The organism is Micromonospora sp. NPDC007220, from assembly GCF_040634035.1.
GTDB lineage: Bacteria > Actinomycetota > Actinomycetes > Mycobacteriales > Micromonosporaceae > Micromonospora > Micromonospora reichwaldensis.
The window spans coordinates 1-114,453 of the sequence record NZ_JBEYEU010000015.1; the positions used below are offsets into that span (position 1 = coordinate 1).

General features: G+C 74.1%; 101 protein-coding genes and 1 pseudogene. 88 read left to right on the top strand and 14 right to left on the bottom strand.

What is annotated here, in order from left to right; translation table 11 throughout:
* The first annotated feature begins 295 nt into the window (after nucleotides 1-295).
* On the top strand, nucleotides 296-1,864 hold the full coding sequence (locus ABZ573_RS22900; RefSeq protein WP_151456912.1) for an MFS transporter: 1,569 nt from the start codon (nucleotides 296-298) through the stop codon (nucleotides 1,862-1,864).
* 11 nt (nucleotides 1,865-1,875) lie between these two features.
* Nucleotides 1,876-2,484, top strand: coding sequence for a TetR/AcrR family transcriptional regulator (locus tag ABZ573_RS22905; protein ID WP_151456911.1), 609 nt, complete (start codon nucleotides 1,876-1,878; stop codon nucleotides 2,482-2,484).
* 42 nt (nucleotides 2,485-2,526) lie between these two features.
* On the opposite strand, the gene ABZ573_RS22910 is transcribed toward ABZ573_RS22905, so the two are convergent.
* Nucleotides 2,527-4,446: a helix-turn-helix domain-containing protein gene (locus tag ABZ573_RS22910; RefSeq protein WP_151456913.1), complete on the bottom strand. Its 1,920-nt coding sequence runs from the start codon at nucleotides 4,444-4,446 to the stop codon at nucleotides 2,527-2,529.
* Between the two features lie 14 nt (nucleotides 4,447-4,460).
* Complete coding sequence (locus ABZ573_RS22915; RefSeq protein WP_311413841.1) at nucleotides 4,461-5,243, bottom strand: 3-hydroxybutyrate dehydrogenase; 783 nt, start codon at nucleotides 5,241-5,243, stop codon at nucleotides 4,461-4,463.
* A gap of 210 nt (nucleotides 5,244-5,453) precedes the next feature.
* On the opposite strand from ABZ573_RS22915, the gene ruvC reads away from it, so the two are divergent.
* From ruvC to ABZ573_RS22955, 8 genes are all read left to right on the top strand, one after another.
* The gene (gene ruvC, locus ABZ573_RS22920) at nucleotides 5,454-5,981 is read left to right on the top strand and encodes a crossover junction endodeoxyribonuclease RuvC (protein WP_132240119.1); all 528 of its coding nucleotides are present in this window, start codon (nucleotides 5,454-5,456) and stop codon (nucleotides 5,979-5,981) included.
* On the top strand, nucleotides 5,978-6,580 hold the full coding sequence (gene ruvA, locus ABZ573_RS22925) for a Holliday junction branch migration protein RuvA (RefSeq protein ID WP_151456909.1): 603 nt from the start codon (nucleotides 5,978-5,980) through the stop codon (nucleotides 6,578-6,580). The genes ruvC and ruvA overlap by 4 nt, the downstream gene beginning before the upstream one ends.
* Nucleotides 6,577-7,647: a Holliday junction branch migration DNA helicase RuvB gene (gene ruvB, locus ABZ573_RS22930; protein ID WP_327027711.1), complete on the top strand. Its 1,071-nt coding sequence runs from the start codon at nucleotides 6,577-6,579 to the stop codon at nucleotides 7,645-7,647. Before ruvA ends, ruvB begins: the two co-directional genes overlap by 4 nt.
* Before the next feature lie 138 nt (nucleotides 7,648-7,785).
* Nucleotides 7,786-8,130, top strand: coding sequence for a preprotein translocase subunit YajC (yajC, locus tag ABZ573_RS22935; RefSeq protein WP_192581554.1), 345 nt, complete (start codon nucleotides 7,786-7,788; stop codon nucleotides 8,128-8,130).
* 257 nt (nucleotides 8,131-8,387) lie between these two features.
* On the top strand, nucleotides 8,388-10,319 hold the full coding sequence (gene secD, locus ABZ573_RS22940; protein ID WP_327027713.1) for a protein translocase subunit SecD: 1,932 nt from the start codon (nucleotides 8,388-8,390) through the stop codon (nucleotides 10,317-10,319).
* A 1-nt stretch (nucleotide 10,320) separates the two neighbouring features.
* Complete coding sequence (gene secF / locus ABZ573_RS22945) at nucleotides 10,321-11,514, top strand: protein translocase subunit SecF (protein ID WP_151456488.1); 1,194 nt, start codon at nucleotides 10,321-10,323, stop codon at nucleotides 11,512-11,514.
* A gap of 101 nt (nucleotides 11,515-11,615) precedes the next feature.
* Complete coding sequence (locus tag ABZ573_RS22950; RefSeq protein ID WP_151456489.1) at nucleotides 11,616-12,182, top strand: adenine phosphoribosyltransferase; 567 nt, start codon at nucleotides 11,616-11,618, stop codon at nucleotides 12,180-12,182.
* 194 nt (nucleotides 12,183-12,376) lie between these two features.
* Nucleotides 12,377-14,866, top strand: coding sequence for a bifunctional (p)ppGpp synthetase/guanosine-3',5'-bis(diphosphate) 3'-pyrophosphohydrolase (locus ABZ573_RS22955; protein ID WP_192581526.1), 2,490 nt, complete (start codon nucleotides 12,377-12,379; stop codon nucleotides 14,864-14,866).
* A 130-nt stretch (nucleotides 14,867-14,996) separates the two neighbouring features.
* Here ABZ573_RS22955 and ABZ573_RS22960 read toward each other — a convergent pair whose 3' ends face one another.
* Both ABZ573_RS22960 and ABZ573_RS22965 read right to left on the bottom strand, forming a co-directional pair.
* On the bottom strand, nucleotides 14,997-15,836 hold the full coding sequence (locus ABZ573_RS22960; RefSeq protein WP_151456491.1) for a peptidylprolyl isomerase: 840 nt from the start codon (nucleotides 15,834-15,836) through the stop codon (nucleotides 14,997-14,999).
* Nucleotides 15,837-15,901: 65 nt separating this feature from the next.
* Nucleotides 15,902-16,786: a peptidylprolyl isomerase gene (locus tag ABZ573_RS22965; protein WP_358120767.1), complete on the bottom strand. Its 885-nt coding sequence runs from the start codon at nucleotides 16,784-16,786 to the stop codon at nucleotides 15,902-15,904.
* 323 nt (nucleotides 16,787-17,109) lie between these two features.
* On the opposite strand from ABZ573_RS22965, the gene ABZ573_RS22970 reads away from it, so the two are divergent.
* From ABZ573_RS22970 to ABZ573_RS22980, 3 genes are all read left to right on the top strand, one after another.
* Nucleotides 17,110-17,826 (top strand): MBL fold metallo-hydrolase, encoded by a 717-nt coding sequence (locus tag ABZ573_RS22970; RefSeq protein WP_327027715.1) that lies wholly within the window; start codon nucleotides 17,110-17,112, stop codon nucleotides 17,824-17,826.
* Nucleotides 17,827-17,914: 88 nt separating this feature from the next.
* The gene (gene hisS, locus ABZ573_RS22975) at nucleotides 17,915-19,243 is read left to right on the top strand and encodes a histidine--tRNA ligase (RefSeq protein WP_358120772.1); all 1,329 of its coding nucleotides are present in this window, start codon (nucleotides 17,915-17,917) and stop codon (nucleotides 19,241-19,243) included.
* 69 nt (nucleotides 19,244-19,312) lie between these two features.
* Complete coding sequence (locus ABZ573_RS22980) at nucleotides 19,313-20,245, top strand: acyl-ACP desaturase (RefSeq protein ID WP_151456495.1); 933 nt, start codon at nucleotides 19,313-19,315, stop codon at nucleotides 20,243-20,245.
* A 103-nt stretch (nucleotides 20,246-20,348) separates the two neighbouring features.
* Here the strand turns inward: ABZ573_RS22980 and ABZ573_RS22985 are convergent, their stop codons facing one another.
* Nucleotides 20,349-20,870 carry a PaaI family thioesterase gene (locus ABZ573_RS22985; RefSeq protein WP_327027717.1) on the bottom strand — a complete coding sequence of 174 codons (522 nt, stop codon included), beginning with the start codon at nucleotides 20,868-20,870 and terminating at the stop codon, nucleotides 20,349-20,351.
* 56 nt (nucleotides 20,871-20,926) lie between these two features.
* Between ABZ573_RS22985 and ABZ573_RS22990 the strand changes: the two genes are divergently transcribed.
* From ABZ573_RS22990 to ABZ573_RS23000, 3 genes are all read left to right on the top strand, one after another.
* Nucleotides 20,927-21,403: a helix-turn-helix domain-containing protein gene (locus tag ABZ573_RS22990; RefSeq protein ID WP_151457541.1), complete on the top strand. Its 477-nt coding sequence runs from the start codon at nucleotides 20,927-20,929 to the stop codon at nucleotides 21,401-21,403.
* A gap of 321 nt (nucleotides 21,404-21,724) precedes the next feature.
* On the top strand, nucleotides 21,725-22,774 hold the full coding sequence (locus tag ABZ573_RS22995) for a S1 family peptidase (protein ID WP_358120776.1): 1,050 nt from the start codon (nucleotides 21,725-21,727) through the stop codon (nucleotides 22,772-22,774).
* 103 nt (nucleotides 22,775-22,877) lie between these two features.
* Nucleotides 22,878-24,485, top strand: a complete 1,608-nt coding sequence (locus ABZ573_RS23000) for an MFS transporter (RefSeq protein WP_358120779.1) — start codon at nucleotides 22,878-22,880, stop codon at nucleotides 24,483-24,485.
* 33 nt (nucleotides 24,486-24,518) lie between these two features.
* Here the strand turns inward: ABZ573_RS23000 and ABZ573_RS23005 are convergent, their stop codons facing one another.
* Nucleotides 24,519-25,190, bottom strand: coding sequence for a hypothetical protein (locus ABZ573_RS23005; RefSeq protein WP_327027720.1), 672 nt, complete (start codon nucleotides 25,188-25,190; stop codon nucleotides 24,519-24,521).
* Between the two features lie 197 nt (nucleotides 25,191-25,387).
* On the opposite strand from ABZ573_RS23005, the gene ABZ573_RS23010 reads away from it, so the two are divergent.
* The 5 genes from ABZ573_RS23010 to ABZ573_RS23030 all read left to right on the top strand — a co-directional run bounded on the left by ABZ573_RS23010 (nucleotide 25,388) and on the right by ABZ573_RS23030 (nucleotide 31,117).
* A complete protein-coding gene (locus tag ABZ573_RS23010; RefSeq protein ID WP_151456402.1) occupies nucleotides 25,388-26,158 on the top strand; it encodes a hypothetical protein in 771 nt (256 codons plus the stop codon).
* A gap of 121 nt (nucleotides 26,159-26,279) precedes the next feature.
* Entirely contained in the window at nucleotides 26,280-28,085 is a 1,806-nt protein-coding gene (gene aspS, locus ABZ573_RS23015; protein ID WP_358120784.1) for an aspartate--tRNA ligase, read from the top strand.
* A gap of 150 nt (nucleotides 28,086-28,235) precedes the next feature.
* Nucleotides 28,236-29,039 carry a sugar nucleotide-binding protein gene (locus ABZ573_RS23020; RefSeq protein WP_358120787.1) on the top strand — a complete coding sequence of 268 codons (804 nt, stop codon included), beginning with the start codon at nucleotides 28,236-28,238 and terminating at the stop codon, nucleotides 29,037-29,039.
* A 105-nt stretch (nucleotides 29,040-29,144) separates the two neighbouring features.
* A complete protein-coding gene (locus ABZ573_RS23025) occupies nucleotides 29,145-29,771 on the top strand; it encodes a helix-turn-helix domain-containing protein (RefSeq protein WP_151457339.1) in 627 nt (208 codons plus the stop codon).
* Nucleotides 29,768-31,117 (top strand): MFS transporter, encoded by a 1,350-nt coding sequence (locus ABZ573_RS23030; RefSeq protein ID WP_151457338.1) that lies wholly within the window; start codon nucleotides 29,768-29,770, stop codon nucleotides 31,115-31,117. Before ABZ573_RS23025 ends, ABZ573_RS23030 begins: the two co-directional genes overlap by 4 nt.
* A 112-nt stretch (nucleotides 31,118-31,229) precedes the next feature.
* On the opposite strand, the gene ABZ573_RS23035 is transcribed toward ABZ573_RS23030, so the two are convergent.
* The gene (locus ABZ573_RS23035) at nucleotides 31,230-31,970 is read right to left on the bottom strand and encodes a GNAT family N-acetyltransferase (RefSeq protein WP_151457337.1); all 741 of its coding nucleotides are present in this window, start codon (nucleotides 31,968-31,970) and stop codon (nucleotides 31,230-31,232) included.
* 165 nt (nucleotides 31,971-32,135) lie between these two features.
* Here ABZ573_RS23035 and ABZ573_RS23040 point away from each other — a divergent pair, with 165 nt between their 5' ends.
* From ABZ573_RS23040 to ABZ573_RS23145, 22 genes are all read left to right on the top strand, one after another.
* On the top strand, nucleotides 32,136-32,357 hold the full coding sequence (locus ABZ573_RS23040; RefSeq protein WP_089000992.1) for a hypothetical protein: 222 nt from the start codon (nucleotides 32,136-32,138) through the stop codon (nucleotides 32,355-32,357).
* Nucleotides 32,358-32,433: 76 nt separating this feature from the next.
* Complete coding sequence (locus ABZ573_RS23045; protein WP_151457336.1) at nucleotides 32,434-33,939, top strand: replication-associated recombination protein A; 1,506 nt, start codon at nucleotides 32,434-32,436, stop codon at nucleotides 33,937-33,939.
* A gap of 2,933 nt (nucleotides 33,940-36,872) precedes the next feature.
* Nucleotides 36,873-37,496 (top strand): hypothetical protein, encoded by a 624-nt coding sequence (locus tag ABZ573_RS23050; RefSeq protein WP_327031190.1) that lies wholly within the window; start codon nucleotides 36,873-36,875, stop codon nucleotides 37,494-37,496.
* A 149-nt stretch (nucleotides 37,497-37,645) separates the two neighbouring features.
* A complete protein-coding gene (locus ABZ573_RS23055; protein WP_089000990.1) occupies nucleotides 37,646-38,107 on the top strand; it encodes a DUF948 domain-containing protein in 462 nt (153 codons plus the stop codon).
* A 28-nt stretch (nucleotides 38,108-38,135) separates the two neighbouring features.
* Nucleotides 38,136-38,441 (top strand): hypothetical protein, encoded by a 306-nt coding sequence (locus tag ABZ573_RS23060; protein ID WP_151456027.1) that lies wholly within the window; start codon nucleotides 38,136-38,138, stop codon nucleotides 38,439-38,441.
* On the top strand, nucleotides 38,438-41,116 hold the full coding sequence (gene alaS / locus ABZ573_RS23065; RefSeq protein ID WP_151456028.1) for an alanine--tRNA ligase: 2,679 nt from the start codon (nucleotides 38,438-38,440) through the stop codon (nucleotides 41,114-41,116). The genes ABZ573_RS23060 and alaS overlap by 4 nt, the downstream gene beginning before the upstream one ends.
* Before the next feature lie 73 nt (nucleotides 41,117-41,189).
* Nucleotides 41,190-41,651 (top strand): Holliday junction resolvase RuvX, encoded by a 462-nt coding sequence (gene ruvX / locus ABZ573_RS23070; protein WP_151456029.1) that lies wholly within the window; start codon nucleotides 41,190-41,192, stop codon nucleotides 41,649-41,651.
* A complete protein-coding gene (gene mltG, locus ABZ573_RS23075) occupies nucleotides 41,648-42,856 on the top strand; it encodes an endolytic transglycosylase MltG (RefSeq protein WP_151456030.1) in 1,209 nt (402 codons plus the stop codon). Before ruvX ends, mltG begins: the two co-directional genes overlap by 4 nt.
* Nucleotides 42,856-43,683: a shikimate dehydrogenase gene (locus tag ABZ573_RS23080; protein ID WP_358120796.1), complete on the top strand. Its 828-nt coding sequence runs from the start codon at nucleotides 42,856-42,858 to the stop codon at nucleotides 43,681-43,683. Before mltG ends, ABZ573_RS23080 begins: the two co-directional genes overlap by 1 nt.
* 154 nt (nucleotides 43,684-43,837) lie before the next feature.
* Nucleotides 43,838-45,538, top strand: a complete 1,701-nt coding sequence (locus ABZ573_RS23085; RefSeq protein ID WP_358120799.1) for a glycosyl hydrolase — start codon at nucleotides 43,838-43,840, stop codon at nucleotides 45,536-45,538.
* A gap of 221 nt (nucleotides 45,539-45,759) precedes the next feature.
* Nucleotides 45,760-47,688, top strand: a complete 1,929-nt coding sequence (locus ABZ573_RS23090) for a hypothetical protein (protein ID WP_151456033.1) — start codon at nucleotides 45,760-45,762, stop codon at nucleotides 47,686-47,688.
* Nucleotides 47,689-47,782: 94 nt separating this feature from the next.
* Nucleotides 47,783-48,334, top strand: coding sequence for an acyltransferase (locus ABZ573_RS23095; protein WP_358120802.1), 552 nt, complete (start codon nucleotides 47,783-47,785; stop codon nucleotides 48,332-48,334).
* Nucleotides 48,327-49,949 (top strand): lipopolysaccharide biosynthesis protein, encoded by a 1,623-nt coding sequence (locus tag ABZ573_RS23100; RefSeq protein ID WP_358120805.1) that lies wholly within the window; start codon nucleotides 48,327-48,329, stop codon nucleotides 49,947-49,949. The genes ABZ573_RS23095 and ABZ573_RS23100 overlap by 8 nt, the downstream gene beginning before the upstream one ends.
* A gap of 66 nt (nucleotides 49,950-50,015) precedes the next feature.
* On the top strand, nucleotides 50,016-51,305 hold the full coding sequence (locus ABZ573_RS23105) for an O-antigen ligase family protein (RefSeq protein ID WP_327031191.1): 1,290 nt from the start codon (nucleotides 50,016-50,018) through the stop codon (nucleotides 51,303-51,305).
* Nucleotides 51,302-52,927 carry a lipopolysaccharide biosynthesis protein gene (locus tag ABZ573_RS23110; protein ID WP_358120808.1) on the top strand — a complete coding sequence of 542 codons (1,626 nt, stop codon included), beginning with the start codon at nucleotides 51,302-51,304 and terminating at the stop codon, nucleotides 52,925-52,927. Before ABZ573_RS23105 ends, ABZ573_RS23110 begins: the two co-directional genes overlap by 4 nt.
* A 7-nt stretch (nucleotides 52,928-52,934) precedes the next feature.
* A complete protein-coding gene (locus ABZ573_RS23115) occupies nucleotides 52,935-53,837 on the top strand; it encodes a sulfotransferase domain-containing protein (RefSeq protein ID WP_358120811.1) in 903 nt (300 codons plus the stop codon).
* Nucleotides 53,834-55,093, top strand: coding sequence for a hypothetical protein (locus ABZ573_RS23120; RefSeq protein WP_358120814.1), 1,260 nt, complete (start codon nucleotides 53,834-53,836; stop codon nucleotides 55,091-55,093). Before ABZ573_RS23115 ends, ABZ573_RS23120 begins: the two co-directional genes overlap by 4 nt.
* A gap of 226 nt (nucleotides 55,094-55,319) precedes the next feature.
* The gene (locus tag ABZ573_RS23125) at nucleotides 55,320-55,802 is read left to right on the top strand and encodes a UDP-N-acetylglucosamine--LPS N-acetylglucosamine transferase (RefSeq protein WP_121395268.1); all 483 of its coding nucleotides are present in this window, start codon (nucleotides 55,320-55,322) and stop codon (nucleotides 55,800-55,802) included.
* Between the two features lie 74 nt (nucleotides 55,803-55,876).
* Nucleotides 55,877-56,491 carry a glycosyltransferase gene (locus ABZ573_RS23130; protein ID WP_358120918.1) on the top strand — a complete coding sequence of 205 codons (615 nt, stop codon included), beginning with the start codon at nucleotides 55,877-55,879 and terminating at the stop codon, nucleotides 56,489-56,491.
* Nucleotides 56,488-57,408 carry a glycosyltransferase family 2 protein gene (locus ABZ573_RS23135; RefSeq protein ID WP_151457204.1) on the top strand — a complete coding sequence of 307 codons (921 nt, stop codon included), beginning with the start codon at nucleotides 56,488-56,490 and terminating at the stop codon, nucleotides 57,406-57,408. Before ABZ573_RS23130 ends, ABZ573_RS23135 begins: the two co-directional genes overlap by 4 nt.
* 198 nt (nucleotides 57,409-57,606) lie before the next feature.
* The gene (aroC, locus tag ABZ573_RS23140) at nucleotides 57,607-58,785 is read left to right on the top strand and encodes a chorismate synthase (RefSeq protein ID WP_358120819.1); all 1,179 of its coding nucleotides are present in this window, start codon (nucleotides 57,607-57,609) and stop codon (nucleotides 58,783-58,785) included.
* 46 nt (nucleotides 58,786-58,831) lie between these two features.
* Nucleotides 58,832-59,335 carry a shikimate kinase gene (locus ABZ573_RS23145; RefSeq protein ID WP_358120921.1) on the top strand — a complete coding sequence of 168 codons (504 nt, stop codon included), beginning with the start codon at nucleotides 58,832-58,834 and terminating at the stop codon, nucleotides 59,333-59,335.
* A gap of 40 nt (nucleotides 59,336-59,375) precedes the next feature.
* Here the strand turns inward: ABZ573_RS23145 and ABZ573_RS23150 are convergent, their stop codons facing one another.
* Nucleotides 59,376-60,104 (bottom strand): alpha/beta fold hydrolase, encoded by a 729-nt coding sequence (locus ABZ573_RS23150; RefSeq protein ID WP_358120822.1) that lies wholly within the window; start codon nucleotides 60,102-60,104, stop codon nucleotides 59,376-59,378.
* An 80-nt stretch (nucleotides 60,105-60,184) separates the two neighbouring features.
* On the opposite strand from ABZ573_RS23150, the gene ABZ573_RS23155 reads away from it, so the two are divergent.
* From ABZ573_RS23155 to nusB, 5 genes are all read left to right on the top strand, one after another.
* Entirely contained in the window at nucleotides 60,185-61,150 is a 966-nt protein-coding gene (locus ABZ573_RS23155; protein ID WP_358120824.1) for a YafY family protein, read from the top strand.
* A gap of 106 nt (nucleotides 61,151-61,256) precedes the next feature.
* On the top strand, nucleotides 61,257-62,333 hold the full coding sequence (gene aroB, locus ABZ573_RS23160) for a 3-dehydroquinate synthase (RefSeq protein WP_358120827.1): 1,077 nt from the start codon (nucleotides 61,257-61,259) through the stop codon (nucleotides 62,331-62,333).
* On the top strand, nucleotides 62,330-62,761 hold the full coding sequence (gene aroQ / locus ABZ573_RS23165; protein WP_358120830.1) for a type II 3-dehydroquinate dehydratase: 432 nt from the start codon (nucleotides 62,330-62,332) through the stop codon (nucleotides 62,759-62,761). The genes aroB and aroQ overlap by 4 nt, the downstream gene beginning before the upstream one ends.
* Before the next feature lie 607 nt (nucleotides 62,762-63,368).
* A complete protein-coding gene (efp, locus tag ABZ573_RS23170; RefSeq protein ID WP_132240163.1) occupies nucleotides 63,369-63,926 on the top strand; it encodes an elongation factor P in 558 nt (185 codons plus the stop codon).
* Nucleotides 63,927-63,949: 23 nt separating this feature from the next.
* Nucleotides 63,950-64,360 (top strand): transcription antitermination factor NusB, encoded by a 411-nt coding sequence (nusB, locus tag ABZ573_RS23175; RefSeq protein WP_172896683.1) that lies wholly within the window; start codon nucleotides 63,950-63,952, stop codon nucleotides 64,358-64,360.
* 120 nt (nucleotides 64,361-64,480) lie between these two features.
* Here the strand turns inward: nusB and ABZ573_RS23180 are convergent, their stop codons facing one another.
* Nucleotides 64,481-64,969 carry a helix-turn-helix domain-containing protein gene (locus tag ABZ573_RS23180; protein WP_013285505.1) on the bottom strand — a complete coding sequence of 163 codons (489 nt, stop codon included), beginning with the start codon at nucleotides 64,967-64,969 and terminating at the stop codon, nucleotides 64,481-64,483.
* A gap of 284 nt (nucleotides 64,970-65,253) precedes the next feature.
* Here ABZ573_RS23180 and pyrR point away from each other — a divergent pair, with 284 nt between their 5' ends.
* The 19 genes from pyrR (at nucleotide 65,254) to ABZ573_RS23275 (ending at nucleotide 88,268) form a co-directional block, all read left to right on the top strand.
* The gene (pyrR, locus tag ABZ573_RS23185; protein ID WP_151456799.1) at nucleotides 65,254-65,838 is read left to right on the top strand and encodes a bifunctional pyr operon transcriptional regulator/uracil phosphoribosyltransferase PyrR; all 585 of its coding nucleotides are present in this window, start codon (nucleotides 65,254-65,256) and stop codon (nucleotides 65,836-65,838) included.
* Nucleotides 65,835-66,761, top strand: a complete 927-nt coding sequence (locus ABZ573_RS23190) for an aspartate carbamoyltransferase catalytic subunit (RefSeq protein WP_121395245.1) — start codon at nucleotides 65,835-65,837, stop codon at nucleotides 66,759-66,761. Before pyrR ends, ABZ573_RS23190 begins: the two co-directional genes overlap by 4 nt.
* Complete coding sequence (locus tag ABZ573_RS23195) at nucleotides 66,758-68,035, top strand: dihydroorotase (RefSeq protein ID WP_132240166.1); 1,278 nt, start codon at nucleotides 66,758-66,760, stop codon at nucleotides 68,033-68,035. Before ABZ573_RS23190 ends, ABZ573_RS23195 begins: the two co-directional genes overlap by 4 nt.
* Nucleotides 68,032-69,195, top strand: a complete 1,164-nt coding sequence (gene carA / locus ABZ573_RS23200; protein ID WP_327027752.1) for a glutamine-hydrolyzing carbamoyl-phosphate synthase small subunit — start codon at nucleotides 68,032-68,034, stop codon at nucleotides 69,193-69,195. Before ABZ573_RS23195 ends, carA begins: the two co-directional genes overlap by 4 nt.
* Nucleotides 69,188-72,589: a carbamoyl-phosphate synthase large subunit gene (gene carB, locus ABZ573_RS23205; protein WP_358120836.1), complete on the top strand. Its 3,402-nt coding sequence runs from the start codon at nucleotides 69,188-69,190 to the stop codon at nucleotides 72,587-72,589. Before carA ends, carB begins: the two co-directional genes overlap by 8 nt.
* Nucleotides 72,590-72,701: 112 nt before the next feature.
* Entirely contained in the window at nucleotides 72,702-73,721 is a 1,020-nt protein-coding gene (locus tag ABZ573_RS23210) for a quinone-dependent dihydroorotate dehydrogenase (protein ID WP_151457096.1), read from the top strand.
* Nucleotides 73,718-74,992, top strand: a complete 1,275-nt coding sequence (locus ABZ573_RS23215; protein WP_358120840.1) for an adenosylmethionine--8-amino-7-oxononanoate transaminase — start codon at nucleotides 73,718-73,720, stop codon at nucleotides 74,990-74,992. Before ABZ573_RS23210 ends, ABZ573_RS23215 begins: the two co-directional genes overlap by 4 nt.
* Nucleotides 74,993-75,100: 108 nt before the next feature.
* Nucleotides 75,101-75,940, top strand: a complete 840-nt coding sequence (gene pyrF / locus ABZ573_RS23220; protein WP_151457094.1) for an orotidine-5'-phosphate decarboxylase — start codon at nucleotides 75,101-75,103, stop codon at nucleotides 75,938-75,940.
* Between the two features lie 175 nt (nucleotides 75,941-76,115).
* On the top strand, nucleotides 76,116-76,433 hold the full coding sequence (gene mihF / locus ABZ573_RS23225; protein WP_007458370.1) for an integration host factor, actinobacterial type: 318 nt from the start codon (nucleotides 76,116-76,118) through the stop codon (nucleotides 76,431-76,433).
* A gap of 25 nt (nucleotides 76,434-76,458) precedes the next feature.
* Nucleotides 76,459-76,992, top strand: coding sequence for a guanylate kinase (locus tag ABZ573_RS23230; RefSeq protein ID WP_151457093.1), 534 nt, complete (start codon nucleotides 76,459-76,461; stop codon nucleotides 76,990-76,992).
* Nucleotides 76,993-77,038: 46 nt separating this feature from the next.
* Nucleotides 77,039-77,302: a DNA-directed RNA polymerase subunit omega gene (gene rpoZ, locus ABZ573_RS23235; RefSeq protein WP_007075826.1), complete on the top strand. Its 264-nt coding sequence runs from the start codon at nucleotides 77,039-77,041 to the stop codon at nucleotides 77,300-77,302.
* 14 nt (nucleotides 77,303-77,316) lie between these two features.
* Nucleotides 77,317-78,525 (top strand): bifunctional phosphopantothenoylcysteine decarboxylase/phosphopantothenate--cysteine ligase CoaBC, encoded by a 1,209-nt coding sequence (gene coaBC / locus ABZ573_RS23240; RefSeq protein WP_311414453.1) that lies wholly within the window; start codon nucleotides 77,317-77,319, stop codon nucleotides 78,523-78,525.
* An 88-nt stretch (nucleotides 78,526-78,613) separates the two neighbouring features.
* Complete coding sequence (gene metK / locus ABZ573_RS23245; protein ID WP_091632919.1) at nucleotides 78,614-79,807, top strand: methionine adenosyltransferase; 1,194 nt, start codon at nucleotides 78,614-78,616, stop codon at nucleotides 79,805-79,807.
* Between the two features lie 71 nt (nucleotides 79,808-79,878).
* Nucleotides 79,879-81,900, top strand: coding sequence for a primosomal protein N' (locus ABZ573_RS23250; protein ID WP_358120924.1), 2,022 nt, complete (start codon nucleotides 79,879-79,881; stop codon nucleotides 81,898-81,900).
* 256 nt (nucleotides 81,901-82,156) lie between these two features.
* Nucleotides 82,157-83,140: an AAA family ATPase gene (locus ABZ573_RS23255; protein WP_358120846.1), complete on the top strand. Its 984-nt coding sequence runs from the start codon at nucleotides 82,157-82,159 to the stop codon at nucleotides 83,138-83,140.
* Between the two features lie 146 nt (nucleotides 83,141-83,286).
* Nucleotides 83,287-83,847: a peptide deformylase gene (gene def, locus ABZ573_RS23260; RefSeq protein WP_151454094.1), complete on the top strand. Its 561-nt coding sequence runs from the start codon at nucleotides 83,287-83,289 to the stop codon at nucleotides 83,845-83,847.
* 4 nt (nucleotides 83,848-83,851) lie between these two features.
* Nucleotides 83,852-84,778, top strand: coding sequence for a methionyl-tRNA formyltransferase (gene fmt, locus ABZ573_RS23265; protein WP_358120849.1), 927 nt, complete (start codon nucleotides 83,852-83,854; stop codon nucleotides 84,776-84,778).
* A complete protein-coding gene (locus ABZ573_RS23270) occupies nucleotides 84,775-86,364 on the top strand; it encodes a transcription antitermination factor NusB (protein WP_358120852.1) in 1,590 nt (529 codons plus the stop codon). Before fmt ends, ABZ573_RS23270 begins: the two co-directional genes overlap by 4 nt.
* A 164-nt stretch (nucleotides 86,365-86,528) precedes the next feature.
* A complete protein-coding gene (locus ABZ573_RS23275) occupies nucleotides 86,529-88,268 on the top strand; it encodes a M28 family peptidase (protein ID WP_358120855.1) in 1,740 nt (579 codons plus the stop codon).
* A 43-nt stretch (nucleotides 88,269-88,311) separates the two neighbouring features.
* Here the strand turns inward: ABZ573_RS23275 and ABZ573_RS23280 are convergent, their stop codons facing one another.
* Together ABZ573_RS23280 and ABZ573_RS23285 are read right to left on the bottom strand one after the other, a co-directional pair.
* Nucleotides 88,312-89,202 (bottom strand): septum formation family protein, encoded by an 891-nt coding sequence (locus ABZ573_RS23280; RefSeq protein WP_327027764.1) that lies wholly within the window; start codon nucleotides 89,200-89,202, stop codon nucleotides 88,312-88,314.
* A gap of 111 nt (nucleotides 89,203-89,313) precedes the next feature.
* Nucleotides 89,314-90,201 (bottom strand): septum formation family protein, encoded by an 888-nt coding sequence (locus tag ABZ573_RS23285; RefSeq protein WP_151454089.1) that lies wholly within the window; start codon nucleotides 90,199-90,201, stop codon nucleotides 89,314-89,316.
* A gap of 246 nt (nucleotides 90,202-90,447) precedes the next feature.
* Between ABZ573_RS23285 and rpe the strand changes: the two genes are divergently transcribed.
* From rpe to ABZ573_RS23335, 10 genes are all read left to right on the top strand, one after another.
* Nucleotides 90,448-91,128, top strand: coding sequence for a ribulose-phosphate 3-epimerase (rpe, locus tag ABZ573_RS23290; RefSeq protein ID WP_132240180.1), 681 nt, complete (start codon nucleotides 90,448-90,450; stop codon nucleotides 91,126-91,128).
* 1 nt (nucleotide 91,129) lies between these two features.
* Nucleotides 91,130-92,086, top strand: coding sequence for a response regulator (locus ABZ573_RS23295; protein ID WP_121395205.1), 957 nt, complete (start codon nucleotides 91,130-91,132; stop codon nucleotides 92,084-92,086).
* A gap of 415 nt (nucleotides 92,087-92,501) precedes the next feature.
* Nucleotides 92,502-93,563 carry a bifunctional diaminohydroxyphosphoribosylaminopyrimidine deaminase/5-amino-6-(5-phosphoribosylamino)uracil reductase RibD gene (ribD, locus tag ABZ573_RS23300; RefSeq protein ID WP_151454088.1) on the top strand — a complete coding sequence of 354 codons (1,062 nt, stop codon included), beginning with the start codon at nucleotides 92,502-92,504 and terminating at the stop codon, nucleotides 93,561-93,563.
* 1 nt (nucleotide 93,564) lies between these two features.
* Nucleotides 93,565-94,245, top strand: a complete 681-nt coding sequence (locus ABZ573_RS23305; protein WP_151454087.1) for a riboflavin synthase — start codon at nucleotides 93,565-93,567, stop codon at nucleotides 94,243-94,245.
* Nucleotides 94,245-94,943 (top strand): nicotinamide riboside transporter PnuC, encoded by a 699-nt coding sequence (pnuC, locus tag ABZ573_RS23310; protein WP_151454086.1) that lies wholly within the window; start codon nucleotides 94,245-94,247, stop codon nucleotides 94,941-94,943. The genes ABZ573_RS23305 and pnuC overlap by 1 nt, the downstream gene beginning before the upstream one ends.
* A gap of 67 nt (nucleotides 94,944-95,010) precedes the next feature.
* Nucleotides 95,011-96,276 (top strand): bifunctional 3,4-dihydroxy-2-butanone-4-phosphate synthase/GTP cyclohydrolase II, encoded by a 1,266-nt coding sequence (locus ABZ573_RS23315; RefSeq protein ID WP_358120863.1) that lies wholly within the window; start codon nucleotides 95,011-95,013, stop codon nucleotides 96,274-96,276.
* 2 nt (nucleotides 96,277-96,278) lie between these two features.
* Entirely contained in the window at nucleotides 96,279-96,776 is a 498-nt protein-coding gene (gene ribH / locus ABZ573_RS23320) for a 6,7-dimethyl-8-ribityllumazine synthase (RefSeq protein WP_358120866.1), read from the top strand.
* Between the two features lie 106 nt (nucleotides 96,777-96,882).
* Nucleotides 96,883-97,146 (top strand): phosphoribosyl-ATP diphosphatase, encoded by a 264-nt coding sequence (locus tag ABZ573_RS23325; RefSeq protein ID WP_088947482.1) that lies wholly within the window; start codon nucleotides 96,883-96,885, stop codon nucleotides 97,144-97,146.
* A 45-nt stretch (nucleotides 97,147-97,191) separates the two neighbouring features.
* Nucleotides 97,192-98,037: an ATP phosphoribosyltransferase gene (gene hisG, locus ABZ573_RS23330; RefSeq protein ID WP_151454083.1), complete on the top strand. Its 846-nt coding sequence runs from the start codon at nucleotides 97,192-97,194 to the stop codon at nucleotides 98,035-98,037.
* Entirely contained in the window at nucleotides 98,034-99,074 is a 1,041-nt protein-coding gene (locus tag ABZ573_RS23335; protein ID WP_358120869.1) for a DMT family transporter, read from the top strand. Before hisG ends, ABZ573_RS23335 begins: the two co-directional genes overlap by 4 nt.
* 40 nt (nucleotides 99,075-99,114) lie before the next feature.
* On the opposite strand, the gene ABZ573_RS23340 is transcribed toward ABZ573_RS23335, so the two are convergent.
* Genes ABZ573_RS23340 through ABZ573_RS23350 form a run of 3 tightly spaced genes read right to left on the bottom strand, consistent with a single transcriptional unit; the run spans nucleotide 99,115 to nucleotide 103,057 of the window.
* Nucleotides 99,115-99,945, bottom strand: a complete 831-nt coding sequence (locus tag ABZ573_RS23340; protein ID WP_225852130.1) for a hypothetical protein — start codon at nucleotides 99,943-99,945, stop codon at nucleotides 99,115-99,117.
* A complete protein-coding gene (locus ABZ573_RS23345; protein WP_358120872.1) occupies nucleotides 99,942-102,212 on the bottom strand; it encodes a hypothetical protein in 2,271 nt (756 codons plus the stop codon). The genes ABZ573_RS23340 and ABZ573_RS23345 overlap by 4 nt, the downstream gene beginning before the upstream one ends.
* A complete protein-coding gene (locus ABZ573_RS23350) occupies nucleotides 102,209-103,057 on the bottom strand; it encodes a hypothetical protein (protein WP_358120875.1) in 849 nt (282 codons plus the stop codon). The genes ABZ573_RS23345 and ABZ573_RS23350 overlap by 4 nt, the downstream gene beginning before the upstream one ends.
* A 177-nt stretch (nucleotides 103,058-103,234) precedes the next feature.
* Here ABZ573_RS23350 and ABZ573_RS23355 point away from each other — a divergent pair, with 177 nt between their 5' ends.
* The 11 genes and pseudogenes from ABZ573_RS23355 to argB all read left to right on the top strand — a co-directional run.
* Complete coding sequence (locus ABZ573_RS23355; protein ID WP_225852129.1) at nucleotides 103,235-104,125, top strand: Crp/Fnr family transcriptional regulator; 891 nt, start codon at nucleotides 103,235-103,237, stop codon at nucleotides 104,123-104,125.
* A 69-nt stretch (nucleotides 104,126-104,194) separates the two neighbouring features.
* On the top strand, nucleotides 104,195-104,668 hold the full coding sequence (locus ABZ573_RS23360) for a PH domain-containing protein (protein ID WP_132240188.1): 474 nt from the start codon (nucleotides 104,195-104,197) through the stop codon (nucleotides 104,666-104,668).
* 336 nt (nucleotides 104,669-105,004) lie between these two features.
* Nucleotides 105,005-105,628, top strand: coding sequence for a translation initiation factor IF-3 (gene infC, locus ABZ573_RS23365; RefSeq protein ID WP_327027774.1), 624 nt, complete (start codon nucleotides 105,005-105,007; stop codon nucleotides 105,626-105,628).
* A 19-nt stretch (nucleotides 105,629-105,647) separates the two neighbouring features.
* Nucleotides 105,648-105,842 (top strand): 50S ribosomal protein L35, encoded by a 195-nt coding sequence (gene rpmI, locus ABZ573_RS23370; protein ID WP_007458415.1) that lies wholly within the window; start codon nucleotides 105,648-105,650, stop codon nucleotides 105,840-105,842.
* A 31-nt stretch (nucleotides 105,843-105,873) separates the two neighbouring features.
* Nucleotides 105,874-106,266 (top strand): 50S ribosomal protein L20, encoded by a 393-nt coding sequence (gene rplT / locus ABZ573_RS23375; RefSeq protein WP_030335718.1) that lies wholly within the window; start codon nucleotides 105,874-105,876, stop codon nucleotides 106,264-106,266.
* Between the two features lie 32 nt (nucleotides 106,267-106,298).
* Nucleotides 106,299-107,144 carry an RNA methyltransferase gene (locus ABZ573_RS23380; protein WP_151454080.1) on the top strand — a complete coding sequence of 282 codons (846 nt, stop codon included), beginning with the start codon at nucleotides 106,299-106,301 and terminating at the stop codon, nucleotides 107,142-107,144.
* Between the two features lie 210 nt (nucleotides 107,145-107,354).
* Nucleotides 107,355-108,434, top strand: a complete 1,080-nt coding sequence (gene pheS / locus ABZ573_RS23385; RefSeq protein WP_358120880.1) for a phenylalanine--tRNA ligase subunit alpha — start codon at nucleotides 107,355-107,357, stop codon at nucleotides 108,432-108,434.
* A gap of 39 nt (nucleotides 108,435-108,473) precedes the next feature.
* Nucleotides 108,474-111,020, top strand: a complete 2,547-nt coding sequence (gene pheT / locus ABZ573_RS23390; RefSeq protein WP_358120883.1) for a phenylalanine--tRNA ligase subunit beta — start codon at nucleotides 108,474-108,476, stop codon at nucleotides 111,018-111,020.
* Between the two features lie 175 nt (nucleotides 111,021-111,195).
* Nucleotides 111,196-112,197 (top strand): N-acetyl-gamma-glutamyl-phosphate reductase, encoded by a 1,002-nt coding sequence (gene argC / locus ABZ573_RS23395; RefSeq protein WP_358120886.1) that lies wholly within the window; start codon nucleotides 111,196-111,198, stop codon nucleotides 112,195-112,197.
* A gap of 31 nt (nucleotides 112,198-112,228) precedes the next feature.
* A complete protein-coding gene (argJ, locus tag ABZ573_RS23400) occupies nucleotides 112,229-113,401 on the top strand; it encodes a bifunctional glutamate N-acetyltransferase/amino-acid acetyltransferase ArgJ (RefSeq protein WP_151454077.1) in 1,173 nt (390 codons plus the stop codon).
* Nucleotides 113,398-114,282: pseudogene (argB, locus tag ABZ573_RS23405) on the top strand (acetylglutamate kinase); the annotation flags it as partial. The gene argJ and the pseudogene argB, both read left to right, overlap by 4 nt.
* Nucleotides 114,283-114,453 lie beyond the last annotated feature (171 nt).

A 114,453-nucleotide genomic window follows, 5' to 3' on the forward strand; every position in this document is an offset into this window, starting at 1 on the left:
CCCGCCATGCCCGGCGCAGGGATCAAGCCTGACCGCCCGGAGCCGGGCACGGCGGGCCACACCCCACCACGACGCACCGCCACGCCCATAACCACCCAAGGCCCCAAACACCCAAGGCCCCAGCCCCCAACCCACCCCCGAGCCCGCCGAAGCAGCACCCGGAAAGAGGACACGAGTGACCGCCGCCACATAAGATACGAACCGGTTCCGTATCGATAATCGCCCGCCTACGCTGACACCGCCGAATTACGAGTCTGGCCCGTATCGAAACGGGGTCCGGGGGGAGAACGCGAAGATGCCACCGCACGAGCACACGGGACACCCGAGGAGGTGGGCGATCCTCGGGGTGCTGGTGATCAGCCTGCTCGTGGTCGTCCTGGACAACACGATCCTCAACGTCGCGCTGCGGACCCTCGCCGACCCGGTGCACGGCCTCGGCGCGAGTCAGGCCGAGCTGGAGTGGTCGATCAACTCCTACACGCTGGTCTTCGCCGGCCTGCTGTTCACCTTCGGCGTGCTCGGTGACCGCGCCGGGCGTAAGCGCTTCCTGCTGATCGGCCTGGTGCTCTTCGGGCTGGCGTCGCTGCTGTCGGCGTACGCGCAGAGCCCCGCGCAACTCGTCGCGGCCCGCGCGCTGATGGGCGTGGGTGGCGCGGCCATCATGCCGGTCACGCTCTCGATCATCTCCAACGTCTTCGATCCCCGGGAGCGGGGCCGGGCGATCGGCGTCTGGGCCGGCGCGGTCGGCCTGGCCGTGGCCATCGGCCCGATCCTCGGCGGTGCGCTGCTGGAGCACTACTGGTGGGGCTCGGTCTTCCTGATCAACGTGCCGGTGGTGGTGCTCGGCGTGGTGCTGGTGGCGCTGCTCGTGCCGGAGTCGCGGGACCCGGATCCGGGCCGCGTCGACGTCGTCGGCGTGCTGCTGTCGGTGGTGGGGCTCGTCGCGTTGACCTACGGCATCATCGACGGCGGCGAGCACGGCTTCGGCCGCCCGCTGGTCTGGGTCGCGATCCTGGGCGGCCTGGCGGTGCTGGCCTGGTTCGTCGCGTACGAGCGGCGCAGCGACCACCCGTCGCTGGACGTGCGGCTGTTCCGGGTGCCGCGCTTCGCCGCGCCGGTGGCCATCGTCGGGCTGATCTTCTTCGCCGCGATGGGCGTCATGTTCTTCACCTCGTTCTACCTGCAACTGGTGCGCGGCTACAGCCCGCTGGAGACCGGCCTGCTCTTCCTGCCCTTCGCGGCGGCCCAGCTCATCTTCGCCCCGGCCAGCGCGGCGATGGTCCGCCGGTACGGCGGCAAGGCCGTCGCGGCGGTCGGGCTGGCGCTGACCGTGGTCGCGCTCGGCGCGTTCGCGTTCGTCGACGCGACCACCCCGATCTGGGTGGTGCTTGTCGTCTTCTTCCTCCAGGGCACCGGGATGGCCAACATCATGCCGCCGGCCACGGAGTCCATCATGTCCGCGCTGCCCCGGGAGAAGGCCGGCGTCGGCTCGGCGGTCAGCAACACGGTCCGGCAGGTGGCCGGCGCGCTCGGCGTGGCGGTGCTCGGGTCGGTGCTCTCCGCGGTCTACCGCGCCGACGTCGACCCCGCCCTGCGGGACCTGCCCGCCGGGGCGCGCGAGGCGGCCGGCGAGTCCATCTCCGGCGCGTACGCCGCAGCGGGTCAGCTCGGGCCGGCGGCGCCGCAGCTGATCGCGGTCGCCGACGACGCCTTCCTGGCCGCGATGCACTGGGCGGCGGGTCTCGCCGCCGCGATCGCCGCGCTCGGCATCCTCGTGGTGCTGCGCTGGATGCCCGGCCGCTCCGCCGAGGCGGCGGGGAGGCCGGCACCGGTGGGGGAACCCGAGTTGGCCGGGACCGCCTAGCTTCGGGAACAATGTCCGACATGACTTCCACCGCCGACGCTCCTCGGCCGCCCGGGCGGCCGAGGAGCGTCCGCGCGGACGAGGCGATCGTCGAGGCCGCCCTCGACCTGCTCGCCGACGGCAGCACGATCGAGGCGATCTCGATCGAGGCGATCGCCGCCCGCGCCGGGGTCGGCAAGGCCACCATCTACCGTCGCTGGCCGGGCAAGGACGCGCTGCTGCGCGACGCCCTGCGTACGCTCAAGGGCACCCCGCCGGAGCCCGCCGGCCAATCGGTCCGTGACGACCTGATCCTGCTGGTCGGCGCGGTCGGCAACCACATCGACCCGCGGGCGGCGCGGATCATGCCCTGCCTGGTGCCGGAGGTCAACCGCAGCCCCGAGCAGTACCAGCTCTACCAGAACATCATCGAGCCGCGGCGGGAGATGATGCGCGAGGTGCTGCGGCGCGGGATGCGCTCCGGCGAGCTGCGCGCGGATCTCGACGTCGAGGTGGTCATGGCGATGCTGACCGGCCCGATGCTGGTGCAGCGCGTCATGCGCTGGCACCCCGACCTCGACGAGGCGACCTTGCCGCAGCGCATCGTCGACGGCGTCCTGGACGGCATCCGCGCCCGCTGACCGTGAGGCCGGCGGTCAGGGCGGCGGGGGCTCGGACGGCCGTCAGGCGGCGGGCGTACGCAGGCGGTGCAGGCGCAGGGCCAGCTGCACCTCCAGCGCCCGCTCCGGCTTCTGCCAGTCCGCGCCGAGCAGCTGCCCGACCCGCTCCAGCCGCTGGGTGACCGTGTTGACGTGCACGTGCAGCAGCTCGGCGGCCCGGGCGAGGCTGCCGCCCACCCCGAAGTACGCCTCCAGGGTCCGCACCAGCGCGGTGCCCCGCCGGGCGTCGTAGTCGACGACCGGCCCGACGGTGGCGGTCAGGAACCGGTTGACGTCCTTGTCGCCCCCGTCGCCGACCGCGCCCAGCAGCAGCCCGACGAAGCCCAGCTCCGCCGTGCTCGCCCCCTGCCCCGAGCGGCCCAACGCACCCAGCGCGGTCAGGCACCGCTCCGCCTCGGCGAACGTCGCGGCCAGCGACGCCGGCCCCGTCGACGGGCCGCTCGACCCGGCGGTCACCGGCCGGCCGGTCACCCGGGACAGGTCCCGGGCCACCGCCCGGGCGCTGCCGCCCGCGTCCTGCCCGGGCAGCATCAGCACCACCCGTCCGTCGCGGGCGGCGGCCAGCCCGCCCCGGGTCGAGGCGTACGTGGTGGCCCAGGAGAGCACCCGCTGCCGGGCCGAGCCGGTGGCGGCGATGGCGTCGTCGCCGACCGCCACGAGCACGTGCGGGGCATCCAGGTCCACCCCGAGCCGGCGGGCCCGGCTGCGCAGCGCGTCCGTGTCCCGCAGCGGCCGGGCGATCAAGTCGTCGAGCAGCTCGCCCCGGACCCGCCCCTCCGCCTCGGCGACGGTACGCCGGAACAGCAGCAGCAGCGCCGTCACCAGCGACGCCCGCTCCAGGATCCGCTGGTCGGCGTCGACCAGCTCGTCGTCGGGGCGCAGCACCAGCGCGCCCATGTTCTCCGCCCCGGCCACCACGGCGGCATACCAGAGCCGGCCCCGGCGCACGCTGCGGCCCTCCGTACGCGACGCGGCCACCGCCTCCACCATGTCCGCCCGGTCCGGCTCCTCGATCTCGCCGACCCGGGCCAGCAGCCGGCCCTCCGCGTCGAGCGCCAGCAGCGCCCCGCCGAGCACGTCGGTGACCGCCGCGGCGACGTCCTCCACGCCGCCGCCGCGCAGCACCAGCGCGGTCATCCGGTCGTGCGCCGCCGCCGCCCGCTCCACGGAGCTGCTGTGCGCCCGGATGGTGGTGTTGGCCGTCGACAGCTCCTCCAGCGCCGCCTGCGTCTCCGCGAGCAGCCGCGCGGTGTCGATCGCCACCGCCGCGTGCGCGGCGAGGGAGACCAGCAGCGCCACCTCCTCCCGGACGAACGGCCGGGCCGAGCGGTTGGCCGCGTAGAGCACCCCGATCGAGGTCGAGCCGAGCCGCAGCGGCACCCCGAGGATGGCCACCAGGCCCTCCTCGCCCACGCCGGCGTCGATCTCGCCGGTGTGGTGGAAGCGGTCGTCCTCCGGGTAGTTCGCGGTGACGTACGGGGCGCCGGACTGGGCCACCAGGCCGCCGAGGCCCGCGCCCATCGGCAGGCGCAGCTGCTGGAAGCGGGCGGAAACCGAACCGTCGGTGACCCGCATGTACGTGTCGCCGCGCTCCTCGTCGTCGAGGGTCATGTAGGCCACGTCCGCGCCGAGCAGGTTGCGCGCCCGGTGCACGATCGCGCGCAGCACGTCGTCCAGGTCGCGCAGGCCGGCCAGGTCGCTGACCGTGTCGTACAGCCCGGAGAGCTCGACCTCCCGGCGGCGGCGGCGTTCCAGCAGCGCGCGGACCCGCAGCGCCACCGTCTTGGCCTGCTCCAGCTCGGCGAGCCGCGCGGGCGGCAGCCCGGCGGCGCGCGCGGCGATGAGCGGCCCCTCGAACTCCACCGCGGCGGCCTCGCGGGCGAGCAGCTCCAGGAACTCCACCGGTGACGACATGACCGACATTGTGCGGCTTGCCACTAGTTCGCCGTCCAGCCCCCGTCGAGCGCGATGGACGCGCCCGTGATGAACGCCGCCGGCGGCGAGCAGAGGTACGCCACGAGTTCGGACACCTCCTCCGGCTCGATCAGCCGCTTGATCGCCGCCCGCGCCAACATGATCTTCTCGACCACCTCGCTCTCGGGGATGCCGTGGCTGGCGGCCTGGTCGGCGATCTGGCTCTCCACCAGCGCGGTGCGCACGTACGCCGGGTTGATGCAGTTGGCGGTCACGCCGTGCGGGGCGCCCTCCAGCGCGACCACCTTCGACAGCCCCTCCAGCGCGTGCTTGGCGGAGACGTATGCCGACTTGTACGGCGAGGCGCGCAGCCCGTGCACCGAGGAGATGTTCACGATCCGCCCCCAGCCCCTGGCGTACATGTGCGGCAGTGCCCGACGGATGATCAGGAACGGCGCCTCGACCATCACCCGGTGCAGGTGGGCGAAGCGCTCCGCGGAGAACTCCTGCACCGGCGCCACGTGCTGCAGGCCCGCGTTGTTCACCACGATGTCCACGTCGGCGTCGAGGCGGTCCACCGCGTCCGGGTCGGCCAGGTCCACGCCCTCGGCCCGCCCGCCGGCCTCCGCCGCCACCGCCTTGGCCGCCTCAATGTTGCGGTCCACCACCAGGACCTCCGCGCCGGCGGCGCCCAGCCGCAGGGCGCAGGCCCGGCCGATGCCGCTCCCGCCCCCGGTCACCAGGGCGGTACGACCAGCGAGGTCGACGTGTACGACGTGGGGGACCGCCACGGGTTCTGCCGTCATGGCGCATGAAGTTACGAGCTGTGTGTCCGGGCGCACATGGGCCGGCGACACATACTCATCGCCCGGCATGTGTGGCCGCCGCGCGCCCCGGCGGCGTGTCGGCGCGCCCGGCGTGTCCCCGGCGGCGGGGTGTCGCCCGGCTCGGTAGGGTGTCGAACACACGTACTGCTGGCGGCTGGGGTCTCGTTGGCGGCTGGGGGAGGAGGCGGCGTGCGGGTGCTGGGCGTCGACCCGGGGCTGACCCGGTGCGGGGTCGGCGTGGTCGAGGGTGTGCCGGGGCGCCCCTGCACGCTGATCGCCTACTACGTCGTCCACACCGATCCGGACGACGATCTGGCGCTGCGCCTGCTGCACCTGGACCGTTCGCTCACCGATCTGGTCGCCGAGCACCGGCCCGACAGCGTCGCCGTCGAGCGGGTCTTCAGCCAGCACAACGTCCGCACCGTGATGGGCACCGCCCAGGCCAGCGGGATCGCCGTGCTCGCCGGCGCCCGCGCCGGGCTGCCCGTGCAGACCTACACGCCCAGTGAGGTGAAGGCGGCCGTGACCGGTTCCGGCCAGGCCGACAAGGCGCAGATGACCGCGATGGTCACCCGGCTGCTGCGGCTGGCCGAGCCGCCGAGGCCGGCGGACGCCGCCGACGCCCTGGCCCTGGCCATCTGTCACGTGTGGCGCGGCGGGACGCGTTCCAAGCTGGCCGCCGCGGCCGACCGGGTACGACGAGGAGGAGCCAGATGATCGCCAGCGTGCGCGGGGTGGTGACCGCGACCGGTCCGGATCACGCCGTGGTGGAGGTCGGCGGGGTGGGCCTGGCGGTGCAGTGCGCCCCGGGCACCCTCGCCGACCTGCGCATCGGCCAGCCCGCCCGGCTGGCCACCAGCCTGGTCGTCCGGGAGGATTCGCTCACCCTCTACGGCTTCGCCGACGACGACGCCAAGCAGTTGTTCGAGCTGCTCCAGACCGCCAGCGGCGTGGGCCCCCGGCTGGCCCAGGCGGTGCTCGCCGTGCACACCCCCGACGCGGTGCGCAAGGCGATCGCCAACGCCGACACCGCCGCGCTGACCCGGGTGCCCGGCATCGGCAAGAAGGGCGCGGAGCGCCTGGTCCTGGAGCTGCGCGACCGCGTCGGCCCGGTGCCGGTCGGCGCCGACGGCGCGGCCGGGGTCACCGGCGGCGCCTGGCCCGAGCAGGTCCGGCAGGCGCTGGTCGGGCTCGGCTGGACGGCCGGGCAGGCCGACCAGGCGGTGGCCGCCGTCGCGGAGACCATCGACGGTGACGTGCCGCCGGTGCCGGTCCTGCTCAAGCAGGCCATCCGGCTGCTGGGCCGCACCCGGTGACGGGCTCCGACGGCGGGCTGGTCTCCGCCTACGTGCACGATGCCGACCTCGACGCGGAGGCCACGGTCCGGCCGAAGCGGCTGGAGGAGTTCATCGCCCAGCACCGGGTCCGCGACCAGCTCGACCTGCTGCTCCAGGGCGCGATGCGGCGCGGCTCCCCGCCCGACCACATCCTCCTGTCGGGCCCGCCCGGCTTGGGTAAGACCACCCTGGCCAACATCGTCGCCGCCGAGCTGGGCTCGGGCATCCGGGTGACCAGCGGCCCGGCGATCGAGCGCTCCGGCGACCTGGCGGCGATCCTGACCAGCCTCGCCGAGGGCGACGTGCTCTTCATCGACGAGATCCACCGGATCGCCAAGCCGGCCGAGGAGTTGCTCTACAGCGCGATGGAGGACTTCCGGGTCGACGTGATCGTCGGCAAGGGTCCGGGCGCGACGGCGATCCCGCTGGACGTCGAGCCGTTCACCCTGGTCGGCGCGACCACCCGCTCCGGCCTGCTCACCGGGCCGATGCGCGACCGGTTCGGCTTCGTCGCGCACCTCGACTTCTACTCGCCGGCCGACCTGGAGGTGCTGCTGCGCCGTTCGGCCCGGATCCTCGGCGTGCCGATCACCGACGACGGCGCCGCCGAGGTCGCCGGCCGCTCCCGGGGCACGCCGCGCATCGCCAACCGGCTGCTGCGCCGGGTCCGCGACTTCGCCGAGGTCCGGGCCGACGGGGTGGTCACCCTGGAGACCGCCCGGGCCGCCCTCACGGTGTACGACGTCGACGCACTGGGCCTGGACCGGCTGGACCGGGCGGTGCTGACCGCGCTCGTCGACTCGTTCCGGGGCGGGCCGGTCGGCCTGTCCACGCTGGCCGTGGCGGTGGGTGAGCAGCCGGACACGGTGGAGGAGGTCTGCGAGCCGTTCCTGGTCCGGGCCGGCCTGCTGGCCCGTACGCCGCGCGGCCGGGTCGCCACGGAGGCCGCCTGGCGGCATCTGGGCCGTACGCCGCCGAATGGTACATTTGGCGCGAATGCTCCTGTGACGCCCGATCTGTTCTCGACGGATGCCGATCAGCCGTGATGTGAACGTGATCTGTGCCGCATTCGGCGTTCCCAGGTGCAGGGATTAGACTCGCGCCGGTCTGTACAGGACGTGAGAATCCGCTTCCGCTCCGGCGCGCCCGCGCCGGGCCGGGGGCCAATGGGAAGGTCTTTCACTGTGCTTTACGCAGCAGAGGGCGGCGGGGGTGCCGGCAGCCTGACGCCGATCCTCATGATCGCTCTGCTCTTCGGCGTCATGTACTTCATGATGATCCGCCCCCAGCAGAAGCGCCGCCGTGAGGCGGAGTCCATGCAGTCCGCCCTCGCGCCCGGCGACGAGGTGGTCACCATCGGTGGCCTCTACGGCACGGTCACCGGCGTGGACGACGACACCGTCCTGCTCGAGGTCGCGCCCGGTGTGCAGACCCGCTACGCCCGTCCGGCCATCGCCCGGGTCGTCAGCCAGGCGGAGCGCCCGGCCGACGAGCCGGTCGCCGAGGACGCGGACGTCGTCAAGGAGTGACGGTCGCTCCCGCCCCGCGCGGGGTGGTGGTCGCCGGACTCCGGTGACGACTTTCCCCGACGGGGCAGCGGAGGCGACGTGAAAACTGGATAGTTGGGCCCGACGCCGGAAGTCGGCTCGTCCCGTTCCGCCCGGCGCCCCCGCGCCGAGCCCGGAGCCGGATGCCGCCCTCCGACGCCGGCCCGTCGGACCCGCCGGCCGGACCGGCCGACACCCGCCGCACCAGCGGCGCGACCGTACAGGGAGACAGGACAGCCGTGGCACCACCTCAGGGACAGATGCGGCCCGGACGGCAACTGGCCGTGCTCGGGCTCATCTTCGTCGTCCTCTATCTTTTGGTGTTCTTCGCGGGCGGCGCCAGCGGCGGCTTGAAGGACAGGCTCGAGCCCAAGCTCGGCCTGGACCTCGTCGGCGGCACCCGGCTGACGCTGGAGGCGACCAACAGCATCGGTGGCCAGGCCCCGACGGCGGAGAACCTCGAAGAGGCCCGCCAGATCATCGAGAGCCGCGTCAACGCCTTCGGCGTCGCCGAGGCCGAGGTGGTCACCGAGGGCAACCGCAACATCGTGATCTCCCTGCCCGGTGAGAACCGCGACCTGACCGAGGTGGGCAGCGCCGCCGAGCTGCGCTTCCGCAAGGTGCTCAAGGCCGCCGACGGCAGCGGCGCGGCCACCGCCCCGCCGCCCGCCGCCACCCCGGCCCCCTCGGGCAGCGCGGCCCCGGCCCCGTCGGGCAGCGCGAAGCCTTCGGGCAGCGCCGCCCCGTCGGGCAGCGCCGCGCCGAAGGCGACCGCGTCGCCCAGCGGCGGCCAGGGCGGCATGGCCCCGGCCCCGAGCGCCAGCGCGTCGGCCGCGCCGAGCGCCACCCCCTCGGCCGGCGCCGCCACCCCGACGCCGAGCGCCAGCGCCGAGCCCGTGCCGCAGAGCATCGAGGACCAGCGCAAGGCCGTCGAGCAGAAGGTCGGCGCCGCCGCCTGGGCGGCCGCCAGCGGCCTCCAGGCCCCGGCCGACCTGGCCGCCGACCCGTCGCTGGCGGAGAAGCTCAAGCCGTTCGCGGCTCTCGACCCGCGCGAGGTCGCGGTGCTGCCGGCGACGATGCAGTTCAACGTGCCGCAGATCAGCTGCGCCCAGCTCGACAAGCGCCCGCCGGCGTCGATCTCGGCCGCCAACCAGCAGGCGGTGGCCTGCGAGGACGGCGCCGCGAAGTACCTGCTCGACCAGGCGAAGGTGCTGGGCACCGACGTCGAGGGCGCCAGCGCGGTGCTGGACCAGACCAGCCAGTGGGTCGTCAGCCTCGACTTCTCCGGCCCCGGCCAGGACAAGTGGACCAACCTGACCCGCGAGGCGTTCAACAACGAGGGCCAGGCCTGCGACGCCACCGCCCTCGGCCAGGACGGCAAGTGCCGCGTCGCCGTCGTGCTCGACAACGAGATCGTCTCCTCGCCCGAGATCCAGGGCGTGCTGACGGGCAACTCGCAGATCACCGGCAACTTCAACCAGCGCGACGCCAGCGCCCTGGCCGGCCAGCTGCGCTACGGCGCGCTGCCGGTGACCTTCGAGGCGCAGGAGCAGCAGAACGTCACCGCCACCCTGGGCGCCAGCCACCTGCGGGCCGGTCTGCTCGCGGCGGGCATCGGCATGCTGCTGGTCATCATCTACTCGTTCTTCTACTACCGCCTGCTCGGCTCCGTCATCTTCCTGAGCCTGGTCCTGTCGGCGCTGCTGGTCTTCGGCGCGCTGGTGGTGCTCGGCCGGCAGATCGGGTTCACCCTCACCCTCGCCGGCATCGCCGGCATGATCGTGTCACTAGGTGTGGCGGCGGACTCGTTCGTCATCTACTTCGAGCGGCTCAAGGACGAGATCCGGGAGGGGCGCAGCCCGCGCAGCGCGGTGCCGCGTGCCTGGATCCGGGCCCGCCGCACGATCATCTCGGCCAACGCGATCACGTTGATGTCGGCGGTGGTGCTCTACGTGGTCTCGGTCGGCACGGTGAAGGGCTTCGCCTTCGCCCTCGGCCTGGCCACGGTGCTGGACCTGGTCGTGGTCTTCCTCTTCCGGCACCCGATCATGACGATGTTCGCCCGCACCTCCGCGTTCCTGTCCCCGCGGGTCAGCGGTCTCGGCCGGGCGCTCCCGCCGCGGACGGCCGAGCCGGCCAAGCCCCGCAACCCGCGCGTGAAGGAGGCCTGAGATGGCAAAGAGTGGTCTCGCGAGCCGCCTCTACCGCGGCGAGGCCGGCCTCGACATCATCGGCCGGCGCAAGCTCTGGTTCGGCGTCGCGCTCGTGCTGATCCTGCTGTCGCTGCTCAGCTTCGGGCTGCGCGGCTTCAGCCTCGGCATCGAGTTCGCCGGCGGCAACTCTTTCCAGATCCCGGCGAGCGTCGGCACCCTGGAGCAGACCGAGCTGAAGGTCCAGGACGCCCTGGCCGCGGCCGGCGGCGACGCCAAGGTCGTCACCACCCAGAAGGTCGGCGGCACCGGGGGCGACTTCTACGAGGTGCGGACCACCCAGCTCGACACCGAGCAGGCCAACGCCGTCAAGGACGAGATCGCCGACGAGTTCGGCATCGACGCCGCCACCATCAGCGGCAACCAGGTCAGCGAGGCGTGGGGCAGCCAGGTCACCTCCCGGGCGCTGCTCGGTCTGGTCATCTTCATCGCGGTGGTGATGATCTACCTGATCCTGCGCTTCGAGTGGCGGATGGCGGTCGCCGCGGTCTCCTCGCTGATCATGAACCTGATCCTCACCGCCGGTATCTACTCGCTTGTCGGCTTCGAGGTCACCCCGTCGACGGTCATCGGCTTCCTCACGATTCTGGGCTTCGCGCTCTACGACGTGGTGGTGGTCTTCGACAAGGTGCAGGAGAACACGCGCGGCATCACCGCGAACAACAACCAGACGTACGGCGAGGCGGCCAACCTGGCGATCAACCAGAGCCTCATGCGGTCGCTGAACACGTCGGTGGTCGCGCTGCTGCCGGTCGGTGGTCTGCTCTTCATCGGTGCCGGCCTGCTCGGCGCGGGCACCCTGAAGGACCTCGGCCTGGTGCTCTTCGTCGGTATGGCGGTGGCGTTCCTGACCTCGATCCTGCTGGCCACGCCGCTGCTGGTGCTGCTCAAGAACTACGACCCGCGCATCCAGGCGCACAACAAGCGGGTGCTGGCCCGCCGGGGCGCGATCGCCCGTGGCGAGGTCACCGGCAAGGGCACCGCCCCGCGTACCGACGACTCCGACGACGAGCCGGTCGACCCGGAGTCGGCCGCGCTGGCCGGCGCGGCGCCGCGGGTGGGCGCCCGACCGGCCGGGAAGCGGCCGACCGGCGCCCGGAGCGGCCGACCCGCTGGCGGCGGTGGCAACCGGCCGGGTGGCGGCAAGCGGCGCTGAGCCGGGCCGGGCTGACCCGGTAGGAACCGATCCGACGGCGTCCTTCATGCTGTGCGAGCAGCATGCAGGACGCCGTCGTCGTGAAGGGGAGCGGAACTGCCGTGACGGAGACCCACAGCACCGGGGTACGGGGAGACAGCGGCCCGGCCACCGCCGCGCTGGTCGCCAGCCGGGTGCTCGACGTGCCCGACTTCCCGAAGCCCGGCGTCATGTTCAAGGACCTGATGCCGCTGTTCGCCGACGGCGACACGTTCCGTCAGGTGATCGACGGGATCGTCGCGTACCACGGGCGGGAGTCGTTCGACGTCGTCGTCGGCATCGAGGCGCGCGGGTTCGTGGTCGCTGCCGCCATCGCGTACGCGACCGGGGTCGGCGTCGTGCCGGTGCGCAAGGCCGGCAAGCTGCCCCGTCCGGCCTACTCGGCCTCCTACGCCCTGGAGTACGGCGAGGCCACGCTGGAGGTGCACGAGGACGCCTTCACGGCCGGGCACCGGGTGCTGGTGGTCGACGACGTGCTGGCCACCGGCGGCACCGCCGAGGCGACGCTGGACCTGGTGGAGCGGGCCGGCGGGACCGTGGCCGGCTTCACCGTCCTGCTGGAGCTCGCCTTCCTCGGCGGCCGGGAGCGGCTGGCCCCGCGCCCGGTGCATGCCCTGTTGACCGTTTGACCCCGCCGACCGTCGGGCGGACCCGGTGGGGACCGTCCGGCGGAGCGGCGGGGCACCGTGCGTGCGGGTAGCATTGCCCTTTGCTGACCGGGCGGGACCCGTCCGGGCAGCGCGAGACCAGGCCGGCCGGCGCACGGTCGGTGACTTCCCGGCGAGCGGTGAGGAGGCCGGTGTCCCACGATGTCGCCCCTCCGGTGGAGGGCACGGTGTACCCGACAGGCGACGCGGACGGCTCGGCGACCGCAACCAACGGTGACGCGCAGGCCCCGGAGGCGGGCCCCGGCGTGACCGTCCCGGCCGAGCCCGTACGCCCCGACACGCCGGCGGCCACGGCCGGCGGCGCGGGCGCGGCGACCGAGGGGGTCCTGCTTCCGTTCCCCGCCGACGTCGTCGGCGACCACATGCCGAGCGCCGGTTTTGCGCTCTCCACCGCGCCCACCGGCCGCCGGGTCCGGGCGCGGCTGGCCCGGTTCAACGCGCCCTGGCAGTCCTCGCAGGTCAGCGAGGTGCTGGAGCCGCTGATCTCGACCCACCGGGACGCCCACCCCAAGGCGGACGCGCGGCTGCTCCAGCGCGCCTTCGACACGGCGGCCCGCTGGCACTCCGGGCAGTACCGCAAGTCCGGCGACCCCTACATCACCCACCCGCTCGCGGTCGCCACGATCCTGGCCAACCTGGGCATGGACACCACCACCCTGGTCGCCGCGCTCCTGCACGACACGATCGAGGACACGGAATACACCCTCGACCAGATGCGGGCCGACTTCGGCGGCGAAGTGGCGCTGCTGGTCGACGGGGTCACCAAGCTCGACAAGGTCAAGCTGGGCGACGCGGCCAAGGCCGAGACGATCCGCAAGATGGTCGTCGCGATGGCCAAGGACCCGCGGGTGCTGGTGATCAAGCTGGCCGACCGGCTGCACAACATGCGTACCCTCACCTTCCTGCCCCGCCCGAAGCAGGAGCAGAAGGCGAAGGAGACGCTGGAGATCCTGGCCCCGCTGGCCCACCGGCTGGGTATGAACACGATCAAGTGGGAGCTGGAGGACCTGGCCTTCGGCACGCTCTTCCCGAAGCGCTACGAGGAGATCAACCGCCTCATCGGGGAGCACCAGCCGCAGCGCGAGGCGCTGCTGCGCCAGGTCACCCAGAAGGTGCAGACCGACCTGAAGGCCGCCAAGATCAAGGCGGAGACCACCGGGCGGCCGAAGCACCTCTACTCGATCTACCAGAAGATGATCGTGCGGGGTCGCGACTTCAACGACATCTACGACCTGGTCGGGGTGCGGATCCTGGTCGACACGGTGCGCGACTGCTACGCGGCGCTGGGCGTGATCCACGCCAACTGGCAGCCGGTGCCGGGCCGGTTCAAGGACTACATCGCCATGCCCAAGTTCAACATGTACCAGTCGCTGCACACGACGGTCATCGGGCCCACCGGCAAGCCGGTGGAGATGCAGATCCGCACGTACGCGATGCACCGCACCGCCGAGTTCGGCATCGCCGCGCACTGGAAGTACAAGGAGCACAAGGGCACCCAGATCGTCGGCCCGCCCGCGCACATCGACGAGATGACCTGGCTGCGCCAGCTGCTGGACTGGCAGCGGGAGGCGGCCGACCCGAGCGAGTTCCTCGACGCGCTGCGCTTCGACCTGTCCAGCCAGGAGGTGTACGTCTTCACCCCGAAGGGTGACGTCATCCCGCTGCCGACCGGCTCCACGCCGGTGGACTTCGCGTACGCGGTGCACACCGAGGTGGGCCACAAGTGCATCGGGGCGCGGGTCAACGGCAAGCTGGTGCCCCTCGAATCGACGCTGTCCAACGGCGACGTGATCGAGATCTTCACCTCGAAGTCCGACACGGCCGGCCCGACGCAGGACTGGCTGGGCTTCGTCAAGAGCCCGCGCGCCCGCACGAAGATCCGGCAGTACTTCAACAAGGAGCGGCGCGAGGAGGCGATCGAGGCCGGCAAGGACGCGATCGTCAAGGCGATGCGCAAGCAGGGCATGCCGTTGCAGCGGATGCTCACCTCCGACGCGCTGATGGCGATCGCCCGGGACCTGCACCTGGCCGACGTGGCCTCCCTCTACGCCGCTGTCGGCGACAGCCAGGTCTCCGCCCAGTCGGTGGTGCAGAAGCTGATGGCCGCGTACGGCGGCGAGGAGGGCGCGGCGGAGGACATCGCCGAGACCGCCGTCGCCACCCGTCCGCCCCGCAGCCGGCAGAGCAGCGCCGACCCGGGCGTGGTCGTACGCGGGGTCAGCGACGTGTGGATCAAGCTGGCGCGCTGCTGCACGCCGGTGCCGCCGGACTCGGTCTTCGGCTTCGTCACCCGCTCCGGCGGCGTGAGCGTGCACCGCGACGACTGCGCCAACGCCGAGGACCTGCGGGCGCAGGCCGAGCGGGTGGTCGAGGTGAGTTGGAAGCTCACCTCGGCGTCCACGTTCCTGGTCGCCATCCAGGTCGAGGCGCTGGACCGGCACAAGCTGCTCGCCGACGTGACCCGGGTGCTCTCCGAGGAGCGGGTGAACATCCTCTCCGCGACGGTCACCACCACCCGCGACCGGGTGGCGGTGAGCCGGTTCAGCTTCGAGATGGCGGACCCGAAGCACCTGGGCCACCTGCTGGCGGCGGTCCGCAAGGTGGACGGCGTCTTCGACGCGTACCGCGTCACCTCCGGCGCCTGACCCCGCCAACCCCTCGCACACCCGCGCCCCGGCCCGGCACCGACCGAGCCGGGGCGCTGGTGTGCGGGTGGGACGGACGAGCGCCCGCCGGCGGGGCCGGCGGGCGCTCGTCGTACGGCTGGGGTGCGGGTCAGCCCTGGGGGGCGCTCATGGTGAGCTTGTTGATGGTGACTTCCTTCTTCGGGTGGCCGCCACCGGCCTGCTTCGCGAACGCCTTGTCGTCGCCCGCCGCCGCGACCTGCTTCACGAGGTCCATGCCGCCGGTGATGGTGCCCAGGACGGTGTAGTTCGGGTCCAGCGGCGAGTCGCCGTAGACGATGAAGAACTGGCTGCCCGTGCTGCCCGGCTGGCCCGAGTTGGCCATCGCGATCACGCCCTCCGGGTACGGGGGCCGCTTGTCGGTGGGCAGGTTCTCCTCGGCGAGCCGGTAGCTCGGGCCGCCGGTGCCGTCGGTCTCGCGCCAGCCCTTGCCCGTCGCGCCGGGGTCACCGCACTGGAGCACCTTGATGCCCTCGGTCACCAGCCGGTGGCACTTGCTGTTGTCGAAGAAGTTCTTCTCCGCCAGGTGGGTGAAGCTGCCCGCGGTGCAGGGCACCGCCGACCGGTCGATCGTGGCGGTGATCGGGCCCAGGTTGGTGTCGATCGTCATCGTCTGGGTGCCCGTGGCCGACTGCTGCACGGCCGGCACCCCGACGTCCTTGATCTGCGGGGACCGCTGGTCGGTGGGGATCTCGGTCCAGGCGCACTGCACGTTGCCGGCACCCGGGCCTGCGGTGTCGGTCTTGTCGTCGTCTCCGCCGAGGGTGGTGACGAGCCAGACCGTGCCGGCGACGACGAGGACCAGGACCGAGGCGGCCCCCACGATCGCCTGGGTCTGCCGGCGCTTGCGGGCCCTGGCCGCGCGCTCGGCCATCTCCTTCTCGAGCCGGGCGCGCGCCGCCGCGCGCTGCCGCTCTCTGGTGGACGTCACGCCTGGATCCTCCTGGGCTGTCGGGTGGCGCGGTCGGTGCCGCTGCGATTGGTGGGGCGGCCGGGTCAGCCGGCGCTCGGGCTGGCCGCCGGAGCGCCCGAAGCGGGCGGCGTCGGTGCCGAGGTCGCCTGCGCCACGGGCTCGCCGACGGTCAGGCTCTGCACGACCACGTCGTCGTCCTTGGGCTTGACCTTGGCCCCCGTCCCATTGTCCACGGTCGGCTTGGCACCGATCTTCGCCACCACGTCGATCCCACCGGTGACCCGGCCGATGATCGGATACTTCGGGTCGGCCGTGGTGAAGTCCTTGAAGAACATCAGGAACTGGCTGCCGTTGGCGCCCGGCGGGTTGGCGATCATCGCGACCGTGCCCTTCGGGTACGTCGCGGGCTGGCCGGCGGAGGGGCTGGCCGACGGTGACGGCGCGGTGGGCACGTTCTCGTCGTAGAACGAGTAGGTGGGGCCGCCGAGCCCGGTGCCGCTCGGGTCGCCGCAGCGCACCGCGCCCTCGGCGGTGATCTCGTGGCACTTGGTGTTGTCGTAGAACGACCGGCTGGACAGGTGGGCGATGCTCGCCGCCGCGCACGGGGCGCCGGCCAGGTCCAGCTCGACGGTGATCGGCGCACCCTGGTTGGTGGTGACCGTCATCGGACGTACGCCGTCGGTGGGCAGCCCTTCGGTGGCCGGGGTGCCGACGTCCTTGAGGTTGGTGTTCGCGGTGGCGTCCTGCGGCGTCCACAGGCAGACGTCCTCGGCCGTGTTCTCCTTCGGCTCGTCGTCGAAGGCGCCCAGCGCCCACGCCGAGCCGCCCACGATCAGCGCGAGGACGACGGCGACGCCGACGCCGGCCTGGATCTGCCGACGACGCTTGACGGCCGAGGCCCGGCGGGCGAGTTGCCGGTCGAGCTTGGCACGCGCCAGTTTGCGCTGCCGGTCCCTGCTGGAAGCCACCCGTGCTCCCCTTCCTCTACCCTGGTCGTCACCGGTGGTCGGGCGTCCTGCGCCCGTTCGGCGGCGGGTGCGCCACGCCACACGCCCGCCAGAGTGTACGGCTACCGACTGGGAAAGTGGTGTACGAGGTCCGGGCCGGGTTTATCGGGACGCGTCACTGCGCCCGGCGGAGCCCACGGGACGCACGCGATCGTCGCCGGACGCGATGCCCGAAACGGGCACGATCGGCGCCACCCGGAACGCCCCGGACGCACGCGCAGAACCTCCTCGCCCCGCCCGATAAGCTGCTGACAGGCAACCCACTCGACGGAAGGGGAGCGGACGTGCTCGTGGCCGGCTTTCCCGCGGACGCCTTCGGCACCAACTGCTACGTGGTCGCCGCCGCGCCGGGGGAGCAGTGCGTGGTGGTCGACCCCGGCATCGGGGTGCTCGACCGGCTCGACGCCCTGCTGGCCGAGCATCGGCTGCACCCGGCCGCCGTCCTGCTCACCCACGGCCACCTCGACCACACGTTCTCGGTGGCGCCGGTCTGCGGCGCGCGCGGCATCACCGCGTACGTGCACCCCGGCGACCGGGAGATGCTCGCCGACCCGGCCAAGGGGCTGTCGGCGGAGCTCCGCTCGCTCTTCGGTGGGCGGCTGCCGTACACCGAGCCGGAGGACGTCGCCGAGCTGACCGACGGCGCCACGCTCGCCCTCGCCGGGTTGGAGATCACCGTCGACCACGCCCCGGGCCATACCGGCGGGTCGGTGCTCTTCCGACTGCCGGCCGCCGGCTCGTCGTGGGAGGCGGAGCAGCTCTGCCTCTCGGGCGACGTGCTGTTCGCCGGCTCCATCGGCCGCACCGACCTGCCGGGCGGCAGCATGACGAGGATGGTCACCAGCCTCCGGGACAAGATCCTCCCGCTGGCCGACGACACCGTCGTGCTGCCCGGCCACGGCCCCGCGACCACCATCGGCCGCGAGCGCGCGACCAACCCGTACCTCGTCGAGGTGGCGGGTGGCGGCGCGCGACCGGCGGCCCCCGCCCGCGGCCTCTGACCGGCCGCACGAGCTTTGTCACGCGGCCGGCGAAGGCCGCACCGAGCCTTTGCCCGCGCCGGCGCGCGGGACTGTGAACGGAGCCATCATGAGCAAGCCCACGCCCATCTCCGGCTTCCCGGAGTGGACGCCCGCGCAGCGGATGATCGAGCAGTACGTCCTCGACAAGATCCGCGACACCTTCGAGCTGTACGGCTTCGCCCCGCTGGAGACCCGTGCGGTGGAGCCGCTGGATCAGCTGTTGCGCAAGGGGGAGACCTCCAAGGAGGTCTACCTGATCCGGCGGCTCCAGGCCGACGCCGACGGCCCGACCGGCGACGACGCGCTCGGCCTGCACTTCGACCTGACCGTGCCGTTCGCCCGCTACGTGCTGGAGAACGCCGGCAAGCTCCAGTTCCCGTTCCGCCGCTACCAGATCCAGAAGGTCTGGCGGGGCGAGCGGCCGCAGGAGGGGCGCTACCGCGAGTTCCTCCAGGCCGACATCGACATCGTCGACCGCGACACCCTCGCCCCGCACCACGAGGCGGAGATGCCGCTGGTGATCGGCGACGCGCTGCGCTCGCTGCCGATCCCGCCGGTGCGCATCCAGGTCAACAACCGCAAGATCTGCGAGGGCTTCTACCGGGGCATCGGGCTGACCGACCCGGAGGCGGCCCTGCGCGCGGTGGACAAGCTCGACAAGATCGGTCCGGCGAGGGTGGCCGAGTTGCTGGCGCAGACGGCCGGGGCGAGCGAGGCGCAGGCCAAGGCGGTCCTGTCGCTGGCGGAGATCTCCGCCCCGGACGCCTCCTTCGCCGACGCCGTCCGCGCGCTGGGCGTCAGCGACCCGATGCTCGACGAGGGGGTCGAGGAGCTGGTCCGGGTGGTGGAGACGGCCGCCGCGCACTCGCCGGGGCTCTGCGTGGCCGACCTGCGCATCGCCCGGGGCCTGGACTACTACACGGGCACGGTCTACGAGACCCAGCTGATCGGCTACGAGCGGTTCGGCTCGATCTGCTCCGGCGGCCGGTACGACAACCTGGCCAGCGCCGGCGCGACCCGCTTCCCGGGCGTCGGCATCTCGATCGGGGTGACCCGGCTGCTGGGGCTGCTCTTCGGCGCCGGCGCGCTGTCGGTGTCGCGGGACGTGCCGACCTGCGTCCTGGTCGCGGTGACCAGCGAGGAGCAGCGCGCCGCCAGCAACCGGGTGGCCGAGGCGCTGCGCTCGCGGGGCGTGCCGACCGAGGTGTCGCCGAGCGCGGCGAAGTTCGGCAAGCAGATCCGCTACGCCGAGCGGCGGGGCATCCCGTACGTCTGGTTCCCCGGGGTGGACGGCGCGGCCGACGAGGTGAAGGACATCCGTTCCGGCGAGCAGACCGCCGCCGCGGCGGGGGAGTGGACGCCGCCCCGGGCGGACCTCAGGCCGCTGGTCAGCTGAGACATTACTGGCGCGTACGCGCGATCGGACCTACGGTGGCGTAAGTTACGCCACCGTAGGGAGATCGTCGTGACCGCACTCAGCCAGACCGCCCTGCTCCTCGAACTGGCACCCGTCGTCGAGAAGAACCTCGACCGGCACCTGGCCGTCGCCAAGGAGTGGTTCCCGCACGAGTACGTGCCGTGGAGCGAGGGGCGCACCTTCGACGGGCCGCTGGGCGGCGAGGCGTGGGCGGAGAGCGACTCGACGATCCCCGACGTGGCCCGTACCGCGCTGATCGTCAACCTGCTGACCGAGGACAACCTGCCCTCGTACCACCACGAGATCGCCACCCTGTTCGGCCGCGACGGCGCCTGGGGCACGTGGGTGCACCGGTGGACCGCCGAGGAGGGTCGGCACGGCACCGCCATCCGCGACTACCTCACCGTCACCCGGGCGGTGGACCCGGTGGCGCTGGAGCGGGCCCGCATGACGCACATGTCCGCCGGCTACGCCAACGTCCACGACGACGAGGTGCTGCACTCCCTGGCGTACGTCTCGTTCCAGGAGCTGGCCACCCGGATCTCGCACCGCAACACGGGTCGGGTCACCGGCGACCCGGCCTGCGAGGCGCTGCTGGCCCGGGTCGCGGCCGACGAGAACCTGCACATGGTCTTCTACCGCAACCTGCTGGCCGCCGCCTTCGAGCTGGCGCCGAGCCAGGCGATGCGGGCGGTCGCCGACGTGGTGGCCGACTTCCAGATGCCCGGCAACGGCATCGACGGCTTCGCCCGCAAGTCCGTGGCGATCGCCCTGGCCGGCATCTACGACCTGCGCCAGCACCGCGACGAGGTGGTGGCGCCGGTGCTGCGCCAGTGGGACGTCTTCAACGTGACGGGGCTCGACGCCGACGGCGAGACCGCCCGCGACCAGATCGCGACGCACCTCGACGACCTGGACCGCGCCGCCACCCGCTTCGAGGAGAAGCGCGACGCCCGGGCCGCCCGCCTGGCCGCCCGCTGACCCGCCCCCGTCCCCGCCGCCCTAGCCTCGTCGATCACGCAGTTGTGGCGGGGGATGGAAGCCGCGAACCGCCAGTGTCCCGGCACCACAACTGCATGATCGACTACTCGGTGGGCGGGGGGTCCAGGGGGAAGAGGAGGCAGGTGGAGGTGGCGTGGGCGATTAGGCGCGACTTCGCGTCGAGCAGCTTCGCCTCCGCCAGGGCCGTGCGGCGACCGCTCTGCAGGACGGTGCCCTCGCAGCGCAGCGTGCCGCTCGCGACGGTGACCGGGCGCAGAAACTTCACGTTCAGGTCCAGCGAGGTGTAGCCGACCCCGGCCGGCAGGGTGGTGTGCACCGCGCACGCCGCGGCGGTGTCCAGCAGGGTGGAGATGACCCCGCCGTGCACGGTGCCCAGCGGGTTGTAGTGGAACTCCTGCGGGACGAGTTCGACGGCCACCCACCCCTCGTCGGCCTCCATCCGGGACATGTCGACCAGGTGCATGATGGGCGGCGCCGCCAGCTCGCCGGCGATCATCGCGCGGAGCAGTTCCAGGCCGCCGCGCCGGCCGACGTGCGCGGCGTTGATGCCCGGGTCGGACCACGAGAAGGTACGGCTGCGCGCCGGATCCTGCGTCTGTGTCATGGACCCAGCCTCGCAGCGCGTTGCTGAGTCTGTCAATCAGACCTAGCCTGGAGCGCATGAGACCCGCGGCACTGGACTGGTCGGTGGAGAACTGCACCATCGCCCGCGCGATGGAGATCCTCGGCGAGCGGTGGACCCTCGTGGTCCTGCGCGAGGTCTTCAACGGCGTCCGCCGCTTCGACGACATGCGGGTGCGCACCGGCGTGCCCCGGCAGGTGCTGGCCAGCCGGCTGGCGATGCTGGTGGAGCGCGGCGTCCTGCGGCGCGAGCCCTACCGGGAGCCCGGCAGTCGGGAGCGCCACGAGTACCGGCTGACCGGGATGGGGCTCGACCTGTGGCCGGTGCTGGTCGCCGTCCTCGGCTGGGGGGACCGCTACCTGGCCGACCCGGAGGGCTCGCCGCTGACGGTCGCGCACCGCGACTGCGGCGCGGAGGTCCGCGTCGAGCTGCGCTGCGAGCGCGGGCACGAGGTCGACCGGCCGCGCGACGTGGTGCCGCGGCCGGGGCCCGGAGCGCGCCGCCGCGCCGGCTGACCGTCCGTCGGTGGGCGGATCGGCCAGGGCCGCGACGGGTGCCGTCGGCGCCGATCAGCATGGTGACGTCATGGGGGCCGCCGGGTCGCGCGTACCGGATGGTGGGACGGTAGGCGAAGCGTATAGACGTACGCCTGTGTCCACGATGTTTCGGGCCGATGACCGCGGCAGCCGGGGCGAAAAGGACAAAGCCGGGTCTTGCATACGAACTCAAGTATGTGAATACTTCAGTGTGCTCGGCCGGTACCCCCAGATCGGCAGGGCTGCTCCCGGCTCGTGTCGCCCCGGCGCGGGTCCGTCACCCCTTCTGGAGGTTGTTGCATGCGACCCACGAGGTCCTCGCTCCGTCGTGCCGCCGTCGTCGCCGCGGCCGGCGCCATGGTCGCCGGCTCGCTGATCGGCGCGCCCGCCCAGGCCGCACCCTCGTTCGCTTCGCCCGACGCCGCCGCCGGCCTGGCCGAGCGCCTCGGCGACCGGTCCGCCGGCACGTACGCCGACGCCAACGGCAAGATGGTCGTCACCGTGACCGACGCGCTCGCCGCCCGGCAGGTCAGTGCCGCCGGCGCCACCCCGAAGATCGTCAAGCGCGGCGCCAGCGAGCTGGCCCGGGCCACCTCGGAGCTGGACCGCTCCGCCAAGATCCCCGGCACCGCGTGGTGGACCGACCCGGCCACCAACCAGGTCGTCGTCTCCGTCGACAGCACCGTCACCGGCGCCAAGCTGGAGCGCGTCAAGGCCGCCGCCGAGCGGATGAACGGCGCGATCCGGATCGAGGCCGAGGCCGGCGTGCTCGGCACCCGGATCTCCGGCGGCCAGGCCATCTACGCCGGTGGCGGCGGTCGCTGCTCGCTCGGCTTCAACGTCCGCAGCGGCAGCACCTACTACTTCCTGACCGCCGGGCACTGCACCAACATCTCGGCCAGCTGGTACAGCAACTCCGCCCAGACCAGCCTGCTGGGCAGCCGCACCGGCACCAGCTTCCCCGGCAACGACTACGGCATCGTGCGGCACAACAACTCCGCCAACGCCGCCGGCAACGTCTCCCTCTACAACGGCAGCTTCCGGGACATCACCGCCGCCGGCAACGCCTACGTCGGCCAGTCGGTGCAGCGCTCCGGCAGCACCACCGGCCTGCGCAGCGGCTCGGTCTCCGCGCTCAACGCCACGGTGAACTACGCCGAGGGCTCGGTCTCCGGCCTCATCCGCACCAACGTCTGCGCCGAGCCGGGCGACAGCGGCGGCTCGCTGTTCAGCGGCACCATCGCCCTGGGCCTGACCTCCGGTGGTAGCGGCAACTGCCGCACCGGCGGCACGACCTACTTCCAGCCGGTCGGCGAGGCGCTGAGCCGCTACGGCGTCAGCATCTTCTGATCGATCGCACCGCAACGGGCCGCCGGGTGATCCCGGCGGCCCGTCCGTGTGCCCGGAGCGGTTCGCCGGACTCAAGCGGGCGGGCCGGGGTACGTTCCGGTCGGTGAGCGCCTCCCCGACCCCGCCCGCCGACGCCGTCACGTCCGCCTGGGCCCCGCTGCGGCTCGCCGCGTTCCGCAGCCTCTGGCTGGCGGTCCTGGCCAGCAACGTGGGCACCTGGATGCAGACCGTCGGCGCCCAGTGGCTGCTCGTCGAGGAAGCCAACGCCTCGACCCTGGTGGCGCTGGTGCAGACCGCCAGCATGCTGCCCGTGCTGCTGCTCGCCCTGCCTGCCGGCGCGCTGGCGGACACCCTCGACCGCCGACGGCTGCTGATCGGGGTGCAGTTCTTCCTGGCCACCGTCGGCGTACTGCTGACCGGCCTCACCGCCGCCGACCGGATGCCGCCGGCGCTGCTGCTCACCCTGACGTTCGCCCTCGGCGTCGGGCAGGCGCTGACCCTGCCGGCCTGGCAGGCGGTCATCCCCGAACTGGTGCCCCGCTCCCAGCTCGTCTCGGCCTCGGCGCTCGGGTCGATCAGCGTGAACCTGGCCCGCGCGGTCGGCCCGGCGGTGGCCGGGGTGCTGGTCGCCCGGGCCGGCGTCGCCACCGTCTTCGCCGTCAACGCGGTGTCGTTCGCCGTCTTCGCGCTGGCGCTGCTGCGCTGGCGGCCGGAACGGGCCGGCGCCGACGACCTGCCGGAGCGGTTCACCGCCGCGTTGCGCGCCGGCGGCCGGTACGTGCGGCACTCGCCGGTGGTCCGCCGGATCCTGCTGCGCGCCGCACTGTTCGTGGTGCCGGGCAGCGCACTGTGGGCCCTGCTGCCCCTGGTCGCCAGCCGCCGCCTGCACCTGGGCGCGGGCGGGTACGGCGTGCTGCTCGCCGCGCTCGGCGTCGGTGCGGTGGCCGGCGCCCTCGTACTGCCCCGGATCCGGTTGGCGCTCACCACCAACCGGCTCCTGCTGCTGGCCGGCCTGGTCTACGCCGCCGTCCTGGCGGTGCTCGCCCTGGCGCCGGGCCCGGTGCCGGTCGCCCTGGCCCTGGTGCCCGCCGGCATGGCCTGGATGACGGTGCTGTCCAGCGTCAACGCCGCCATGCAGCTCTTCCTGCCCGGCTGGGTACGCGCCCGCGGCCTCTCCGTCTACCAGATGGTCTTCGCTGGCGGGCAGGCGCTCGGCGCGGTCGCCTGGGGTGCCCTCGGCGAGCTGACCAGCCTCGTGGTGGCGCTCGCTGCGGCGGCCGGGACGATGGCGGTCGGCGCGGTGACCGTACCGCTCTGGCCGCTTCGCGAGACCCGTGGCCTCGACCGGGACCCGGCCGTCTGGTGGCCGGAGCCGCACCTGACGCTGCCCGCGGACCCACGCGGCGGGCCGGTGCTGGTGACCGTCTCCTACACGGTGCCGCCGGAGCGGCAGGCGGAGTTCGTCGCGGCGATGCGCCTGGTGGGCAGGTCCCGACGGCGTACGGGGGCGATGCGCTGGGGCCTGTTCCGCCCGGGCGAACGCAAGGACGGCTTCGTCGAGGTCTACCAGGTGCCGTCATGGGAGGAGCACCTGCGCCAGCACGGGGGCCGGCTCACCGGCGCCGACCGAGGGATCGAGGAACGGGCCCGGGCGCTCACCGTCGGGAAGATCGTGGTGAACCACCTCCTGCCGGCCGACGCGGGTGACTGACCTCGTCGTGGGTCCTTCCGCCCGGCACTCCTGTCAGCGGGTGAACCCGGCGTCGGTGAGGACGGCGAGGCCCTCGCCGAGGTCGCACTCCACGGTCAGTGTCAGCAGGTCGGCCCCCTCCACGGAGAAGGTCAGCGACTCCGCCGGTCGGGACATGGTGGTCGTGCGGCCCGGTCGGGGCTGCCGGGTCAGGGTGTCGTCGGGCTGCTTGATGGTCACGACGGCGCTGATCCGCACGGGGGACTCCGGATCCTGGCCCGGCGGGTACCAGGCCCGGAAGGTGGCCGAGAAGTCGAGGTAGCGGCGCTTCAGCGGGTAGCTGACCGAGCGGGCGCGGTCCGCGCCGTCGTTGCTCGGGCAGGAGAGCACGACCGGCTGCGGCAGGTCGGCCCGGCCGGCGAGCGCGCGCGGCAGCGGTCGCAGGTAGCCGGCGCCGGTCTCGGGCGTCAGCGCGTCGAGGTACGTCCGGTCGGGGGCGACGCTGCCGGGGGTGGCCGGGGTGCTGGCCGGCGCGGTGGCGCTCGCGGTCACCCGGGACGGGGTCGGCGGCGGGGTGGGCCGCGGGTCCTGACTCTGCCGGGGCCACTGCCAGGCGAGTACGGCGACGAGCAGGCTGGCCAGGCCGATCGCCGCACCGGTCTTCTCGCCGGGCGTCAGACCGCGTCGGCGGCGGGGGGAGTCCGTGCCGGTCGACGGCTCGGTCATGGGGGTTCACCTGCACAAGATCGATGGGGGCGGTTCATTATCCCGGCTCGGCGGTGACGTCGCGTCCCCAACGGGTGACGGGTTGCTGACAGCGATCTTGCTCGATTTCTGGGATAAATGCGCCCCGTGCCCGGCGGTTGCCCCGGCAACAGGCATGGGCGGCGGCTGTACGGCCACCCGACGTGAGGAGCCACGAGATGACCTCGGACCAGCAGGGCGCCCCGCTGCCGCCGCCTCCCGGCCCGGGCGGCTCGGCCGCGCCGAAGCCGCGCGGTGGCAGCCGCTGGCCCCAGGTTGCCGTCGGGGCCGCCGCACTGGCCGTCCTGCTCGGCCTGCTCGCCACGGTGCTGTCGCTGCGGGCGCTCGACCAGGCCAACGACGCCCGGGACATCGCCCGGGCGGCCGGCGCGGGCCGGGTGGACGAGCGGCCGGGCTCCGGCGAGCCGGCGGGAACGTCGACCGCGCCGGCGCCGGCGACGACCGGGGCGGAACCGCCGCCACCGGAGCCGAGCCTCAGCGGGAGCGCCGAACCCACCCTCGACCCGCGGGCCCCGGTCAAGGAGAAGTACGTCGACGAGCGCCTCACGCTGCGGGCCAGTTGCGGCAGCGACCTGGATATCGACCTGGACAAGCCCGAGGTGCGGGTCAGCAACGGCGAGGAGCTCCGGTTCACCGCCCGCTGCGGCGGCGACTCGTCGTACTTCAACCTGGCCAGCAGGGCGAGGGGCGCCCAGGTCGACGCCGCGACGCTCAGCGCCGCCGACTGCGACGACCGGATCGCGAAGGGTGCCATCGGCACGGACATCAACGTTCCCGCCCGCAAGGGCGTGGTGTTGTGCGTCCGGACCTCCCTGAGCGACGCCCGGGAGCGCGGCGACACCTGGAAGATGGCGCTGGTGCAGGTCACCGACGTCAACGACGACGGGACGGTGGTGCTGACCGCGCACGCCTGGGACATCGGGCTGTAGCGGGGGACGGATCTGCGTCGCCGGCCGAACCCCGCCTCCCCCTCACCCCGCAACGGGGGGCGGGGGAGGGCTGACAGAATGCCAGGGGTAACGCTGTACCGCAGATGAGGAGACGCGAGTCGTGATCCGTACCCATGACGCCGGCAGCCTGCGCGCGACGGACGCCGGCACCACGGTGACGCTCGCCGGGTGGGTGGCCCGCCGGCGCGACCACGGCGGCGTGATCTTCGTCGACCTGCGCGACGGGTCCGGCGTGGTCCAGGTGGTGTTCCGCGAGGAGGACGCGCACGCGCTGCGCAACGAGTTCTGCGTCCGCGTGACCGGCGAGGTGACCCGCCGCCCCGAGGGCAACGAGAACCCGGAGCTGCCGACCGGCGAGATCGAGGTGACCGCCGCCGAGCTGGAGGTGCTCTCCGAGGCGGCGCCGCTGCCCCTGCCCGTCGACGACCAGGTCGAGGCCGGCGACGACATCCGGCTGCGCTACCGCTACCTCGACCTGCGCCGCAGCGGCCCGGCGAAGGCGATGCGGCTGCGCTCGCGCGCCAACCAGCTCGCCCGCACGGTGCTGCACGAGCGGGACTTCCTGGAGATCGAGACGCCGACGCTGACCCGGTCCACCCCGGAGGGCGCCCGCGACTTCCTGGTGCCGGTGCGCCTTCAGCCCGGCAGCTGGTACGCGCTGCCGCAGTCGCCGCAGCTGTTCAAGCAGCTGCTGATGGTCGGCGGCATGGAGCGGTACTACCAGATCGCCCGCTGCTACCGCGACGAGGACTTCCGCGCCGACCGGCAGCCGGAGTTCACCCAGCTCGACATCGAGATGTCCTTCGTCACCGAGGACGACGTCATCGACCTCGGCGAGGCGATCGTCTCGGCGCTCTGGAAGGACCTGGCCGGCCACGAGATCTCCCGGCCGATCCCGCGCATCACCTGGCACGACGCGATGGCCCGCTACGGTTCCGACAAGCCCGACCTGCGCTACGGCGTCGAGCTGACCGAGCTGACCGACTACCTGCGCGGCACCGAGTTCCGGGTCTTCGCCGGCGCGATCGACGCGGGCGGCTACGTCGGCGCGGTCGTCATGCCCGGCGGCGCGTCGCAGAGCCGCAAGGAACTCGACGGCTGGCAGGACTGGGCCAAGGCGCGCGGCGCGCGCGGCCTCGCGTACGTGGTGCTCGACGCCGAGACCGGCGAGGCGCGCGGGCCGGTGGCGAAGAACCTCTCCGCCGAGCACCTGGGCGGGCTCGCCGACGCGGTCGGCGCGAAGCCGGGCGACGCGGTCTTCTTCGCCGCCAGCACGAACACCCGCGAGGCGCAGGAGCTGCTCGGCGCGGCCCGGATCGAGATCGCCAAGCGGGCCGGCCTGGTCGACGAGAGCGCTTGGGCGTTCTGCTGGGTGGTCGACGCGCCCATGTTCGAGCGCACGGACGAGGGCGGCTGGACGGCCGTGCACCACCCGTTCACCTCGCCGAACGCCGAGTGGGTCGACCGGTTCGAGGAGGCGCCGGACCGGGCGCTGGCGTACGCGTACGACATCGTCTGCAACGGCAACGAGATCGGTGGCGGCTCGATCCGTATCCACCGGGGTGACGTGCAGAAGCGGGTCTTCGAGCTGCTCGGCATCACCCCCGAGGAGGCGCAGGACAAGTTCGGCTTCCTGCTGGAGGCGTTCAAGTACGGCGCCCCGCCGCACGGCGGCATCGCCTTCGGCTGGGACCGGGTCTGCATGCTGCTCGCCGGGGCGGACTCGATCCGCGAGGTCATCGCCTTCCCGAAGACCCGGGGCGGCTTCGACCCGCTGACCGGCGCGCCCACGCCGATCACCGGCCAGCAGCGCACCGAGGCCGGCATCGACGCCAAGCCGAAGCCGCAGGCCGCCCCGCACACCGGCACGGCCGGCCCGGCCGCCCCGGTAGCCGACCCCACCTGACCCCGCCCACCTTCCCTCCGCGGGCGAGCCGGGGCCTCCGCCCCGGCTCGCCCTCGTGTGTCGATCAAGAGGTTTGCGTCATGATCTGCTCGAGGAGATGACGCAAACCTCTTGATCGTCCGGGGGAGGGAAGAAGGAGGGGGGCGGGACATGAGGCTGCTCGTGGTGGGGGGCAGTGGGTTTCTGGGCGCTCAGGTGTGCCGGCAGGCGGTGGGTGTTGGCTGGTCGGTGGTGGGGACGTACCACTCGGGCCGGGTCGAGGTGCCGGGCGTCGAGACGCGCCGGCTCGACGTGACGGACCGGGCCGCCGTGCGCGAGCTGGTCGCCCGGGTCCGCCCCGAAGCCGTGGTCGGCACCCCCTACCGGTACGGCGACTGGGCGGTGACCGCCGACGGGGCCGCCCACGTCGCGTACGCCGCCGCCGAGGCGGGGGCGCGGCTCGTGCACGTGTCCAGCGACGCCGTGCACGCCGGCCGCCCGGAGCCGTACGCCGACGACGAGCCGCCCAGCCCGATCTTCCCGTACGGGGCGGCCAAGGCCGCGGCCGAGACTGCCGTCCGCGTCCTCGACCCGGGCGCGGCGCTGGTGCGTACCTCGCTGATCGTCGGGGAGGGGAGCAAGCAGATCCAGCTCTGCCACGACGCGCTCGCCGGCCGGGCGAGCCTGTTCACCGACGAACTGCGCTGTCCGGTCGACGTCACCGACCTGGCCGCCGCCGTGCTGGAGCTTCTCCGTACCGACTGTGCCGGCCCGCTCAACGTGGCCGGTCCGGACGCGGTCAGCCGCGCGGAACTGGGCCTGCTGGTCGCCGCGCACTCCGGCATCGACCCGGCCGGCATGAAGACCACCACCGGCGCCGCTGCCGGCGTGCTCCGCCCCGCGGAGGTGCGCCTCGACTCCACCCGCGCCGCCGGGCTGCTCCGCACCCGCCTGCGCGAACTGCTCATCCGCTGATCCGCCGGAAAGCCCTGCCCGTGCCGGGTGCGGTCGCCGTCGTCGACGCACACTTTCTGTGCACAACTCTTGTGCACAGAAAGTGTGCACAGATATTGTGCAGGAATGGAGAATCCTTCGGCTGCCCGTGAACCGGCTCGCGAGGTCCGGATCGACCACCGGCAGGTGCGGGTGCTGGCACACCCGCTGCGGATGCGGCTGCTCGGCGCGCTACGGATCAAGGGCCCGTCGACCGCCACCCGCCTCGCCGAGTTGCTCGGCACCAACACCGGGGCCACCAGCTACCACCTGCGTCAGCTCGCCGAGGTCGGCCTCGTCGTGGAGGACCCGGACCTCGGCACCGGGCGGCAGCGGTTCTGGCGTGCCGCGCACGACGTCACCAACTGGGAGCCCAGCGACTTCGACGACGACCCGGACGCCCGGGCGGCCATCGAGTGGATCGAAGGCGACCAGGTCCGTTACTTCGTCCAGCACGCCGAGCACTGGTTCGCCGTCCGCCACGGGTACTCGCCGGCCTGGCGTGACGCCCTCGGCATGGGCGACGTCTTCATGACCGTCCCGCCGGACCGGCTCGCGGCGCTCACGGCCGAGCTGTGGCGGGTCCTGGAGCGGTTCCACAGCGAGGCGGACCCGGCCGAGCCGGGTGCGGAGCAGGTGCAGATCTACCTCGCCGCCTTCCCGATGCTGGCGGACATGCGGCTCGCAGACCCGTTGTCCGAGGAGGACCGATGAGCACCCTCTCCGTACGCCAGATCCGGCGTCGCTACCTCGCGCTCTACGGCCTGCGCTGGCTCCCCTCCGGCCTGCTCATCCCCGTGATGATCCTGCTGATGCAGGAACGCGGCCTTTCGCTCTCCCAGATCGGCCTGGTCGCCACCGCGCAGGGTCTGATCGTCCTCGCGCTGGAACTGCCCACCGGCGGGTTCGCCGACGCGCTCGGCCGCAAGCCCGTGCTGGTCACCGCCTGGGTGACCTGCGTGATCTCGCTCGCCGTCTTCGCGGTGGCCGACTCGTTCTGGCTCTTCTTCCTCTCCTGGGCCCTGCAGGGCGTCTACCGGGCGCTGGACAGCGGCCCGCTGGAGTCCTGGTACGTCGACGCCACCCTCGCCGCCGACCCGGATGCCGAGTACGAGCCCGGTCTCGGCCACGCCGGCACCGTGATCGGCATCGCCATCGGTGCCGGCGCGCTGCTGAGCGGCGGCCTGGTCGCACTCGGCCCGATCGGGCCGGTGAGCGCGCTGACCCTGCCGGTGCTCGCTGCCATCGCCCTTCAGACGGTGGCGCTGGTCGCGCTGCTGATCCTGCTGGTGGAGACCCGCTCGGCCAAGGGCGCCGGCGCGCTGCGCGCCTCGATCACCGAGGCGCCCCGGATGGTGGGGCAGGCGTTCGGGCTGCTGCGCCGCTCCCGGGTGCTGCTGGCCCTGGTGGCCGTGGAGCTGTTCTGGGGCTTCGGCATGGTCACCTTCGAGTCGCTGCTGCCGGTCCGCCTCGCGGAGGTCGTCGGCGATGCCGACCGGGCGGCGGCGCTGCTCGGCCCGGCCACCTCGGTGGCCTGGCTGGCGAACGCGGCCGGCGCCGCGCTGACCCCGCTGATGCTGCGCCGGCTGGGCGCCGCACCCAGTGCCGCGCTGCTGCGTGTCCTGCAAGGCGTCACGGTCGTCGGGATGGGCCTCTTCGCCGGCCCGGTCGGGGTGCTGATCGCCTTCCTGGCCTGCTACGCCGTGCACGGCGCGTCGAACCCGCTGCACATGGGGCTGCTGCACCGTCAGGTCGACGGTCCCTACCGGACCAGTGTCATCTCGCTGAACTCGATGATGGGCCAGCCGGCCGGAGCGCTCGGCGCCGTCGTCCTGACCGCCTTGGCCGACCGCACCAGCATCAGCCTCGCGATGTTCGTCGGTGCCGTGGTGCTGGCCGTCGCCGCCCCGCTCTACCTGCCCGCCTGGCGGGCCGAGCGGCGGAGGCGGTCTGGCCCGGTCAGGCACGACGCCGCCGATCCGGTGCGGCCCGCGGATCGCGCCGCTGACATGGCCATGACGAGCGGGAACGCCGACGGCGGTCGGGAAGCGTCCGCCTGACTTCCGCCGGGGCGGCGGGCGGTCGCCCCGGCGGTGCGGGCCGGGACCATGCCGGGGCCGCAACGATGCGCGAGCGACGGTCCCCGCGCCGACCGGGGCCGTGCCGCACGTCTCAGGCCAGGTGCACCGAGCTGCGGGCCAGGGCGCCGGTGAAGCCGAGCCGCCGGTAGAGCCGGATCGCCCCGACGTTGACGCTGTAGACGCCGAGCGCCACGGTGTCGTGGCGGGCGAGCAGGGCCCGGGTCATGGCGGCGGTCAGCGCCGCGCCCAGCCCCCGCCCCCGCCGGTCGGGGGCGACGGCCAGTCCGGCGAGGAAGCCGATGTCGCCCCGGCTGCGGTCGGCGCCGCAGGCGACGATCCGGTCGCCGTCGCGGATGCCGTACCAGTCGACGATCCTCGGGTCGCCCGGTCGCGAGGTGGTGCTCGGGAACGCCTCGTCGATCAGGGCGGTCAGCGCGGGATGGTCGGCCCCGGTGAGCCGGACCACCCGCTCCTCGTCGGGCTGGCGCGGCGGCGCGGCGGCACTCCAGAGGAAGTCCCACTCGTCGTGCCGGGCCACCGCCAGCCGGCCGGGCAGCGCCGCCGGGTCGAGCCGCGGCAGGTGCAGCCACTGGCCCGGCCGGAGCGCGCCCCGCGCGACCTGGTCGGCGAAGACCTCGACCGCCGGCCCGGGGGCGCCGATCGCGCCGCCGCGCGGGCCGTGCTCCGCCGGCAGCAGCCAGCCCACCGCGTCGTCGCGCCGCCAGCCGCGCGGCACCTCGTCGCGGGCGAGCGCGTGCCGGACGTACGGGTGGTGACCGGCGGCCGCCAGGATGGCGTCCCGCCCCTCCATGACCTGGTCGGCGATGATCATGTCAGCAAGCCTAGGACCGTCTCCGGCCTCCTGCCGGCGGACCCCGGTCTCCGGCCGCCGCCGAAGCTGACCGGAGACGGGGCTGCTCCACGGTGGAGATTGGCGAGCGGACCGATTGGGTACATCCCGCGCCGACCCACTGGGAACCCCCACCGGAGGAACGTCATGCTCGCCATTCTCGCGGCGGTCGTTTTCGGCTTCGCCCTGCTCATCGACCTGCTGGACACCAACTTCGGTGCCCCGGACCTGTTCAACTGGAACACCCTCGTACTGATCGGCCTGCTGCTGCTCTCCCTGTACCTGGCCGGCGTCGGCCGGGGCCCGCGCGGCGGTGGCGGCGGCGGTGGCGGCCGCTGGTACCGGGGCCGTCGTCCCGGCCGCGGCTGACCGTAATCGATCATCAAGGGCCCGGCCCGACGGCGCGCTTCCGGCGCCGTCGGCCGGGCCTTGTACTGTTCCCCTGATGGAGTCCGACGCCCTCTTCTCCCTCGGTGAACCCGCCGGAGCGCCCCCCACGCCCGCGGGTTCCGTCGGTGTGGACGGGTTCACCGCGGTGGGGGAGGACTCGCCGCTGCCCGTCCGGATGCGCCCGCGCAGCATCGACGAGCTGGTCGGTCAGGATCACCTGCTCGCGCCCGGCGCCCCGCTGCGCCAGCTCGTCTCGGCCACGGCGCCGATGTCGGTCATCCTCTGGGGCCCGCCCGGCAGCGGCAAGACGACCATCGCGCACCTGGTGGCGCGGGCCACGGACCGCCGGTTCGTCGCCATGTCGGCCCTCACCGCCGGGGTCAAGGACGTGCGCGCGGTGATCGAGACCGCCCGCCGCCAGCGCCGCTCCGGCGGCCCGCAGACGGTGCTCTTCATCGACGAGGTGCACCGGTTCAGCAAGACCCAGCAGGATTCGCTGCTCGCCGCCGTCGAGGACCGCACGGTCACGCTGCTCGCGGCGACCACCGAGAACCCGTACTTCTCGGTCATCTCGCCCCTGCTGTCGCGGTGCGTGCTGCTCACCCTCCAGCCGCTCGACGACGCGGCGGTGCGCGACCTGCTGCGCCGCGCGGTCGCCGACGAGCGCGGCCTCGGCGGCGCGCTCACCCTCGAAACCGAGGCGGAGGACCATCTCGTACGCCTCGCGTCCGGCGACGTACGCAAGGCGCTGACGGCGCTGGAGGCGGCGGCGGGCTCCGCCACGGCCCTCGGCGCCGGGCGGATCGACCTCGCCACCGCCGAGCAGGCGGTCGACGTGGCGGCCGTGCGCTACGACCGGGCCGGCGACGCCCACTACGACGTCACCAGCGCCTTCATCAAGAGCATGCGCGGCTCCGACGTGGACGCCGCGCTGCACTGGCTGGCCCGGATGCTGGTCGCCGGCGAGGACGCCCGGTTCATCGCCCGTCGCCTGGTCATCTTCGCCAGCGAGGACGTCGGCATGGCCGACCCGTCCGCGCTGAGCGTGGCCACCGCCACCGCCCACGCCGTGGAGTACGTCGGGCTGCCCGAGGTGCAGCTCAACCTCGCCCAGGCGGTGATCCACCTGGCCACCGCGCCGAAGTCCAACTCGGCGACCGCCGCGATCGGTGCGGCCATCGCCGACGTGCGGGCCGGCCGGGGCGGGCCGGTGCCGCGCGGGCTGCGCGACGCGCACTACTCGGGCGCCAAGGGGCTGGGCCACGGGACCGGCTACCGCTACCCGCACGACGACCAGCGCGGCGTGGTCACCCAGCAGTACGCCCCCGACGACCTCGCCGGCACCGACTACTACCGGCCCAGCCAGCACGGCGCCGAGCGCTCGGTCGCCACCCGGCTGCCGCTGCTGCGCCGTATCGTCCGGGGGCTGCCCGCGCCGGCCGCGCCCTCGGCAGCGGGGGTCGGGAGCGGTTCGGCGGACAACGGCCGCCGGCAGACGGACACGGGCGGCGCCGACGCGGCGCGAGAGGGCGGCAGTGACACCGCCGGGGAGGGTCAGTAGTGAAATCGCGTGGTTCGGAGCGACCGGAGGACGGCCCCGAAGAGCGGCGCGACTCCCGCGCCAAGGGGCGCCGCTGGGGGCGGGGCAAGGCCGAGGCCGAGCCCGAGGAGCCGATCAGCGGCGAGGAGTTCGGCTGGATCGACGACCTGCGCTCGGCCAAGCAGCAGCGCACCGAGCTGGGGCCGGGCGGGCTGGAACCCGCCTCGCCTCCCGGCCCCCGTCCGGGTGACCCGACGGCTCCCGGCCCCGCCGGGCCGCCGCCTCACCGTGGCCCCGGTCCGGCCGCCGCACCCCCGGTGCGCCGCGCCGAGGCCGAGCCGCCGCGCTCCCGCCCGGTGGACGGACCCTGGCCCGGTGCGCCGGAACCACCCCGGCCGGCCGGCCCCGCCGCCCCCGAGGCCGTCCCCCCGCACCAGCCCGTCCGCCGGCCCCCGGCGGCCGGTCGTCCGCAACCGGGCCCGGACGGCCCGGACCGGCGGCCACGCCCCGTTCCGGGCACCCCCACGGGTCCGCAGGCGATTCCGCCGGCGGGCACACCGGCCGGCACCGCGACGGGCCCGCAGGCGACCCCGCCGGCCGGCCCCCAGCGGGGTTCCGCACCGCATCCGCAGGGCGGCTTCCCGTCGGCTCCGCAGGCCGGCTTCCCGTCGGCTCCGCAGGCCGAGCCGCGGACCGGGCCGCAGCCCGGTCCGGTCGCCGGCCCGCAGGTCGGGCCGCCCCCCGGCGCTCACGCCGGCACGCCGACCGGACCGCGTCCCGGTGCGCCGGTGCCCCCACACCCGGACACGCCGCACCCGGCAGGTCGGCGCCCCGACGGCCGCGCGGCGGTGCCGGGCGGTACGCCGCCACCGGCCGCCCCCGGGCGGCCCGGCGGTGCCGTGGGCGCCGCCCGGGTCGGCGTCCCGGCCCCCGGCACCCCCCAGCCGCCCGCCGGTCCGCCGACCGGCGAGCTGCGCGGCACCCCCGCCGACGGACGTGACCCCCGGTCCGGCCGGATGCGGCGGGGCCCGGTCGACGCCGGCGTTCCCGTCCCGACGGACGGCACCGGATCCGTGCCGACGGCCGCCCCGCCAATGCCCGACGGCGACGGCACCGACCGGGGCCGACACCCAGGTGCGCCGGCCGGCCGACGCCGCGCCGCCGAGGAGGACGCGCCGCCGGCACCCCGCCCGGGCAGTGCCCCGCCGGTACCGCGCCCGGGCAGCGCCCCGCCGGTACCGCGCTCCGGCAATGCCCCGCCGGTACCCGGCTCCGGCGACGTCCCGCCGGTACCGCGCTCCGGCAACGCCCCGCCCGTGCCCGGTGTGCCCGCCGCGCCTCCCGGCGTCGAGGTGCAGCCGCCGCACGGTTCCGCCCCGCGCGGCCGACGCGCCGTACCCGACGACGTCGAGGTCGCGGGTCGGGGCCGGCGTGCGGCCGGCGACGACGAGACCTCCGGCCGGGCCGGACGCGCCACGGGCGGTCAGCCCCCCGCGCGCCGTGCGGACGCCGGGGTGGTCCCGCCCCCGGGCGGCCCCGCGGCCCCGGACGAGGCGGAGAACCCGCCGCGCCCGGCCGACGGGGAAGCGGGACGGCGCCGGCCCGGTGATTCCCGGGCCGGCCGACCGGAGCGCCCCGCCGACTGGCTGCGGCAGGCCGGCCGGGCACACCACACCGACCCCGCCCTGCCGACGGTCAAGCGGTCGGTGCCGCCCGCTGCGGGCGGGCCCTCGCCGGTGCCGCCCGGGCCGGAGCCGCGCGGCGCCGAGACCGGCAACGTCCCGGCAGGCCGGGCGCGGCCCGGCGGGCAGCCGCCGCGACCCACCGACGCCACCGAGCCCGGACGGCCGGCGGGCCGGGCCCGACCCGCCGCCGAGCCGCCCCGGCCCGCCGACACCCCGCACCCCGGGCCGCCGGCCCGGGGCGCCGCCCGCCCCACGCCGGCCGGTGCTCCGCCGCCGCCCGGCGCCCCGACCCCGGCCGGCCGGACCCACTCCGACCCGCCCCCGGCCGGACCTGCGCGGGGTGCCGCGCGTCCCGATCCTGGCCTGGCGGGTCCCGCGCGGGGTGCCGCGCGTCCCGACGCCGGCGTGGCGGGTCCCGCGCGTCCCGACCCTGGCCTGGCAGGTCCCGCGCGAGGTGCCGCGCGTCCCGATCCTGGCTTGGCGGGTCCTGCCCTGGGCGCCGCGCGTCCCGATCCTGGCCTGGCGGGTCCTGCCCTGGGCGCCGCGCGTCCCGATCCTGGCTTGGCGGGTCCGGCGCGGGGCGCCGCGCGTCCCGACCCTGGCCTGGCGGGTCCCGTCCGGGGCGCCGCGCGTCCCGACGCCGGCCCGGCGGGTGCCGCGCGGCCCGTCGCACCGCCCTCCGGGGCCGCCGGCGCGGCGTCCGTCGCCGGGCCGTCCCCGGCCGCCGCGAATCTGAGCGCGCCGCCCGGCCCGCGCCGGCCCGGGCCCGGCCCGTCGGGTCCCGCCGGTCCGGGGACACACCCGGCCGTACCGGGGGGAGCCGAACAGACCTCCTCCGGCCCGGCCGCCACTGCGCCGGGCCCGGTCCGGCCCGGCGCGGGTTCCGGTGCCGCCCGGCCGCCGGCCGTCGGGCGGGACCGGCCCGAGCCGACGTCCGGCGCGGGCCCCCGACCCGGCCCCGGCGCTCCGTCCGGCGTCGCCCGGGCGGCCGCCCCGGCGCCCCGCCCCGGGCCCGAGGACCGCGCCGCCGGTCGGGCGATCCCGCCGCACCGCGAGCCGGGGCGGCCCGAGCCGTCCGGAGTTGCGCCGGTGCCACCGCCGGGGGCCGCAGGCGAGCCGGTGGTGGCGCGGGCCGCCGCGGCTGTCGTACCACCCGTCGAGCCGGCGGACGGACCGGCGCTGCGCCGACCCGCGGAGCCGGAGTCGCCGGACGACGACGCGGCCGGCCCCGGCGGGCTGCGCGGCGCGCGGTCCGAGCTGCGCCGCCGGATGCGTGAGCGGCGGCGGCTGCGGATGGGTATCCTCGCCCTGGTCAGCGTGGTGCTGCTCGGCGCGGTCCCGCTCTACTTCGGCATCCGTACGCTCAGCCGCGATCCGGTCTTCGACACCCTCGACGAGCTGGACGTGCCGGGCTGGGCGGCGGCGCAGACCGTCGACGACGTCAGCGGCAGCCGATGGTGCCTGCTCGACTGCCGGCTCCGCGAACGCACGGCCACCTCCGAGCGGCCGCCGGCGGAGACGGCACAGGTCTACGAGCGGGCGCTGACCGACGACGGCTGGCAGCCGTGGAAGGTGAGCCGCTGCCCCGAGCAACCCGCGAAGGGGAGCTACACGTGCTGGCGCCGGGACGAGTTGACCCTCGACCTGTGGGTACGCGAGCCCGCCTGCGTGCCGCCGCCGGTGGACGGGGAACCGGCGGTCGTGCCGTCGCCCGAACCGGCGACCGCTGCGGAGCAGTGCTCCGGCTCGTTGGTGTCGGTGAAGGTCCGCAACGCGATCGACGACGAGCGGACCCGGCCCCAGCCCACCACCGACCCGTCACTCACCGGGGAGGATCCCTTCCCGACGGTCAGCGAGGATCCGCTCGCGACGCCGACACCCTCACCGTCCTGAGCCGGTTTCCATCACGGACGGTAGGGTCTGGGGCTGGCGGACCGCCAGCCCCCGCCGGCCCCTCGCGGGTGCCGGGCGGCGGTGTGGGCAGGACGGTCGCGCGTTCCGGGGGCGTCGGGTTCCCGGAACTCTGCTTGAGGAGGACAGGCGTGGGCTTTTTCGAGGTCGCGGCGCTGATCGCGGCGATCGCGTTCGCGATGCTGGTGCTGATCCTGACGCTGCCCATCCTGCGGCTGCGGCACACCGTGGACGCCACCACCCGGATGATCAACGACCTGAACGACCGGACCGCGCCGCTGCTGGGCGACGTGAACACCACGGTGAAGAACGTCAACACCGCCCTGGAGCAGGTGCAGACCTCCCTCGACGGGGTCAACCTCCAGCTCGCCAAGGTCGACACCATGACCAGCCACGCGCAGAACGTCACCGCCAACGTCGCGAACCTGGCGACTGTCGTCTCCGCCGCCGCCGCCAACCCGTTGGTCAAGGTGGCCGCCTTCGGCTACGGCGTACGCAAGGCCGCCTCCGCCCGGCGGCACGCCGAGACCGAGCGCGAGGTGCGCGACACCATCAAGCAGCAGCGGCGGGCCGCCAAGCGCGGCAACCGCTGATCCGGCACGACCAGGAGGAGCTTCGGAGATGAGGCGGTTGTTCTGGCTCGGCATCGGGCTGGCCGTCGGCGTGGTGGTGGTCCGCAAGGCCACCCGCACCGCACAGGCGTACACCCCGGCCGGCATCGCCAGCACGGTGACCGAATCCGCTGGCGGGCTGGCGGAGTCGCTGCGTAGCTTCGTGGAGGACGTCCGGATCGCGATGGCCGAGCGCGAGCAGGAGATCCACGAGGCGTTCGCCCAGGGCGAGGCGTTCGACGACCAGTTCGCCGAGCTGCGGGACGACCCGCGCATCGGCGACCGAGAGATCTTTCCGGAGGAACACCAGCGATGAAGACGGCGGAGATCAAGCGGCGGTACCTCGCCCACTTCGAGGCGAACGGCCACACCGTGGTGCCGTCCGCTCCGCTGCCCGCCATCAGCGACCCGAACCTGCTGTTCGTCAACGCCGGCATGGTGCAGTTCGTGCCCTACTTCCTGGGGCAGCAGACCCCGCCGTACCGGCGGGCGGTCAGCGTGCAGAAGTGCATCCGTACGCCCGACATCGACGAGGTCGGCAAGACCAGCCGGCACGGCACGTTCTTCCAGATGAACGGCAACTTCTCCTTCGGTGACTACTTCAAGGACGGGGCGATCCCGCTCGCCTGGGACCTGGTCACCAAGTCCCAGGAGCAGGGCGGGTTCGGCCTGGACCCGGAGCGGATCTGGCCGACGGTCTACCTCGACGACGACGAGGCGTTCGAGATCTGGCGCTCGGTCGGGGTGCCGACCGAGCGGATCGTGCGCCGGGGCAAGGCGGACAACTTCTGGTCGATGGGCATCCCCGGGCCGTGCGGCCCGTGCTCCGAGCTGTTCTACGACCGAGGCCCGGAGTACGGCCGCGAGGGTGGCCCGGCGGTCGACGAGGACCGCTACATGGAGTTCTGGAACCTCGTCTTCATGCAGTTCGAGCGCGGCCCGGGCACCGGCAAGGAGGACTACCCGATCCTCGGTGACCTGCCGGCGAAGAACATCGACACCGGCATGGGCCTGGAGCGGATGGCCTCCATCCTCCAGGGCGTCGACAACCTCTACGAGATCGACGAGGTCCGGCCGATCCTCGACCGGGCCGCCGAGCTGACCGGCAAGCGCTACGGCGCACACTCCGGCCACGTCGCCAGCGAGTCGCACCCGGACGACGTGCGGCTGCGGGTGATCGCCGACCACGTGCGTACGGCGCTGATGCTGATCGGCGACGGGGTCACCCCGAGCAACGAGGGGCGCGGCTACGTGCTGCGCCGCATCATGCGCCGGGCGATCCGGTCGGTGCGGCTGCTGGGCTGGCAGGAGCGGGCGCTGCCCGAGCTGCTGCCGGTGGCCCGGGACTGCATGGCCCCGTCGTACCCGGAGCTGGCCGCCGACTTCGACCGGATCGCCGACTACGCGTACGCGGAGGAGGACGCCTTCCTGTCCACCCTGCGGGCCGGCACCACGATCCTGGACACGGCCATCGCGGAGACCCGCACCGCCGGCAAGCCGGCGCTGTCGGGTGAGAAGGCGTTCCAGCTGCACGACACGTACGGCTTCCCGATCGACCTGACGCTGGAGATCGCGGCCGAGCAGGGCCTGGCGGTCGACGCGGAGGGCTTCCGCCGGCTGATGGCCGACCAGCGGGCGCGCGCCAAGGCCGACGCCCAGGCGCGCAAGACCGGGCACACCGACCTGTCGGCGTACCGGTCGGTGCTCGACTCGGGCGGCCCGGTGCGGTTCACCGGCTACGGCGAGGTGTCCCGGGAGTCGACGGTGCGGGCGGTGCTCGGCGTCGACGGCCCCCGCCAGGCGGCGGTCGAGGGCGACACGATCGAGCTGGTGCTCGACGCCACCCCGTTCTACGCCGAGGGCGGCGGGCAGCAGCCCGACCTCGGCATGATCACCGTCGGTGGCGGCCAGGTCGAGGTGCTCGACGTGCAGCAGCCGGTGCCCGGCCTGATCGTGCACCGCGCCCGGGTACTGCGGGGCGAGGTGCGGGCGGGGGAGACCGGCTACGCCGAGATCGACACCACCCGCCGGCGGGCGATCTCCCGGTCGCACACGGCGACGCACCTGGTGCACCAGACGATGCGCAACTTCCTCGGCGAGTCCGCCACCCAGGCCGGTTCGCTGAACGCCCCGGGTCGGCTGCGCTTCGACTTCAACACCCCCACGGGGGTGGCACCGAGCGTGCTGCGTGACGTCGAGCAGCAGGTCAACGAGGTGCTCCTGGCCGACCTGGAGGTGCACGCCTTCATCACCTCGCTGGAGGAGGCGCGGCGCATCGGCGCGATGGCGCTCTTCGGCGAGAAGTACGGCGAGGAGGTGCGGGTCGTCGAGGTCGGCGACTACGCCCGCGAGCTGTGCGGCGGCACCCACGTCTCCCGTTCCGGCCAGCTCGGCCTGGTGAAGATCCTCAACGAGTCGTCGATCGGCTCCGGGGTGCGCCGCGTCGAGGCCCTGGTCGGCATGGACGCCTTCAACTTCCTGGCCCGGGAGCACCTGCTGGTCTCCCGCCTCGCCGAGCTGTACCGGGTGCCCAACGACCAGGTCGCCGACCGGGTCGAGCAGACCGTGACGCAGCTGCGCGACGCCGAGAAGGAGCTGGAGAAGCTGCGGGCCCAGCTGGTGCTCGGTGGCGCGGCGGCGCTCGCGGCGCAGGCCAAGGACGTGGGCGGGGTCGCGTACGTGGGCACCGAGGCGCCGGAGGGCGCGGCCGGCAACGACGTGCGTACCCTCGCCCAGGAGGTCCGGGGCAAGATCGACCCGGCGCGGCCGGCGGTCGTCGCGGTGGCGGCCCGGGCCAACGGCAAGGCGTCGCTGGTCGTCGCGGTGAACCCGGCGGCGCGCAGCCGGGGCCTGGCCGCGTCGGACCTGGTCAAGGCGGCCTTCTCCGGGCGCGGCGGCGGCAGCCCCGACCTGGCCCAGGGCGGCGGCCTGCCGGCCGCCGAGGCGCCGAACCTGCTCCGCACGGTCGAGAAGGCGATCGCCGACGCGTGATACGTGCTCGTAGCGGCCAGGGCGGACCCGCGTGGTCCGCCCTGGTTCGCCGTTTCAGGGGGAGTCACCGACCGTGAGTGAGTTGTCCCGGGGTGTCCGGCTCGGGGTGGACGTCGGGCAGGTCCGGGTGGGGGTCTCCCGCTCGGATCCGCACGGCGTGCTGGCCACCCCGCTGGTGACCCTCGCCCGCGACCTCACCGCCGCCCCGGACGCGGTGCCGGCCGACATCGTCGCGCTCGCCGCGCTGGTGGCCGAGCACGAGGCGGTGGAGATAGTCGTCGGCCTTCCGGTCAATCTCGCCGGCAAGCACGGTCCCGCCGCCGTACACGTGAAGGCGTACGCTGGCCGACTGGCTGATGTAATAGCGCCCGTTCCGGTGGCGCTCACCGACGAGAGGATGTCCACGGTCGTGGCGTCTCGTAGGCTTGCCGAGCGTGGGGTCCGAGGAAAACGGCAACGAGCGGTGGTCGACCAGGCTGCCGCGGTGGAGATTCTGCAGAGCTGGCTGGACGCGCAGCGGAGGCGGACGCGATGATGGACGATCTTGACCTCGGGTTCGACGAGCAGGACCGGGGGGAGAAGGGCAAGCACCGGCGCGGCGCGGTGCGCAAGCGCAAGGGCAAGGACGGCTCCGGCGGCGGTGGCGGGCGGGGCAAGACGGTCCTGGCCCTGCTGCTCGCCATCGTCCTGCTGGGCGGCATCGGCGGCGGTGCCTTCTACGGCTTCGACCGCGTCCAGAGCTACTTCGTGACCCCCGACTACGACGGCGCGGGCACCGGTGAGGTGACGGTCGAGATCAAGCAGGGCGCGCTGATCGCCGACATGGCCAACGCGCTGGTCGCCGCCGACGTGGTGAAGAGCGCCAAAGCGTTCATCGAGGCCGCCGAGGGCAACGCCCGCAGCAAGAACATCCAGCCGGGCACGTACAAGCTGCGCAAGCAGATGAGCGGCGAGAGCGCGGTCACCGCGATGCTCGACTCGAAGAACCGGATCGTCAACGGGGTCACCATCCCGGAGGGCCGGACGGCGAAGAACATCTACCAGTTGCTCTCCAAGGAAACCAAGATCCCGGTGAAGGACTTCGAGGCGGCGGCGAAGGATCCGCTCGCGCGGGGCGTGCCGGACTGGTGGTTCAAGCGCACCGACAACAAGAAGGTCAAGCCGTCGATCGAGGGCTTCCTCTACCCGGACACCTACGAGATCCCGCCGAAGGCGACCGCCGAGACCATCATCGAGCTGATGGTGGAGAACTTCCTCAGCGTGGCCGGTGAGATGGAGTTCGCCGACCGGGTGCAGAAGGAGCGCAAGATCAGCCCGTACGAGGCGCTGATCGTGGCGTCGCTGGCGCAGGCCGAGGCAGGCCGCAAGGAGGACCTGGGCAAGGTCGCCCGGGTCGCCTACAACCGGGCCTACGGCGAGTTCCCGTGCAACTGCCTGGAGATGGACGTCACGGTCAACTACTACCTGGAGCTGACCGGGCAGAAGACCAAGACCTCCGCCGAGATGACCAAGGAAGAACTCCTCGACACGAAGAACCCGTACAGCCGCAAGCTGCGGGGAATGATCCCCACACCGATCAACAACCCGGGCAAGGAAGCCATGGCGGGAGCCATGGACCCGCCCGTGGGGAAGTGGCTCTGGTTCGTGGCGGTCGACAAGAAGGGGACCACGGAGTTCGCCGAGACCTACGACGAGCAGCTGAAGAACGAGGCGAAGGCCCGGGAGAACGGCGTCATCTGATGACGGCCGCACGGCGGGCGGGGGTGCTCGGCACGCCGATCGCGCACTCCCTCTCGCCGGTGATCCACAATGCCGGCTACGCGGCGGCAGGGTTGACCGGGTGGTCGTACACCCGGATCGAGTGCGCGGCGGCGGAGCTGCCGGACGTGGTCGCCGGCCTGGGCCCGGAGTGGGTCGGGCTGTCGGTGACCATGCCGGGCAAGGAGGCGGCGCTCGCGGTGGCCGCCGAGGTCTCGCCGGTGGCCGCCGCCGTCGGCGCCGCCAACACGCTGGTACGCCGACCGGACGGCTCCTGGTACGCCGACAACACCGACGTGGTCGGCATGGTCGAGGTGCTCACCGAGGCCGGCGTGCGTTCTGGCGCGACGGTGACGGTGCTGGGCGCGGGCGGCACCGCCCGCGCGGCGGTGGCCGCGGCGGGACGGCTCGGCGCCCGCGCGGTGACCGTGGTGGCCCGCCGCCCGGCGGCGGTCGAGGAGCTGCGCCCGGTGGCCCGCGCCGTCGACGTGCCGATGCGCGCGGCGGCCTGGGACGACGACGCGGCGACCCACCTCGGCGCCGACGTGGTGATCTCGACCGTGCCGAAGGGAGTCGCCGACCCGCTGGCCGTCGCGGCGGACTGGCGGCCCGGCACGGTGCTCTTCGACGCGCTCTACGACCCGTGGCCGACGCCGCTGGCCGCGTCGGCCGAGGCGGCCGGCTGCCGGATCGTCTCCGGCCTCGACCTGCTCCTGGCCCAGGCGGTGGGCCAGTTCGAGCACTTCACGGGCGTCGCCGCGCCCCGGGCGGCGATGGCCGCCGCGCTGGCCGCCGCCCGCGCCGCCTGACCGCCGGCGCGGGGGCGGGAGTGTCCCCTGTGGTCGTCCAGGGCATCCTTAGGCGACGGTTAAGACGCGCTTAGGTCCGGCTGTCGTCCCCACGTCACGCCGTGGCCGTGGTTACGCTGCTGACCGTCACCGTCCGACACACAGGGAGTACTCCTTGAGCAGGCACGGACTGCACCGCCTCACCCGGCACCCCGGCCCTCGGCGCAAGGCCGTCGTCCTCGGCGTGGCCGGCGCCACCGTGGTGGCCGGCATCGTGGCCACCACGATGCCGCTGCTGGCCGCCGACGACCTGTCGATCCCGGCGACCGCCGACACCACGGCGACGATGGTGTCGCAGGACGGCGACAACGGGGCGAAGACGACGCTGGCGACCTGCGCGGTCCGCTGCGACGGCAACCCCCGGGGCGGCCGGGAGGCCGTCGTCCAGTTCGCCGTGACCACCCTGCCGGCGGCGGCGGTCAACGTGCGGGCCACCCTGCGGGTGCACGCGTGGCAGGAGTTCCCGGCGACGGTGACCGCGCACGCCTCCGCTGTGGACGCCCGCGCGGCGCGGCCGACGCCGGCGCTGCCGGGGGCGGTCCTCGACACCGTCTCCGGGGTCGCGAAGGGCTTCAACGAGTGGGACGTCTCGGCCCTCGTGAAGGGCAACGGCACCTGGACGGTCTCGCTCGCGCAGACGGGGCTGGAGACCCGGATCTACTGGGCGTCGACGGAGAACCGCAATCCCGACCTGCGCCCGCGCCTGGAGATCCGCTACGACGTCGGCGCCCGGCCCACGCCCGTGGTGACCAGTGCCGCGCCGTCGCCGAGCCGGACGGTCGCGCCGAGCCCCGCGCCGAGGCCGACGCCCAGCGCCAGCCCCACCCGCGCCACCCCGAGCCCGTCGGCGAGCCCGTCGGCCGGTACGGACCGCTGCGGCGCGGTGTCGAGCAGGCTGGTGCCCTCCTGCGGCGCCTGGTGGGGGATGTACTCCCCGTCGAACGCCGGTGACGGCTGGGACCACGGCGCCGCGGTCGCCGATGTCGAGGCGCAGGTCGGGCGCAAGTTCGACCTCGTGCACCGCTACCACGACTTCTCCAACGCCGGCAGCAACGGCGCCTTCCCCGACGCCTACCAGCGGCAGCAGATGCGCGAGGGTCGGCTGATGTTCTTCGCCTGGGAGTCGCGGATCTTCTCCTCCGGCACGGTGCTGACCTGGCAGGACGTCTACAGTGGCCGGTACGACGCCACCATCGACGCGGTCGCCGGCCGGATCCGCGACACCGGCGTGCCGGTGTTCATGGGCTTCGACCACGAGCCGGAGGACGAGCCGGCCAAGGGCAGCGACGCCGACTTCGTCCGCGCCTGGCGGCACGTGCACGACCGGTTCGCCAAGGCGGGCGCCGACAACGCGGTGTGGGTGTGGACGATGATGGGCTGGTCGGGCCACTACGACCGCTACGCCGGCCTCTATCCCGGTGACCGGTACGTCGACTGGGTGGGCTACGACCCCTACAACTTCCACGTCTGCAACGGCAGCAAGGTCTGGAAGAGCCCGGCCACCACCATCGGCGGCTTCTACCGCTGGCTGGACGAGAACCGTCTCGGGGTCGGCAAGCCGCGGATGCTCGCCGAGTTCGGCACCAACTTCGACGCGGCCGACCCGGACGCGAAGCGGCGCTGGTTCGAGGAGTTCCCGGCGGCGCTGAAGGCGCACCCGAAGATCAAGGCGGCGATCTACTTCAACTCCCCGGGGATGACCCGCCGGTCGGAGACCTGTGACATGACCATGAATCACGACGCCGCGTCGGTGGCGGGGTTCGCCCGCGCCGGCCGCGACAGCTACCTGCGGCAGCCCACCGGGGGCGCCCGCTGACACCACGCGTTCACACTTCGACCCAGAGTGATACGGGCGAGTCGGACATCCGACTCCCTGTGTGCGGTGTCATGTTGCTGATGCAGTGACCGCCCAATCGGCGGATATCGCCGGCCTGGGTCGACCAGGCACGCTACGCGGGTTCTCTCCCGACATGGAGGCGTAGCGTGCCCGACATCCCGCTCTCTCGGCGATCCGCCGGACTCCGCACCCGGGCGGGGGTGGTCGCACTCGTGACCGCCGCCGCCGTGCTGGCCGTCCCCACCGGGACCTCCGCCGCCCTGGTGCCGGCGCCCGAACCGGCGACCCTGGTCTCGGCCAACCCGGCCGACGCCACACCGCACGCCAGGGACGGCGAGACCCGCGCCTTCGCGCAGGTCGGCTCCACGGTGTTCGTCGGCGGCAGCTTCACCCAGATCCGGCAGACCGCCAGCGCGGCGTGGACCACCCAGCGTTACCTCTTCGCGTACGACCGGGCCACCGGCACGATCTCGACCAGCTTCCTGCCGGTGCTGGACGGCGCGGTCAACACGCTTGTCGCCGGGCCCGGCGGCACGCTGATCGTCGGCGGCACCTTCAAGAACGTCAACGGCGTCTCGCGTAAGAACCTGGTGGCGCTCAACCCCGCCACGGGCGCGATCGTCGACAGCTGGGTCGGCCGCTCCGACGGCGGCACCGTCCGCGACCTGGCGCTGCACGGCAACTGGCTCTACGTGGCCGGGGCGTTCAACTGGCTCAACGGCACCGCGCACGCCGGGCTCGGCCGGCTCAACGCCACGACCGGCGCGATCGACCCGACCTTCAACGTCGACGCGACCGTCGGGCGCCACGGGACCACCTCGTACGTGTGGACGATCGACGTCGCCCCGGACGGCGGCACCCTGGCCGTCGGTGGCAACTTCACGCTCGTCAACGACCTGCCTCGCAACCAGATGGCGCTGGTCGACCTCACCGGCACCCCGGCGGTGCTCGACTGGAGCACGGAGAAGTTCGTGCCGCCGTGCGCGTCGCCGGCGACCTTCGTGCACTACGTGCAGGACGTCAAGTTCGGCGGCGACGGCAGCTGGTTCGTCGTCGGCACCAACGGCGGCTCGGGCTGGCCGGCCGCGTACTGCGACGCGCTGGTGCGCTTCGAGACCGCCGCCCGGGGCACCGGGCAGCTCGGCACCTGGGTGGACTACACCGGCAACGACACCATCACCTCCGTCGAGGTCGCCGACAACGTCATCTACCTCGGTGGGCACTTCCGCTGGCTGAACAACCCGAACGCCAGCGACACCGCCGGCAAGGGCGCGATCGACCGGCTCGGCATCGCCGCGGTCACCCCGGCCACCGGCATGCCGGTCAACTGGAACCCCCGCCGCAGCGGCAGTGCGTCGATGCCGGCCGGCACCAGCAACTGGGGCTCTTCCGTGCCGGTGCTCTGGCGCGGCAGCGACGGCCTCTACTTCGGCCACAACTCCGACGGCATGGGCAACGAGTACCACGGCCGGCTCGGGATGTTCCCGCTGACCGGCGGGCGCACCATCACCCCGAAGAACGCGCCGACCGCGACCACCGGCAACCTCTACGTCGGCACCGGCGCGGGCGAGCTGGCCAAGGTGCCGTTCGACGGGGCCAGCCTGGGCACCCCGACGACGGTCAGCCAGCCCAACTACACGGCGGCCGGCGCGACCTGGCGGGTGGACGACCGGATCTACTGGTCGCACACCGTCGCCGGCACCCCCACGGGCAGCCGGATCGACATCTCGCTGTTCAACGGCGGCGCGATCGGCGCCCCGTGGGAGGCGTCCGGCTACAACGACTGGTTCAACCCGGCGCTGATGACCGGCGCGTTCTACCTCGACGGGCGCCTCTACTACACCCGCTCGGGCGCCAGCGGCCTCTACTACCGCTACTTCGAGATCGACGGCAACTACCTCGGCGCCACCGAGTTCACGCTGCCCACCACCGGAGTCACCTGGTCGGCCGTGCGGGGCATGGCCTGGGTTGCCGGCCGGGTCGTGTACGGTGCCACCGACGGAACGCTGCGCAGCGTGCCGTTCGACCCGACGGCCGCCCCGGCGGTCGACGGAACGACGGCGACGGTGGTCCCGGCGACCGCCGGCGTGACGTGGTCAACGCCGTCGACCTTCTTCTCCGTGCAGTGACGGTCGACTGTTCGTAACGGAACATCGGTAGATTGTTCACGTTGGGCCGGCGACGGATCAGCCGTCGCCGGCCCGCACGACGTGGGGAGGGTCGTTGGTCGGCGCGGGTGGCAACCGCAGAGGGCTCGCGGTACGGGTCGTCTTCGCGGTCAAGCGCAGCTGGTACACGCTGCGCTATCCCCGGCTGACGCTGGGTCGGGGCGTGGAGATCCGCGGCCGGATCCGGCTGCGCCGGGGCGTACGGGTGAGCATCGGTGACCGCACCCGGATCAACAAGCTGGTCCGCTTCGCCGGTCCCGGCGAGGTGCGGGTCGGCGCCGACTGCCTGTTGAACGCCACCTGGATCGGCACCTGGACGTCGGTCACCATCGGCGACCGGTGCCTGCTCTCGGACTGCGAGCTGCTGGACAACGACTTCCACAACCTGCCCCCCGAGCAGCGGCACGACCCGCCCGTCCCGGCCACCCGCGCCCCGATCACGATCGAGGACAACGTGTGGATCGGGGCGCACGCCCTGGTGATGAAGGGCGTCCGGATCGGCCGGGACAGTGTCGTGGGCGCCGCCACGGTGGTCCGTACGGACGTGCCGCCGCGGGTCGTGGTCGCTGGAAATCCACAACAGACGGTGAAGAAGTTCAATGACTGACGCTTCCCCCGGTACCTGGGCCACGGACGTCCCCGCCAGCGGTGGCGGCACACCGGGCCGCACCGTCACGCTGACCGACCTGCTGCGCGTCCCGCTGCACCGGATCCGGCTCGTCGGGGCCGTCGCCGCGATCGGCCTGCTCGCCGCGATCGGCTACGTGGTGCTCGTACCGGCCGCCGTGTCCGCCAGCGCGGTCGTGGCGGTGCGTCCCGTCGTCACCGACGCGTTCACGCCCAGCGGCGCCGCCGCCGACCGGGCGGTGAACATGAACGTGGAGAGCGGCATCGCCACGGGCACCGACGTGGTGCAGCGGCTGGCCGACTCGGGAGACCTGGACCCGCGCGAGGTGCGCGACGCCCTCGAGGTCGAGGTGCCCACCGGCGGGCAGATCCTGCGCTTCGTCTACCAGGCGCCCACCGCGGAGCAGGCGGTCGAGGGCGTCAACCTCGCCGCCCAGGCCTACCTCGACGTGCGCCGCACGATGTACGAGAAGCAGCGCGAGGAGATGCTGCGCTCGTACGACGAGAGCATCGCCAAGGTCGCCGCCCAGCAGGCCGCCCTCCAGAAGCGGGTCAACAACGCCCGGGAGGGCGCCGTCGACGCCGCGGTGACCGAGCTGACCGGCATCAACAACCAGCTCACCCAGCTGAACGCCGCCCGCACCGAGATCGCCGCCGTCGACGTCAACCCCGGCTGGGTCACCCAGACCGCCGAGCGGGCCCTGGCCTCCTCCGCCGGCAACCGCCCGCTCTACCTGCTCGCCGGCCTGCTCGGCGGGACGCTGCTCGGCGTGGTGCTGGCGTACGCCTGGGAGTCGATGGACCGGCGGATCCGGTCGGTCGACGACGGCCGGGACGCCACCGGGCTCCCGCTGCTCGGCACGGTCCGCAGCCGCCGGTGGCGCGGCGGCAAGGAAGCGGTCGACGCCGACATCCGGTACGTGGCGATGGCCATCGCCGAGCGGGTGCGCCAGCCCGCCCGGGTGTCGCTGCTGACCGCCCGCGAGGAGGACCCCACGGCCATCACCGCCGGGCTGGCGGTGGCGCTGGCGGCCGTCGGCCGGGAGGTCTTCGTCGCCGACGACAGCGGGCGCGCCGACCGGCTGCGCACCACCGTGCTCGCCGACCGGGAGCGGCTGCCCGCCGCGGCGGACCCCTCCCGCCCGCTCGTCCCGAAGCCCCGGCCGGCCGGCTCGACGACGGACGGCAAGAGCGGCGGCACCACGGAGCCGGCCGCGGCCCGTCGCCCGTCGCCGCACCCCATCGGCGCCCGCCCGTCCACCGACCCGGACGCCACGCTGACCCTGCCCCGGGTCACCTCGACGGCGGCCGGCGAGAACGGCAAGGCGTCGAGCACCGACCCGGTGACCGTGGGCGCGGGCAGCGTCCGGTTCGGCATCTGGCGGCAGGGCGCCGACCACAGCCTGGTGCTGTTCAACGCCCCGCCAGCGGAGTCCGACGAGCGCGGGGTGGCCGTCGCCCGGCAGGGCACGGCGGTCGTGGTGGTCGAACAGGACCGGACCCGGCAGGGCGACCTGCGCCGCCTCGTGGAGCGGCTGCGCGCCGCCGGGGTCACCCCGCTCGGCTTCGTGTTGACGCGCTGCGGCCGGGGCTGATCCGTGCCGGTCACCCGCGCGCCGGCCACGACCGAGCCGGGCGGCGGTCCGGGCGCCGCCGCGCCGCTGCCGCAGCCGCCGCCCCCGCCACGGTTGCCGCTCTGGCCGCTGGCGTTGATGTTCGGCCTGGTGCCCGTGTGGTGGCTGGCCGGCGCGTTCTACCTCGGGTGGCCCCTGCTCGGGGCGCTGCTGTTCGCACTGCTGTTCATCCGGGGCCGGGTGCCGCTGCCCCCGGCCGCCGGGATCTGGCTGCTGTTCCTTGCCATCGTGGTGGTCAGCGCCACCCAGTTGCAGACACCAGCCTCGGTGCTGACGTTCGCCCTGCGGCTCGCCTTCTACCTCACCGCGCTCGTGGTGGGCGTCTACGTCTACGCGATCGCCCGGGAGCGCCCCGACCAGGTCGCCGTCCTCGTTCCGCTCTGCGCCTTCTGGTTCGGGCTGGTCGCGCTGGGCTGGCTGGGCGTGCTGGCGCCCCGGTTCGCGCTGACCACCCCGATGGAGGTGCTGCTTCCGGGCGGGGTGGCCAACACCCCGTTCATCCAGGACATGGTCCACCTCACCACCGCGGAGTACAGCGCCCGGTCGTTGAACCCGATCTACCGGCCGGCCGCGCCGTTCGCGTACACCAACAACTACGGCAGCGCGTACGCGATGACGCTGCCCTGCGTGGTGGCCTTCACCATGCTGCGCCGGCGCGGCGTGCTGCGCTGGGCGCTGCTGGCGTCGCTGCCGCTGTCGTTGGCGCCGGCCTTCCTCACGCTCAACCGGGCGATGTTCCTCAGCCTCGGCGCCGGGCTGGCGGTGCTCGGCGTCCGGGCCGCCCTGCGCGGTAACGTCCGGGTGGCCGCGTCGATCGTCGGGGTGGTGGTCACCGGTGGCCTCGTCACCCTGTTCATCCCGGTCACCCAGCTGATCGGCAACCGGGTCGAGTCCAGCGACACCAACACCGACCGGCTCTCCCTCTACGTGGAGGTGATCCGGCGGGTACGGGAGTCGCCCTGGCTCGGCTACGGCGCGCCGGTGAACGTCGACACCGTCAGCGCCGAGGCGCCGATCGGCACCCAGGGGCAGTTGTGGATGGTGCTGTTCAGCCACGGCGTCCCCGCGCTGCTGTGCTTCCTCGCGTGGTTCGTGGTCGCCGCGCTGATCTGCGCCCGGGCCACGTCCGCCGCCGGGCAGTGGCTGGCCGTGGTGCCGGTGGTCTGCCTGGTGCAGATCCCCTTCTACGGCATGGCCAACCAGAACCTCGCGGTCGCCTTCTTCGCGGTCGCCTTCGCGATGGCGCTCACCGAGCGGGAGACGGCGGCACGACTGCACCGCCCCCGCATCCCGCGCCCGAAAGCGGTGCCCGCATGACCGCCGCCACCCGCCCGCCGTCCGGCCCCCACCCGGCCTCCGCACCCGCCGCGTCGGGGCCGGGCGGAGCGCCGCCCGGCGACGACACGGAGACCCGCCGCAGCGTCCGCAGCGGCGTGGCCGGGCTGGTCGGCGCGGCCACCAGCGGCCTCTTCGGCTTCCTGCTCGCGGTGGTCATCACCCGCGGCTACGGCACGGTCGGCTCCGGGGCGTTCTTCGCCGCGATCGGTGTGGTCACCGTCGCCACCGCCGTGTGCACCCTCGGCGCGGAGACCGGGCTGATGTGGGCGCTGCCCCGCCGGCGCCTCGGTGCGCGCGGCGACGCCGCCCGGGTGCTCCCGGTGGCGCTGGTCCCGCCGCTGCTGGTCGCGGTCGCCGTCGCCGTGGGCGGGGTGCTCGCCGCCGACGCGCTCGCCCCGCGCCTGCTCGGCGGCTCCGGCGTCGACGGCGCGGCCCTGCTGACGGCAAGCTTCGCCGCGGTGCCGGTGGTGGTGGCGATGACGCTGCTGCTCGCCGCGCTGCGCTGCGTGCGCCCGATCCGGGCGTACGTCGGGGTGCAGTTCTTCCTGCTGCCGGTGGCCCGGCCCGTGCTGGTCGGCGCGGCGGCCCTGGCCGGCGGTGGCCTGCTGGCCGGCATGACCGGCTGGCTGGTGCCGGCGGCGCTCGCCCTGCTGGCCTGCCTGACGCTGGTGGCCGGCCCGCTCGGCGTCGGCCGGGGCGCGGCGCTGCGACCCGCGCCGGACGACTGGTCGGCGTTCTGGCGCTTCGCGCTGCCCAGGGCCGCGTCGGCCGCCATCGACGCCGGAAACATGTGGGTGGGCGTGCTGCTCACGTCGGTGCTCGCCGGGCCGGCCGACGCCGGCGTCTTCGGCGCCGTCGGGCGCTACATCCTCGCCGGCCAACTGGCCATGCAGGGGCTGCGGGTGGCGGTGTCACCGCAGCTGTCCCGGCTGCTCGGGCGCGGGGACCGGGCCGCGGCGGCGGCCGTGCACCGGCAGTTGACCACGTGGGGGCTGGTGCTGTCCTGGCCGGTCTACCTGCTGCTCGCCGTCTTCGGGCTGGCCTTCCTTCAGCTCTTCGGGCCCGAGTTCACCGCCGGCGCCCCCGCGATGACCGTGCTGGCGCTGGCCATGCTGGTCAACACCGGGGTCGGTAACGTGCAGAGCCTGCTGCTGATGGGCGGGCGCAGCGGGCTGCACCTGGCCGCCACGCTGGCCGGGCTGCTGGTCACGGTCTCCCTCGGCCTGTGGCTGATCCCGGCGCACGGCGCGACGGGGGCGGCGCTGGCCTGGGCGCTCGGCATCGCCACCGAGAACCTCACGGCGGTCGGCTGCGCCCGGGCCGTGGTCGGCCAGCCGCTGGTCGACGCGGCGATGCTGCGGGCCGGGGCGGCCACCGTCGCCGGGGTCGGGGCCGCGGCGACGGTCGGGGTGCTGGCCGGCGGCCGGGGGATCGGCGGCCTGGCCGTGGCCCTGGGCGTGCTGGCCGCCGGCTGCGTCGGCTTGTTGACGTTGCCCCGGGTGCGGCACCGCATCCGGGTGACCATGGTGCAGGTTCGTGGGCGGCAGGAGGCGGCCCCGGCCGCCACCGGGCGCGCCCCGGAGGAATCGAAGGGCAGGTGAGGTCGTCGTGCCGTCCATCCGAGACCGGGTGAAGCAGCTCGTACCGACCCAGGTGACGGAGCGGGTGCGGGAGTCGCTCGTCGACTACGGGGTACGGACCAGCGACCGGCGACCGCTGCCGGACTTCCTCATCATCGGCACCAAGCGGGGCGGCACCACCTCGCTGTGGAACTACCTGATCCAGCACCCGCTGGTGCCCCGGCTCTTCCCGGCCTGGAACACCAAGTCCTCGCACTACTTCGAGGAGCACTGGCGTCGGGGCGAGGCCTGGTACCGCTCGCACTTTCCCACCCAGCGCCACCGGGAGGCGCTGGAGAAGCGGCACGGTGGGCCGGTACGCGTCGGCGAGGCGGCGCCGCTGTACATGTTCCACCCCCTCGCGGCGCAGCGGGTCGCGGCGCTGATGCCGTCGGTGCGGCTGATCGTGCTGCTGCGCGACCCGGTGGAGCGGGCGTACTCGCACTGGAAGGAGCGGCGCACGCACGGCATCGAGCCGCTCGACTTCGCCGCCGCGTTGGCGGCCGAGCAGGAGCGTACGGCGGGGGAGCGGGAGCGGCTGATCGCCGAGCCGGAGTACTTCAGCGAGCCGTACGACTGGTACACCTACCGGGCCCGGGGCCGCTACCTGGAGCACCTGGAGCCGTGGCTGGAGCGCTTCGACCGGGAGCAGATCCTCTTCCTGCCCAGCGAGGACCTCTACCGCGACGCCCGGTCCACCTACCGCCGGACGCTGGACTTCCTCGGCCTGCCCCCGCACGACCTGCCCGACTTCAAGGTCTACAACGACCGCCGCTCGTCGCCGCTGGAGCCGGCGGTGCGCGCCGAGCTGACCGAGTACTACCGCCCGTACAACGACGCGTTGCGGCAGCGGTTGGGGCTGGAGCTCGACTGGCCGGACCAGGCCCCGTGACGGCGCGGGCCACCGCCGCCGACCCGCGCTCGCGCACCGACGGGCTGGGCTGGGTCACCCGGGCGGTGTTCGGCGACGAGCGGATCGCCCTGACCGTGGGCGCCCCGCCGCCGCCCGGGCACCGCGCCGTCGCCCGGTACGCCGTCGTCCCGTCGCTCGCCCGGGCCCGCTTCCTGCTGCCGCTCGGCGCGCCCCGGGCCACGGCCGCCTCGCTGCTGGCGTACAACGCGTTGCGCCCGCCGAAGGTGCGGGCCGTGCGGGCCGGGCTCGGCACGCTGGCGCGGGTCGGCGCGGTCGACCTGGCCCCGTTCCCCCGGCTGACGGTGTCGCTGCCCGAGGGCGTCGCGGCCGACGAGGCGCTGCTGGCCGGGCGGCTGGGCGCCGCGCTCGGGAGACCGGCGGTGTACGCGGCCTGCGGGGTCCGTCCGCCGGACCCGAACCACAAGCCCACCCTGCAACTGTTCGGGCCGGACGGCCGGGCCCTCGGCTACGCGAAGATCGGCTGGAACGGGGCGACCCGGGCGCTGGTGACCGCCGAGGCGGCGGCCCTGCGGGAGTTGCCGGCGCTGACCGGCGTGCCCGACCATCCGGCGGCGCCCCGGCTGCTGGCCGAGACGACGGCCGCCGGGCAGGTCGTCGCGCTGGTCGAGCCGCTGCCACCGGCCGTGCGGGGCGTGTCGACCGGCGAACCGCCGCGGATCGCGGCCCTGCTGGCCGTGGCCCGTCGGGGCCGCCCGCCGGCGCCACCGCGCCCCGTGGCCGGGTCGGCGTTCCTGGCCCGGCTCGCCGCCGAGGCCGGGCGCGCCGCCGCCGGCCCGCCGGACGGGGCCCGGGCGGTCGCCGCCGTCGCCGCCCTGACCGGCCGGCACGGCGACACGACCGTCGAGTTCGGGCACTGGCACGGCGACTGGGTGCCCTGGAACCTCGGCGTGCACGCCGGCCGCCTCGTCGCCTGGGACTGGGAGCACAGCGGTCCGGACGTGCCGCTCGGCTTCGACCTGGCGCACGACGCGTTCCAGCGGGCCCTGGTGCTGCGGGGCGAGCCGGCCGCGGCGGCGGCGCGGGCCGTCGACGCGCACCTCGACCGGTACGGCACCGACCTCGGGCTCGGGCCGGCGGCCCGGCGGCTGGTGGCCGACGCCTACCTGCTGGAGATGTGGCTGCGCACCTGGCGCCTCGCCGACGCGGGCGCGGGCTGGAACGCGGCGCTGCATCCCGCCCTGCTGGACGTCATCGAGAAACGACATAGCGGCTGATCCACCGAAAACGCCGGAGTCTGCGGGCCACCGTCGACTCCGGATAGTGACGAAGAAACTCCAGGTCGTGACGACCGTCGATACCGATGGTCGCTGCGGCGCACCCGATCCGCCACCCGCGGAGATCGATCTGTCGCCCGGTCGCCCTATTTCACCAGCCGGGGGACGTGTGATCTGCTGTCGCGTGGCGACCACCGAACATCCAAGCGAACTTGTGGGGAGTCGCGTGGAAACGACGACCGAGGATGCCGGCGAGCCCGGAGTCCTGCTCCTGGTGGGCTCCAGCGGCGGCCACCTGGCCCAACTGCTCGCCCTGCGCCCGTGGTACGAACGCTGGCGGCGGTGCTGGGTCACCTTCGACACACCCGAGGCGCTCTCGCTGCTGGCCGGCGAGGAACTCGTCCCGGCGCACCACCCGACCACCCGCAACGTGCCGAACCTGCTGCGCAACGCCGTACTCGCCTGGCGGGTGCTGCGGTCGCGCCGGGTCGCCGCGGTGGTGACCACCGGCGCCGGGGTGGCCGTCCCGTTCGTGGTGCTGGCCCGGCTCCGGCGCGTGCCGACCGTCTACATCGAGGTGTACGACCGCATCGACACCCCGACCCTGACCGCCCGGCTCTGCCGGCCGTTCCTCTCCGCGATGCTCGTGCAGTGGGACGAGCAGCGCCGCCAGTACCCGGAGGCCACCGTCGTGGGGACCCTGCTGTGAGCGCCGAGAGCACCGGAACCACCCCCGTCCACCGCGTCGCCCCCGGCCGTCCCCGGCCCGCGCCCGCCACCCGGGTGCCCCGGCCGCGCGACTCCGGCGGCCTCGCGCAGGCCCGGCTGCTGGTCGCCGTCGGCACCGACAAACACCCGTTCGACCGCCTGGTCGGCTGGCTGGAGGAGTGGCATCCCGCCGTCGCCGAGGACGTCGGGCTGACCGTCCAGCACGGACACACCCGGGCCCCCGGGGTGCCCGGGGCGATGCCCTTCCTCGGTCACGACGAGCTGCAGACGGCGATGGCCGAGGCCGACCTCGTGGTCTGCCACGGCGGCCCGGCCACCATCCTGGAGGCCCGCCGGCACGGTCACCTGCCGATCGTCGTCCCACGGGATCCGACCCGGGGCGAACACGTCGACGACCACCAGCAGTTGTTCGCCCGTCGCCTGGGCGCGGCCGGCATGGTGGCGCTGGCCGAGACCCGGGAGGCGCTGTTCGAGGCGCTCACCGCAGGCCTCGCCGACCCGTCGCGGTTCGCCGTCGCGGCCGACCCGGACGCGTCCCGGGCGCGCCGCGCGGCGGTCGAGCAGGTGGGACGGATCGTGGAGGACCTGGTGGCCGCGTCGACCGGACGACGGCAGCGGACGAGGTGGCGGCCGTGGGCACGGCCGGCCCGGAACGGAGAGCGGCGATGACCGAACACCCGAGCGTGAGCGCGGTGGTGCCCACCCGGGACCGCCCGGAGCTGCTCCGGGCCGCCGTACGCGCCATCCTCGACCAGGACCACCCCGGCCCGATCGAGGTGGTGGTGGTCTACGACCAGTCCGAGCCGGACGCCTCGCTGGCCGAGCTGTCCCGCCCGGACCGGCTGGTCCGGGTCATCCGCAACGAGCGCGCCCCCGGCCTGGCCGGCGCCCGCAACTCGGGCGTCCTGGCGGCCACCGGCGAGCTCGTCGCGTTCTGCGACGACGACGACGAGTGGCTGCCCGGCAAGCTGCGGGCCCAGGTCGAGGCGCTCGCCGCCCACCCCGACGCGGAGTTCGTCAGCTGCGGCATCCGGGTCAGCTACGACGGGCACACCGTCGACCGGGCACTGCCGAAGGACTCGGTCACCCTGGCCGACCTGCTGCGGGACCGGATGACGGAGCTGCACCCGTCGACCTTCCTGATCCGCGCCGCCGCGCTGCGCGACGGGTTCGGGCTGGTCGACGAGGAGATCCCGGGCAGCTACGCGGAGGACTACGAGTTCCTGCTGCGGGCCGCCCGCAGCGCGCCGCTGGTCAACCTGCGCACGCCGTACGTGCTGGTGCGCTGGCACAAGCGGTCCTACTTCGCGCAGCGCTGGGACACCATCTCCGAGGCGTTGCAGTGGCTGCTGGAGCGCTACCCGGAATTCGGCACCCAGCCGGCCGGCGAGGCGCGGGTCACCGGGCAGATCGCCTTCGCCCGTGCCGCGTCCGGCGACCGGCGGGGCGCGATGCGCTGGGCCCGGCACACCATCCGGCGCAACCCGCGCGAGCCGAGGGCGTACCTGGCCCTCGCCGTCGCCGGGCGGATGGTCCGCGCCGACGCGGTGCTGCGTACCCTGCACAAACGCGGCCGGGGCATCTGAGCCCGCGCCGCCCGGGATCGCCCCTGGGCACGGACCTCGCGGCCTCCGGGGCCGCGCGGGTCCTACCGGCGGGTGTGCCCGGGCGGCGGGCCACCCGGCGGTCGCGGCGGGGCCGTCGGTTGGCCGTGCCGCGTCCGCAGGGCGGGACGCGGCGGGCACCGCACGGCGGCCGCCACCGGGCGTGACAGACTGACCGCTGTGTTGCGCTGGTTGACTGCAGGGGAATCGCACGGTCCCGCCCTCGTCGCGATGCTCGAGGGCGTGCCCGCCGGCGTCGAGGTGACCACCGGGGACATCGCCGGTGAGCTGGCCCGGCGCCGGCTCGGCTACGGCCGGGGTGCGCGGATGTCGTTCGAGCAGGACGAGGTGGAGGTCATCGGCGGGCTGCGGCACGGGGCGACCCTCGGCAGCCCGGTCGCGATCCGCGTCGGCAACTCCGAGTGGCCCAAGTGGCGCACCGTGATGGCCGCCGACCCGGTCGACGCGGAGGAACTGGCCAGCCAGGCCCGCAACGCGCCGCTCACCCGCCCCCGCCCGGGGCACGCCGACCTGGCCGGCATGCAGAAGTACGGCCACACCGACGCCCGGCCGATCCTGGAGCGGGCCAGCGCGCGGGAGACCGCCGCCCGGGTCGCCGTCGGCACGGTCGCCAAGGCGCTGCTCCGGCAGGCCCTCGGCATCGAGGTCGTCTCGCACGTGGTGGAGCTGGGCCCGGTCGCCGCCAAGCCCGGGCTGCGCCCCACGCCCGCCGACGCCGACCGCATCGACGCGGACCCGCTGCGCTGCCTCGACCCGGAGGCCAGCGCCCGGATGGTCGCCGAGGTCGACGCCGCGAAGAAGGCCGCCGACACCCTGGGTGGCGTGGTCGAGGTGCTGGCGTACGGGGTGCCGCCGGGCCTGGGCAGCCACGTGCAGTGGGACCGCAAGCTCGACGCCCGGCTCGCGACCGCCCTCATGTCGATCCAGGCCATCAAGGGCGTGGAGATCGGCGACGGCTGGCAGCAGGCGCGCTCGCGTGGCTCCGAGGCGCACGACGAGATCATCCCCACCGCCACCGGCGTACGCCGGGTCACCGACCGGGCCGGCGGGCTGGAGGGCGGCATCACCACCGGCGAGCCGCTGCGGGTGAAGGCCGCGATGAAGCCGATCTCGTCGCTGAACCGGGCACTGGCGACGGTGGACGTCACCACCGGCGAGCCGGCCACCGCGATCAACCAGCGCTCGGACGTCTGCGCCGTGCCCGCCGCCGCCGTCGTCGCCGAGGCGATGGTGGCGCTGGTGCTGGCGGAAGCCGCCACCGAGAAGTTCGGCGGCGACTCGGTCGCCGAGATCCGCCGCAACCTGGCCAGCTACCTCGACGCCCTGGTGATCCGGTGAGCGCGGTTCGGCGGGCGGGGCGCGCGGCGGTTCGGCGGTGCCGCTGATGGCGCCGGTCTGCGTGCTGGTGGGGGCGCCCGGCTCGGGCAAGACCACCGTCGGGCTGGCGCTGGCCGAGCTGCTCGGCGTGGAGTTCCGCGACACCGATTTGGACATCGTGCGGCTGGCCGGCAAGCCGATCTCCGAGATCTTCATCGACGAGGGTGAGGACCACTTCCGTACCCTCGAACGGGCGGCGGTGGCGGCGGCGCTGGCCTCGTGCGGGGGCGTGCTCGCCCTCGGCGGCGGCGCGATCCTCGCCGAGGAGAACCGCGCTGCCCTGGTCGGGCACCCCGTGGTCCACCTCTCCGTGGAGCTGTCCGACGCGGTGAAGCGGGTCGGGCTCGGCGGGGGCCGCCCCCTGCTGGCGATCAACCCCCGGGCGACGCTGAAGTACCTGCTGGACCAGCGCCGTCCCCTCTACGCCGAGGTGGCCACCGCCACGGTCGTCACCGACGGGCGGGAACCGGCGGAGATCGCCGCCGAGATCGCCGCGCTCCTCAAGCGCTGAGCCCCGCACCGCCGCGGGCCCCGGGACCCCGGCGGCCGTGTCACTCGCGGGCGATGTCGTCGAGCACGTCGGCCAGTCCCTTCGGCTCGCTGAGCAGTGGCCAGTGGCCGGTGGGCAGCGCGTACAGCCGGCCGCCAGCCAGCCCGGCGAAGAACGGGTGGCCCTGCGCGATCATGTCCTCGACCACCGCGAGCGGGAAGGTGCTCGCCACCAGGGCCGTCGGCACCGCGCGCCCACCGGTGCGGCGGACCGGGTCGGTGGCGGCGCGCAGCGGGTGGGCGGTGGCCCGCCGCCGCAGCAGCGCAAGTGCGGCCGGGTCCAGCCCGGCCAGGTTCTGCGGGTCCTGGGCCGGGTCGAACGCGGGCGGCGGCAGCAGGTGCCCGTCGCCGATCTCGGCGCGCAGCCGCTCCTGCTCCTCGGGCGGGTTGCTGTCGAACTGCGACATGCCGTCGGGCATCGGCCCGCTCTCCACGTAGACCACCCGGGCGATCCGCTCGCCGAGGCGGTCCGCCGCCTGGGTCACCGGCAGCCCGCCGCCGGAGTGGCCCACCAGCACGACGTCGTGCAGCTCCTCCACCTCGATCAACCGGACGATGTCGGTCGTGTGTGTCTCCAGGCCGACCTCCGGGCCGGCGAGGTGGGCGCGCTCGGCCACCCCGGTCAGCGTCACCGGGTGCACCTCGTGGCCCTGCCCGCGCAGCGTCGCGGTCACGTCGCGCCACGCCCAACCGCCCAGCCAGAACCCCGGCACCAGCACGAACGTCGCCATCGCGGCCTCCCTCTCTCGTCGTCCGCGACCACCGTACGATCGAATCCGGACGCTTTCCGCCCGCTTTGAAGGAGTGGTCCGTGTCGCATCCCGCCGCCCGGGTGCTCGGCATGCTCGAACTGCTCCAGAGCCACCACCGGCTCACCGGGGCGGAGCTGGCCCGCCGGCTGGGGGTGGACGGGCGCACGGTGCGCCGCTACGCCGCGACCCTGGCCGAGCTGGGCATCCCGGTCGCTGCCGAGCGGGGCCGCCACGGCGGCTACCGGCTGCGCCCCGGCTACAAGCTGCCGCCGCTGATGCTCACCGACGACGAGGCCGTCGCCGTGCTGCTCGGTCTGGTCGCCGCCGAGCGGCTCGGGCTGGGCACCGAAGGACCGGCGACCGCGACCGCGTTGGCCAAGATCCGCAGGGTGCTCCCGCCCACGCTCAGTGACCGCCTCGCGGCGGTGCAGGAGCACCTCGGCTTCACCCCGCGGCGATCGGCGCCGCAGCCCCGGCCGGCGACCGGGACGCTGCTCACCCTCGGCGCCGCCGCTCGGCACCGGCGCCGGGTACGGCTGGAGCACCGTTCCTCTTCCGGCACGGTGACCCGCCGGGAGCTCGACCCGTACGGGCTGGTCTTCCACTCCGGCCGCTGGTACGTCACGGGCCACGACCACCTGCGCGGGGAGGTGCGCACGTTCCGGCTGGACCGGATCGGGGAGGTGCTGCCGGGGGAGGAGACCTTCACCGTGCCCGCCGGCTTCGACCCGGTCGCCCAGGTGACCCGCTCGCTGGCCCGCGTCCCGTACGCCCACGACGTCGAGGTGCTGCTCGAGGCCGACCTGGCCGCCGCGCGACGCCGCCTGCCGCCCAGCGTGGCCGAGCTGAGCGCGACCGACGGCGGCGTACTACTGCGCGCCCGCGCGGAGAGCCTGGCCGGGATGGCCCAGCTGCTCGCGGGGCTGGGCTGGCCGTTCACCGTCGTACGCCCCGAGGCCCTGCGCGCCGAGGTCGCCGCGCACGCTCGAGGGCTGGCCGCGTGGGCGGCCCGGGTGCCCGGGTGATCCCGCCCCGGGGGCGGCCCGCGCGGTCCCGCCCCGGCGCGGGAACGGTGGCCACGAAGTGGACAGTTCCCCCCTCGGATCGGGCGGCTGGACTAGGCTGCCGGCGATGGACGAGGTGACCCGGATCCCGGTCGGCGGCGAGCGCCCGTACGACGTGCTGGTGGGACGCGACCTGCTCGACGCGCTGCCCGGGCTGCTGCCGGACGCGACCCGGGTGGCCGTGCTGCACGCGCACCCACTGAAGGAACTGGCGGACGCGATCGGCGGGCGGCTGCGCGCCGCCGGCGTCGCACCGCTGCTGATCGAGGTGCCGGACGCCGAGGCGGGCAAGCGCATCGACGTGGCGGCGACCTGCTGGGACCGGCTGGGCGAGGCGGGTTTCACCCGTACCGACGCGGTGGTGGGCGTCGGTGGCGGCGCGGTGACCGACCTGGCCGGCTTCGTCGCGGCCTGCTGGCTGCGGGGGGTGCGCTGGGTTCCGGTGGCGACCTCGCTGTTGGGCATGGTCGACGCGGCGGTGGGCGGCAAGACCGGGATCAACACCGCCGCCGGCAAGAACCTGGTCGGGGCGTTCCACCCGCCGGTCGGCGTCCTCGCCGACCTGACGACGCTGGACAGCCTCCCGCAGGCCGACCTCGCCGCCGGTCTGGCCGAGGTGGTCAAGTGCGGCTTCATCGCCGACCCGGTGATCCTCGACCTGGTGGAGCGGGACCGGGCGGCGGCCACCGACCCGACCGGCCCGGTGACCCGCGAGCTGATCGAGCGGGCGATCCGGGTGAAGTCCGACGTGGTCTCGGGCGACCTGCGCGAGTCGGGCGTGCGGGAGGTGCTCAACTACGGTCACACCCTGGCCCACGCCATCGAGAAGGCGGAGGACTACCGCTGGCGGCACGGCCACGCGGTGTCGGTCGGCGTCGTCTACGCCGGTGAGTTGGCCCGACTGGCCGGGCGGCTGGACGCCCCCACCGCCGAGCGGCACCGGACGGCCATGGCGGCGCTCGGCCTGCCCACCAGATATCCCGCGCAGGCCTGGCCCGGACTGCTCGCCACGATGCGGGTGGACAAGAAGGCCCGGGGCAACCAGCTGCGTTTCGTCGTACTGGACGGGCTGGCCCGGCCGGCGATCCTGGAGGGCCCGGACGACGAGCTGCTGGAGGCGGCCTACCGCGAGGTGGCCGCGTGAAGGTCCACGTGCTGAACGGCCCGAACCTGGGCCGGCTCGGCACCCGGCAGCCGGACGTCTACGGGGCGACCAGCTACGCGGACCTGGTGGCGCTCTGCGAGTCGACCGGGCGGGAGCTGGGCCTGGACGTGACGGTCCGGCAGACCGACGCCGAGCACGAGCTGCTGGGCTGGCTGCACGCCGCCGCCGACGAGGGCGCCGCAGTGGTCCTCAACCCCGCCGCCTGGTCGCACTACTCGTACGCGGTCCGGGACGCCTGCGCCATGCTGCGCGGGCCGCTGGTCGAGGTGCACATCTCCAACATCCACGCCCGCGAGGAGTTCCGGCACCACTCCGTGGTGTCGGCGGTGGCGACCGGGGTGATCTGCGGCCTCGGCGTCGACGGCTACCGCCTGGCCCTGCACCACCTGGCCGCCCAGATCCGCTGACCCCCGGTTGCCCTCCCCGCTCCCGCCCGTCCCGCTCGCCCGCACTGCCCGTCCCGCACTGCCCGTCCCGCCCGTCCCGCCCGTCGCGTGCGGGAGCGGCGAGATGAGTGCCGGTGGCGCGCTCTGCGCTCCAGCCGTCGTGACGGTGAGTGACATCTACCTTCGTTACTGCCGGTTACCGCCGCTGCGGCTCGTGCTCCCTGCCCCTCCGACGCTTTGCTCTGCATCCGAATTCGCACCACCGCTCTGAGCTGGGATTTCTTGTCGACGGCGAATCGTTGCCGGAGGCGACAAAGTGACCATGCGTAACTGGTGCCTCCATGGGTGCAGAGCAAAGGGAGCGTGGAGGGGTTCTGCTGGGGAGCGTGGCGGCTTACGGAGTGTGAGCGCCGACGTGGGTTGTCGCCGGTAACCCCGCAAGGTGGCTGGGCCGGCGCGGTGACGGTGGGGCGCGGCGGAAGGCGTCGCGAGCGGGCGGGCGGCGGGAGAGTGGCGGAAGGGAGGTGGAAGGGCGGCGGGAAGGGCGGCGGGAAGCGGCGGACAGCGGCGTTCGACGCAACTAGTAGACTTGCCAGGTCTGTCCGCCAATTGATGATCAAGGCAGGAAATGGCCACCACCAACGACCTGAAGAACGGCCTGGTACTCAACCTCGACGGAGAGCTTTGGGCCGTCGTCGAGTTCCAGCACGTCAAGCCCGGTAAGGGTGGTGCGTTCGTGCGTACCACGCTGAAGAACGTGCTGTCCGGCAAGGTGGTCGACAAGACCTTCAACGCGGGCACCAAGGTCGAGACCGCGACCGTGGACAAGCGCACCATGCAGTACCTCTACGCCGACGGCGAGGACTACGTCTTCATGGACCTGGAGACGTTCGACCAGATCAACGTGCCGGGTGCCACCGTCGGTGACGCGGCGAACTACCTGCTGCCCGAGGCTGAGGCGACCGTGGCCACCCACGAGGGTGTCCCGCTCTACATCGAGCTCCCGACCAGCGTCGTGCTGGAAGTCACCTACACCGAGCCGGGCCTGCAGGGCGACCGGTCGACCGGCGGCAACAAGCCGGCCACCGTCGAGACCGACGCGACGGTCCAGGTGCCGCTCTTCATCACCACCGGCGAGAAGATCAAGGTCGACACCCGCGACGGCCGTTACCTCGGCCGCGCCTGATGGCCGAGGGTCCCAAGCAGCAGATGCCTGCGCGCCGCAAGGCGCGTAAGCGGGCGCTGGACGTGCTCTTCGAGGCCGACCTGCGGGACCGCCCGCCGGTCGAGGTGCTCGCCGGCTACATCGAGCGGATCGAGAAGCCCCGACCCGAGCACCTGGGATACGCGGTGAGCCTCGTCGAGGGCGTCGCCGCCCACCTCGACCGGATCGACGAGGTGATCGCCAGCTACGCCGAGGGGTGGACGCTGGACCGGATGCCGGCGGTCGACCGCAACCTCGCCCGGATCGCGGTCTACGAGCTGCTCTACGTCGACGAGATCGACGACGCGGTGGCCATCAGCGAGGCCGTCGAACTGGCCCGGCAGATGTCGACCGACGACTCGCCGCGCTTCCTCAACGGCATCCTCGGCCGCATCGCCGAGTACGCCACCCGCTGACGCGGCGCACGTCACACCCGGACGTGCGTCACAGCCGGCCTGCTCAACAGGCGGGACGCGACACGAACGACGACGAGAGGGGCCCGTGCCGTCCGGCACGGGCCCCTCTCGCGTTCCTGGTCAGCTGGCGAAGAACGCCCGCGGGTCGGCGACCAGCACGCCGTGCTCGGTGAGCCGCTCGATCAGGCCGGACGGCGAGGCGTCGTACACGATCGCGAGCGCGCGCAGGTCGTCGGCGCGGATGGAGAGCACGCGGCCGTTGTAGTCACCGCGCTGCTGCTGGATCGCACGCGCGTACCGGGCGACGTAGGCGAGGTCCTCGGAGGCCTCGTCGTAGAGCCGCTCCAGGTCGAGGACGATCTTGCTGGTGGGCTCGTGGCGAACCCCGCTGCCGTCGGGCAGCAGCTCCGAGACGGGAACACGGTAGAAGTCGGCAAGCTCGGCCAGGCGCGACACCGTGACGGCGCGGTCGCCGCGCTCGTAGGAGCCGACCACCACCGCCTTCCACCGCCCGTTCGACTTCTCCTCCACGCCCTGCAGGGACAGGCCCTGCTGCTGACGGATGGAGCGCAGGCGGGCGCCCAGAGACTTGGCGTATTCAGAGGGCATTAAACACTCCCAGTGCTGCTCGGGGTTCTCCCAGGGGTCGCTACGGAGCGTGACGGTACGGGGATTGGTACAACTGGTCAAGTGGTCGTGACCTTACCGTTGGGATCACCGGGGGAGTTGTCCCCATTTCGCCGGGCTGACCAGGGGGTCAGTGGCCGGCGACGGTCAGTGCGGTGACCACTGGTAACGTGGCGGGAAGCCCCGGTCCGGGCCGCTCGCGTCCCGGTACCGGCATCCGACGTCCTTTAACGACCCGTCCCGTGAGGCGGGGAAGGAGGTCCGCCGTGGCCTACCCACCTGCTGCCCAGCCGTCGCCGCCGCGACAACCCTCGGTGAAGGTGATCCTCGCCAGCGCCGACGTCCAGCGCGTGGTCGACCGCATCGCCCACCAGATCCTGGAGAAGACCCAGGGCGCCGCGAACACGGTGCTGCTGGGCATCCCCACCCGGGGCGCCCCGCTCGCGAAGCGGCTCGCCGCCCGGATCAGCACCTTCGAGGACGTGACCGTCCCGGTCGGCGTGCTCGACATCACCCTCTACCGCGACGACCTGCGCCGGCACGCCACCCGCGCGGTCGGGCCGACCCAGGTGCCGCCCGGCGGCATCGACGGCAAGCGGGTCGTCCTCGTCGACGACGTGCTCTTCTCCGGCCGCACGGTGCGGGCCGCGCTCGACGCGCTCAACGACGTCGGGCGGCCGGCGTCCGTCCAGCTCGCCGTCCTGGTCGACCGCGGCCACCGCGAGCTGCCGATCCGCGCCGACTACGTCGGCAAGAACATCCCGACGTCCCTGGCGGAGAGCGTGAAGGTCACCCTCGCGGAGACCGACGGCACCGACGAGGTCAGGTTGTACGGGGGGACCCCCTCATGATCAGGCACCTGCTCTCCGGTGCCGACCTGGACGCCGCCACCGCCACCGAGATCCTGGACACGGCCGCCGAGATGGCCACGGTCGCCGGCCGGGAGGTGAAGAAGCTCCCCGCGCTGCGCGGGCGCACCGTGGTGAACCTCTTCTACGAGGACTCCACCCGCACCCGGATCTCCTTCGAGGCGGCGGCGAAGCGGCTCAGCGCCGACGTGATCAACTTTTCGGCCAAGGGCTCCAGCGTGACCAAGGGCGAGAGCCTGAAGGACACCGCGCTGACCCTCCAGGCGATGGGGGCCGACGCCGTGGTCGTCCGGCACCCCGCCTCCGGCGCCCCGCACCGGCTCGCCGACTGGGTCGACGGCTCGGTGGTCAACGCCGGCGACGGCACCCACGAGCACCCGACCCAGGCGCTGCTCGACGCGTACACGATGCGCTCCCGGCTGGGGCGGCTGGCCGGCCTGTCGGTCGCGGTCGTCGGGGACGTCCTGCACAGCCGGGTGGCCCGCTCGAACGTCCTGCTGCTGTCCACGCTCGGCGCCAAGGTGACCCTGGTCGGGCCGCCGACACTGATCCCCGTCCACATCGCGCAGGCGCTCGCGCCCGGCACCGACGTCTCCTACGACCTCGACGCGGTGCTGCCGCAGTCGGACGTGGTGATGATGCTGCGGGTGCAGCGCGAGCGGATGAACGCCTCCTACTTCCCGTCGGCCCGCGAGTACGCCCGCCGCTACGGCCTGGACGGCCCGCGGATGCGCCGGCTGCCCGAGCACGCGATCGTCATGCACCCCGGACCGATGAACCGGGGGATGGAGATCACGCCCGAGGTGGCCGACTCGCCCCGCTCCACCATCGTCGAACAGGTCGCCAACGGGGTCTCCGTGCGGATGGCCGTCCTCTATCTGCTGCTCGGGGGGAACAACCGGTGAGCTCGTACCTGATCTCCAACGTCAGCGTCGTCGGCGCCGCGCCGACCGACGTGCTCATCCGCGACGGCGTCGTCGCGGCCGTCGGCGCCGGGCTGGACGCGCCGGAGGCGACCGTCGTCGACGGCACCGGGCTGGTCGCGCTGCCCGGCCTCGTCGACCTGCACACCCACCTGCGCGAGCCCGGCCGGGAGGACGCCGAGACCGTCGAGTCCGGGTCCCGGGCGGCGGCGCTCGGTGGCTACACCGCGGTCTGCGCGATGGCCAACACCTCGCCGGTGGCCGACACCGCCGGCGTGGTCGAGCAGGTCTGGCGCCTCGGCCGGGAGGCCGGGCTGGTGGACGTGCAGCCGATCGGGGCGGTCACCGTCGGCCTGGCCGGCGAGCACCTCGCCGAGCTGGGCGCGATGGCCGACTCGGCGGCCCGGGTACGGATCTTCTCCGACGACGGGCACTGCGTCGCCGACCCGAGGCTGATGCGCCGGGCGCTGGAGTACGTGAAGGCGTTCGACGGGATCATCGCCCAGCACGCCGAGGAGCCCCGGCTCACCGAGGGCGCGCAGATGCACGAGGGCGAGGTCTCGACCCGGCTCGGCCTGACCGGCTGGCCGGCGGTCGCCGAGGAGGCGATCATCGCCCGGGACGTGCTGCTCGCCGAGCACGTCGGCAGCCGCCTGCACGTGTGCCACGTCTCCACCGCCGGCAGCGTGGAGGTGCTGCGCCAGGCCAAGGCCCGGGGCGTCCGGGTCACCGCCGAGGTCACCCCGCACCACCTGCTGCTCACCGACTCCCGGGCCGAGACCTACGACCCGGTCTACAAGGTCAACCCGCCGCTGCGCACCGCGGCCGACGTCGCCGCGCTGCGGGCGGCCCTGGTCGAGGGCGTGATCGACATCGTCGCCACCGACCACGCCCCGCACGCGGTGGAGGACAAGGAGTGCGAGTGGGCGTACGCCCGGCCGGGGATGCTCGGCCTGGAGACGGCGCTGTCGATCGCCCTCGACGTGCTCGGCCCGCAGTGGGACCTGATCGCCGAGCGGATGTCGCGCACCCCGGCCCGGATCGCCGGGCTGGAGGGGCACGGCCTCGACCCGGCGCCCGGCGTGCCGGCGAACCTGACCCTGGTCGACCCGGCCGCCCGCCGCACCATCGAGCCGGCGGAGCTTGCCAGCCGTAGCCGCAACACCCCGTACGCCCGCATGACGCTGCCGGGTCGCATCGTGGCGACCTTCCTGCGCGGCGAGCCGACGGTCCTGGACGGAAAGGCTGTTCTATGACGAAGCGGAGGCCCGCGATCCTCGTGCTGGAGGACGGGCGCACGTTCCACGGTGAGGCGTACGGCAGCGTCGGGGAGACCTTCGGCGAGGCGGTCTTCAACACCGGCATGACCGGCTACCAGGAGACGTTGACCGACCCGTCCTACCACCGTCAGGTGGTGGTGCAGACCGCCCCGCACATCGGCAACACCGGCGTCAACGGCGAGGACGACGAGTCGGGCCGCATCTGGGTCGCCGGCTACGTGGTCCGCGACCCGGCCCGGATCGGCTCTAACTGGCGCGCCACCGGCGGGCTGGAGGAGCGGCTGACCGCCGAGGGCGTGGTCGGCATCAGCGGCGTGGACACCCGGGCGCTGACCCGGCACCTGCGCGAGCGCGGCGCCATGCGGGTCGGCATCTCCAGCGTCGAGACCGACCCGCGGGCGCTGCTGGCCCGGGTGCGGCAGGCCCCGGAGATGGTCGGCGCGGACCTCTCCGCCGAGGTCACCACCGAGAAGCCGTACGTGGTGGCGGCCGAGGGCGAGCACCGGTTCACGGTCGCCGCGCTGGACCTGGGCATCAAGCGCAACGTCCCGCGCCGGCTCGCCGCGCGGGGCGTCACCACCCACGTGCTCCCGGCCGGCTCCACCATCGACGACCTGCTCGCCACCGGCGCGGACGCGGTCTTCTTCTCGCCCGGCCCGGGCGACCCGGCCACCGCCGACGCGCCGGTGGCCCTGGCGCGGGAGGTGCTGCGCCGGCGGGTGCCGCTGTTCGGCATCTGCTTCGGCAGCCAGATCCTCGGCCGGGCGCTCGGCTTCGGCACCTACAAGCTCGGCTACGGCCACCGGGGCATCAACCAGCCGGTGCTCGACCGGGTCACCGGCAAGGTCGAGGTGACCAGCCACAACCACGGCTTCGCCGTCCAGGTGCCGGGCGCCGTGGCCGGGGCGGTCGTCCCCGACCAGGTGATCGAGACCGAGTTCGGTGGCGTCCAGGTGTCACACGTCTGCCTCAATGACAACGTGGTCGAGGGGCTGCGGGCGAAGGACGTGCCCGCCTTCACCGTCCAGTACCACCCGGAGGCGGCGGCCGGCCCGCACGACGCGGACTACCTCTTCGACCGCTTCGCCGAGCTCATCGAGGGCCGGACCCAGAGCGAGGGGCGCACACATGCCTAAGCGGACCGATCTCAAGCACATCCTGGTGATCGGCTCCGGGCCGATCGTGATCGGGCAGGCCTGCGAGTTCGACTACTCCGGCACCCAGGCCTGCCGGGTGCTGCGCAGCGAGGGGATCCGGGTCAGCCTGGTCAACTCGAACCCGGCGACGATCATGACGGACCCCGAGTTCGCCGACGCCACGTACGTCGAGCCGATCACCCCGGAGTTCGTCGAGCTGGTGATCGCCAAGGAGCGCCCCGACGCGATCCTGCCCACCCTCGGCGGGCAGACCGCGCTGAACACCGCGGTCGCCCTGCACGAGGCCGGCGTGCTCGACAAGTACGGCGTGGAGCTGATCGGCGCCAACATCGAGGCGATCAACCGCGGCGAGGACCGGCAGCTGTTCAAGGACATCGTCGCCAAGGCCGGCGTACGCCTGGGTGTCGACGACCCGGCGGGCCTGGTGCCCCGCTCCCGGGTCTGCCACTCGATGGCGGAGGTCGAGGCGACGGTCGCCGAACTGGGCCTGCCGGTGGTGATCCGGCCGTCGTTCACCATGGGCGGCCTCGGCTCCGGCATGGCGCACACCCCGGAGGACCTGGCCCGCATCGCCGGCGACGGGCTGGCCGCCAGCCCGGTGCACGAGGTGCTCATCGAGGAGAGCGTGCTCGGCTGGAAGGAGTACGAGCTCGAACTGATGCGCGACCGGCACGACAACGTCGTGGTGGTCTGCTCGATCGAGAACGTCGACCCGATGGGCGTGCACACCGGCGACAGCGTCACCGTCGCCCCGGCCATGACGCTCACCGACCGTGAGTACCAGCGGCTGCGCGACCTGGGCATCGCGGTGCTGCGCGAGGTCGGGGTGGACACCGGCGGCTGCAACATCCAGTTCGCCGTCAACCCGGCCGACGGCCGGATCGTGGTGATCGAGATGAACCCCCGGGTGTCCCGGTCGTCGGCGCTGGCCTCGAAGGCCACCGGCTTCCCGATCGCGAAGATCGCCGCGAAGCTGGCCATCGGCTACACCCTCGACGAGATCCCCAACGACATCACCCTGAAGACCCCGGCGGCGTTCGAGCCGACCCTGGACTACGTGGTGGTGAAGATCCCCCGGTTCGCGTTCGAGAAGTTCCCGGGCGCCGACCCGGAGCTGACCACCACCATGAAGTCCGTCGGCGAGGCGATGAGCCTGGGCCGCAACTTCAGCGAGGCGCTGAACAAGGCGATGCGGTCGCTGGAGACGAAGGCGGGCGGGTTCTGGACGCTGCCCGACCCGGCCGGCGCGACGAAGGAGAACACCCTCGACGCGCTGCGGATGCCGCACGACGGCCGGCTCTACACCGTCGAGCGGGCGCTGCGCCTCGGCGCGTCGATCGCCGAGGTCACCGCCGCGTCCGGCGGGATCGACCCCTGGTTCCTGGACCAGATCGCCGCCCTCGTCGAGCTGCGCGCGGAGATCGTGGACGCCCCGGTGCTCGACGCCGAGCTGCTGCGCCGCGCCAAGCGGGCCGGCCTGTCGGACCGGCAGCTGGCCGCGCTGCGTCCGGAGCTGGCCGCCGAGGACGGCGTACGGACGCTGCGGCACCGCCTCGACGTCCGCCCGGTCTACAAGACGGTGGACACCTGCGCCGCCGAGTTCGAGGCGACCACGCCCTACCACTACTCGACGTACGACCAGGAGACGGAGGTCGTGCCGTCGGCCCGGCCGAAGGTGATGATCCTGGGTTCCGGGCCGAACCGGATCGGCCAGGGCATCGAGTTCGACTACTCGTGCGTGCACGCGGTACAGGCGCTGCGAAGCGCGCCGGTCGGCACTGCCGCCCAGGGCGCCGCAGGCGCGGGTTCCGCCACGGGTGCCGGTTTCGAGACCGTGATGGTCAACTGCAACCCGGAGACCGTCTCCACCGACTACGACACCGCCGACCGGCTCTACTTCGAGCCGCTGACCTTCGAGGACGTGCTGGAGGTCTGGCACGCCGAGGACTCCTCCGGCAGGGCGGCCGGCGGGCCGGGCGTGGTCGGGGTGATCGTCCAGCTCGGCGGGCAGACCCCGCTGGGCCTGGCGCAGCGCCTGAAGGACGCGGGCGTGCCGGTCGTCGGCACCTCGCCGGAGTCGATCCACCTGGCCGAGGAGCGGGGCGCGTTCGGGGCGGTGCTGGCCCGGGCCGGGCTGCGCGCGCCGGCGCACGGCATGGCCACCTCGTACGACGAGGCGAAGGCGATCGCCGACGAGATCGGCTACCCGGTGCTGGTCCGGCCGTCGTACGTGTTGGGCGGGCGGGGCATGGAGATCGTCTACGACGACGCCACGCTGCGTGACTACATTGGGCGGGCCACCGAGATCTCGCCGGACCACCCGGTGCTGGTCGACCGCTTCCTCGACGACGCCATCGAGATCGACGTGGACGCGCTCTGCGACGCGGACGGGGAGGTCTACCTCGGCGGGGTGATGGAGCACATCGAGGAGGCCGGCATCCACTCCGGCGACTCGTCCTGCGCGCTGCCGCCGATCACCCTGGCGGGCTCGCACGTGGCCCAGGTGCGCCGCTACACCGAGGCGATCGCCCGGGGCGTCGGCGTGCGGGGCCTGCTCAACGTGCAGTACGCGCTTAAGGACGACGTGCTCTACGTGCTGGAGGCGAACCCCCGCGCGTCCCGGACGGTGCCCTTCGTCTCCAAGGCGACGGCGGTGCCGCTGGCGAAGGCGGCGGCCCGGATCGCGCTGGGTGCCACCATCGCCGAGCTGCGCGCCGAAGGGCTGCTCCCGGCGACCGGGGACGGCGGTTCGCTGCCGGCCGGCGCCCCGATCGCGGTCAAGGAGGCGGTGCTGCCGTTCAAGCGGTTCCGCACCCCCACCGGCAAGGGCGTGGACTCGCTGCTCGGCCCGGAGATGAAGTCCACGGGCGAGGTGATGGGCATCGACACCGCCTTCGGGCACGCCTTCGCCAAGTCGCAGTCGGCCGCGTACGGCTCGCTGCCGACCGCCGGGAAGATCTTCGTCTCGGTCGCCAACCGGGACAAGCGCGGCATGATCTTCCCGATCAAGCGCCTGGCCGACCTGGGGTTCGAGATCGTCGCCACCACCGGCACGGCGGAGGTGCTGCGCCGGCACGGCATCGCCTGCGAGCAGATCCGCAAGCACTACGAGTCCGGCGGGGGCGAGGACGCGGTGTCGCTGATCCTCGGCGGCGACGTGGCGCTGGTGATCAACACTCCGCAGGGCTCGGGCGCGAGCGCCCGCTCGGACGGCTACGAGATCCGCAGCGCCGCCGTCACGGCGGACATCCCGTGCATCACCACGGTGCCGGGTGCGGCGGCGGCGGTGATGGGCATCGAGGCGCGGATCCGGGGCGACATGCAGGTCCGCCCGCTCCAGGAGCTGCACGCCGCCCTCCGAGCCGCCGAATGACCCCCCACCCCCACCGCCCGCACCCCCACCCGTACGCGTTGATCATGAAGTTGTTGTCGGCCGGCACGGCGTGTCGCGGCGACAACTTCATGATCGACGGGGGTGGTCGGTCGTGATGTTCGAGCGGGTGGTCCGGCCGGGGTTGTTCCGGATCGGCGGCGGGGACGCCGAGGCGGCGCACGAGTGGACGTTGCGGCGGCTGGCGGGGTTGTCCCGCCGGCCGGCGGCGCTGGGGGTGTTGCGGGCCCGGTACGCCGTGCGGGCGCCGCGGCGGGTGTTCGGCGTCGAGTTCCCCAACCCGGTGGGGTTGGCCGCCGGGATGGACAAGGACGGCGCGGCCCTGCCGGCCTGGCCGGCGCTGGGCTTCGGCTTCGTCGAGGTCGGCACGGTCACCGCGCACCCACAGCCGGGTAATCCCCGGCCCCGGCTGTTCCGGCTGCCCGGCAGCGAGGCCGTGGTCAACCGGATGGGCTTCAACAACGCCGGCGCCGAGGCCCTCGCGGCCCGGCTCGCTGCGCTGCCGCGCCCGATCGGCGTGCCGCTGGGCATCTCGCTCGGCAAGTCCAAGGTGACCCCGCTGGACGAGGCGGTGGCGGACTACCAGGCGTCCTACCGGGCGCTGCGCGGGCACGGCGACTACTTCGCGGTCAACGTCTCCTCGCCGAACACCCCGGGGCTGCGCTCGCTGCAGGACCGGGCGCACCTGGACGCCATCCTGGCGGCGCTGGTGGGGGAGAAGCCGGTGCTGGTGAAGATCGCCCCGGACCTCACCGAGCCGGCGATCGCCGAGCTGCTGGAGGTCTGTCTGGCCCGGGGCGCGGCCGGGGTGATCGCCACGAACACCACGCTGGCCCGCGACGGCCTCGCCCCGGCGGACCGGGCGCGCGGCGCGGAGACCGGCGGCCTGTCGGGGCGCCCGCTCGCCGACCGCGCCCGCGAGGTGGTCGCCTTCGTGCACCGGGAGGCCGGCGGGCGGCTGCCGGTGATCGGCGTCGGGGGCATCGTGGACCCGGACGCGGCGGCCCGGATGTTCGACGCCGGCGCCGCCCTGGTGCAGCTCTACACCGGCTTCATCTATCGCGGCCCGGCCCTGGTCCGCGCCGCCGCCCGCGCCACGGGGACGGGCGGGTGACCCCCGAGGAGATCCTGGCCGCCGACCGGGCGCACGTGTGGCACCCGTACGCGGCCCTGCCGCCGGCGAGCGCGCCCTACGTGGTGGAGGGCGCGGCGGGCGTACGGCTGCGGCTGGCCGACGGCCGGGAACTGGTCGACGGGATGTCCTCGTGGTGGGCGGCGATCCACGGCTACCGGCACCCGGTGCTCGACGCGGCCGTGACCGACCAGCTCGGCCGGATGAGCCACGTGATGTTCGGCGGGCTCACCCACGAGCCCGCGGTCCGCCTGGCGGCCACCCTGGTCGAGCTGGCCCCGGACGGGCTGGAGCACGTCTTCCTGGCCGACTCCGGCTCGGTCGGCGTCGAGGTCGCGATCAAGATGTGCCTGCAGTACCAGCGGGCCGCCGGCCGGCCGGAGCGCCGCCGGCTGGGCACCTGGCGGGGCGGCTACCACGGCGACACGTTCCACCCGATGAGCGTCTGCGACCCCGAGGGCGGCATGCACCACCTCTGGGGCGACGTGCTGCCCCGGCAGGTCTTCGCCCCCGTGCCGCCCGGCGGCTTCGACACCCCGCCCGAGCCGGCCTACGAGGCGGCCCTGGTGGAGGCGGTCGAGCGGCACGCCCACGAGCTGGCCGCGGTCGTCGTCGAGCCGGTGGTCCAGGGCGCCGGCGGGATGCGCTTCCACCACCCGCACTACCTGCGGGTGCTGCGCGAGGTGACCCGGGCGCACGGCGTGCTGCTGATCTTCGACGAGATCGCCACCGGCTTCGGCCGCACGGGCACGATGTTCGCCGCCGAGCACGCCGGGGTGGTGCCCGACGTGATGTGCGTGGGCAAGGCGCTCACCGGCGGGTACCTGACGCTGGCCGCCACGCTCTGCACGGCGGAGGTCGCCCGGGGCATCTCCGCCGGCGGGGTGCTGGCGCACGGCCCGACGTTCATGGGCAACCCGCTGGCCTGTGCGGTCGCCAACGCCTCCCTCGGCCTGCTGCGGGCCGGCGACTGGGCGGGGCGGGTGGCGAGGGTGCAGGCGGGCCTGCGGGCCGGCCTGGAGCCGTTGCGCGGCGCCCCGGGGGTGGCCGACGTGCGGGTGCTCGGCGCGATCGGCGTGGTCCAGCTGGACCACGAGGTGGACCTGCCCGCCGCCACCGCCGCGGCGGTCGCCGAGGGGGTCTGGCTGCGGCCGTTCCGCGACCTGGTCTACACCATGCCGCCGTACGTCACCGACGACGCCGACCTGGCCCGGATCGCCGCCGGGGTCGCCGCCGCGGTGCGGGCCGGCTGAGCCGCCGGTCACGGTCCGGCGGGAGTACGCGGGCGCGCGCGTTGCCCGCGACATGGAGCGTGCCCCGGCGGCGGACGCCCCGGGTGCCGAGGAGAGGGAGAGAACCGGATGGAGAGCTTCGGCGCCCGCCTGCACCGGGCCGTCACCGAGCGGGGTCCGCTCTGCGTCGGCATCGACCCGCACCCGGGGCTGCTGGCCCGCTGGGGGCTCGACGACGACATCCGGGGGCTTGACCGGTTCGCCCGGACGGTCACGGACGCCCTCGGTGACCGGGTCGCGGTGATCAAGCCCCAGTCGGCCTTTTTCGAGCGGTTCGGCTCGAAAGGTGTCGCGATTCTTGAGTCAACTATCCGACAGTTACGCGATGCCGGCTCGCTCGTTCTGCTGGACGTCAAGCGCGGCGACATCGGCTCGACCGTCGCCGCGTACGCCTCGGCGTACCTCGATCCATCCAGCCCGATCCATGTGGACGCGGTGACGGCGAGCCCGTACCTCGGTGTCGGCGCGCTCGCGCCGATGTTCGAACTGGCCGCCGAGCACGGCGGCGGGGTCTTCGTGCTGGCGCTCACCTCCAACCCCGAGGGCGCCGCCGTGCAGCGCGCGCGCACCGCCGACGGACGCACCGTCGCGCAGGCCGTCATCGACGAGATTTCCCAGCTCAACGCGGGTGCGCAGCCGCTCGGCAGCATCGGGCTGGTGGTCGGCGCGACCATCGGCGACACCGGTCACGACCTGTCCGCCGTGAACGGTCCGCTGCTCGCTCCGGGCCTCGGCGCGCAGGGCGCCACGGCGGCCGATCTGCGCGTCGTCTTCGGCTCCGCCCTGCCCGCGGTGCTGCCCTCGTACTCCCGCGAGGTGCTGGGCGCGGGCCCGGATCCGGACGCGCTGCGGGCCGCCGCCGACCGCGCCCTGACCGGCTGCCGGGCGGCCCTCGCCGCTGGTGACTGACTGACGGCTCGGTCACCTTTGTGAAGATCATCGCGCGTCCACGTTGCCGAATGCGCCGTCGACCGCTAGTTTTCCCCGCGCTGGGAACCACGGACCCCTTGGTTCACAGCGACACCACGTTTCACAGATGCGGCGGTGCGTCCCGCCCGTCGCGATAGGGACCTGAGGAGAACTGGTGCCGCTCCCGTCACTGACCCCCGAACAGCGCGCTGCCGCGCTGGAGAAGGCCGCGGAGATCCGCAAGGCCCGTGCTGAGCTGAAGGAGCAGCTCAAGCAGGGCAAGACCACCCTCGGAGCCGTCCTCGAGCGTGCCGAGTCCGACGATGTCGTCGGCAAGCTCAAGGTCTCCGCCGTGCTGCAGGCGATGCCGGGTATCGGCAAGATCCGGGCCACCCAGATCATGGAGAAGCTCAAGATCGCCGACAGCCGTCGCCTGCGTGGCCTCGGCGAGCAGCAGCGCAAGGCACTGCTTGGAGAGTTCGCCGCCAACTGAGGCTGGCTGCGTGTAGAAACAAGCAGTGAGCACGGATGACGAGGCGCGCCCGGCGGCTCGGCTCACTGTCCTGGCGGGGCCTTCGGGCTCCGGCACGGAGAGTGTCGTCGAGCGCGTCCGGGCGCGTTCTCCGTCCGTGTGGGTTCCGGTGCCGGCCACCACGCGTTCCCGCCGGGAGGGCGAGCTGGACGGCGTCGACCGGCTCTTCCTGACCCTCGCCGAGTTCGACCGGATGGTCGCCGCCGGGGAGCTGCTGGAGTGGAGCCGGGCCGGGCCGTACCGGCGCGGCACCCCCCTCGAACCGTTGCGCGCCCGGCTCGCCGCCGGGCAGCCGGTGCTGATCGGCCTCGACCTGGCCGGCGCGCTGCTGGTCCGGGCGGTGCTGCCCGACGCCCGGCTGGTGCTGCTGCACCCGCCGGGGAACCTCCCCCCGCAGGCCACCCCGGCCGCCTTCGAACACACCCTCGCGCACGACCTCACCGGGCGGGTCGTCGACGAGCTGGTAGGCTTGTCCGGTTCTTCTTTCCTGGCTCCGGCGCCACCGCACATGCGCGGTTGACCGCCAGCACCGCCAAGCGCGGTGCGATAGACGCAGAGGTTAATTCGTGGGATCCATCGCAAACCCCGAAGGCATCACCAACCCGCCGATCGACGAGCTCCTCGAGAAGACGACCTCGAAGTACGCGCTGGTGATCTTCGCCGCCAAGCGCGCGCGCCAGGTCAACGCCTACTACAGCCAGCTCGGTGAGGGTCTGCTGGAATACGTCGGCCCGCTGGTCGAGACCACGCCGCAGGAGAAGCCCCTCTCCATCGCCATGCGCGAGATCAACGCGGGCCTGCTCACCGCCGAGCCGACCGACCAGCCGTAATCCGCCCCGCGCCGATGTCCCCTCGGATCGTCCTCGGGGTCGGCGGCGGCATCGCCGCCTACAAGGCGTGCGAGCTGCTGCGGCTCTTCACCGAGTCGGGCCACCAGGTCCGGGTCGTGCCGACCGCGTCGGCGTTGCGCTTCGTCGGGGCCCCGACCTGGGCGGCGCTCTCCGGCCAGCCCGTCGCCGACGACGTCTGGTCGGACGTGCACGAGGTGCCGCACGTCCGGCTCGGTCAGCAGGCCGACCTGGTGGTGGTCGCGCCGGCCACCGCCGACCTGCTGGCCAAGGCCGCCCACGGCCTCGCCGACGACCTGCTCACCAACACGCTGCTGACCGCCCGCTGCCCGGTCGTGCTGGCCCCGGCCATGCACACCGAGATGTGGGAGCACCCGGCCACCGTCGCCAACGTCGCGACGCTGCGCTCCCGGGGCGTGCGCGTCGTCGAGCCCGCCGTCGGCCGGCTCACCGGCGCCGACACCGGCAAGGGCCGGCTGCCCGACCCGGCGGAGATCTTCGCGGTCGCCCGCCGGGCCCTCGCGCGGGGCGTCGGGGCTCCCGCCGACCTCGCCGGCCGGCACGTGGTGGTGACCGCCGGCGGCACCCGCGAGCCCCTCGACCCGGTCCGCTTCCTGGGCAACCGCTCCTCGGGCAAGCAGGGCTACGCCTTCGCCCGCTGCGCGGTGGCCCGGGGCGCCCGGGTCACCCTGATCTCGGCCAACGTCTCGCTGCCCGACCCCGCCGGCGTCGACCTGGTCCGCGTCGGCACCACAGGCGAGCTGCGCGACGCCACGCTCGCGGCGGCGGCAGACGCCGACGCGGTGGTGATGGCGGCGGCTCCGGCCGATTTCCGTCCCGCGACCTACGCGCCTGGCAAAATCAAGAAGTCGGACGACGGCAGCGCGCCCACCATCGAGCTCGTCACCAACCCGGACATCGCGGCCGAGCTGGGCCGGCGCCGTCGACCGGAGCAGGTGCTGGTGGTGTTCGCCGCGGAGACGGGCGACGCCGAGGCCAACGGCCGGGCCAAGCTCGCCCGAAAGCGGGCGGACCTCGTCGTGATCAACGAGGTCGGTTCCGACAAGGTCTTCGGCGCCGAGACCAACGCGGCGACGGTCATCGGCGCGGACGGTTCGGTCAGCCGGATGCCCGAGCGGTCCAAGGAGGACCTCGCCGACGGCGTCTGGGATCTCGTGGTGGCCCGGTTGCCCGGCCGTTCCTGACGGCTGGAAACGGGCACGACCGAAGAGGCCAGGCTCTGACGCGGATGACTACACTGCCGCGGAACGACTTCCACAATTTAGGAGTGCCGTGACACGCCGCCTCTTCACTTCCGAATCGGTCACGGAAGGCCACCCGGACAAGATCGCCGACCAGATCAGCGACGGCATCCTCGACGCCCTGCTCGCCGAGGACCCCCGCAGCCGCGTCGCCGTGGAGACCCTGATCACCACTGGTCAGGTGCACATCGCGGGCGAGGTGACCACCAAGGCGTACGCCGACATCCCGACCATCGTCCGCCGGACCATCCTCGACATCGGCTACGACTCGTCGAAGAAGGGCTTCGACGGCGCCTCGTGCGGCGTCAGCGTCTCCATCGGCGCCCAGTCCGAGGACATCGCGCAGGGCGTCGACAACGCCTTCGAGCTGCGTACCGGGGCGTCGGAGAGCGCGCTGGACGCCCAGGGTGCCGGCGACCAGGGCATGATGTTCGGCTTCGCCTGCTCCGAGACGCCGGAGTTGATGCCGCTGCCGATCGCCCTGGCGCACCGGCTGGCCCGGCGGCTCTCCCAGGTCCGCAAGGACGGCACGATCCCGTACCTGCGCCCCGACGGCAAGACCCAGGTCACGATCGAGTACGAGGGGCTGCGCCCCGTCCGGCTCAACACGGTCGTCGTCTCCAGCCAGCACGCGGCGGACATCTCGCTGGACTCGCTGCTCACCCCCGACGTGCGCGAGCACGTCATCGCCCCGGAGTTGGAGAGCCTCGGGCTCGACACCGAGGGCTACCGGCTGCTGGTCAACCCGACCGGCCGGTTCGAGATCGGCGGGCCGATGGGCGACGCCGGCCTCACCGGCCGCAAGATCATCGTCGACACCTACGGCGGCTACGCCCGGCACGGCGGCGGCGCGTTCTCCGGCAAGGACCCGTCGAAGGTGGACCGCTCGGCGGCGTACGCGACGCGCTGGGTGGCCAAGAACGTGGTCGCCGCCGGCCTGGCCGAGCGGTGCGAGGTCCAGGTCGCGTACGCGATCGGCAAGGCCCACCCGGTCAGCCTCTTCGTCGAGACGTTCGGCACCGAGACCGTGCCGGTCGCCTCGATCGAGAAGGCCGTCTCCGAGGTCTTCGACCTGCGCCCGGCCGCCATCATCCGGGACCTGAACCTGCTCCGCCCGATCTACCAGCAGACCGCCGCCTACGGCCACTTCGGCCGGGAGCTGCCGGACCTGACCTGGGAGAGCACCGACCGGGCCGCCGACCTCAAGTCGGCCGCGGGAGCCTGACCGGCACCAGGCGCAGCGACCGGCGACCCGCGGACGGGTCGCCGGTCGCTCGTGTCTGCGTCGACGTCCCCCTGGCCCACCTGGACCGCCCGTTCGACTACCTCGTCCCGGCCGAGCTGGACGCCGACGCCGTCCCCGGCGTACGCGTGAAGGTCCGCTTCGCGGGGCAGCTCGTCGACGGCTGGCTGCTGGAGCGGGCCGACGACTCGGGGCACACCGGTCGGCTGGCGTACCTGGAGAAGGTCGTCTCGCCCGAGCCGGTGCTCGCGCCGGAGGTCGCCCGGCTGGCCCGGGCGGTCGCGGACCGCTACGCCGGCAACCTCGCCGACGTGCTCCGCCTCGCCGTCCCGCCCCGGCACGCCCGGGTGGAGAAGGACGTCCGCGCCCGCGCCGCCGCCCCCGACGTCCCCGACGTGGAGCCTGCCGTCGCCGGCGTGGGTCCCGCCGTCGCCGACGTGGACTCCGCCGTCGCCGACGTGGACTCCGCCGTCGCTGGCGTGGACTCCGGCGTCCCCGACGTGGGTCCCGCCGTCCCCGACGTGGGTCCCGACGCGTGGCGGGACTACCCGGCCGGGCCGGCCCTGCTCCGGGCGCTCGCCGAAGGCCGGGCCGCCCGGGCCGTCTGGTCGGCGCTGCCCGGGGAGGACTGGCCCGCCCGGTACGCCGAGGCCGTCGCCGCCACCGTGGCCGGCGGTCGGGGCGCGGTGGTGGTCGTCGCCGACAACCGCGACCTGGACCGTCTCGACGCCGCGCTGCACGACGCCCTGGGTCCGGGGCGGCACGTCTGCCTCTCCGCCGCGCTCGGTCCCGCCCGGCGCTACCGGGCGTTCCTCGCCGCCCGGCGCGGCGACGTGGCGGTGGTGGTCGGCACCAGGGCCGCGATGTTCGCCCCGGTCGCCCGGCTCGGGCTGGTGGCGATCTGGGACGACGGCGACGACCTGCACGCCGAGCCCCGGGCCCCCTATCCGCACGCCCGGGAGGTGCTGCTCACCCGCGCCCAGCTCGGCGACGCCGCGGCGCTGGTGGGCGGCTACACCCGCACCGCCGAGGCGCAGCTGCTGGTGGAGACCGGATGGGCCCGCGAGGTGGTGGCCGACCGGGCCACCCTCCGGGCCCGGATGCCGGCGATCGCGCCGACCGGCGACGACCCGCAGCTGGCCCGGGACCCAGGGGCGGCCACCGCCCGGCTGCCCAGCCTGGCCTGGACGACCGCCCGGGAGTCGCTCCGGGCGGACCTGCCGGTGCTGGTCCAGGTGCCCCGCCGTGGCTACCTGCCGTCGGTGGCCTGTGCCGAGTGCCGCACCCCGGCCCGGTGCCCGCACTGCGCCGGCCCGCTCGCGCTGCCCTCCGCCGAGGGCACCCCGGCCTGCCGCTGGTGCGGGCGGGTCGCCGCCGCGTACGCCTGCCCGGAGTGCGGCGGGCGGCGGCTGCGCGCCTCCGTCACCGGCGCCCGGCGCACCGCCGAGGAACTGGGCCGGGCCTTCCCCGGCGTGCCGGTGCGGACCTCCGGGCGGGAGGAGGTGCTGGCCACGGTCCCGGGCGGCGCCGGCCTGGTCATCGCCACCCCCGGCGCCGAGCCGGTCGCCGACGGCGGCTTCGGGGCGGTGCTGCTGCTCGACTCGTGGGCCCTGCTCACGCGGGCCGACCTGCGGGCGGGGGAGGAGGCGCTGCGCCGCTGGCTGGCGGCCGCCGCGCTGGCCCGTCCCGCCGCCGCCGGGGGCCGGGTGGTGGTGGTCGCCGACGGGGCCCTCGCCCCCGTACAGGCGCTGCTGCGCTGGGACGCCGGCTGGTTCGCCGCCCGGGAGCTGGCCGAACGGCGGGAGCTTGGCTTCCCGCCGGCGGTGCGGATGGCCAGCGTGACCGGCCTGCCGGCCGCCGTGGCCGACCTGCTGGCCGAGGCCCGGCTGCCGGCGGAGGCCGAGCTGCTCGGGCCGGTGCCGGCCGACGGGGAGCGCGAGCGGATGCTGGTCCGGGTCCCCCGGGCCCGGGCCGGCGCGCTGGCCGGCGCGCTGCACTCGGCGGCGGGGGTGCGCACCGCCCGCAAGGCCGCCGAGCCGGTCCGCCTCCAGGTCGACCCGCTGGCCCTCTTCTGACCGACGGCCCGGCCGATCCGGCGCCGCCCCCACCGCCCGACCTGGCCCGTCGTCGCACGCCGTGTCCGGCGGTGTGTCGACACGCGGGTGATAGCATCGCCCGTCATGCCCGGGCGTACGACGGCTCCAGGTCGCGGCGCGGCGCCACTCGCGCCGAGCCGGGGTCGTCGCAGGATCGCGCGACGATGGCGGGAGCGCGTCGGTTCGGCGCGGTGTCGATGATTCCAAACAGCCGGTGATCAGGGGTGGACCAGTCGTGACCGTTCGTCAGTCGATCGTCTTCAATGGTGACCTCGGCAGCGGCAAGAGCACCGTCTCCGTGGTGATCGCCGAGCGGCTCGGCCTGCGCCGGGTCAGCGTCGGTGACCTCTACCGCCAGATGGCGCAGGAGCGGAAGATGACCGCGCTCCAGCTCAACCTGCACGCGGAGCTGGACCAGGCCGTCGACGGCTACGTCGACCAGCTCCAGCGGGACATCGCGGCCTCGGGCGAGCGGCTCGTCATGGACTCCCGGCTGGCCTGGCACTTCTTCACGGACGCGCTCAAGGTGCACATGATCACCGAGCCGGGCGAGGCGGCCCGACGGGTGCTCGCCCGCCCCTCCGGCCCGGCCGAGAGCTACGCCTCGATGGAGGAGGCCAAGGCCAAGCTGCTGGAGCGCAGCGAGAGCGAGCGGGGCCGGTTCATCGTCCGCTACGGGGTGGACAAGGCCCGGCTGCGCAACTACGACCTGATCTGCGACACCACCCGCGCCTCGGCCTCCGAGGTCATCGAGCACATCATCGACGCGTACGAGGGCCGGCTGGGCGCGGACGTGCTGCGCGACGCGCCGCCGCTGCTGCTGCTCGACCCGGCCCGCGTCTACCCGACCGAGGACATCACCCACCTGCGCGACCTGTGGGACTCGGAGTTCGTCGGCGAGGTGGCCGCCGCCGGCGACGAGGCGCTGGAGCCCCTGCGGATCGGCTACACCGGCGAGTACTTCTTCGTCGTCGACGGGCACCGCCGCCTCAGCGCCGCCCTCCAGAACGGCTTCCGCCTGGTGCCGGCCCAGCTCGTCGCCGAGGTGGACGAGCCGGTGGTCGGCGGGATGAGCGCGGTGGACTACTTCGCCGCCCAGGCCCGGCCCGGCCTGATCCACGACTGGGAGGCCGCCCACTCCATCGAGCTGCCGTTGCCCGAGCACGCCCTGCTCGGCGGCGACGCGGTCCTGGCCGGGGAGCCGGGCACCGGCGTCTGAGCCGCTTCCTGCGCGGCCGTGGGCGCCTCCCGGTGACCATCGACACGTGACGGGCCGCGGCGCTTCGCGGTACGCCGGCCGGGGCGGCCGACGGCACTCCGTAGACTGGTACGGCACCAGTCCGCCCGCCGAAGGAGCCATGCCGAGTGACCGTCCAGCCCATCCGTCTGTTCGGGGATCCGGTGCTGCGCACGCCGGCCGATCCGGTGGTCGACTTCGACGTCGAGCTGCGCAAGCTCGTCGCCGACCTGACCGACACGATGCGTGAGCAGAACGGCGCCGGCCTCGCCGCGCCGCAGCTCGGTGTGGGCCTGCGGGTGTTCACCTTCGACGTCGACGACGTGGTCGGCCACCTGGTCAACCCGGTGCTGGAGTTTCCCGACGCCGAGGAGCAGGACGGCCCCGAGGGCTGCCTGTCCATCCCCGGCCTCTACTTCGACACCAAGCGCCGGCAGAACGTGATCGCCAAGGGCTTCAACGGCTACGGCGACCCGATGCAGATCGTCGGCACCGGTCTGATGGCCCGCTGCGTGCAGCACGAGACCGACCACCTCGACGGGGTGCTCTTCGTGGACCGGCTGGACCCGGCCGGGCGCAAGGAGGCGATGAAGGCGATCCGCCAGGCGGAGTGGTACGACGCGGCCACCCCGCCGACGGTCAAGCTCAACCCGCACGCCTCGGGCAGCCCCTTCGGCCTGGGGCGGTGAGCCGGTGCGCGTGATCTTCGCCGGCACGCCGGCCGTCGCCCTGGCCGCCCTGGCCGCCGTGGCCGCCTCCCGGCACGAGCTCGTCGCCGTGGTCACCCGGCCGGACGCCCCCGCCGGACGCGGTCGCGGGCTGGCCCGCTCCCCGGTCGGGGCGTGGGCCGACGAGCACGGGATCGAGGTGCTCACCCCCGCCCGGCCGCGTGAGCCGGAGTTCCAGGACCGGCTGCGCGAGCTGGCCCCCGACTGCGTCCCCGTGGTCGCCTACGGCGCGCTGGTGCCGCCGGCCGCCCTGGAGATCCCCCGCCACGGCTGGATCAACCTGCACTTCTCGCTGCTGCCCGCCTGGCGCGGGGCTGCGCCCGTGCAGCACGCCGTGCTGCACGGCGACGAGTTGACGGGGGCGAGCGTGTTCCAGCTCGAAGAGGGGCTGGACACCGGTCCGGTCTACGGCACGCTGACCGACGAGATCCGTCCGGCCGACACGTCCGGCGACCTGTTGGAGCGGTTGGCCCACTCCGGCGCCGGCCTGCTGGTGGCCGTCCTCGACGCGATCGACGACGGCACGGCACGGGCCGAGCCGCAGCCCGCCGACGGGGTGTCGCTGGCGCCGAAGCTGACCGTGGAGGACGCCCGGGTGCGCTGGTCCGATCCCGCCTTCGCGGTGGACCGGCGGATCCGGGCCTGCACTCCGGCGCCCGGCCCGTGGACGACGTTCCGGGGCGAGCGCGTCAAGCTGGGTCCGGTCACCCCGGTGCCCGACGGTCCGGAGTTGAAGCCGGGCGAGCTGTTGGTGGAGAAGTCCCGGGTGCTGGCCGGCACGGCCACCACCCCGGTGCGGCTCGGCGAGGTCCGGGCGGCGGGCAAGCGGGCGATGCCGGCGACCGACTGGGCGCGGGGCGTCCGGGTCGCCGCAGGGGAGGAAGTCGCGTGACGGGCACTTCGGAACGGCCCTCGGGCGACCGCTTCTCCGGCGAACGGCACGGTGAGCGCTCCGGCGGTGAGCGCTCCGAGGGTCAACGGTTCGGCGGTGAGCGGTTCGGCGGGCGCGAGCAGCGTCCCCCGGGCGGCCAGCGCGGCGAGCGGCCGGCGCGGGGCGGCCAGTGGGGTGCCCGGGCCGGCGGTGACCGCCGCGACGGTGGCCGGCGTCCCCCGGCCCGCCCGACGGTGGACCTGCCCCGCCAGGTGGCCTACGAGGCGGTCGCGGCGGTGCACCGGGACGACGCGTACGCCAACCTGGTGCTCCCGTCACTCCTGCGCGACGCGGGGCTGGTCGGCCGGGACGCCGCCTTCGCCACCGAGCTGACCTACGGCACGCTGCGCCACCTCGGCACCCTCGACGCGATCCTCGGCGACGCCGCCGGGCGGGACGTGCAGCGCATCGACCCGCCGGTGCGCGACGCGCTGCGGCTCGGGGCGTACCAGCTCCTGCACACGCGGGTGCCGGCGCACGCCGCCGTCTCCTCGACCGTCGACCTGGTCAAGTCGGTGGGTGTCGGCGCGACGGGCTTCGCCAACGCGGTGCTGCGCGAGGTGGCCGGCCGTGACGCCGACGCCTGGGTGGCCAAGCTGGCCCCGTCGGCGGAGAGCGACCCGATCGGGCACCTGGCCCTGGCGTACAGCCATCCGCAGTGGATCGTGCGGGCCTTCGCCGAGGCGCTCGGCGGCGACCTCGGCGAGACCACCCGGCTGCTCATCGAGGACAACGAGCGCCCGCCGGTGCACCTGTGCGCCCGGCCGGGGCTGGCCGATCCGGCGGACCTGGCCGACGAGGCCGGCGGGGCGCCGGGGGCCTTCTCCCCGTACGCGGTCTATCTCTCCGGTGGGGCGCCCGGCGACCTGCCGGCGCTCGCGCAGGGGCGCGCCCACGTGCAGGACGAGGGTTCCCAGCTGGTGGCCAACGCCCTGGCGGTGGCCCCGCTCGACGGCCCGGACGGGCGCTGGCTGGACCTGTGCGCCGGACCGGGTGGCAAGTCCGGCCTGCTCGGCGCCCTCGCCGCCCAGCGGGACGCGCGGCTGACCGCGGTCGAGGTCTCGGAGCACCGGGCCCGGCTGGTCGAGCAGGCCACCCGGGGCCTGCCCGTGAGCGTGCTGAACATTGACGGCCGCACCGTCGGCGCGGACCCGAAGCTGCCGGAGGCGCACTTCGACCGGGTGCTCGTCGACGCGCCCTGCACGGGGCTGGGGTCGCTGCGCCGTCGCCCGGAGTCGCGCTGGCGGCGTCAGCCCTCGGATCTGCCGCCGCTGACCCGGTTGCAGCGTGAGCTGCTGGCCGCGGCGCTGCGCGCCGTCCGGCCGGGCGGGCTGGTCGCCTACGTGACGTGCTCCCCGCACACCGTGGAGACGCACGTGACGGTGACCGAGGCGGCCCGCCGCTCCGGGGTGCCGGTCGACTTCGTCGACGCCCGGCCGCTGCTGCCGGCGGGCATGCCCGGCCTCGGCGACGGGCCGACGGTGCAGCTGTGGCCGCACCGGCACGGCACCGACGCGATGTTCCTCGCGATGCTCCGCCGCACCTGAGCGGGGCGCACGGGACAAACCGGTCCGCCCCGGTCGGGGCGGGCCGGCGACGCCCGGGGCCGTCGTGCGGACGTCGCGCCGGCGGCCGGGATCGCCGTCCCTCCACTGTCTCCCCAAACTGCGCTCCGAGGTGGCATCATGTCGTCACCTATCGAGGAGCGTCCATGAAACGAAGCATCCTGACCGCTGGCCTCGCGCTCGCCGTCGCCGCCGGCGGCGTGGCGACGCTGACCGTCGCGCCGGCGGCGGCGGCCCCGTCCGCAGGCGTGCTCGCGCCCGCCGCGCAGGCACTGGCGGCGCCGGACATCGCGGTGGCCAACGTCCAGGCCCACCTCACGCAGTTCCAGACCATCGCCACCCAGAACGGCGGCAACCGGCGGGCCGGGTCCGCCGGCTACACGGCCTCCGTCGCGTACGTCAAGACGAAGCTCCAGGCCGCCGGTTACACGGTCACCGAGCAGGTCTGCACCGACTGCACGTACCGGTCGAACAACCTGATCGCCGAGTGGCCGGGCGGACCCGCCGACCAGGTCGTCATGTTCGGCTCGCACCTGGACGGCGTCTCCGCCGGCCCGGGCATCAACGACAACGCCACCGGCTCGTCCGCGCTGCTGGAGAACGCGCTGGTGCTGGCCCGGCAGAACCCGACGATGACCAAGCGGGTCCGGTTCGCCTGGTGGACCGACGAGGAGCAGGGCCTCAACGGCTCGGACTTCTACGTCCGCTCGCTGAGCGCCACCCAGCGGGGCTACATCAAGGGCTACTACAACTTCGACATGATCGGCTCCACCAACGGCGGCTACTTCATCAACCGGATCACCTCCGCCACGGCCGCCCCGCTGAAGGCGTACTGGGACTCGCTGAACATCCAGCCCGAGGAGAACGTCGAGGGCCAGGGACGCTCCGACGACTACCCGTTCGCGCAGGCCGGCATCCAGACCTCCGGGTACGCCGCGGGCGCCAGCGCCCGGAAGACCTCGGCGCAGGCCACCAAGTGGGGCGGCACGTCCGGCTCGGCGTACGACCCGTGCTACCACCGGTCCTGCGACACCACCTCGAACGTCAGCGCCACGGTGCTCAACCGCAGCGCCGACGGGATCGCCTACGCCATCTGGCAGCTCGCCGTGGGCTCGGCGACCAACGACTTCTCCGTCGCGGTGAGCCCGACGTCGGGCTCGGTGCAGCGGGGCGCGTCGACCACGGCGACGGTCTCCACGGCCACCACCGCCGGCACGGCCCAGACGGTGGGCCTGTCGGCGACCGGCCTGCCGGCGGGCGTCACCGCCTCGTTCAGCCCGTCGTCGGTCACCTCCGGCGGCTCCGCGACCCTGACCCTCAGCGCGTCGGCCTCGGCCGCGCTGGGCACCTACACCGTCACGGTCACCGGCGCGGGCTCCGGCGCCACGCGCTCGGCCAGCTACACGCTGACCGTCGGCGGCAGCGGCGGGTGCTCCGGTGGGCAGCTCATCGGCAACGGCGGGTTCGAGAGCGGCTCGTCGCCGTGGACGGCGTCGTCCGGCGTGATCACCAACGACACCCGCCAGCCGGCGCGGACGGGCTCGTACAAGGCGTGGCTGCTGGGCTACGGCTCGACGCGGACCGAGACGCTGTCGCAGTCGGTGACGATCCCGGCGGGCTGTGCGAGCTACACGCTGTCGTTCTGGCTGCACGTCGACACGGCGGAGACGACGACGAGCACCGCGTACGACCGGTTGGTGGTGCAGGCGGGCTCGACGACGCTGGCGACGTACTCGAACCTGAACGCGGCGGCGGGCTACACGCAGCGGTCGTTCAACGTGGCCGGGTTCGCGGGCCAGACGGTGACGCTGAAGTTCACCGGCACGGAGGACGCCTCGTTGCAGACCAGCTTCGTCGTCGACGACGTGACGCTCCAGGCCAGCTGACACACCACAGGGTCGGGGCGGTCGGCCACGCTGACCGCCCCGCTCAGGTGACCGGCAGGCCCTTCGTGCCGGCGCCCTTCACCGACCGGGTGAGGTTGCGGTCGCTGACCCACAGGAAGCACTGCACGCCCCGGTTGCCGTTGCGCCACTCCCGCTCGAACGGGTGGTAGTAGATCGAGCCGGCCCGGTACTGCAGGTCGCCGTTGTCCGGCACCCTCGCGTACTTCGCGATCAGCGTCCGGCACGCCCGGTGCACCTTCCGGGTGTCCCGGCCGAAGTCGTCGTAGCTGGTGTCGGGGGCCTGCCACACCCCGACGAACTCGGCGCGGTGCTTGCTGGTGCAGGCGACCGGCACCATCTCCCGCACCTCGTCGGCCCGCGTCCTCGGGTTGAAGCAGCGGTGGGCGAGCGGGGCGGCGCCGGTCAGCGCGCCCTTCAGGCTGCCCGTGCGGGCCTTCGCGCCGGCCTCGTCGAGGCTGGTCTGCTCGCTCAGGTCGCAGCGGAACCAGCGGGCGCCGCCGCCCCACGCCTGCGGCGACGGCAGCACCACGCTCAGCCCGAGCCGACCCGAGCGCCAGTCGCCGCCGACCACCCGGTTGACCTTCGCGTCGCACTCGGCGCGGGCGGCGCGCATGCCGGCCGAGCCGGCCGGCGGGGGCGTGACCCGGTCGGCTCCCGCCCCGGTCAGCGTGCCGACGTGCACGGTCTCCGTGCGGTGCGACACGGCGCAGTCGACGGGGTGGTAGGCGGTGAGGTAGCCGACGTCCTGCACACCGGCGTGGCAGACCCCGGCGGCGGGCACGAACGCCTGCGGCGCGGCGGGCGCCGGCCAGTCGTCGGTCAGGTCACGGTCGGTGCCGGCCGGGGTGCCGCAACCGGCGAGCGCCAGGGCCGCCACCGCGCCCACCGTGGCCGCCGTCCACCACCGTCGCATCCCGACCTCCCGCCGTTCGTGGGCCGCACCCTGGCGGCGGCCAGCGCGACGGTCCCGCCGGCGCGGAGGCGGCCGGACACGCCACGGTGCGGCAGCATACGGCACCCCCGCTCAGCTCGCGGGCAACCCTTGCGGGCCGGCGCCCCGCATGGAGCGGGTCAGCTTCCGGTCGTCGCTCCACAGGAAACACCGCACGCCCCGGTCGCCCTCCTGCCACTCCCGCTGCGACGGGGGATAGAAGATCGAGCCCGCCCGGTACGGCAGGTCGCTGTTGACGGGCACCTCGGCGAAGGCGGCGATGAGCGCCATGCAGCGCGTGTGCGCCTGCTGGTGGGACCGGCCGAACTCGGCCCAGGTCATGTCCCGCTCCAGGTAGACGCCGACGAACTCGGCGCGGTGCGGCTCGGTGCACAGCACCGGGGCCATGTAGTTCAGGTTGTCGCCGATCAGCTTGGGGTCGAAGCAGCGGTGCAGCAGCGGGGAGTCGCCGATCATCGCGCCCCGCAGGCTGCCCGTGCGGTTCACCGGCCGGGTGTTGTCGATGCTGCCGGTCTCGCTCAGGTCGCAGCGGAACCAGCGGGCGCCCGCGCGCCACGCGGGGGCGGAGGGCAGCGCGACGGTGAGGGCGATGCGGGCGGCGTGCCAGTCGCCGCCGAGCACCTCGCGGGCGCGCTGGTCGCACTCGGCGCGGGCGGGCCGCAGGGTCGCGGATCCCGGTTCGGGTCGGTCGCCGTCGGCGGTCGGCCCGGCGAACCTGCCCACGTGCACGGTCTCGGCCAGGTGGTTGCGGGAGCAGTCCACCGCCTCGTAGGTGCGGGCCTGCACGACGGCGGTGATCCGGGGCAGGCAGGCGTCGGTGGCCGGCACGAACAGCTGCGGCGCCCGCAGGGCCGGCCAGTCGTCGGTGAGGTCGCCGTCGGAGCCGCCCGGTCGTACGCAGCCGGACAGCAGGACCGTCAGCGTGCCGGCCAGCGCCAGCGCCGCGAGCCACCGTCGCATCGTCCGCCCTTTCCGGGAGCTGACGCGTCGACCGCCGCCGGGCATCGCGCGGGCGTGCGGCTCACGTCACCGTCCCTGATGGAGTCTCGCCGCGTTTCCGTCGTCCGGCCAGTCACGGATGGCCCTTCGTCCGGTTTCGCCGAGCCGGGAGGACCAATTCTGCACCACTGGTCACCGCCGGGTCACCGGGTGTCCCGTTGGTGGCGTGCTGCGGGCGGCCGTCGGCCACGTTCGTACACTGGCCCGGTGACCGTACCGCCGCCGATCGTCGCGCCCAGCATCCTCGCCGCCGATTTCGCCCGCCTCGCCGAGGAGGTCCGCGCCGTCGAGAACGCCGCGGACTGGCTGCACGTGGATGTCATGGACAACCACTTCGTGCCCAACCTGACCATCGGGCTGCCCGTGGTGCAGAGCCTGCGGGCCGCCACCGAGCTGCCCTTCGACGTGCACCTGATGATCGAGGACCCGCGCCGCTGGGCGCCCGGCTACGCCGACGCCGGGGCGTACAACGTCACCTTCCACGCCGAGGCGTGCGACGACCCGGTGGCCCTGGCCAAGGACCTGCGCTCGGCGGGGGCCAAGGCCGGGCTGGCGATCGACCGGGACACCCCGATCGAGCCGTACCTGGAGCTGTTGCCGAGCTTCGACACGCTGCTGATCATGACCATCAAGGCCGGCTTCGGCGGGCAGCGGTTCATCCCGCAGCTGCTCGACAAGGTGCGTACGGCCCGCCGGCACGTCGACGCCGGCCACCTCGAACTGCGCATCGAGGTCGACGGCGGCATCGCCGCCGACACCATCGCCCAGGCGGCCGAGGCGGGGGCCGACGCGTTCGTCGCCGGCACCGCCGTCTACGGCGCCGACGACCCCGCCGAGGCCATCCGGAAGCTGCGGGCACTCGCGGAACACGCCGCCCCCGGGGCCTGACGTGGAACCGGCCGGCGACCGTCCGGACGTCATCCTCGTCGTCGACGACGACGAGGACATCGCGCGTTTCGTCGCGTTCAACCTCCGGCTGCACGGCTTCGAGGTGATCCACGCCAGCGACGGGCAGGAGGCGCTCGAGGTGATCGAGCGCCAGCGACCCGACCTGGCGGTGGTCGACCTGATGATGCCGCGCATCGACGGGTTGGAACTGACCCGGCGGCTGCGCGCCGACCCGATGACCTCGGCCCTGCCGGTGATCATGCTGACCGCCAAGGGCATGACGGTGGACAAGGTGCACGGGCTCAGCGCCGGTGCCGACGACTACCTGGTCAAGCCCTTCGACACCGCCGAACTGGTCGCCCGGGTCAGCTCCACGCTGCGCCGCAACAAGGAGTTCCGCGAGGTCTCGCCGCTGACCGGGCTGCCCGGCAACAGCCGGATCCGCCGGGAGATCTCCGACCGCGTCCGCAGCGGGGTCGACTACGCCGTCGGCTACATCGACATCGACCGGTTCAAGAGCGTCAACGACCGGTACGGCTTCGTCCGCGGCGACGACTTCATCTCGGCCCTGGCCCGCAGCCTGCACCGGGCGGTGGTCTCGGTCGGGCTGCCGCCGGCCTTCCTGGGGCACGTCGGCGGGGACGACTTCGTCATCGTCTGCGCCCCGGAGCAGGTCCGCCCGCTCACCTCCCGGGTCTCCGCCGACTTCGAGAAGGCCGCCGACTCGCTCTACGACCCGGTCGACGCCGCGCGCGGCTACGTGGAGCTGAAGGACCGCCGGGGCAACATCCGGCGGGCCGCCCTGGTCACCCTGTCGATCGGCGTGTCCCTCTCCGACTCCGGCAAGCGGTTCACCGACCCGCTGGAGGCGATCGCGGTCGCCTCGGAGATGAAGACGGTGGCCAAGAGCCAACCCGGCTCGTACGTGGCGGTGGACCGCCGGCGCGGGGTTACCTGATTCGTGCGCTGTTGCTGTGAAGTACCACGCCCGGGTGGCACGACCCCCCGTCCGGCGTGTAACACTTCCCGTGTACCCACCACGCGCTGGCGGGACTCGGTGTAATTCCGAACCGGCGGTGATCCACGGTGTGACCGTGGTAAGCCCGCGACCCGGTCGGCCTCGTGCCGCCCGGTGGACCTGGTGAGAATCCGGGGCCGACGGTTGGGAGCGGGAAACCCCGCCCCCAGACAGTCCGGATGGGAGACAGCGCGCGGGACGGACGGGCCCTGCCCGGCCGCTGAGTTCAGCGTGCCGTGCGCGCCCCCCGGGGCGGCCCCGCCGTACCCGGATCTCCGCCGCCGCACGCTCGCGGCCCCATGCCGTTGCCTCCCGTGTCCGCCCGCGCGTCGACCGGCGAGTGAGAGGGCAGGGCATGGCCGGCGTCTCCGTAGACGAGGCGATGCGTCGCGCGGTGGAACTCGCCGCGCGCGGTCTCGGCACGACCAGCCCCAACCCGGTGGTCGGCTGCGTGCTGCTCGACGCCGACGGGCAGGTGGTCGGCGAGGGATTCCACGCCTACGCCGGCGGGCCGCACGCCGAGATCGTCGCGCTCGCCCAGGCGGGGGAGCGGGCCCGTGGCGGCACCGCCGTGGTCACCCTGGAACCCTGCGACCACACCGGCCGCACCGGCCCCTGCAGCACCGCGCTGGTGCGCGCCGGAGTCGCCCGGGTCGTCATCGCCGTGCCCGACCCCAACCCGCTCGCCACCGGGGGCGCCGCCACGTTGCGCGCCGCCGGGATCCAGGTCGACACGGGGGTACGCGAGGCCGAGGCCGAGGCCGGCAACATCGCCTGGCTGACCTCGATGCGCCGGGGCTGGCCGTACGTGATCTGGAAGTTCGCCGCGACGGTGGACGGCCGGTCGGCGGCGGCCGACGGCACCAGCATGTGGATCACCTCCGAGGCCGCCCGGATGGACGTGCACGCACTACGCGGCACCGTCGACGCGGTGCTCGCCGGGGTCGGCACGGTGCTCGCCGACGACCCCCGGCTCACCGCCCGCAACCTGCGCGACGGCACGCTGGCCATCCGGCAGCCGCTGCGGGTCGTGGTGGACACCGAGGGTCGTACGCCAGCCGACGCCCGCGTCCGCGACGGCGCGGCGCGCACGTGGATCGCCACCGCGGCGGAGGTCGGCACCGGGCCCGACGGCCGGGTCGACCTGCCGGCGCTGCTCGCCGCGCTGCACGGGCGGGGAATCCGCGCCGTGCTGCTGGAGGGCGGCCCGAAGCTGGCCGGCGCCTTCCTGGCCGCCGGCCTGGTCGACAAGATCGTCGGCTACGTCGCGCCCCGGCTGCTCGGCGCCGGCCCGACCGCCCTGGTCGACGCGGGTGTGAACACCATCGCCGAGGCCATCGACCTGGAGTTCGTCGACGTCACGCAGGTCGGACCCGACCTGCGGATCACCGCGCTGCCCCGAAAGAGGGAGGGCTGACATGTTCACCGGCATCGTCGAGGAGTTGGGTGAGGTCGTCCGGATCACCGAGACGGCGGGTGACTCGGCGCTGGTCGCGGTCCGCGGCCCGCTGGTCACCTCCGACGCCCGGCACGGCGACTCGATCGCGGTCAACGGCGTCTGCCTGACCGTGGTCGACGTCACCGACGGGACGTTCACCGCGGACGTGATGGGGGAGACGCTGCGCCGCTCCGCGCTGGGCGCGCTGCGCGCCGGCGACCCGGTCAACCTGGAGCGGGCCGCCGCGCTGGGCAGCCGCCTCGGCGGGCACCTCGTGCAGGGGCACGTCGACGGCGTCGGCGAGGTGATCGCCCGCGAGCCGGCCGCGCAGTGGGAGACGGTCCGGTTCCGGCTGCCCGCCGCCCTGGCCCGGTACGTGGTGGAGAAGGGCTCGATCACGGTCGACGGCGTCTCGCTGACCGTCGCCGACGTCGGCCCGGACTGGTTCGCGGTCGGCCTGATCCCGACCACGCTGAAGCTGACCACCCTCGGCGCCCGGGGCGTCGGCGACCCGGTCAACCTCGAGGTGGACGTGCTCGCCAAGTACGTCGAGCGGCTGCTCGGCGCCCGGCTGGCCGGTCCCGCCCTGCCGGACGCCGGCCCGCCCGGCGGGCCGCCGGTCACCGGCCTGCCGGATGCTGCGCCGGGCGAGGCGGCCTGATGGGCCCGCTCGGGTGGCTGCTCGACGCGCAGGTCGACATCGCCGGGTCGCCGGTGCTGGTCCGGGAGATCGTCGGCAACGGGTTCGGGCTGGCCTCGGCGGTGTTCGGCCTGCGCCGGCTGGTCTGGGCCTGGCCCGTCGGCATGATCGGCAACGCGCTGCTGTTCACCGTCTTCCTGGGCGGCGTCTTCGCCACCCCGCAGGCGCACGACCTCTACGGGCAGGCGGGCCGGCAGGTCTTCTTCTTCTCGGTCAGCGTCTACGGCTGGTGGCGCTGGTCGCGCAACCGCCGCCAGGGCGGCGACGGCGACGGTGCCGCGGTGGCGCCCCGCTGGGCCACCGGCCGGGAACGGCTCGGCCTGCTGCTCGCGGCCGGGATCGGCACCGCCGCGGCGTACCCGCTGCTCGCCGCACTCGGCTCCTGGGGGCCGCTGCCGGACGCCTGGATCCTCACCGGCAGCCTGCTCGCCACCTACGGCATGGCCCGCGGCTGGGTGGACTTCTGGCTCATCTGGATCGCCGTCGACGCGGTCGGCGTGCCGCTGCTGCTGCGCGGCGGGTTCTACCCATCGGCCGCCATGTACCTCGTCTACGGCGCCTTCTGCGCCTGGGGCCTGGTCGCCTGGTGGCGCACCTCGCGGGCCGCCCGCCCGGCGCCCGCCCCGATCCCGTCGACCTACTCGGAGGCCGTGGCATGAGCGAGCGAACCATCAGGCGTGGTGCGGTGGCGCCTCAGGGCGGCACGCGGCGCAGCGGGGTGTCGGCATGAGCACCTTCGCGAGCATCGAGCAGGCGGTGGCGGACATCGCCGCCGGTCGGCCCGTCGTCGTGGTCGACGACGCCGACCGGGAGAACGAGGGCGACCTGATCTTCGCCGCCGAGCTGGCGACGCCGGAGCTGCTCGCCTTCATGGTGCGCCACACGTCCGGCTACATCTGCGCCCCGCTGACCGAGAGCGAGTGCGACCGGCTGGACCTGCCGCCGCAGCACCACACCAACCAGGACCGGCGCGGCACCGCCTACACGGTGACCGTGGACGCCCGGGAGGGCGTCAGCACCGGCATCTCCGCCGCCGACCGGGCGCACACGATCCGGCTGCTCGCCGACCCCGGCACCGGCCCGGCCGACCTGGCCCGCCCCGGGCACGTGGTGCCGCTGCGGGCCCGCGAGGGCGGCGTGCTGCGCCGGCCCGGCCACACCGAGGCGGCGGTCGACCTGACCCGGCTGGCCGGGCTGCGCCCCGCCGGCGTGCTCTGCGAGCTGGTCAACGACGACGGCACCATGATGCGGGTGCCGGACCTGGAGAAGTTCTGCGCCGAGCACTCCCTGACGCTGGTCACCATCGCCGACCTGGTCGCGTACCGGCGGCGGACCGAGAAGCAGGTCGAGCGGGTCGCCGATGCCCGGATGCCCACCCGGCACGGCGTGTTCCGGGCCCTGGGCTACCGCAGCGAGCACGACTCGGCCGAGCACGTCGCCCTGGTCACGGGCGAGATCGGCGACGGGCGCGACGTGCTGGTGCGGGTGCACTCCGAGTGCCTCACCGGGGACGTGTTCGGCTCGGTGCGCTGCGACTGCGGCCCGCAGCTCGACGCCGCCCTGGACCGGGTCGCCCGGGAGGGGCGGGGCGTGGTGCTCTACGTACGCGGCCACGAGGGGCGCGGCATCGGCCTGCTGCACAAGCTCCAGGCGTACCAGCTCCAGGACCAGGGCCGGGACACGGTCGACGCCAACCTCGACCTGGGCCTGCCGGCCGACGCCCGCGACTACGGCACCGGCGCGCAGATCCTCTACGACATCGGGGTGCGCTCGATGCGGCTGCTCACCAACAACCCGGCCAAGCGCGCCGGGCTGGAGGGCTACGGGCTGGCCGTCACCGGCCGCGAGGGGCTGCCGGTGCGCCCGCACCCGGAGAACGTGCGCTACCTGCGCACCAAGCGGGACCGGATGGGGCACCTGCTGGACGAGCTGGACGAGGTGACCGAGGCCCCGATGGGCCGCCCGGTCCTCGGCGACGAGATCGGAGCGTAGGCATGGCGGGTTTCGGTGAACCGGGCGTGACGGCGGTGGACGCCGCCGGGATGACCGTCGGCGTGGTCGCGGCGCGCTGGCACGGCGAGCTGACCGACCACATGCTCGACCGGGCGGTCGCCGCCGCCGAGGCGTGCGGGGCCCGGGCGGTCACCGCCCGGGTGGCCGGCTCGGTCGAGCTGCCGGTGGTGGCCCAGGCCCTCGCGCGGCGCTGCGACGTGGTGGTCGCGCTCGGCGTGGTGGTCCGCGGCGCCACCGCCCACTTCGACTACGTCTGCCGCTCGGTCACCGACGGGCTGACCCGGGTGGCGCTGGACGAGGGCAAGCCGGTCGCGCACGGCGTCCTGACCGTCGACACCCTCGCGCAGGCCCGGGACCGGGCCGGGCTGCCCGGCTCGGCGGAGGACAAGGGCTGGTCGGCCACCGTCGCCGCTCTCGACGCCGCCCTGGCCATCCGCGCCCTCGCCAGCAACGGCCAGCGGGTCGGCTTCGGCGGCTGACCCCCGACCGACCGGGACCGCGCCGACGCCGTGCCGCGTTCCCGGTCGGTGAGCGGGGCCTGACCCGGCGCACCGGGGCCGTCGGGGCGGCTGGAAGAATCGCGGCGTGAAGACGTTCGAGGAGTTGTTCGCCGAGCTGCAGGCCAAGGCCGCCGCGGGCACCCCCGGCTCGGGCACGGTCGCCGCGCTCGAGAAGGGCGTGCACTTCATCGGCAAGAAGGTCGTCGAGGAGGCGGCCGAGTCGTGGATGGCCGCCGAGCACGAGGGGCCGGAACGCACCGCCGAGGAGATCTCCCAGCTGCTCTACCAGGTCCAGGTGCTGATGCTGGCCAGCGGACTCGACCTGAAGGACGTCTACCGACATCTGTGAGTGCGCCCCGTCGTTGATCAGTTTCGATCGAAGGAGCACTCCGTCATGCTGCGTGTCGCCATTCCGAACAAGGGCGCCCTGGCCGAGAAGGCCGCCCAGATGCTGCGCGAGGCGGGCTACCGCCAGCGCACCGACCCGAAGGACCTGGTCTGCCGGGACGAGCCCAACGACGTCGAATTCTTCTATCTGCGCCCGAAGGACATCGCCACCTACGTCGGCTCCGGCGACCTCGACGTCGGGATCACCGGCCGGGACCTGCTGATCGACTCCGGCGCGCCGGCCGAGGAGGTCATGGATCTCGACTTCGGCCGGGCCACCTTCCGCTTCGCCGCCCGCCCGGAGGACGTCGACGACGTGCGGGAGCTGGGCGGGCACCGGATCGCCACCGCGTACCCGGGGCTCGTGGAGCGGCACCTCGCGGAGCTGGGCGTCAAGGCCGAGGTGACCCGCCTCGACGGCGCGGTGGAGAACGCCATCCGGCTCGGCGTCGCCGACGTGGTCGCCGACGTGGTCGAGACCGGCACCACGCTGCGCCAGGCCGGCCTCGTGGTCTTCGGCGAGCCGCTGCTGCGCTCGTCGGCGGTGCTGGTCCGCCGCGCCGACGTCGAGGCCCACCCGCAGGCCGCGCAGCTGCTGCGCCGGCTGCACGGGGTGCTGGTCGCCCGCCGCTACGTGATGCTCGCCTACGACGTGCCGGCCGGCCTGCTCGACCGGGCCAGCTCGCTGACCCCGGGCATCGAGTCGCCGACCGTCTCCCCGCTGCACCGCGAGGGCTGGGTGGCGGTGCAGGCGATGGTGCTCCGCGACGACGTGCACCGGATCATGGACGAGCTGTACGAGCTCGGGGCCCGCGCGATCCTGGTCACCAACATCCACGCCTGCCGGCTGTGAGCCGTTTGCCCACGGCGGCGGGGGCCCCGGCGCCGTCCCCGGTGTCGCGGGCCCTGCCGCCGTGGGTGGCGCTGACCCTGGTCACCCTCGCCGGCGTCGCCTCGGCGGCCCAGGGCGCGGCCAACGCCGAGCTGGGCGAGCGGGCCGGCAACGCGACCTTGGGCGCGGTGGTCAACAACCTCGGCGGGGCGCTGCTGGTCGGCCTCGGGGTCCTGGCGCTGCCCTCGGCGCGCACCGGCCTGGCCGCGCTGCGCCGGGCCCGATTGCCCTGGTGGACGTACCTGGGCGGGCTCGGCGGCGCGGGCATCGTGCTGGCCGGCGCGTACATCGTCCCGGTGCTCGGGGTGGCGCTCTTCACCATCGCCCAGGTCGCCGGCGGCAGCCTCGGCGGGCTGGCCGTCGACCGGGCCGGGCTGGCGCCGGTGGGGCGGCTGGCGCTCACCCCGCCCCGGGTGGCCGGTGCGCTGCTCGGCGTGACCGCCGTGACGCTGGCCCAGCTCGGCCAGCCCGTCGGCGACCTCGCCCTCGGCCTGGTCCTGCTCGCCGTGGCCGGCGGGCTCGGTGTCGCGCTCCAGTCCGCGCTGAACGCGCGGGTCTCCGCCGCCAGTTCGGCCGCCGCCGGGATGGTGGTCAACTTCGCCACGGCCACGCCCGTCGTGCTGCTGGTCGCGGCGCTGGCCGGCGCCCTCACCGGGCCGGGCCCGACCTGGCCGGACGACTGGTACCTCTACACCGGCGGCCTGCTCGGCGTCGTCATCGTGGCGGCCCTGCTGGTCGGCGTCCCGGCGGTCGGTGTGCTGCGCACCGGGCTCGCCCTGGTCGCCGGCCAGCTGGGCGGCGCCCTGCTGCTGGACGCGCTGCTGCCGGGCGCCCCCGGCCTGCGGCTGCCGGTGCTTGCCGGCGCGCTGCTCACCCTGGCGGCCGCCCTGGTCGCCGGCCGAGGGGGCGGCCGGCGGGGTCCGCGCGACGCCGTGCCGCCGACCGCCGCCGGTCCGGGGGCGCCCGCCGCGACCGCCGGATCAGCGACGCCGGGGTAGGCGCCGACGATCCGGCGGTACGCGGGACCGGGCCCGTCGGTCAGTTCGTCCGCTCGGAGAGCCCGTGCCGTCGCTCGTACGTCCGGATCGCCGCGTCCCACGCCTCGGTGTACTCCGACGGCCCCATGCCGAGGTCGCCGTGCCCCCGCACGGCCTCCCGCAGCAGCTCCACCAGGTCCGGCACCGTCCCCCGGCGCTCCTCCACGTACCGGCGGAAGACCTCCGCGAACTGTTCACCTGTCAGCCGGGCCGCGTGCGCGGTGACCGGATCGTCCTCCAGGCTCTGCAGCACGGCGCACCACCGGCGGGTCAGCTCGTCGGCCTGCTGGGCCCTGATCTTCTGCAGCTCGTGGTCGCACTCGAGCTTGATCCGCTGCTCCCAGTACGGCCGCAGCCGCTCCCGCACCCGCTCGTCCGGGCTGACCCGCACCTGCACCCAGAAGTAGGGCTGGGCACCCTCGCGGGGCCAGCGCTGACCGGCCAGCCGGTCGTTGAGCGCCCGCTCCAGGTCGTGCGAGCGGTGCGGCTCGTACTGGCGGGCCAGATCCACCGCCCGCTCGCGGACGATGCCACCCGCCCAGGCGAGATACCGCTCGGCCCGCAGCCGCAGCGCCTCGTAGGGCATGTTCTGCGCGGTCCAGTTGTAGACGGCGTGCAGCCGGAAGTCGAAGGCGTCGCCCCTGGCCGGGACCAGGATCGGCTGCGGCACGTCGTGGCGGAACGTCACCGTGTCGGGGACCGGGGGCGCCGGTGGCCCGGCGGGAGGGACCGGTTCGACCGGCGGGAAGATGGCGTGCCACCAGCGGCGGCGCTCCGGCTGGGGCGGTACGAACGCTGCCGTGGGGGGTGGCCCGGTGGGGTGAGTCGTCATGACAGGTCCTCGTCGATGAGTGCGTGTACGGCGTCGAGCAGTTCGTTGCGCGGCATGATGGGCCGCCAGACGTGGCGGACCTGGTGGTCGAGGCGATGCCGCAGCGGCGGCCGACCGGCGATCACGTGCCGGAGCAGGGCCACGCAGTGGGCGGCGACCTCGGGGTTTCCGTCCGCCCGGTTCAGCCAGAAGCCGAGCGTCCGCCACGAGCGGTAGGCCGTCTGCGGCATGCCCAGCGCCACGGCCCAGAGCGCGGCCACGTCGCCCGGGCTGACGATCCGCCGCCGGACGAGGTCCAGCAGCTCCGGCCAGTGCTCCCTGGGCGGCTCGGCCCAGCGGTCGGCGAGGACACGCAGCGTCCGCGCCGCGTGCAGCCGCACCTCCGGGTCGTCGGACGTCCAGTCGACCAGCTCCGGCACGAGCGTGGCCGCGTGGCCGTCCCGGTAGACCTCGACCAGGCCCCGAACCACGGAGTTGTTCCGCCGCTGCATGCGGGCCTGCGCCACCAGGCGCAACTGCACGAGAGCGGCGTCGGGCCAGAGGCGGGCCAGTCCGAGGCCGTACGCCCGCGCGACGGTGTCCCGCAGGTGTGCCGCCGGTCCGGCGGCCCACTGGTCGAGTTCGGTCCGTACGCGCTGGCGCAGGCCGGGTTGCATCGCCATCGCGACCAGCACGATGGCGGCGGCCTGCCGGACGCCCGCCCGCCGTTCCCGGGCCAGGTCGCCGACCGTCTCCAGGGCTGCCCGCACGTCCCGCCCTGCCGACCAGCCGATGGCGCCCGCGGCGGCCTGCCGGATCCCCGGCACGTCGGAGCGGACCAGGTCCGCGAGCCAGCCGAGCAGCTGCCCGGGCAGCCACCAGTCAGTCCAGGCGACCTCGAGCAGCGTCGAACGGAGCTGCTCGCTGCCGGCGCCGAACTCGATCCGCCGGCCCCCCGCGGCGCGTTCGTCGCCGACCACGACGACGGCCTGGCGCAGCGTCGACCCGAGCAGCGTGTCCAGTTCGGGGCCGCGCAGCCGGGGTCCGACGGAGGTGGTCCCGGTGGGGTCGGTCCCGGCCAACCGTCGGGCCGCCTGGTCGATCTCCGCCACCGGCTGCCCGGCCAGGACGGCGCAGGTCAGCCGGAAGGCGCGGGCCCGGTCGGCCGCCCAGGCGTCGACCCCGTCCGGGCCGTCGGGTCGGCCGGCGTCGAGGATCTGCGTCGCGCGCTCCCGCAGCTGGCGGGGGAGCAGCTGCTCCAACCGCTCGGTCAGGGCGGGCCCGTGCGGGACCGTCCGGGCGATCAGCTCTACGACGGGCACCACCTCGCCCGGCCGCGGCTCGCCGGCGAGGTAGGCCGAGAGCAGCGGATGGGTGACGCACTCGTCGTCGACGTACCGCTCCACGCAGGTGCCGTCGCAGCCGTCCGGGCACCAGCCGACGCACAGCCCGGCCAACTGCTGGCGCAGTCGCGCCCGGAACACCTCCACCGCCGGCGGCACCCGATGCTCCACGAGGTGGCCGGCGAGATCCTGACCGCGCCGGGAGAAGTCCCCGACCAGGATCAGCGTCATGCCGGTCGCCTCGGCCCGGGCCGCGAGCGCCACGAGGGTGAACCCGTCGACGGCGTTCGCCGCGGTGTCCGCGAGCCGGAGCACGTACCCGCGTCCGGCGGGCAACCGTTCGCTCGACCCGAGCAGGTCGGCGGGCTGTTCCGCGCCGAGGACGCAGGCGCGGTCGAGCCCGTGCCGGCGGGCGGTGGCGAGGACGGCGGAGGTGAACCGGCCGCTGGCGGACGGGCCGGACAGGCACACCAGGTGGCGGCGCTTGAGGTGGCGGTCGAGCTGTTGGTCGCTGGACGTCGGCGCGTACCCCTGCGCCAGTTCCCCGACCTCGTTCCCGCTCAGGCTCTCGTACCAGATCCGCCCCGTGCCGTCGGTTCCCGCGGTGGTCACGTTGACGGTGCCGATCGCGACGGCGCCGTGTCCGGTGGCGTTCTGGCCCCGTACCCGTACGTCGCCGAGGCCGATCGTGGCGCCGCCGAGCAGGTCGGCCAGTCCGCGGATGACGTCCGCCGAGTCGAGCGGCTCCTCCGGCTCGTCCGCCTCGCCGCCCTCCGACGACCCGGTCTCCGCCGGGTCCGTCCGCCCGTCCGGTGGGCCCTCATCCGGTCCCGCCGCCGGGTCCTCCGTGGGACGGTCGTACCCGTCGTCACCGGAGGCGTCCCGGGGCCCGTCCGGGTCGTCGTCGCCGACGACGTGCGGGTACGGGAAGTGGGGTGCGGTCACCGTGCCCGGCCCTCCCGTCCGCCACCGAAGGTCAGGTCGCGCCCGACGGAACCGATCGCCGTGGCGCCGTGCCCGATCGCGTTCTGGCCGTCGACCCGGATGTCACCCGTCCGGATGTCGCCCGCGCCCGGCGGCGTCCGGGTCGCGGGGGACTCCGGCGGCTCCCCACCCGGGGCCCCGCCTCCCGGAGCGGGCGGCGTCGCCGTGGAGACGGGTGCCGGGGAAGGCGCACCGGCGCTCTCCGCCGCCGGCAGGGCGGACATGTCCTCGTCCACGACGCAGAACCAGGCGTCCTCCCGGAACCCCTTGTCCGGGTGGGTCACCTCGACCCGCCGGAAGCGCTCGGGGCGCATCTCCTCCGGGTACTCGGTGACGACGTCGCGGTAGATCTCCGCCGACACGACCAGCGCCACCCCGGCGTCGGGAAAGGCCGCCAGGGCCTGCTTCACGGGTGCCGCCTCGCAGAGCCGGCAGACGAGGACGACGGCGTTGCCGGGGAAGCCGTTGGCCCCGTCGAGGTGGACGAGTCCCTGGTGGACGGCGACCCGCAGGCGGATCCGGGCGGCCGGCACCCGGCTGCTGTTGTAGCTGCGCAGCCGCCTGTTCAGCTCCGGTACGAAGCGGCCGATGACGCGGGACTCGGCCACGTCGCGGGGGAGGATCGCCAGCTCGCCGTCGCCGGCCTGCTGCGTCGTCCAGGCGACCCGGTCCAGGCCGACGTCGCCGGCCGCCTCGTGCAGCAGCTCCCGGAAGTGCTTCTGCGCCTCGTACTGCTGGAGGTTGGTGCGCCGGCTGTACCGCTCCATGTCCACGGAGATCAACAGTCGTCGCTCGGGATGTCGCATCGTCGTGCCGCCCTTCGTCGCCCGACCCGCCCCCACAGGCGGGCACCGCAGGGGACATCGAACCGGGACGGGCCCGGCGGAACCCCGTAGAAGTACGGCATCGCCCGGAACTGTCGGTGGGGCGTCATCCCGTCCTGTTCGGGGGTCCGGCACGCGGCGGACCGGTCTCCTGGTCGCATGAGGATCGGGCTGATGGAGCTGCTGCTCGCGGTCGGCTGGCCGCCGGGCGTCCTGCTGGCGTGGGTGATCGTCCAGCTCGCCGTCGCCGCCGCCCTGCGCCTGCGGGCGTCGCGCTACGCGCAGGGCCGGCTACGCTTCGACGGCTGTCGCTGGCCGAGGAGGATGAGAGCGCTGATGCGACGACCAGCCGAACTGTCCGACGTCACCTGGCCGTACGGCACGTTCCTGCAACGGCTCGGCCCTCCGGTTCGTGCCGCCCTGCTGGAGCTGGGGGTGCGCCGGCGGGTCCCGCCCGGACAGATCGTCATCCACGAGGGCGTACGGGAGTCGCACCTGGTGCTGCTCGAGGAGGGGCTGACGAAGGTCACCGCGACCCTTCCGGACGGGCGGGCCGCACTGCTGGCCCTGCGCGTCGGCGGCGACCTCGTCGGCGAGATGTCGGCACTCAACGACCGGCCCCGCTCGGCGAGCGTCACCACCTGCGGGCCGGCGACGTACCGGGTCATCCAGCCCGACCGGTTCAAGATGTTCCTCAAGGAGCACCCGGACGCCGCGCTGGAGTTGGCGGCGATGGTGTCGGACCGGCTGCGCTGGTCCAACCGGCGGCGCATCGACTTCACCTCCTACCCGGTGAAGATCAGGGTCGCCCGGGTCGTCGCCGAGCTCTGCCGCACCCACGGCCGCCAGGTTCGCGACGGCGTGGTCATCGACGTGCGGCTCACCCAGCCCGAGCTCGCCAGCATCTGCGGCGCCGCCGAGACCTCCATCCAGAAGGCCCTGCGTGAACTGCGCACGGAGGGCCTGGTCGACACGGACTACCGCCGGATCACCGTCCGCGATCTGCCCCGGCTGCGGCGGATGGGCGAGCTGGAGGCCGGGGAGGACTGACGGGCGCCGGGCGGGGGCGGAACGTGTGGCGGCGCGGGAACGGCCGGGACCGGGTGGCAGACTGGTGGGGTGAGCGAAATCGAGTCCGTCCACCTGCGCCCGCGCCGCATCCGAGTGGTCTGCTGGGCCTGCGCGGCCGTGCTGTTCGTGGTGTTCAGCCTGCTGGCCACCTCGCTGAGCGGCGCGACGGGCAACGGCTACGGGAGCTTCCAGCGGGGCGACCAGATCGCGATGGTCGGGCTCGGCGTCCTCGGTGCGCTCGCCGTCCTGATCTTCACCCGTCCCCGGGTCGACGCGAACGCGTCGGGGGTGCGCGTGCGCAACCTCGTCGGCTCGTACGAGCTGCCGTGGGAGGTCGTCCGGGGGGTCCGCTTCGACCGGGGCGCGCCCTGGGCCAGCCTGGAGCTGCACGACGACGACCTGCTGCCGATGGTCGCCCTCCAGGCCGCCGACAAGGAGCGGGCCGTCGAGGGGGTCCGCGCCCTGCGCCGGCTGCACCAGGCGCACCAGGCCCGGCTCACCGAGGGCGCCGCCGGCCGCTGACCCGGGCGCCCGGTTGGGAGGGTGTCCGGGCGAGGGTGTAGTGTTACCAAGTCGACCAGGCTGTCTTCGTGTGTGCGCATCGCGCCCATACGTGCAGCCTTGAAAGAGGAGCGCCTGCTCCCACCCGAGTCGCCACCACGGTGGCCGGGTCCGGTCACCGGTTCCGGGCATGTCCCGGCACCGGATGCGCGATCATGTGATCGTGCCGACCGGTCGAGCGGGCCCTGGCATGCGCCGGGGCCTTCTGCTTTCCGGGCCGGCTCCCACCCGGGAGCCGCGAGGGTCGGCCACGTAGAGATTCCGACTCGAGGAGGCCCCATCAGCGTCGAACCACGCGTGAACGAGCAGATCCGGGCACGTGAGGTCCGACTGGTCGGCCCCGAGGGTGAGCAGGTGGGCATCGTCCCGCTGGAGCGCGCCCTTCAGCTGGCCGCGGACGTCGACCTGGACCTGGTCGAGGTTGCGCCGATGGCGCGCCCGCCGGTGTGCAAGCTCATGGACTTCGGCAAGTTCAAGTACGAGAGCGCACTGAAGGCGCGCGAAGCGCGGCGTAACCAGCAGCAGACCGTCATCAAGGAGATGAAGCTCCGCCCGAAGATCGACCCGCACGACTACGAGACCAAGAAGGGTCACGTGGTGCGGTTCCTCAAGGCGGGCGACAAGGTCAAGGTGACGATCATGTTCCGCGGTCGCGAGCAGAGCCGCCCGGAGCTGGGTTACCGGCTCCTGCGCCGGCTCGAGTCGGAGATCTCGGAGCTGGGGTACGTCGAGGCCGCTCCGAAGCAGGACGGTCGAAACATGATCATGGTGCTCGCGCCGCACCGCGCCACCAAGGCCGCCGCGGTCGCCGCCACGGCCACCCGGGGCGGGCCGAGGGAGCGGGACGCCGAGGGCGCCCCGGTCGACGAGCCCGCAGCGGCCGGTGACACCGGCACCGTCGCCGACAACAGCGGCGAGTAACAGGGGAGAGACGTTCCACATGCCGAAGATGAAGAGCCACACGGGAATGGGCAAGCGGGTCAAGGTGACCGGCAAGGGCAAGATCGTTGCCCAGCAGGCCGGCCTCCGGCACAACCTGGAGAAGAAGCCCTCCACCCAGACCCGTCGGCTGACCGGCACCGTGGTGCTGGCCAAGGCCGACGTCAAGCGCATCAAGAAGCTGCTCGGCCGCTGACGCGCGCCACCTTACGTAATTAGGAGTTGAGATGGCACGCGTCAAGCGGGCTGTGAACGCCCAGAAGAAGCGTCGTACCCTGCTGGAGACCGCGAGCGGCTACCGCGGTCAGCGCTCCCGCCTCTACCGCAAGGCCAAGGAGCAGGTGCTGCACTCGATGCAGTACGCCTACCGGGACCGTCGCGACCGCAAGGGCGACTTCCGGCAGCTGTGGATCCAGCGGATCAACGCGGGCGCCCGCGCCAACGGGATGACCTACAACCGCCTGATCCAGGGCCTGCGCCTGGCCGGCATCGAGGTCGACCGCAAGATCCTGGCCGACCTGGCCGTCAACGACGCCGCCGCCTTCGCGGCGATCGTCGAGCTGGCCCGGGCCGCGGTCGCGGCCGAGGGCACCGGCGGCGCGGCGGCCCAGGCCGCCTGATCCCCCCGCACCAGCAGATCGAGGCGTCTCCCATGCAGTCACCATCGCGCGGGAGACGCCTCGACGCCGTCTCCGGCCCCTTCACCCCGCGTACCCCCAGGGTCGTCGCCGCCCGCCGGTTGCAGCGCCGCCGGGACCGCGAGGCCGCCGGCCGCTTCCTGGCCGAGGGGCCGCAGGCGGTCCGCGAGGCCCTGGCTTGCCCGGGGGTGGTCACCGAACTCTTCGGTACGCCCGCAGCCCTGGACCGGCACGCCGACCTGGCTGCCGTCGCGGCCCGTGCCGACGTGCCCGTCTCCGAGGCGACCGACGAGGCGCTCGCCGCGCTGGCCGAGACCGTCGCCCCGCAGGGCCTCGTCGCCGTCTGCCGCCACCTCGACGTGCCGCTGGAGCGGGCCCTGGCCGACGGGCCCCGCCTGGTGGCCGTGCTCGCCGGGATCCGCGACCCGGGCAACGCCGGCACCGTGCTGCGCACCGCCGACGCCGCGGGCGCCGGTGCGGTGGTCTTCGCCGGCGAGGCCGTCGACCCGTACAACGGCAAGTGCGTGCGGGCCTCGGCCGGCAGCCTCTTCCACGTCGACGTGGTCCGCGCGCCCGACCCGGTGGACGTCGTCGCGGCGTTGCGCGCCGCCGGGCTCACCGTGCTCGCCACCACCGGCTACGGCGAGGACGACCTCGACGACCTCGCCGACGACGGGCGGCTCGCCGCCCCCACCGCCTGGCTCTTCGGCGCGGAGGCGCACGGCCTGCCCGAGGCGCTCACCGCCGCCGCCGACGCCCGGGTCCGGGTGCCCCTGCACGGGCGCGCCGAGAGCCTGAACCTGGCTGCGGCCGCCGCCGTCTGCCTGTACGCTTCGGCGAGAGCACAGCGGCGGTCGTGACCCGACCGTCGAGTCAGATCGCAGGGGAGACCGTCCGCCCATGAACGCGCCACGGCGTTCGTTTAGCCAGCCCGCCGGTGTCGGCGGGCGGCGGGCCTGACCTGCTCTCCGCACAACTCCCACCGGCGGGCTGCGGCACAGCCGCGCGTCCGTAGACTCGCTTCGCCGCCCGTGAGGGCTGGCGCCGCCGTGAGGGAGTGCCCGTACGCCATGAGCTACCGCAACGATCCGTACGACCCGAAGCAGGTCGCCCTGCTCGACCCGGCCGCCCTGGCCGAGGCCGTCGCCGCCGCCGAGAAGGCGTTCGCCGAGGCCGGTGACCCGGACGCGCTGACCGCGCTGCGCCCGGCGCACCTCGGCGACCGGTCCCCGGTCGCGCTGGCCCGCCGCGAGATCGGCGCGCTGCCGCCGGCCGCGAAGTCCGACGCCGGCAAGCGGGTCAACGTGGCCCGCCGCGCCATCGACGCCGCGTACGCGCCCCGCCAGGAGGTCCTGGACCGGGAGCAGGCGCAGCGGGTGCTGGTGGAGGAGCGCGTCGACGTGACGCTGCCCCACGACCGGCGGCCCCGGGGCGCCCGGCACCCGATCAGCACCCTGATGGAGCAGGTCAGCGACCTGTTCGTCGGCATGGGCTACGAGGTGGCCGAGGGGCCCGAGGTCGAGCTGGAGTGGACCAACTTCGACGCCCTGAACATCCCCGCCGACCACCCGGCGCGCGGCCTGATGGACACCTTCCACGTCGCGCCGCCGGAGGGCACGGAGGGCTCCGGCCTCGTCCTGCGTACGCACACCTCGCCGGTGCAGGCGCGCACCATGCTGACCCGCAAGCCGCCGATCTACGTGATCGTGCCGGGCCGGGTCTACCGCACGGACGAGCTGGACGCCACCCACGCGCCGGTCTTCCACCAGGTGGAGGGGCTCGTGGTGGACCGGGGCATCACCATGGCGCACCTGCGCGGCACCCTGGACCACTTCGCCCGGGCGATGTTCGGTGAGGGCGCGAAGACCCGCTTCCGGCCGCACTACTTCCCGTTCACCGAGCCGTCGGCCGAGTTCGACGTCTGGTTCCCCGAGCACCGCGACGGCCCGCGCTGGGTCGAGTGGGGCGGTTGCGGCATGGTCAACCCGCGGGTGCTGCGCGCCTGCGGCATCGACCCCGAGGTCTACTCCGGATTCGCGTTCGGCATGGGCATCGACCGGACGGTGATGTTCCGGCACGGGGTCAGCGACATGCGGGACATGGCCGAGGGCGACGTGCGGTTCACCCGCGCGTTCGGGACCGGGGCGTAGGCGATGCGGGTACGAGTCATGGAGACGGTGGTCTGAGTCATGCGAGTTTCTGTCAGTTGGCTGCGGGAGTACGTCGACCTCCCGGCCGACCTGCCCGCCGGCGACCTGGAGCAGGCCCTGGTCGGCCTGGGCATCGAGGTCGAGTCCGTGGTGGACCTGCGGGAGACCGTCACCGGTGCGCTGGTGGTCGGTGAGGTCCGCGAGATCGAGGAGCTGACCGGCTTCAAGAAGCCGATCCGGTTCTGCCGGGTCGACGTCGGCGACGCCAACGGCACCGGCGAGCCGCAGGAGATCGTCTGCGGGGCGCGCAACTTCGCCCCCGGCGACCGGGTCGTGGTGATCCTCCCCGGCGGCGTGCTGCCCGGCGGCTTCGCCATCGGCGCGCGCAAGACGTACGGGCGCAACTCCCACGGCATGATCTGCTCCGCGCGGGAGCTGGGCCTGGGCGACGACCACGACGGCATCGTCGTGCTGCCTGCGGACACCCCGGCCAAGCCGGGCGACGACGCGCGGCCCGTGGTCGGCCTCGACGACGTCGTGGTCGACCTGGAGATCACCCCCGACCGGGGGTACGCGATGAGCGTCCGCGGCCTGGCCCGGGAGCTGTCGCACGCCCTCGGCGTGCCGTTCCGCGACCCGGGCCTGGCGCCCGCGCCCGGCGGCACCGCCGAGCCGGCCTACCCGGTCGAGGTGCGCGACACCGTCGGCTGCGACCGGTTCGCCGCCCGCCTCGTGCGCGGCGTCGACCCGACGGCGCCGACCCCCGACTGGATGCAGCGGCGGCTCACCGTCGCCGGCATCCGCAGCATCTCGCTGCCGGTCGACATCACCAACTACGTGATGCTCGAACTGGGCCAGCCGATGCACGCCTTCGACGCCGACCGGATCGCCGGGCCGCTGGTGGTCCGCCGCGCCGAGGCGGGGGAGAAGCTGACCACCCTGGACGGGGTCACCCGCGCCCTCGCGCCCGAGGACATGGTCATCTGCGATGAGACCGGCCCGATCTCACTGGCCGCCGTGATGGGTGGCGAGACCAGCGAGGTCGTCGCCGGGACGACGAACGTGCTCTTCGAGGCCGCCCACTGGGACCCGGTGATGGTCGGGCGCACCGCCCGCCGGCACAAGCTGTTCAGCGAGGCGGCGAAGCGGTGGGAGCGGGGCGTCGACCCGGCCCTGCCGCTGGTGGCCATCGCGCGGGCGGTCCGGCTGCTCACCGAGCACGCGGGCGGCGCGGCCGGTGACGAGATCCTCGACATCGACCACGTCCGGCCGCGTACCCCGGTCGTCCTGCCGGCCGACCTGCCGAGCCAGCGGATCGGCGTGAACTACCCGCCCGCGCGGGTGGCCGCCCTGCTGGAGCAGGTCGGCTGCACGGTGGCCCGGGGCGCCGACCGGCTGGCCGAGGACCCGGGCGAGGTCGGCGTGGCCGCCGGCACCGGGGGCGCGCTCAGCGTCACCCCGCCGACCTGGCGGCCCGACCTGACCGACCCGGCCGACCTGGTCGAGGAGGTGGTCCGCCTCGACGGGTACGACCGGGTGCCGTCGGTGCTGCCGACCGCGCCGCCCGGCCGCGGCCTGACCTGGCAGCAGCGCCGCCGCCGGGCCGTGGCCCGGTCGCTCGCCGAGCGGGGGTACGTGGAGGTGCTCGCGCACCCGTTCGTCGCCCCCGGGCTGGCCGACCAGCTCGGCCTGCCGGCCGACGACCCGCGCCGGAGCGCGGTGCGACTGGCCAACCCGCTGTCGGAGGAGGAGCCGCTGCTGCGCACCACGCTGCTCGGCCCGCTGCTCGGCATCGCGAAGCGCAACCTCGGCCGGGGCCAGCGCGACCTCGCCCTCTACGAGATCGGCGCGGTGTTCCACCCGCGTCCCGACGCCGGCCGCCCGCCGGCGATGGGCGTGGACCGGCGACCCACCGACGAGGAGTTCGCCGCCGCCGACGCGGTGGTGCCCGACCAGCCCCGGCACGTCGCCGTCGTGCTGACCGGCGACGTGGAGCCGGCCGGCTGGTGGGGCGCGGGCCGCCCGGCCGGCTGGGCGGACGCCGTGGAGGCCGGCCGCGACGTGCTCGCCGCCGCCGACGTCCCGGCGGACCGGATCGAGGTCCGGGCCGCCGAGTACGCCCCCTGGCACCCCGGCCGCTGCGCCGAGCTGCTGGTCGACGGCACGGTGGTCGGGCACGCCGGCGAGCTGCACCCGGCTGTCGTGGCGGCGCTGGAGCTGCCCCGGCGGACCAGCGCCATGGAACTGGACCTGGACGCGCTGCCGGCCGCCCCGGTGGCGTCCGGGCCGGTCGTCTCGGGCTTCCCCCCGGCGCTGATCGACGTGGCGCTGGTGGTGGACGCCTCGGTGCCCGCGGCGCAGGTGCAGCAGGCCCTCGTCGAGGGCGCCGGTGGGCTGCTGGAGCAGGTGCGCCTGTTCGACGTGTACGCCTCGGAGCAGCTCGGTGAGGGGCGCAGGTCGCTGGCGTACAAGCTCACCTTCCGGGCCCCGGACCGGACGCTGACCGTGGAGGAGGCGGTGGCCGCCCGGGACGCGGCGGTCGCCCGCGCCGCGGAGCGCTTCGGCGCCACCCTGCGCGGCGCCTGAGTGACGACGAGGGCTCCTTCCGCCGGCGCGGGAGGAGCCCTCGTCGTTCCCCGGCTCCGCAGGCGGGTGGGAGCGTGATCGGGACCAGTCTCATTCCCATGCAGTCGACTGCATGAACTTGCAGGCAGGTGCCGCCGCTTGCTAGCCTCCTCTGCATAGTCATGCGGAGGTGGGGATGGGTATCCGAGTCGCGGTCGCCGGGGCGAGCGGCTACGCCGGCGGCGAGCTGATCCGCCTGGTCGCCGGGCATCCGGAGTTCGATCTGGTCGCCGCCACCGCGCACAGCCAGGCCGGGCACCGGCTCGACGTCGTACACCCGCAGCTCGCCGGCCTGGACCTGGTCCTCGGCGAGACGGACGCGGCGACGCTGGCCGACGCGGACCTGGTCTTCCTGGCCCTGCCGCACGGACAGTCGGCGGCCCTGGCTGCCCAGCTGCCGCCCGAGGTCCGGGTCGTCGACCTGGGCGCCGACCACCGGCTCGCCGACCCCTACGCCTGGGCCAACTACTACGGCGGCACGCACGCCGGGCCGTGGACCTACGGCCTGCCCGAGCTGCCCGACCAGCGGGAGCTGATCGCCGGCGCCACCCGGGTCGCCAACACCGGCTGCTACGCCGCCGCCATCATCCTGGCCCTCGCCCCGCTGATCGCCGCCGGCGCCGCCTCCCCGGCCGACGTGGTGGTCGTCGCCGCCTCCGGCACCTCCGGCGCCGGCAAGGCGGCCAAGCCGCACCTGCTCGGCAGCGAGGTGATGGGCGACCTGTCGCCCTACCGCGTGGGCACCCACCAGCACGTCCCGGAGATCAAGCAGGCCACCGGCGCGACCGGCCTGTCGTTGACCCCGGTGCTCGCGCCGATGCCCCGGGGCATCCTCGCCACCGTGACGGCGGTGCCGGCCCGGGGCGTCGACCCGCGGGCGGTGCTCGCCGAGGCGTACGCGGACGCGCCCTTCGTGCATGTCCTGCCCGAGGGGGCCTGGCCGCACACCGCCGCCACCCTCGGCTCCAACTCCTGCCACCTGCAGGCCACGGTCGACGTCGACTCCCGCCGGATGATCGTGCTGAGCGCGCTGGACAACCTCGGCAAGGGCGCCGCCGGCCAGGCCGTGCAGAACGCCAACCTGATGTGTGGCCTGCCGGAGACGACGGGCCTGTCCACCTGGGGAGTCGCGCCGTGAGTTCCGTAGCCACGAACGAAGGACTGGTGCAGTGAGCGTCACGACTCCGCGGGGGTTCCGGGCGGCCGGGGTGGCCGCCGGGCTCAAGACCAGTGGCGCGAGCGACGTCGCGCTGGTCGTCAACGACGGCCCGGACGCCGGTGTCGCCGGCGTGTTCACCGCCAACCGGGTCAAGGCCGCGCCGGTGCTCTGGACGCAGCAGGTGGTGCGCGGCGGCGTCGCGCGCGCCGTGGTGCTCAACTCCGGTGGCGCCAACGCCTGCACGGGCCCGGCCGGCTTCCAGGACACCCACGCCACGGCCGAGCACACCGCCGCCGCGCTCACCGCCGCCAGCCCGCGGCTGATGCTGGGCGCCGCCGACGTGGCGGTCTGCTCGACCGGCCTGATCGGCGAGCGGCTGCCGATGGGCAAGCTGCTTCCCGGCGTACGCTCGGCGATCCGCCGGCTGGCGCGCGACGGCGGCCCGGCGGCGGCCGAGGCCATCATGACCACGGACACCCGGCCCAAGACCGCGGTGGCCCGGGGCAGCGGCTGGACGGTCGGCGGCATGGCCAAGGGCGCCGGCATGCTCGCCCCGGCGATGGCCACCATGCTCTGCGTGCTGACCACGGACGCGGTGGCCGGGCCCGAGGCCCTCGACGCCGCCCTGCGGGAGGCGTGCCGGGTCACCTTCGACCGGATCGACTCCGACGGCTGCATGTCGACAAACGACACGGTGCTGCTGCTGGCCAGCGGCGCGAGCGGCATCGCGCCGACCCCGGCCGAGCTGGCGGCGGCGGTCACCGCCGCCGCCCACGACCTGGCACAGCAGCTCATCGCCGACGCCGAGGGCGCCACCAAGCAGATCGCCATCGACGTGGTCGGCGCGGCGAGCGAGGACGACGCGGTCGAGGTGGGGCGCTCGGTGGCGCGCAACAACCTGGTCAAGACCGCGCTGTTCGGCAACGACCCGAACTGGGGCCGGATCCTCGCCGCCGTCGGCACCACCGCCGCCGCGTTCGAGCCCGACGGGGTCGACGTCGCCGTCAACGGCGTCTGGGTGTGCCGCTCCGGCGCCGCCGCCGAGGACCGGTCGAAGGTCGACCTGACCGGCCGGGACGTCACCATCCGCATCGACCTGCACGCCGGCGCCGCCGAGGCCACGATCTGGACCAACGACCTGTCCCATGCGTACGTGCACGAGAACTCGGCCTACTCGACATGAGCCTCTCCACCGACCTCGCCCGCGCCCAGGTCAAGGCGGCCACGCTGATCGAGGCGCTGCCCTGGCTGGCCCGCTTCTCCGGCTCGACCGTCGTGGTCAAGTACGGCGGCAACGCCATGGTCGACCCCGAGCTCCAGCGGGCCTTCGCCGCCGACATGGTCTTCCTGCGTTACGCCGGCCTCCGGCCGGTCGTGGTGCACGGGGGCGGCCCGCAGATCTCCGCCATGCTCGGCCGGCTGGGCATCGCCAGCGAGTTCCGGGGCGGCCTGCGGGTCACCACCCCGGAGGCGATGGACGTGGTCCGGATGGTCCTGGTCGGCCAGGTCGGCCGGGAACTCGTCGGCCTGATCAACGCCCACGGCCCGTTCGCGGTGGGCCTCTCCGGCGAGGACGCCGGACTGTTCACCGCCGTACGGCGGCCCGCGTACGTGGACGGGGAACCGGTCGACGTCGGGCAGGTCGGCGACGTCGAGTCGGTCGACGTCTCAGCGGTCACCGACCTGATCGGCGCCGGTCGCATCCCGGTTATCTCCACCGTGGCGCCCGACGCCGACGGGGTGCTGCACAACCTGAACGCCGACACCGCCGCCGCCGCGCTCGCCGTCGCCCTGGACGCCCGCAAGCTGGTGGTCCTCACCGACGTGCCGGGCCTCTACGCCGACTGGCCCGACACCGACAGCCTGATCAGCGAGATCACCGTCGACGAACTGGCGGCGCTGCTGCCGTCGCTGTCCAGCGGCATGGTCCCGAAGATGGAGGCGTGCCTACGGGCGGTGCGGCAGGGCGTGCCGGCCGCGCACGTCGTGGACGGCCGCGTCGCCCACTCCACGCTGCTGGAGGTCTTCACCTCGGAAGGATTCGGAACCATGGTCGTGAGCGCGAGGAGTGTGGGAGCGGAGCGACCAAGCCCCGCAGTCGCGAACGGAGAGGGTGCCGTGAGCGTGAGGAGTGCGGGAGCGGAGCGACCAAGCCCCGCAGTCGCGAACGGAGAGGGTGCCGTGAGCGTGAGGAGTGCGGGAGCGGAGCGACCAAGCCCCGCAGTCGCGAACGTA

Coding starts and splice junctions, on each gene's coding strand:
- ABZ573_RS23010 (WP_151456402.1), top strand. CDS start 25,388: ATGACCTCGGACCAGCAGGGCGCCCCGCTGCCGCCGCCTCCCGGCCCG.
- efp (WP_132240163.1), top strand. CDS start 63,369: ATGGCCACCACCAACGACCTGAAGAACGGCCTGGTACTCAACCTCGAC.
- ABZ573_RS23110 (WP_358120808.1), top strand. CDS start 51,302: ATGACCGCCGCCACCCGCCCGCCGTCCGGCCCCCACCCGGCCTCCGCA.
- ABZ573_RS23150 (WP_358120822.1), bottom strand. CDS start 60,104: ATGGCGACGTTCGTGCTGGTGCCGGGGTTCTGGCTGGGCGGTTGGGCG.
- ribD (WP_151454088.1), top strand. CDS start 92,502: ATGGCCGGCGTCTCCGTAGACGAGGCGATGCGTCGCGCGGTGGAACTC.
- ABZ573_RS23380 (WP_151454080.1), top strand. CDS start 106,299: ATGCAGTCACCATCGCGCGGGAGACGCCTCGACGCCGTCTCCGGCCCC.
- hisS (WP_358120772.1), top strand. CDS start 17,915: ATGAGCAAGCCCACGCCCATCTCCGGCTTCCCGGAGTGGACGCCCGCG.
- pnuC (WP_151454086.1), top strand. CDS start 94,245: ATGGGCCCGCTCGGGTGGCTGCTCGACGCGCAGGTCGACATCGCCGGG.
- secF (WP_151456488.1), top strand. CDS start 10,321: ATGGCAAAGAGTGGTCTCGCGAGCCGCCTCTACCGCGGCGAGGCCGGC.
- ABZ573_RS22910 (WP_151456913.1), bottom strand. CDS start 4,446: ATGTCGGTCATGTCGTCACCGGTGGAGTTCCTGGAGCTGCTCGCCCGC.
- ABZ573_RS23080 (WP_358120796.1), top strand. CDS start 42,856: ATGACGGCCGCACGGCGGGCGGGGGTGCTCGGCACGCCGATCGCGCAC.
- ABZ573_RS23190 (WP_121395245.1), top strand. CDS start 65,835: ATGATCAGGCACCTGCTCTCCGGTGCCGACCTGGACGCCGCCACCGCC.
- ABZ573_RS22990 (WP_151457541.1), top strand. CDS start 20,927: ATGAGACCCGCGGCACTGGACTGGTCGGTGGAGAACTGCACCATCGCC.
- ABZ573_RS23025 (WP_151457339.1), top strand. CDS start 29,145: ATGGAGAATCCTTCGGCTGCCCGTGAACCGGCTCGCGAGGTCCGGATC.
- mltG (WP_151456030.1), top strand. CDS start 41,648: ATGATGGACGATCTTGACCTCGGGTTCGACGAGCAGGACCGGGGGGAG.
- ABZ573_RS23280 (WP_327027764.1), bottom strand. CDS start 89,202: ATGCGACGGTGGTGGACGGCGGCCACGGTGGGCGCGGTGGCGGCCCTG.
- ribH (WP_358120866.1), top strand. CDS start 96,279: ATGGCGGGTTTCGGTGAACCGGGCGTGACGGCGGTGGACGCCGCCGGG.
- ABZ573_RS23060 (WP_151456027.1), top strand. CDS start 38,136: ATGAGGCGGTTGTTCTGGCTCGGCATCGGGCTGGCCGTCGGCGTGGTG.
- ABZ573_RS23340 (WP_225852130.1), bottom strand. CDS start 99,945: ATGACGACTCACCCCACCGGGCCACCCCCCACGGCAGCGTTCGTACCG.
- ABZ573_RS23285 (WP_151454089.1), bottom strand. CDS start 90,201: ATGCGACGGTGGCTCGCGGCGCTGGCGCTGGCCGGCACGCTGACGGTC.
- carA (WP_327027752.1), top strand. CDS start 68,032: ATGACGAAGCGGAGGCCCGCGATCCTCGTGCTGGAGGACGGGCGCACG.
- ABZ573_RS23020 (WP_358120787.1), top strand. CDS start 28,236: ATGAGGCTGCTCGTGGTGGGGGGCAGTGGGTTTCTGGGCGCTCAGGTG.
- nusB (WP_172896683.1), top strand. CDS start 63,950: ATGCCTGCGCGCCGCAAGGCGCGTAAGCGGGCGCTGGACGTGCTCTTC.
- rpmI (WP_007458415.1), top strand. CDS start 105,648: ATGCCGAAGATGAAGAGCCACACGGGAATGGGCAAGCGGGTCAAGGTG.
- coaBC (WP_311414453.1), top strand. CDS start 77,317: ATGTCCCCTCGGATCGTCCTCGGGGTCGGCGGCGGCATCGCCGCCTAC.
- ABZ573_RS23315 (WP_358120863.1), top strand. CDS start 95,011: ATGAGCACCTTCGCGAGCATCGAGCAGGCGGTGGCGGACATCGCCGCC.
- ABZ573_RS23355 (WP_225852129.1), top strand. CDS start 103,235: ATGAGGATCGGGCTGATGGAGCTGCTGCTCGCGGTCGGCTGGCCGCCG.
- ABZ573_RS22915 (WP_311413841.1), bottom strand. CDS start 5,243: ATGACGGCAGAACCCGTGGCGGTCCCCCACGTCGTACACGTCGACCTC.
- ABZ573_RS22995 (WP_358120776.1), top strand. CDS start 21,725: ATGCGACCCACGAGGTCCTCGCTCCGTCGTGCCGCCGTCGTCGCCGCG.
- ABZ573_RS23275 (WP_358120855.1), top strand. CDS start 86,529: ATGAAACGAAGCATCCTGACCGCTGGCCTCGCGCTCGCCGTCGCCGCC.
- carB (WP_358120836.1), top strand. CDS start 69,188: ATGCCTAAGCGGACCGATCTCAAGCACATCCTGGTGATCGGCTCCGGG.
- ABZ573_RS23050 (WP_327031190.1), top strand. CDS start 36,873: ATGCGTGAGCGGCGGCGGCTGCGGATGGGTATCCTCGCCCTGGTCAGC.
- argC (WP_358120886.1), top strand. CDS start 111,196: ATGGGTATCCGAGTCGCGGTCGCCGGGGCGAGCGGCTACGCCGGCGGC.
- ABZ573_RS22900 (WP_151456912.1), top strand. CDS start 296: ATGCCACCGCACGAGCACACGGGACACCCGAGGAGGTGGGCGATCCTC.
- ABZ573_RS23045 (WP_151457336.1), top strand. CDS start 32,434: ATGGAGTCCGACGCCCTCTTCTCCCTCGGTGAACCCGCCGGAGCGCCC.
- ABZ573_RS22985 (WP_327027717.1), bottom strand. CDS start 20,870: ATGACACAGACGCAGGATCCGGCGCGCAGCCGTACCTTCTCGTGGTCC.
- aroB (WP_358120827.1), top strand. CDS start 61,257: ATGGACGAGGTGACCCGGATCCCGGTCGGCGGCGAGCGCCCGTACGAC.
- ABZ573_RS23035 (WP_151457337.1), bottom strand. CDS start 31,970: ATGATCATCGCCGACCAGGTCATGGAGGGGCGGGACGCCATCCTGGCG.
- alaS (WP_151456028.1), top strand. CDS start 38,438: ATGAAGACGGCGGAGATCAAGCGGCGGTACCTCGCCCACTTCGAGGCG.
- ABZ573_RS23030 (WP_151457338.1), top strand. CDS start 29,768: ATGAGCACCCTCTCCGTACGCCAGATCCGGCGTCGCTACCTCGCGCTC.
- pheS (WP_358120880.1), top strand. CDS start 107,355: ATGAGCTACCGCAACGATCCGTACGACCCGAAGCAGGTCGCCCTGCTC.
- ABZ573_RS23005 (WP_327027720.1), bottom strand. CDS start 25,190: ATGACCGAGCCGTCGACCGGCACGGACTCCCCCCGCCGCCGACGCGGT.
- ABZ573_RS23100 (WP_358120805.1), top strand. CDS start 48,327: ATGACTGACGCTTCCCCCGGTACCTGGGCCACGGACGTCCCCGCCAGC.
- ABZ573_RS23145 (WP_358120921.1), top strand. CDS start 58,832: ATGGCGCCGGTCTGCGTGCTGGTGGGGGCGCCCGGCTCGGGCAAGACC.
- ABZ573_RS23180 (WP_013285505.1), bottom strand. CDS start 64,969: ATGCCCTCTGAATACGCCAAGTCTCTGGGCGCCCGCCTGCGCTCCATC.
- pheT (WP_358120883.1), top strand. CDS start 108,474: ATGCGAGTTTCTGTCAGTTGGCTGCGGGAGTACGTCGACCTCCCGGCC.
- pyrF (WP_151457094.1), top strand. CDS start 75,101: ATGGAGAGCTTCGGCGCCCGCCTGCACCGGGCCGTCACCGAGCGGGGT.
- ruvA (WP_151456909.1), top strand. CDS start 5,978: ATGATCGCCAGCGTGCGCGGGGTGGTGACCGCGACCGGTCCGGATCAC.
- ABZ573_RS23305 (WP_151454087.1), top strand. CDS start 93,565: ATGTTCACCGGCATCGTCGAGGAGTTGGGTGAGGTCGTCCGGATCACC.
- hisG (WP_151454083.1), top strand. CDS start 97,192: ATGCTGCGTGTCGCCATTCCGAACAAGGGCGCCCTGGCCGAGAAGGCC.
- ABZ573_RS23350 (WP_358120875.1), bottom strand. CDS start 103,057: ATGCGACATCCCGAGCGACGACTGTTGATCTCCGTGGACATGGAGCGG.
- rplT (WP_030335718.1), top strand. CDS start 105,874: ATGGCACGCGTCAAGCGGGCTGTGAACGCCCAGAAGAAGCGTCGTACC.
- ABZ573_RS23040 (WP_089000992.1), top strand. CDS start 32,136: ATGCTCGCCATTCTCGCGGCGGTCGTTTTCGGCTTCGCCCTGCTCATC.
- ABZ573_RS22905 (WP_151456911.1), top strand. CDS start 1,876: ATGTCCGACATGACTTCCACCGCCGACGCTCCTCGGCCGCCCGGGCGG.
- ABZ573_RS23135 (WP_151457204.1), top strand. CDS start 56,488: ATGACCGAACACCCGAGCGTGAGCGCGGTGGTGCCCACCCGGGACCGC.